At 71.6% G+C, this 114162-nt stretch carries 100 protein-coding genes, 2 pseudogenes and 1 riboswitch (1 of these 103 only partly in view); of the genes and pseudogenes, 69 read left to right on the forward strand and 33 right to left on the reverse strand.

Features of this window, described 5'->3' with window-relative positions:
* Positions 1–85: 85 nt before the first annotated feature.
* On the reverse strand, positions 86–442 hold the full coding sequence (locus ACF1GV_RS32700) for a hypothetical protein (protein ID WP_391688050.1): 357 nt from the start codon (positions 440–442) through the stop codon (positions 86–88).
* 58 nt (positions 443–500) lie between these two features.
* A pseudogene (locus tag ACF1GV_RS32705) lies at positions 501–1180 on the reverse strand (IS5 family transposase); the annotation flags it as partial.
* Between the two features lie 182 nt (positions 1181–1362).
* Here ACF1GV_RS32705 and ACF1GV_RS32710 point away from each other — a divergent pair.
* Positions 1363–1737 (forward strand): sulfurtransferase, encoded by a 375-nt coding sequence (locus ACF1GV_RS32710; RefSeq protein WP_391688053.1) that lies wholly within the window; start codon positions 1363–1365, stop codon positions 1735–1737.
* A gap of 1212 nt (positions 1738–2949) precedes the next feature.
* Here ACF1GV_RS32710 and ACF1GV_RS32715 read toward each other — a convergent pair.
* Complete coding sequence (locus ACF1GV_RS32715; RefSeq protein WP_391688056.1) at positions 2950–3171, reverse strand: NAD(P)-binding domain-containing protein; 222 nt, start codon at positions 3169–3171, stop codon at positions 2950–2952.
* Between the two features lie 6 nt (positions 3172–3177).
* On the opposite strand from ACF1GV_RS32715, the pseudogene ACF1GV_RS32720 reads away from it, so the two are divergent.
* Positions 3178–3423, forward strand: a pseudogene (locus ACF1GV_RS32720) (SDR family oxidoreductase); the annotation flags it as partial.
* 38 nt (positions 3424–3461) lie between these two features.
* Here ACF1GV_RS32720 and ACF1GV_RS32725 read toward each other — a convergent pair.
* The 4 genes from ACF1GV_RS32725 to ACF1GV_RS32740 form a co-directional block, all read right to left on the reverse strand.
* A complete protein-coding gene (locus tag ACF1GV_RS32725; protein WP_391688058.1) occupies positions 3462–3998 on the reverse strand; it encodes an ATP-binding protein in 537 nt (178 codons plus the stop codon).
* Between the two features lie 188 nt (positions 3999–4186).
* A complete protein-coding gene (locus ACF1GV_RS32730) occupies positions 4187–4591 on the reverse strand; it encodes a DUF779 domain-containing protein (RefSeq protein WP_391688061.1) in 405 nt (134 codons plus the stop codon).
* Positions 4591–6108 (reverse strand): aldehyde dehydrogenase, encoded by a 1518-nt coding sequence (gene adh, locus ACF1GV_RS32735; protein WP_391688063.1) that lies wholly within the window; start codon positions 6106–6108, stop codon positions 4591–4593. Before adh ends, ACF1GV_RS32730 begins: the two co-directional genes overlap by 1 nt.
* Before the next feature lie 125 nt (positions 6109–6233).
* A complete protein-coding gene (locus tag ACF1GV_RS32740; protein ID WP_391688066.1) occupies positions 6234–7472 on the reverse strand; it encodes a transcriptional regulator in 1239 nt (412 codons plus the stop codon).
* A 225-nt stretch (positions 7473–7697) separates the two neighbouring features.
* Between ACF1GV_RS32740 and ACF1GV_RS32745 the strand changes: the two genes are divergently transcribed.
* Genes ACF1GV_RS32745 through ACF1GV_RS32755 form a run of 3 tightly spaced genes read left to right on the forward strand, consistent with a single transcriptional unit; the run spans position 7698 to position 11011 of the window.
* Complete coding sequence (locus ACF1GV_RS32745) at positions 7698–8972, forward strand: iron-containing alcohol dehydrogenase (RefSeq protein WP_391688069.1); 1275 nt, start codon at positions 7698–7700, stop codon at positions 8970–8972.
* 10 nt (positions 8973–8982) lie between these two features.
* Complete coding sequence (locus tag ACF1GV_RS32750; protein ID WP_391688072.1) at positions 8983–10356, forward strand: sensor histidine kinase; 1374 nt, start codon at positions 8983–8985, stop codon at positions 10354–10356.
* Complete coding sequence (locus ACF1GV_RS32755) at positions 10346–11011, forward strand: response regulator (protein ID WP_391688075.1); 666 nt, start codon at positions 10346–10348, stop codon at positions 11009–11011. Before ACF1GV_RS32750 ends, ACF1GV_RS32755 begins: the two co-directional genes overlap by 11 nt.
* Before the next feature lie 53 nt (positions 11012–11064).
* Here the strand turns inward: ACF1GV_RS32755 and ACF1GV_RS32760 are convergent, their stop codons facing one another.
* The 5 genes from ACF1GV_RS32760 to mdo form a co-directional block, all read right to left on the reverse strand.
* Complete coding sequence (locus tag ACF1GV_RS32760) at positions 11065–11718, reverse strand: GPR1/FUN34/YaaH family transporter (RefSeq protein WP_391688078.1); 654 nt, start codon at positions 11716–11718, stop codon at positions 11065–11067.
* Positions 11719–11818: 100 nt separating this feature from the next.
* Positions 11819–12745: a mycofactocin oligosaccharide methyltransferase MftM gene (gene mftM, locus ACF1GV_RS32765; protein ID WP_391688080.1), complete on the reverse strand. Its 927-nt coding sequence runs from the start codon at positions 12743–12745 to the stop codon at positions 11819–11821.
* A gap of 34 nt (positions 12746–12779) precedes the next feature.
* The gene (locus ACF1GV_RS32770) at positions 12780–14300 is read right to left on the reverse strand and encodes a VWA domain-containing protein (protein WP_391688083.1); all 1521 of its coding nucleotides are present in this window, start codon (positions 14298–14300) and stop codon (positions 12780–12782) included.
* 26 nt (positions 14301–14326) lie between these two features.
* The gene (locus ACF1GV_RS32775; protein WP_391688086.1) at positions 14327–15523 is read right to left on the reverse strand and encodes an AAA family ATPase; all 1197 of its coding nucleotides are present in this window, start codon (positions 15521–15523) and stop codon (positions 14327–14329) included.
* A 76-nt stretch (positions 15524–15599) separates the two neighbouring features.
* Entirely contained in the window at positions 15600–16892 is a 1293-nt protein-coding gene (gene mdo, locus ACF1GV_RS32780; protein WP_363262351.1) for an NDMA-dependent methanol dehydrogenase, read from the reverse strand.
* A 390-nt stretch (positions 16893–17282) separates the two neighbouring features.
* Here mdo and mftA point away from each other — a divergent pair, with 390 nt between their 5' ends.
* The 10 genes from mftA to ACF1GV_RS32830 all read left to right on the forward strand — a co-directional run bounded on the left by mftA (position 17283) and on the right by ACF1GV_RS32830 (position 26656).
* Positions 17283–17396 (forward strand): mycofactocin precursor MftA, encoded by a 114-nt coding sequence (gene mftA / locus ACF1GV_RS32785; protein WP_391688089.1) that lies wholly within the window; start codon positions 17283–17285, stop codon positions 17394–17396.
* 8 nt (positions 17397–17404) lie between these two features.
* Positions 17405–17695, forward strand: coding sequence for a mycofactocin biosynthesis chaperone MftB (mftB, locus tag ACF1GV_RS32790; protein WP_391688092.1), 291 nt, complete (start codon positions 17405–17407; stop codon positions 17693–17695).
* Positions 17695–18918: a mycofactocin radical SAM maturase gene (gene mftC, locus ACF1GV_RS32795; RefSeq protein WP_391688095.1), complete on the forward strand. Its 1224-nt coding sequence runs from the start codon at positions 17695–17697 to the stop codon at positions 18916–18918. Before mftB ends, mftC begins: the two co-directional genes overlap by 1 nt.
* Before the next feature lie 59 nt (positions 18919–18977).
* Entirely contained in the window at positions 18978–20153 is a 1176-nt protein-coding gene (gene mftD / locus ACF1GV_RS32800) for a pre-mycofactocin synthase MftD (protein ID WP_391688097.1), read from the forward strand.
* 1 nt (position 20154) lies between these two features.
* Positions 20155–21009 (forward strand): mycofactocin biosynthesis peptidyl-dipeptidase MftE, encoded by an 855-nt coding sequence (gene mftE, locus ACF1GV_RS32805; RefSeq protein ID WP_391688100.1) that lies wholly within the window; start codon positions 20155–20157, stop codon positions 21007–21009.
* The gene (locus ACF1GV_RS32810; protein WP_391688103.1) at positions 21006–21791 is read left to right on the forward strand and encodes a mycofactocin-coupled SDR family oxidoreductase; all 786 of its coding nucleotides are present in this window, start codon (positions 21006–21008) and stop codon (positions 21789–21791) included. The genes mftE and ACF1GV_RS32810 overlap by 4 nt, the downstream gene beginning before the upstream one ends.
* Positions 21788–23266 (forward strand): mycofactocin biosynthesis glycosyltransferase MftF, encoded by a 1479-nt coding sequence (gene mftF, locus ACF1GV_RS32815; RefSeq protein ID WP_391688106.1) that lies wholly within the window; start codon positions 21788–21790, stop codon positions 23264–23266. The genes ACF1GV_RS32810 and mftF overlap by 4 nt, the downstream gene beginning before the upstream one ends.
* Before the next feature lie 124 nt (positions 23267–23390).
* Positions 23391–25319: an acetate--CoA ligase gene (gene acs / locus ACF1GV_RS32820; protein WP_391688108.1), complete on the forward strand. Its 1929-nt coding sequence runs from the start codon at positions 23391–23393 to the stop codon at positions 25317–25319.
* A 26-nt stretch (positions 25320–25345) separates the two neighbouring features.
* Positions 25346–26020 (forward strand): SDR family NAD(P)-dependent oxidoreductase, encoded by a 675-nt coding sequence (locus tag ACF1GV_RS32825; RefSeq protein WP_391688110.1) that lies wholly within the window; start codon positions 25346–25348, stop codon positions 26018–26020.
* A gap of 72 nt (positions 26021–26092) precedes the next feature.
* Positions 26093–26656 (forward strand): adenylate kinase, encoded by a 564-nt coding sequence (locus ACF1GV_RS32830; protein WP_391688113.1) that lies wholly within the window; start codon positions 26093–26095, stop codon positions 26654–26656.
* A gap of 25 nt (positions 26657–26681) precedes the next feature.
* Here the strand turns inward: ACF1GV_RS32830 and ACF1GV_RS32835 are convergent, their stop codons facing one another.
* The 4 genes from ACF1GV_RS32835 to gcvT form a co-directional block, all read right to left on the reverse strand.
* Positions 26682–28049 carry an L-serine ammonia-lyase gene (locus ACF1GV_RS32835; RefSeq protein WP_391688117.1) on the reverse strand — a complete coding sequence of 456 codons (1368 nt, stop codon included), beginning with the start codon at positions 28047–28049 and terminating at the stop codon, positions 26682–26684.
* 90 nt (positions 28050–28139) lie between these two features.
* Positions 28140–29402, reverse strand: a complete 1263-nt coding sequence (gene glyA / locus ACF1GV_RS32840) for a serine hydroxymethyltransferase (protein ID WP_391688120.1) — start codon at positions 29400–29402, stop codon at positions 28140–28142.
* A gap of 17 nt (positions 29403–29419) precedes the next feature.
* Positions 29420–29797, reverse strand: coding sequence for a glycine cleavage system protein GcvH (gene gcvH / locus ACF1GV_RS32845; protein ID WP_391688123.1), 378 nt, complete (start codon positions 29795–29797; stop codon positions 29420–29422).
* Positions 29798–29906: 109 nt separating this feature from the next.
* Positions 29907–31025 (reverse strand): glycine cleavage system aminomethyltransferase GcvT, encoded by a 1119-nt coding sequence (gcvT, locus tag ACF1GV_RS32850; RefSeq protein ID WP_391688126.1) that lies wholly within the window; start codon positions 31023–31025, stop codon positions 29907–29909.
* A 149-nt stretch (positions 31026–31174) separates the two neighbouring features.
* Positions 31175–31269, reverse strand: a riboswitch (glycine riboswitch).
* Positions 31270–31439: 170 nt separating this feature from the next.
* Here gcvT and ACF1GV_RS32855 point away from each other — a divergent pair.
* The 9 genes from ACF1GV_RS32855 (at position 31440) to ACF1GV_RS32895 (ending at position 41520) form a co-directional block, all read left to right on the forward strand.
* On the forward strand, positions 31440–32105 hold the full coding sequence (locus ACF1GV_RS32855; protein WP_391688129.1) for an AAA family ATPase: 666 nt from the start codon (positions 31440–31442) through the stop codon (positions 32103–32105).
* Between the two features lie 110 nt (positions 32106–32215).
* A complete protein-coding gene (locus ACF1GV_RS32860; protein ID WP_391688132.1) occupies positions 32216–33010 on the forward strand; it encodes an enhanced serine sensitivity protein SseB in 795 nt (264 codons plus the stop codon).
* Between the two features lie 113 nt (positions 33011–33123).
* The gene (locus ACF1GV_RS32865) at positions 33124–33924 is read left to right on the forward strand and encodes an enhanced serine sensitivity protein SseB C-terminal domain-containing protein (protein WP_391688135.1); all 801 of its coding nucleotides are present in this window, start codon (positions 33124–33126) and stop codon (positions 33922–33924) included.
* Between the two features lie 318 nt (positions 33925–34242).
* Positions 34243–35250 (forward strand): ABC transporter permease, encoded by a 1008-nt coding sequence (locus tag ACF1GV_RS32870; protein WP_391688138.1) that lies wholly within the window; start codon positions 34243–34245, stop codon positions 35248–35250.
* A gap of 73 nt (positions 35251–35323) precedes the next feature.
* Positions 35324–37114 (forward strand): ABC transporter substrate-binding protein, encoded by a 1791-nt coding sequence (locus ACF1GV_RS32875; RefSeq protein ID WP_391688141.1) that lies wholly within the window; start codon positions 35324–35326, stop codon positions 37112–37114.
* A 109-nt stretch (positions 37115–37223) separates the two neighbouring features.
* A complete protein-coding gene (locus tag ACF1GV_RS32880; protein ID WP_391688144.1) occupies positions 37224–38222 on the forward strand; it encodes an ABC transporter permease in 999 nt (332 codons plus the stop codon).
* Positions 38219–39316 (forward strand): ABC transporter ATP-binding protein, encoded by a 1098-nt coding sequence (locus ACF1GV_RS32885; RefSeq protein WP_391688147.1) that lies wholly within the window; start codon positions 38219–38221, stop codon positions 39314–39316. The genes ACF1GV_RS32880 and ACF1GV_RS32885 overlap by 4 nt, the downstream gene beginning before the upstream one ends.
* A gap of 23 nt (positions 39317–39339) precedes the next feature.
* Positions 39340–40800 carry an ABC transporter ATP-binding protein gene (locus ACF1GV_RS32890; RefSeq protein ID WP_391688693.1) on the forward strand — a complete coding sequence of 487 codons (1461 nt, stop codon included), beginning with the start codon at positions 39340–39342 and terminating at the stop codon, positions 40798–40800.
* Between the two features lie 63 nt (positions 40801–40863).
* Entirely contained in the window at positions 40864–41520 is a 657-nt protein-coding gene (locus ACF1GV_RS32895) for a trimeric intracellular cation channel family protein (protein WP_363262331.1), read from the forward strand.
* A 110-nt stretch (positions 41521–41630) separates the two neighbouring features.
* Here ACF1GV_RS32895 and ACF1GV_RS32900 read toward each other — a convergent pair whose 3' ends face one another.
* Positions 41631–42866: an alpha/beta hydrolase gene (locus ACF1GV_RS32900; protein ID WP_391688151.1), complete on the reverse strand. Its 1236-nt coding sequence runs from the start codon at positions 42864–42866 to the stop codon at positions 41631–41633.
* A 152-nt stretch (positions 42867–43018) separates the two neighbouring features.
* Between ACF1GV_RS32900 and ACF1GV_RS32905 the strand changes: the two genes are divergently transcribed.
* Positions 43019–43879, forward strand: a complete 861-nt coding sequence (locus tag ACF1GV_RS32905) for a thioesterase family protein (RefSeq protein ID WP_391688154.1) — start codon at positions 43019–43021, stop codon at positions 43877–43879.
* Here the strand turns inward: ACF1GV_RS32905 and ACF1GV_RS32910 are convergent.
* Positions 43866–44453 carry a TIGR03086 family metal-binding protein gene (locus ACF1GV_RS32910; RefSeq protein ID WP_391688157.1) on the reverse strand — a complete coding sequence of 196 codons (588 nt, stop codon included), beginning with the start codon at positions 44451–44453 and terminating at the stop codon, positions 43866–43868. The two genes, ACF1GV_RS32905 and ACF1GV_RS32910, sit on opposite strands and share 14 nt — an antisense overlap.
* Positions 44454–44554: 101 nt before the next feature.
* Here ACF1GV_RS32910 and ACF1GV_RS32915 point away from each other — a divergent pair, with 101 nt between their 5' ends.
* A complete protein-coding gene (locus ACF1GV_RS32915) occupies positions 44555–45517 on the forward strand; it encodes a helix-turn-helix transcriptional regulator (protein ID WP_391688160.1) in 963 nt (320 codons plus the stop codon).
* A 6-nt stretch (positions 45518–45523) separates the two neighbouring features.
* Here the strand turns inward: ACF1GV_RS32915 and ACF1GV_RS32920 are convergent, their stop codons facing one another.
* A complete protein-coding gene (locus tag ACF1GV_RS32920; protein WP_391688164.1) occupies positions 45524–46150 on the reverse strand; it encodes a TetR family transcriptional regulator in 627 nt (208 codons plus the stop codon).
* A 132-nt stretch (positions 46151–46282) separates the two neighbouring features.
* Here ACF1GV_RS32920 and ACF1GV_RS32925 point away from each other — a divergent pair, with 132 nt between their 5' ends.
* From ACF1GV_RS32925 to ACF1GV_RS32935, 3 genes are all read left to right on the forward strand, one after another.
* On the forward strand, positions 46283–46450 hold the full coding sequence (locus tag ACF1GV_RS32925; protein WP_361627903.1) for a hypothetical protein: 168 nt from the start codon (positions 46283–46285) through the stop codon (positions 46448–46450).
* Positions 46451–46497: 47 nt separating this feature from the next.
* Complete coding sequence (locus tag ACF1GV_RS32930; protein ID WP_391688696.1) at positions 46498–46764, forward strand: DUF4190 domain-containing protein; 267 nt, start codon at positions 46498–46500, stop codon at positions 46762–46764.
* 120 nt (positions 46765–46884) lie between these two features.
* Positions 46885–48054: a cysteine desulfurase family protein gene (locus tag ACF1GV_RS32935; protein WP_391688167.1), complete on the forward strand. Its 1170-nt coding sequence runs from the start codon at positions 46885–46887 to the stop codon at positions 48052–48054.
* Between the two features lie 283 nt (positions 48055–48337).
* On the opposite strand, the gene ACF1GV_RS32940 is transcribed toward ACF1GV_RS32935, so the two are convergent.
* Positions 48338–48982, reverse strand: a complete 645-nt coding sequence (locus ACF1GV_RS32940; protein ID WP_391688170.1) for an N-acetylmuramoyl-L-alanine amidase — start codon at positions 48980–48982, stop codon at positions 48338–48340.
* 60 nt (positions 48983–49042) lie between these two features.
* On the opposite strand from ACF1GV_RS32940, the gene mnmA reads away from it, so the two are divergent.
* Complete coding sequence (gene mnmA, locus ACF1GV_RS32945; RefSeq protein WP_391688173.1) at positions 49043–50173, forward strand: tRNA 2-thiouridine(34) synthase MnmA; 1131 nt, start codon at positions 49043–49045, stop codon at positions 50171–50173.
* Positions 50174–50185: 12 nt separating this feature from the next.
* On the opposite strand, the gene ACF1GV_RS32950 is transcribed toward mnmA, so the two are convergent.
* Together ACF1GV_RS32950 and ACF1GV_RS32955 are read right to left on the reverse strand one after the other, a co-directional pair.
* A complete protein-coding gene (locus tag ACF1GV_RS32950; RefSeq protein WP_391688176.1) occupies positions 50186–50998 on the reverse strand; it encodes an alpha/beta fold hydrolase in 813 nt (270 codons plus the stop codon).
* A gap of 37 nt (positions 50999–51035) precedes the next feature.
* Entirely contained in the window at positions 51036–51359 is a 324-nt protein-coding gene (locus ACF1GV_RS32955; RefSeq protein ID WP_363262321.1) for a DUF427 domain-containing protein, read from the reverse strand.
* 53 nt (positions 51360–51412) lie between these two features.
* Here ACF1GV_RS32955 and ACF1GV_RS32960 point away from each other — a divergent pair, with 53 nt between their 5' ends.
* The 17 genes from ACF1GV_RS32960 (at position 51413) to ACF1GV_RS33040 (ending at position 71610) form a co-directional block, all read left to right on the forward strand.
* Positions 51413–51952: a TIGR00730 family Rossman fold protein gene (locus ACF1GV_RS32960; protein WP_391688180.1), complete on the forward strand. Its 540-nt coding sequence runs from the start codon at positions 51413–51415 to the stop codon at positions 51950–51952.
* Positions 51953–51970: 18 nt separating this feature from the next.
* Complete coding sequence (locus tag ACF1GV_RS32965) at positions 51971–52669, forward strand: SDR family oxidoreductase (protein WP_391688183.1); 699 nt, start codon at positions 51971–51973, stop codon at positions 52667–52669.
* Positions 52670–52751: 82 nt separating this feature from the next.
* Positions 52752–53759, forward strand: a complete 1008-nt coding sequence (locus tag ACF1GV_RS32970) for a methionine synthase (RefSeq protein ID WP_391688185.1) — start codon at positions 52752–52754, stop codon at positions 53757–53759.
* Between the two features lie 15 nt (positions 53760–53774).
* Positions 53775–55970 carry an NAD-dependent DNA ligase LigA gene (gene ligA, locus ACF1GV_RS32975; protein WP_391688188.1) on the forward strand — a complete coding sequence of 732 codons (2196 nt, stop codon included), beginning with the start codon at positions 53775–53777 and terminating at the stop codon, positions 55968–55970.
* Positions 55971–56229: 259 nt separating this feature from the next.
* Positions 56230–58584: a putative bifunctional diguanylate cyclase/phosphodiesterase gene (locus ACF1GV_RS32980; protein ID WP_391688191.1), complete on the forward strand. Its 2355-nt coding sequence runs from the start codon at positions 56230–56232 to the stop codon at positions 58582–58584.
* 623 nt (positions 58585–59207) lie between these two features.
* The gene (locus ACF1GV_RS32985; protein WP_391688194.1) at positions 59208–59579 is read left to right on the forward strand and encodes a DUF4267 domain-containing protein; all 372 of its coding nucleotides are present in this window, start codon (positions 59208–59210) and stop codon (positions 59577–59579) included.
* A gap of 48 nt (positions 59580–59627) precedes the next feature.
* On the forward strand, positions 59628–60122 hold the full coding sequence (locus ACF1GV_RS32990) for a cupin domain-containing protein (protein WP_391688196.1): 495 nt from the start codon (positions 59628–59630) through the stop codon (positions 60120–60122).
* Positions 60123–60407: 285 nt separating this feature from the next.
* A complete protein-coding gene (gene gatC, locus ACF1GV_RS32995; RefSeq protein WP_004925108.1) occupies positions 60408–60704 on the forward strand; it encodes an Asp-tRNA(Asn)/Glu-tRNA(Gln) amidotransferase subunit GatC in 297 nt (98 codons plus the stop codon).
* A 5-nt stretch (positions 60705–60709) separates the two neighbouring features.
* Positions 60710–62206 carry an Asp-tRNA(Asn)/Glu-tRNA(Gln) amidotransferase subunit GatA gene (gene gatA / locus ACF1GV_RS33000; RefSeq protein WP_391688199.1) on the forward strand — a complete coding sequence of 499 codons (1497 nt, stop codon included), beginning with the start codon at positions 60710–60712 and terminating at the stop codon, positions 62204–62206.
* Entirely contained in the window at positions 62203–62442 is a 240-nt protein-coding gene (locus ACF1GV_RS33005; RefSeq protein WP_103782893.1) for a hypothetical protein, read from the forward strand. Before gatA ends, ACF1GV_RS33005 begins: the two co-directional genes overlap by 4 nt.
* A gap of 15 nt (positions 62443–62457) precedes the next feature.
* Entirely contained in the window at positions 62458–63972 is a 1515-nt protein-coding gene (gene gatB, locus ACF1GV_RS33010; RefSeq protein WP_391688202.1) for an Asp-tRNA(Asn)/Glu-tRNA(Gln) amidotransferase subunit GatB, read from the forward strand.
* 268 nt (positions 63973–64240) lie between these two features.
* On the forward strand, positions 64241–66484 hold the full coding sequence (locus tag ACF1GV_RS33015) for an MMPL family transporter (RefSeq protein WP_391688205.1): 2244 nt from the start codon (positions 64241–64243) through the stop codon (positions 66482–66484).
* Positions 66462–67016, forward strand: a complete 555-nt coding sequence (locus tag ACF1GV_RS33020; RefSeq protein WP_391688208.1) for a GNAT family N-acetyltransferase — start codon at positions 66462–66464, stop codon at positions 67014–67016. The genes ACF1GV_RS33015 and ACF1GV_RS33020 overlap by 23 nt, the downstream gene beginning before the upstream one ends.
* A gap of 65 nt (positions 67017–67081) precedes the next feature.
* Positions 67082–67627, forward strand: a complete 546-nt coding sequence (locus ACF1GV_RS33025) for a hypothetical protein (RefSeq protein ID WP_391688211.1) — start codon at positions 67082–67084, stop codon at positions 67625–67627.
* A 185-nt stretch (positions 67628–67812) separates the two neighbouring features.
* Positions 67813–67998, forward strand: a complete 186-nt coding sequence (locus ACF1GV_RS33030) for a hypothetical protein (RefSeq protein WP_391688214.1) — start codon at positions 67813–67815, stop codon at positions 67996–67998.
* A 341-nt stretch (positions 67999–68339) separates the two neighbouring features.
* The gene (locus ACF1GV_RS33035) at positions 68340–71381 is read left to right on the forward strand and encodes an AAA family ATPase (RefSeq protein ID WP_391688699.1); all 3042 of its coding nucleotides are present in this window, start codon (positions 68340–68342) and stop codon (positions 71379–71381) included.
* Positions 71382–71418: 37 nt separating this feature from the next.
* Positions 71419–71610: a DUF6191 domain-containing protein gene (locus ACF1GV_RS33040; RefSeq protein WP_363262305.1), complete on the forward strand. Its 192-nt coding sequence runs from the start codon at positions 71419–71421 to the stop codon at positions 71608–71610.
* A gap of 6 nt (positions 71611–71616) precedes the next feature.
* Here ACF1GV_RS33040 and ACF1GV_RS33045 read toward each other — a convergent pair whose 3' ends face one another.
* Both ACF1GV_RS33045 and ACF1GV_RS33050 read right to left on the reverse strand, forming a co-directional pair.
* Entirely contained in the window at positions 71617–72753 is a 1137-nt protein-coding gene (locus tag ACF1GV_RS33045; protein WP_391688218.1) for a PQQ-dependent sugar dehydrogenase, read from the reverse strand.
* 635 nt (positions 72754–73388) lie between these two features.
* Positions 73389–74393, reverse strand: coding sequence for an aldo/keto reductase (locus ACF1GV_RS33050; protein ID WP_391688221.1), 1005 nt, complete (start codon positions 74391–74393; stop codon positions 73389–73391).
* A gap of 75 nt (positions 74394–74468) precedes the next feature.
* Between ACF1GV_RS33050 and ACF1GV_RS33055 the strand changes: the two genes are divergently transcribed.
* From ACF1GV_RS33055 to serA, 6 genes are all read left to right on the forward strand, one after another.
* Positions 74469–75434 (forward strand): 2-hydroxyacid dehydrogenase, encoded by a 966-nt coding sequence (locus ACF1GV_RS33055; RefSeq protein ID WP_391688224.1) that lies wholly within the window; start codon positions 74469–74471, stop codon positions 75432–75434.
* Between the two features lie 560 nt (positions 75435–75994).
* Positions 75995–79195: a putative bifunctional diguanylate cyclase/phosphodiesterase gene (locus tag ACF1GV_RS33060; RefSeq protein ID WP_391688227.1), complete on the forward strand. Its 3201-nt coding sequence runs from the start codon at positions 75995–75997 to the stop codon at positions 79193–79195.
* Between the two features lie 213 nt (positions 79196–79408).
* The gene (locus ACF1GV_RS33065) at positions 79409–81265 is read left to right on the forward strand and encodes an acetolactate synthase large subunit (protein WP_391688230.1); all 1857 of its coding nucleotides are present in this window, start codon (positions 79409–79411) and stop codon (positions 81263–81265) included.
* Positions 81266–81288: 23 nt separating this feature from the next.
* Positions 81289–81813, forward strand: coding sequence for an acetolactate synthase small subunit (gene ilvN, locus ACF1GV_RS33070; protein ID WP_363262300.1), 525 nt, complete (start codon positions 81289–81291; stop codon positions 81811–81813).
* A gap of 118 nt (positions 81814–81931) precedes the next feature.
* Positions 81932–82930, forward strand: a complete 999-nt coding sequence (ilvC, locus tag ACF1GV_RS33075; protein WP_363262299.1) for a ketol-acid reductoisomerase — start codon at positions 81932–81934, stop codon at positions 82928–82930.
* A 328-nt stretch (positions 82931–83258) separates the two neighbouring features.
* Positions 83259–84848 carry a phosphoglycerate dehydrogenase gene (gene serA / locus ACF1GV_RS33080; RefSeq protein WP_363262298.1) on the forward strand — a complete coding sequence of 530 codons (1590 nt, stop codon included), beginning with the start codon at positions 83259–83261 and terminating at the stop codon, positions 84846–84848.
* A gap of 64 nt (positions 84849–84912) precedes the next feature.
* Here the strand turns inward: serA and ACF1GV_RS33085 are convergent, their stop codons facing one another.
* Complete coding sequence (locus tag ACF1GV_RS33085) at positions 84913–86439, reverse strand: MFS transporter (RefSeq protein ID WP_391688235.1); 1527 nt, start codon at positions 86437–86439, stop codon at positions 84913–84915.
* Between the two features lie 95 nt (positions 86440–86534).
* Between ACF1GV_RS33085 and ACF1GV_RS33090 the strand changes: the two genes are divergently transcribed.
* Complete coding sequence (locus tag ACF1GV_RS33090; protein ID WP_391688238.1) at positions 86535–87125, forward strand: TetR/AcrR family transcriptional regulator; 591 nt, start codon at positions 86535–86537, stop codon at positions 87123–87125.
* A gap of 107 nt (positions 87126–87232) precedes the next feature.
* Here ACF1GV_RS33090 and ACF1GV_RS33095 read toward each other — a convergent pair whose 3' ends face one another.
* Complete coding sequence (locus ACF1GV_RS33095) at positions 87233–88450, reverse strand: PucR family transcriptional regulator (protein ID WP_391688241.1); 1218 nt, start codon at positions 88448–88450, stop codon at positions 87233–87235.
* Between the two features lie 163 nt (positions 88451–88613).
* On the opposite strand from ACF1GV_RS33095, the gene ACF1GV_RS33100 reads away from it, so the two are divergent.
* Positions 88614–89540 (forward strand): proline dehydrogenase family protein, encoded by a 927-nt coding sequence (locus ACF1GV_RS33100; protein WP_391688244.1) that lies wholly within the window; start codon positions 88614–88616, stop codon positions 89538–89540.
* Between the two features lie 38 nt (positions 89541–89578).
* Positions 89579–91210: an L-glutamate gamma-semialdehyde dehydrogenase gene (pruA, locus tag ACF1GV_RS33105; protein ID WP_391688247.1), complete on the forward strand. Its 1632-nt coding sequence runs from the start codon at positions 89579–89581 to the stop codon at positions 91208–91210.
* Positions 91211–91278: 68 nt separating this feature from the next.
* On the opposite strand, the gene ACF1GV_RS33110 is transcribed toward pruA, so the two are convergent.
* Positions 91279–91485, reverse strand: a complete 207-nt coding sequence (locus ACF1GV_RS33110; protein WP_391688702.1) for a DUF5988 family protein — start codon at positions 91483–91485, stop codon at positions 91279–91281.
* A gap of 510 nt (positions 91486–91995) precedes the next feature.
* On the opposite strand from ACF1GV_RS33110, the gene ACF1GV_RS33115 reads away from it, so the two are divergent.
* The 3 genes from ACF1GV_RS33115 to ACF1GV_RS33125 all read left to right on the forward strand — a co-directional run bounded on the left by ACF1GV_RS33115 (position 91996) and on the right by ACF1GV_RS33125 (position 94604).
* Positions 91996–92127: a hypothetical protein gene (locus ACF1GV_RS33115; RefSeq protein ID WP_391688250.1), complete on the forward strand. Its 132-nt coding sequence runs from the start codon at positions 91996–91998 to the stop codon at positions 92125–92127.
* 81 nt (positions 92128–92208) lie between these two features.
* Entirely contained in the window at positions 92209–93252 is a 1044-nt protein-coding gene (locus ACF1GV_RS33120; RefSeq protein ID WP_391688253.1) for a 3-isopropylmalate dehydrogenase, read from the forward strand.
* A 263-nt stretch (positions 93253–93515) separates the two neighbouring features.
* Positions 93516–94604 (forward strand): branched-chain amino acid aminotransferase, encoded by a 1089-nt coding sequence (locus ACF1GV_RS33125; RefSeq protein ID WP_391688256.1) that lies wholly within the window; start codon positions 93516–93518, stop codon positions 94602–94604.
* A gap of 111 nt (positions 94605–94715) precedes the next feature.
* Here the strand turns inward: ACF1GV_RS33125 and ACF1GV_RS33130 are convergent, their stop codons facing one another.
* Entirely contained in the window at positions 94716–96158 is a 1443-nt protein-coding gene (locus ACF1GV_RS33130) for a cytosine permease (RefSeq protein ID WP_391688259.1), read from the reverse strand.
* A gap of 145 nt (positions 96159–96303) precedes the next feature.
* Here ACF1GV_RS33130 and ureA point away from each other — a divergent pair, with 145 nt between their 5' ends.
* The 6 genes from ureA to ACF1GV_RS33160 all read left to right on the forward strand — a co-directional run bounded on the left by ureA (position 96304) and on the right by ACF1GV_RS33160 (position 102830).
* On the forward strand, positions 96304–97008 hold the full coding sequence (gene ureA / locus ACF1GV_RS33135) for an urease subunit gamma (RefSeq protein ID WP_391688261.1): 705 nt from the start codon (positions 96304–96306) through the stop codon (positions 97006–97008).
* Positions 97005–98717, forward strand: coding sequence for an urease subunit alpha (locus ACF1GV_RS33140; protein ID WP_391688264.1), 1713 nt, complete (start codon positions 97005–97007; stop codon positions 98715–98717). The genes ureA and ACF1GV_RS33140 overlap by 4 nt, the downstream gene beginning before the upstream one ends.
* Before the next feature lie 11 nt (positions 98718–98728).
* Positions 98729–99769 (forward strand): agmatine/peptidylarginine deiminase, encoded by a 1041-nt coding sequence (locus ACF1GV_RS33145; protein ID WP_391688266.1) that lies wholly within the window; start codon positions 98729–98731, stop codon positions 99767–99769.
* 33 nt (positions 99770–99802) lie between these two features.
* The gene (locus ACF1GV_RS33150) at positions 99803–100411 is read left to right on the forward strand and encodes a TetR/AcrR family transcriptional regulator (RefSeq protein ID WP_391688269.1); all 609 of its coding nucleotides are present in this window, start codon (positions 99803–99805) and stop codon (positions 100409–100411) included.
* 368 nt (positions 100412–100779) lie between these two features.
* The gene (gene cimA, locus ACF1GV_RS33155; protein ID WP_391688271.1) at positions 100780–102390 is read left to right on the forward strand and encodes a citramalate synthase; all 1611 of its coding nucleotides are present in this window, start codon (positions 100780–100782) and stop codon (positions 102388–102390) included.
* Between the two features lie 14 nt (positions 102391–102404).
* Positions 102405–102830, forward strand: coding sequence for a VOC family protein (locus tag ACF1GV_RS33160; RefSeq protein WP_363269464.1), 426 nt, complete (start codon positions 102405–102407; stop codon positions 102828–102830).
* A gap of 19 nt (positions 102831–102849) precedes the next feature.
* Here the strand turns inward: ACF1GV_RS33160 and ACF1GV_RS33165 are convergent, their stop codons facing one another.
* Both ACF1GV_RS33165 and ACF1GV_RS33170 read right to left on the reverse strand, forming a co-directional pair.
* Complete coding sequence (locus tag ACF1GV_RS33165) at positions 102850–103455, reverse strand: GPP34 family phosphoprotein (protein ID WP_391688274.1); 606 nt, start codon at positions 103453–103455, stop codon at positions 102850–102852.
* Positions 103456–103649: 194 nt separating this feature from the next.
* Positions 103650–105515 carry a ricin-type beta-trefoil lectin domain protein gene (locus ACF1GV_RS33170; RefSeq protein WP_391688277.1) on the reverse strand — a complete coding sequence of 622 codons (1866 nt, stop codon included), beginning with the start codon at positions 105513–105515 and terminating at the stop codon, positions 103650–103652.
* Between the two features lie 238 nt (positions 105516–105753).
* On the opposite strand from ACF1GV_RS33170, the gene ACF1GV_RS33175 reads away from it, so the two are divergent.
* Positions 105754–108765 (forward strand): glycoside hydrolase family 3 N-terminal domain-containing protein, encoded by a 3012-nt coding sequence (locus tag ACF1GV_RS33175; RefSeq protein ID WP_391688280.1) that lies wholly within the window; start codon positions 105754–105756, stop codon positions 108763–108765.
* A 51-nt stretch (positions 108766–108816) separates the two neighbouring features.
* Entirely contained in the window at positions 108817–110187 is a 1371-nt protein-coding gene (locus tag ACF1GV_RS33180; RefSeq protein WP_391688283.1) for a hypothetical protein, read from the forward strand.
* Positions 110188–110274: 87 nt separating this feature from the next.
* On the opposite strand, the gene ACF1GV_RS33185 is transcribed toward ACF1GV_RS33180, so the two are convergent.
* The gene (locus ACF1GV_RS33185) at positions 110275–110898 is read right to left on the reverse strand and encodes a YceI family protein (RefSeq protein ID WP_391688285.1); all 624 of its coding nucleotides are present in this window, start codon (positions 110896–110898) and stop codon (positions 110275–110277) included.
* Positions 110899–111235: 337 nt separating this feature from the next.
* On the opposite strand from ACF1GV_RS33185, the gene ACF1GV_RS33190 reads away from it, so the two are divergent.
* Positions 111236–112831 carry an acyl-CoA carboxylase subunit beta gene (locus ACF1GV_RS33190; protein WP_391688288.1) on the forward strand — a complete coding sequence of 532 codons (1596 nt, stop codon included), beginning with the start codon at positions 111236–111238 and terminating at the stop codon, positions 112829–112831.
* A gap of 57 nt (positions 112832–112888) precedes the next feature.
* Positions 112889–113083 (forward strand): acyl-CoA carboxylase subunit epsilon, encoded by a 195-nt coding sequence (locus tag ACF1GV_RS33195; protein ID WP_363269457.1) that lies wholly within the window; start codon positions 112889–112891, stop codon positions 113081–113083.
* Between the two features lie 165 nt (positions 113084–113248).
* Here the strand turns inward: ACF1GV_RS33195 and ACF1GV_RS33200 are convergent, their stop codons facing one another.
* Both ACF1GV_RS33200 and ACF1GV_RS33205 read right to left on the reverse strand, forming a co-directional pair.
* On the reverse strand, positions 113249–113830 hold the full coding sequence (locus tag ACF1GV_RS33200; RefSeq protein ID WP_159535964.1) for an ATP/GTP-binding protein: 582 nt from the start codon (positions 113828–113830) through the stop codon (positions 113249–113251).
* A protein-coding gene (locus ACF1GV_RS33205; protein WP_391688291.1) for a DUF742 domain-containing protein crosses the window boundary here: on the reverse strand, positions 113811–114162 show its 3' portion. Its footprint extends 221 nt past the window's final position; the window shows 352 of its 573 coding nt (coding positions 222–573); its start codon lies off the right edge, out of view; the stop codon is at positions 113811–113813. The genes ACF1GV_RS33200 and ACF1GV_RS33205 overlap by 20 nt, the downstream gene beginning before the upstream one ends.

Raw genomic sequence — 114162 nt, forward strand, 5'->3', positions numbered from 1 at the left:
CGCTATGAACGCAAGGCTGAACACTTCCTCGCCTTCGTCGGCATAGCCGCAGCCCTCATCAGCTACCGCCGACTGGCGGCTTTCCTCACGGCCTGAGCCGGTTCTGCTGTACGTCGAAGCAGACCAGCCCCATGGACTCCGCCACGGCCGCCGCGTAGGCGGACGCCTCCTCGGCCATGCTCCAACGCATGGGGAAGTAGATCAGCGGACCACTGGCTTCGCCGATCAACGGCCCGGTTGACCAGGGCGAGGTGTCCTCCTCGTCCTCGGTGAGGTCGCACCACCGCTCGAGCAGCGCAGCCACGTAGGTCGCTATGCGTTCGGATGGAGGCTCTTCCACCTCGCTGTCGATGTAGCGGTCGTACAAGTCGTTGAAGACCCGGGCAGCGGTCTTGTCATCCGCTGGCCTATCGCCTTCCCAGACAGCAAGGTCGTAGCTCATGCCAGGAGGCTCTCATGCCACTCTGACAGCCATAAGAAACGACGTCTTAGACCGTGTCCTACGTGGTGAGGCGGACGAGTCGCTCGTAGCAGCAGAGGGCGGCCGCGAGTCCGAGAAAGGCCAGGTAGTTGCGGGGATTGCGTTCGTAGCGTGGGCTGAGTCGTCGGTAGCCGGACAGCCAGGACATCGTCCGCTCGATGACCCACCGGCGTCGCCCTAATCGTTCGCTGGACTCGATCCCTTTGCGGGCGATGCGCACGCCGATGCGCTTCCATCGCAGCCATCTGCGCAGGTCGGCGCGGTCGTAGGCTTTGTCGGCGTGGAGGCGCTGGGGCTTGAAGTACCGGCCGCGATGGGGGTCGTGTCTCGTTTGGTGACCCTCGATCATGGGCTTGAGCCCTTCGCTGTCGTGGGTGTTGCCGGCCGAGAGGCCGACGAGGAGGGGCAGTCCGTTCGCGTCCGACAGGATGTGCATCTTGGAGCCCGGCTTGCCGCGGTCCACGGGGCTCGGACCTGTGTGTTCGCCCCCTTTTTTGCCCTGACGTGGGCGGTGTCGAGGACGACTCGGGTGACGTCGATGAGGCCAGCGTCGTCCAGCCGGTGCAGCACGGCCTCGTGGAGGCGGCCCCAGACACCGGCTCTCGACCAGATTAGGAACCGGCGGTGAGCCGTCGACTTCGATATGCCGAAGCAGGGTGGCAGTTGGCGCCAAGCGCAGCCGCTGACCAGGACGTAGACGCGCCTACGACGATGCGGGCGGGGTCATCGCAGCACGGCTGGTGTGGATGCTGAGGGTGACAGGCAGGGCGGCATCCGTTCTCAACGGCGGCCTGGGCGAAGGAAAGCTGAGCACGCAGGAACCCCTCAGGCCCCGGGCCCACTTCTCCGTCCGTCCATGGTCTGAAGAAGCCCTCATACGCATGGAGGACTTGACCGACCCTGACGTACTACCGGTGGACGCCCGCAACCGCGACCGCTTCGAAGGCCGCCAGGACCCCGTCGACCCACGCCCCGGACACGTGCCCGGAGCGGTCAACGCGCCATGCCGTGAGAACCTCGACGCCCAGGGTCGACTGCTGCCGCCGGACCGCATCCGCGCGAACTTCGCCGCCGCCGGCGTCCACCACGCCGGCAATGTCGCCTCGTACTGCGGCTCGGGTGTGACCGCATGCCACAACCTCCTGACCCTCGAGCACACCGGCCTGGGACGCGGCCGTCTCTTCGTAGGGGGCTGGTCCGCCTATGCCCGCGACGACACACGCCCGGTCGAGACCGGCACCACAAGTCGGCCTTGAGCCGCTCCGCCAGACCATCCCGCCTGCGATGAGACAGCCCCAGACCACGCAGGCATGCTCCACCCGCGACCGCCAGGTCCTCCCCCTCCACGAGGCCGTCCGAAGGACCTGGGCCGGCGCCGCTTCCTCGTCGCCGTCGAGTTCGTCGGCCTGCGCGAGCGCCAACCGGGCGGCCACGGCCGCCAGCGGCCGGTTCGCCGTCCGCTGGCGGAGCGGCCAGATGGTAGCGACCAGATGCACCGATGTGGCGTGTGGGTCGCGGGTCGTCCGGGCCCAGACTGGGAGTTCCTCGATCAACGTCAGCAGGGCGGCTCCGAGCAGCGGCGCCGCCGGGCCGCCGCCCACCGGCGGTGGCCGGAAATGTTCCGGCGGTGACCAGTTGAGCGCTGTGCCGGGGAATCCCGCGGCCGTCAGAGCCGCGCGCCATCCGGCTGGCGGCCATCTGTGCGCGAGGCAGTCACACGATGGGGACGACGGGTTGGACTCCACGCACGCGAGCGCGAAGGACTGCGGCAACAGGCCTCCTGGCGCTTGGTTTGGTTCGCACCCCCGAGCTACCAAGAGGCCCTGCTGTCATGCGCAGACTCTCGCGCGATCACCCGATCAGGAACCCTGTTCGACCAGACCAACCCCGTGATCGATAAGCGGATGGCGTCTAAACGAGGTGCGCGCCAGCCTCAACTCCCTGGTCAAGACGTTGCCGTACTCCGTGGAACCCAGGGAAGCCTGGCAGCGCCCCGACGGCTACTGGCTCGCCGCGTCCCGGCCTACCCCGACTCGCCGGGCTGGTCGGAGCAGGAGCAGAACCACGTCGCCGCGCTGCGGGAGCGGGAACGCGACCTCGCCGCCCTGATCGTCACGCACCCGTTCTGGAACGAGGTCGCCGGGCCCGCACGCCCCGATGCCCGTTCCAAGCTCAGGCACGCCCTCGGCCACGGGGACGGCGAGGGGCCAGGAAGGCCGCGTAGCCGTGGCGGACACCCCGCCCGAGCCGCCGCCCTTCATCGTGATCCTTCCGGACAACCAGACCTTCTCTGGGGGCCATCGTCCGTTGCGCGGCCGTCGGCGGTCGCCAGGTCGAACAGGCCTCTGAGCAGTCCACCGAACGGCAGGGAGACCGCTTGACCGGCTGTTGCCTCCAGGGCGAGGTGGAGATCCCTGCGCCCGAGTGCCGTGGTGAACCCAGCCGGCCGGTATCTGCGAACAGCGCGATCATCGATCCGTATCCGGAGTCGACGGGTCCGGGACCGGTAACACCACCGGGCACTGGGGTGCCTCCGCGACGGATGCGACGCGGAGGGCGCCGGCCTCCGCGAGCTCTTCCGCAGGCCCCGCTGAACGGTTCCACACCGCGGTCTCATGGCCTGCCCGCACCGGATTGCGCGCCATCGCCCGCCCCATCCCGCCCAGGCCGATGACTGCAACCTCGCCCATCGCACACACTTCATCGAGCAGCTCGCGGGCGAGCTGGGCCCGGGAGTCCGTGGCAACTCGGTCTCACCCGGCCTCGTACGCACCGAGGGGGCACGGTTCGTGTGGAAGCCGGGAGAGGAGGAGACAGCGGCCGGCCTGCCGCTGGCCCGCATCGGAGGGCTGGACGACGTGGCGAGGGCAGTGCAGTGGCTTGTGTCGGACTCGGCGGACTGGGTCACGGGCACCGACCTGCTGGTAAACGGCGGCACGCGGGGCTCGTCGACCGCCAACGCGGTGGTCCTTACCACGGGTCAGTGGGCAAGGGCCGTAGGAATGAGCACGCTGACCCGGCGGCCGACGGGGCTCTGGAGGACGCGAACCTCACTGGTCAAGTGTTCGACGATGGTGAGACCCCGGCCGTGCTCGTCGGGATCGTCGTCATGCGGGCGTCGTGACCCGGCCGGGCTGCCGGCGTCCGTCACGGAGATCCGCAGTGTCCCGGCGCCGAGAGACAGATGAATCGTCATGTCGCGGTGACCGTGCTCGGCGGCGTTGGCGGCGAGTTCACCGACGACGAGTTCGGCGGCTGCCAGGGCGGGGGGCGGCAGATGCCAGTGAGCCAGGGCCGCTGTGACGATGCGGCGCGCCACCGGGACCCAGCGGGCCTCGGCGGGAAGCGCCAGGACCGCACGGCGGGCGGGGGCGGCCCGTGTGCCGCGGGGAGGAGCCGCCCCTATCCGGGCGAAAGTGGTATCGGAGCAGGCGCCGGGACGTCCCGCCCCGGCCGGGGTGGGGTTGCCTCCTACGGCGCTTGGATGTGTGGTGTCGGGAAGAACTCTGGTGCTCATGGTCGGTCCCCGTGGCCGGCTTGTAGAGGAACGCGGTGCTCGACGGCCCTCTCGTATGTCGTGACGTCACGAGGTGCCGGGGCAACCGTGACGGAAGGGGGCCGGGCACCCTGCTGTCCGGCCCATCCCCGCCACCGCCTGCGTGGATGCGGTGGCTGCCGGGTGGCCTGGCGCGTCGACGCGTCGGGTCATCCCGTCGTCTCCGCCCCGGTCGGCAGGGGCGGTTCCGCCTCGATGCGCTCCCACTCCTCGTCGGTGAGGACCCGGGAGCGGAGCAGGAAGCGCACGCCCTCGGGTGCTTCGAGGGAGAAGCCGCTGCCCCGGCCCGGAACCACGTCGACGGTGAGGTGGGTGTGCCGCCAGTACGCGTACTGGTCGGCGCTCATCCAGAAGGGGGTGTCACCGGCGACCCGGCCGAGGAGCACGTCCTGGGCGCCGACCCGGAACTCGCCGCGCGGGTAGCACATGGGCGCGCTGCCGTCGCAGCAGCCACCGGACTGGTGGAACATCACCGGCCCGTGCGTCCCGGTGAGCCGCCGCACCAGGTCCTCGGCGGCCGGTGTCAGCTCGACGCGCCTGGTGCGGGCGTTCATCAGAAGAACCCGAGCTTCTGGCCGGAGTAGCTGACCAGCAGGTTCTTGGTCTGCTGGTAGTGGTCGAGCATCATCTTGTGGTTCTCGCGGCCGATGCCGGACTTCTTGTAGCCGCCGAAGGCCGCGTGGGCCGGGTAGGCGTGGTAGCAGTTCGTCCAGACGCGGCCGGCCTTGATCTCGCGGCCCAGGCGGTAGGCGGTGTTGCCGTCCCGGGTCCACACGCCGGCGCCGAGGCCGTACAGCGTGTCGTTGGCGATCTTCAGGGCCTCGTCGACGGAGTCGTACGTCGTCACCGACACCACCGGGCCGAAGATCTCCTCCTGGAAGATCCGCATGTCGTTGGTGCCGCGGAAGATGGTCGGCTCGATGTAGTAGCCGCCCTCCAGACCGGCCACGGCGCGGGGGTTGCCGCCGGTGAGGAGTTCGGCGCCCTCCTGCCTGCCGATGTCGATGTAGGACAGGATCTTCTCGTACTGGTCGTTGCTGGCCTGGGCGCCGATCATGGTCGCCGGGTCCAGCGGGTCGCCGCTGACGATGGCCTTGGTGCGCTCCACGCAGCGGGCCATGAACTCGTCGTAGATGGAGGAGTGGATCAGGGCGCGGGAGGGGCAGGTGCACACCTCGCCCTGGTTGAGGGCGAACATCACGAAGCCCTCGACGGCCTTGTCCAGGAAGTCGTCGTCGGCGGCCATGACGTCGGGCAGGAAGATGTTCGGGCTCTTGCCGCCCAGCTCCAGGGTGACCGGGATGATGTTCTCGCTCGCGTACTGCATGATCAGCCGGCCGGTCGTGGTCTCGCCGGTGAAGGCGACCTTGGCGATGCGCGGGCTGGAGGCGAGGGGCTTGCCGGCCTCGACGCCGAAGCCGTTGACGACGTTGAGCACGCCGGGCGGGAGCAGGTCGGCGATCAGGTCGACGACGTACAGCAGGCTGGCCGGGGTCTGCTCGGCGGGCTTGATGATGACGCAGTTTCCGGCGGCGAGGGCCGGGGCGAGCTTCCATGCGGCCATCAGGATGGGGAAGTTCCACGGAATGATCTGGCCGACCACGCCGAGCGGCTCGTGGAAGTGGTAGGCGACCGTGTCCGCGTCGATCTCCGCGATGCTGCCCTCCTGGGCGCGCACCACGCCGGCGAAGTAGCGGAAGTGGTCGATCGCGAGCGGGATGTCGGCGGCCAGCGTCTCGCGCACCGGCTTGCCGTTCTCCCAGCTCTCCGCGACGGCGATCTTCTCCAGGTTCGCCTCGAGGCGGTCGGCGATCCGGTTCAGGATGTTCGCCCGCTCGGTCGTGGAGGTGCGGCCCCACTTCTCGGCGGCCGAGTGGGCCGCGTCCAGGGCGAGTTCGACGTCGGCGGCGGAGGAGCGGGCCACCTCGCAGAAGGTCTTGCCGGTCACCGGCGTCGTGTTCTCGAAGTACCGGCCCTCCACGGGGGCGACCCAGTCGCCACCGATGAAGTTGTCGTATCGCGGGGCGAAGCTGACGATGCTGCCGTCCGTTCCCGGCTGCGCGTACACCATGGCGGCTCTCCTCGGGGGGATGGTGAGTGCGGTCCGACGGCCCACGCCGTCGTGATGCGGTTCACTGTGGGGTCCCGAGGTTGGCGCGAGGTTGGCGCCGTACGCGCCCGGCGCCGGGCCGGGTGTCAGTGGCGCAGCGCCGAGGTGAGGCGGCCGGCCGCGAGGGCGCGGCGGGTGTCGCGCGGGTCGAGCAGACGCAGCGCGTGCTCGTGCACCTCCACGTCGTACGGGACCCGTTCGCCGTACCGCAGCGCGTGCTCGGGACGGGCGCTGGCGAGTACCGCCTCGCGCACCGCCACCTCCAGGTGGGTGCGCCACTCCTCGATGCCCGGTGCCTCGGAACGGGGCAGCAGGGGGCCGCGGTACAGGCGCAGGGCGGTGTCCGCGTCCCCGTTCCGCAGCGCGCGCAGCACGTCGGCGGCGTCGCAGGACACCGGCGTGGTCAGCGCGTAACGGCGGGTGGTGACCCCGCCGTCCAGGGCGCGGCGCAGATGGGAGATCTCCGCCTTGAACGTGGACGCGGTGACCGCCCGGTCCCCGTACACGGCCTCGCGCAGCCGCTCGGGCGCGTATCCGTCCGGCTCCAGCGCGAGCAGGGTCAGGATCTCCAGCTGCCGGGGCCGCAGCTGAAGGGGGGTGCCGTTGCGTACGGCCTGTTCGGCACCGAGGCAGGTGAGGCTCACGGGGTCGGGGTTCGTACGGGGAATCAGCTGCGGCTCGGTCCGCAGCCGGGCCTCGACGGTGGCCACCAGGGAGCGCACGGTGGACATGGCGAGGGGGTTCGAACGGTCCCAGGTGGTGGACATGTCGAGCACCCCGAGGACGCGCCCGTCCGGCCCGTGGACGGGTGCGCAGTAGCAGACCCATCCGTGCAGGGCCGTCACCAGGTGTTCGGCCGAGAACACGGAGTGGGGGCGGCCGGTGCGCAGCGCGAGGGAGAGGGCGTTGGTGCCCATGGCCTGCTCGTCCCACCGACCGCCGGGCGCGAAGTTGACGCGCTCGGCCCGCCGGCGCATGGTGCGCCCGCCGCACGTCCACAGGATGGTGCCGGACTCGTCGGTGACCGCGGTGACGAACCCGGCGTCCTCCGCGATGCTGCGCAGCTCGTCGGCGAGGTCGTCGACCGGCCGGCGCAGCGGTGAGCCGATCCAGCGGTGGTGGACCGCGCCCTCGTCGCTGACCGGCGCACTGTCCCGGCCCGGGTCGACGCTGCTCAGCGAGCGCACCCAGGACTCGGTCACGTCCTGGCGCAGTGCCTCGGCACCGCACGGCCGCGACCCTGCGGTCCGCATCTGTGGCACCAGGCGGGACCACTCGCTCTCCAGCGTTGCCTTGCGCCGCCGGAGGTCACTGCTCTGTGACATCTGCATTTCCCCTGCCGTCGAACGGGGACGACCGATTATTGTCCCCGGGGACCGAGCCGGCACAACCCCCCGACCGGTCCGTCCACCCTGTCCGATCGGACAGGTGCCGCATCCGGGCGCGCGCGCCTAGCGTGGTCTTCGGTCTGAGAACAGTGTTATCGGCCAACCGGGCAGTAAAATCAAGGTTGCCTGTGCGTTGCGGGCTCGACGCCCTTGGGAGGTCGCATGTCGGCCAGGTCGGATGTCATGGTGGCGGGCGGTAACGATCCGAGTGCGGACTGGAGCCGTGACGAGTGCCAGGGCGAGCTGCTGGGGCCGCAGCGGACCAGCACGGACGCCGTACGGCAGTCCGCCCGGCTCGCCAAGTTCCATGTGCCGGAGGTGGTGTTCGGGCCCGGTTCACTCGCGGAGCTCGGGCACTGCGCGCTCCGCCTCGGCGGTCGCCGCCCCTTCCTGGTCACCGATCCCGGGCTGATGGAGGCGGGCTGGGCGGACGAGGCGGTGGGCCACCTGCGCCGGGTCGGGCTGCGCCCCGTGGTGTGGAGCGATGTGACGCCCAACCCCAAGGACGTCGAGATTCAGGCCGGCTTCGAACGCTACGCGGCCAGCGGCTGCGACGTCATCGTGGGAGTCGGCGGCGGCTCCGTCATCGACGCGGCCAAGGGCGTGGCGATCCTGTCGGGCAATGGCGGGCACATCCTCGACTACGAGGGCGTGGACCAGGTGGTTCAGCCCATCCCGCCGACCGTGATGGTGCCCTCGACGTCGGGCACCGGGGCGGACGTCTCCCAGTTCGCCGTGGTCACCGACACCTCCCACCACATCAAGATCACCATTGTGAGCCGCACCCTGGTCCCCGAGATCTCGGTGATCGACCCGCGGTTGCTGACCACCATGCCGGACTGGCTCAACGCGGCCACCGGCCTGGACGCCCTGACGCACGCCATCGAGGCGTTCGTGTCCCGGGCGCACAACCCGCTGACGGACATCCACGCCCTGCACGCCGTCGAGCTGATCACCGCGAACCTGGTGCGCACCCAGGTCCGTCCCAGGGACTTCGGCGCCCGTCTCGCCATGGCCCAGGCTTCCCTGGAAGCGGGCATGGCCTTCACCAACGCCATCCTCGGCGCGACGCACGCCATGAGCCACCAGGTCGGCGGCCTGCTGGACGCCCCGCACGGTGTGGTGAACGGTGTGCTCCTGCCGCACGTCATCCGCTTCAACGCCGAGACATGGCCGGAGCGTTTCGTCGCGCTGGGCGCGGCGGCCGGGCTTCCGGTCGCCGGTGTGCCGTCGCACGAGGTGGCCGAACAGCTCGCGGATCTGGTGCGCGCGCTGGCGGACGACGTCGGCGTCCCGAAGGGGCTGGCCAGTCTCGGGGTCGCGGAGCGCGACCTGCCGGTGCTGGCCCGCACGACGCTCAAGGACGCCTGCATGGCGACCAACCCCCGGGACGTCGACGTGCGGGACGTGGAGACACTGTTCCGCGAGGCTCTGTGAGGCGATCCACGTGTACGACCCCGAACGCTCGTCGCAGGCCGCCGACTTGGGAGTGCTCACCGGACTGAGGTCCGGCAAGCGCTCGTTCTACCCCGCGTACGTACGCTCCACCGAGCGGCTGGAGCGGACGGTGGAGGCGCTCGACGGGATCTCCCGCGCCCTGGTGCGTACGGCGGAGGGGCCGCGCGCCCTGGTCGAGGCCGTCGTACGGACCGCCGCCGAGCACTTGCGCGCCCGCTGGCTGCTGCTGGCCGTCGCCGACGGCGCGCTGCGCGCCGCCCGGCCGCGCTTCCTGCTGTACACCGACGACGTGTTCATCGACGACGAGACCCGCATACCCGCCGAGGTGCGCGAGCACCTTCGGCTGCTGCGCACCCGCCCCTGGGAGGCCCAGGAGCCCTTCCGGGGCCAGGGCTGGGTGCGCGCGCCGATGACCTTGGACGACGAACCGGTCGGCGGGATCGCCGCACAGCCAGGCGCCGGTGTCGAGGTCGCCGACACCGACCTGGCCATTCTGCGCGTCCTCGCCAACCAGGCGGCCGTGGCGCTGCACCACACGTTCCTGTTTCACGCGGCGACGACCCTGCGCGGACGCGCCGAGGAGCTGTCCGAGGCGGCGGAGCGGCAGGCCCGGGACCTGGCCGCGCGCAGCGCCGAGCTGGCCGAGACCCAGGCGCGGCTGCTCGACGCGATGCAGCGGCAGGCGCTGGACGACGAACGGCGCCGCATCGCGCGCGAACTGCACGACAGCGTCTCCCAGTACGTACTCAGCGCGGGGATGACGGTGGAGGTGTGCCGGGCCGAGCTGGCGGGCCTGGGCGGTGAGGCCGCCGGGATCGCCGAGCGGCTCGCCGACGCCAAGGACCTCAACCGGCAGGCCGTGGAGCGGCTGCGCGCCGCGATCTACGCGCTCCACCACACCTCGCAGGAGCCGGCCGGGCCGCTCCCGGTGCTGCTGGAACGGCTGTCCACGGTGCACCTGCCCACGGACCTGGACGTACGGGTGCAGGTGGCGGGCCGGCCGGAGCCGCTGCCGCCCGAGGCCGAGCGGTCGATCCTCCGGATCACCGGCGAGGCCCTGTTCAACTCCGCCACCCACGGCAAGGCCGGCCGGGCGCTGGTCCGGCTGCGGTATCAGCCGCAGACGGTGGTGCTGACGGTGTCCGACGACGGCGGCGGCGACCCGGCGCAACTGCGCCGGGCCCTGCGGATGTCCCGGGCCACCGATCTCGCCGGACGCCACCGCGGGCTGGCGAACATGGTCGCCCGTGCGGAGGAGCTCGGCGGCCGGCTGTCCATCCGCCGGTCGGGGATGGGAGGCGTCCTGCTGCGGGTCGACGTCCCGCTGCCGGTGAAGCGCTCGGGAGGCGGCGATGACGACTGAACAGCGGGCCGAGGCGCCCGCACAGGTCCTGCGGATCGTGCTGGTCGACGACCACGCGATCGTCCGGCACGGACTGAGGTCGATCCTGGAACGCGAGAGCGACCTGGAGGTGGTCGGCGAGGCGAGTACGGCCGCCGAGGCCGACGCCGTCGTCGAGCGGACGCGTCCGGCGATCGTGCTGCTCGACCTGAAGCTGTCCACGGCGGCCGACACCGAGGGCCTGGACCTGTGCGCCAAGCTGACGCGGCGCCACCCGGACCTGGCGGTGCTGGTGCTCACCACGTTCCTCGACGACTCGCTGGTCGTGGAGGCGATCCAGCACGGTGCGCGCGGTTACGTCGTCAAGGACGTGGACACCACCGAACTGCTGCGTTCCATCCGCGCGGTGGCCCGTAACGAGAGCGCCTTCGACTCGCACGCGGCCGCTGCGATGGTGCGCTCGATGCGCGTGCAGCCCGAGCGGCCGAAGTTCACCGAGCGGGAGCTGAGGGTCCTCCAGCTGCTCGCCCGCGGGCTGAGCAACCGGGAGATCGGCGCCGAGCTGTACATCTCGGAGACCACGGTGAAGTTCCACGTCCGCAACATCATGCGCAAGATGGACGCGGGGAGCAGGGCGGAAGTCGTGTACGAGGCCAGCAAGTCGGGCGTCATCTGACGGCAGGGAGCGGGGACCGCCCGCCGGCGCTCCCCGCTCCCTTACTCAGGTCGTCAGCACACGGCCGGGCGCCCGAGCGGCAGCCCGCGGCCTCCGGTGGCCAGCGAGGTCACGTGCAGGAAGAGGTAGAACCCGACCGCGACAAAGGCGAAGACGGCGTAGCCGCCCGCCGTCTGCAGCGTGCCGGAACCCTTCAGGGTGGCGCACAGCACCAGCGCGAGGGCCAGGTCGATCAGCGTGAACAGCACGGTGAAGGCGGCCGGCAGCCGTAGCGTGCCCACGGTCAGCAGCACGATGGTGACCAGCCAGGAGATCAGGAACAGTGCCTGGGTCCTGATCGCGGCGGCCTCGGCGATGGCGAACCAGCCGTGGGTGAGCCCGAGCACCAGGACCGCGTAGCTGAGCCAGAACCCGGTGAAGACACCGAAGATCGCCGCGACGGCGCTCTGCCCGAGCGCGGCCGCCCAGACCGCGGCGATCAGCTGGCCGAGCGCCGTGGCCGCGAGGATGATCGCGACCGGTGCTCCGGCGGTGCCCGCCGGCACATAGCCGACCAAGGTGAGACCGAGGGCGATCGAACCCACGATGAACGTGGGCACGCCGATCAGCGCCGGATCCCCGTCCAGCGGTTGCGGCTTGGCCTGCGGCCGGGATTCCGCGTGCGGTGCGGCGGCGGAACCCGCCGCGTCCGTTTCCGAGAGGGCCATGGAACGCTCCTTTGCGTTGCGGTGTTTCTTCTTCGGGTCGGCGCAGTTCGTGGGGGTCTTCCGCTCAGCCGGGGTCTTCCGGTCAGCCGGCGATTTCCGCTCAGCCGGCGTCGACGACCAGCCAGCCGCCGTGGAAGGCGTCGACGCGGAACCGGTGGCCGGTGCGGCGGCCCAGGCCGGCGAGCTGGTCGGGGGAGAAGCACCGGACGTGCCCGTAGGCGGCGGTCGGCTCGTCCTCGTACGGCACGGCCACCACCACCCGGCACCGGGCCAGCCGCAGCGCTTCCGCTACGACGGCGTCGCCGTGCTCGGGGTCCAGGTGCTCCAGGACGTGGATGACGGTGACGGTGTCCACCGAGCCGTCGGGCAGCGGCACCCGGGACGCGTCGCAGACCAGCGCGTCGAGCGCGAGGCCCCGGGCCCGGGCCACCATGCCCAGCAGGCGCATGGTGCCCGGGGACAGGTCGGAGGCGATCACCGTCTGCCGCTCCCGCCCGGCCAGCAGCAGCGGCAGGAAGCCGAAGCAGGAGCCGAGGTCCAGCACGGCTCCCGGGGGGACCAGGTCGAGGGTGCGCCGGTAGACGGGGGCGAACCCGGCGATCGACGAGTGCTCGGCCGGCTCGGGGGCCTGCCAGTACTTCTGGATGCGGGCCAGGGTGTTGTCGTAGAAGGTGGTCCAGGCGGGCAGGGGGCCGTCCACGCAGGAGCGGACCACCCCGGTGAAGACCCGCTCGAAGACGTCGCTGCCGGACAGCCATCCGGGGGCGAACAGCTCATCGGCGAGCAGTCCGGCCAGATCGTTGTCCAGCTGCTCGGGGAGCAGCGAGTGGCCCAGCTCGACGCGGCGGCCGCGGCGGCGCAGGGTGAAGTGCTCGGTGCGGACGATGGGCTCGGCACTCCCGCTGCCGGCGCCGGGGCTGTCGCGGACCACGCGCACCAGGTGATCGGCGTACAGGCCGGGCGCGCTCGGCGCCAACGGGTCGATGCGGCGCGCGGCGATCGCGCTGCGCAGACTCGGGACACTCACGGTGACGGTTCCCCCTGACGGTGTGCGGTGGTGTTCATCGGCCGGTCGCCTCCCCAGCCATCCGCAGGGCGGTGCGCTCCAGTCCCGCGAGGTCGGCGACCACCTGCACGCGGTCGCAGTACTCGGCGTAGCGGGGCAGGTCACAGGCGCCCAGGCACCAGGAGTAACGCGGCTCCGGGGTCAGCCAGATGGTCCGGCGCACCCGGCGGGTGATCTCCGCGAAGGCATCGGTCCGCGGCGGGTTGCCGTTGCCGCGGCCGTCGCCGAGCACCAGGAGGGTGGTACGGCGGCCCAGCGCCGGGGAGTGCTCGGTCAGCAGCGTCTCGAACGTCCGGCCGTAGTCGGAGGTGGTGTCCACGTCCAGCAGACCGCCGGCCGGCAGCCCGTCGAAGACCAGCCCCAGCGCCCGCTCCAGCGGGTGCTCGGCGAACAGCTCGGTGATCTCGGTGGGTTCGTCGACGAAGGCGTAACTGCGGACCTGCCCGAACAGGGACTGCAGCCCGTGCACCAGGTGCAGGGTGAAACGGGCGGTGGCCCGCACGGACAGGGAGACGTCGGCGAGGACCAGCAGTCGCGGTCTGTCCTCGGCGCGGGTGACGGTGACGGGCCGGAACGGCACGCCGTCGTAGCGCATGTTGCGGCGCATGGTGCGGCCCGGATGGACCCGGCCCGCCGGGGTGTTGCGCTTGCGGCTGGTCAGGGCGCCCTGCACGGAGCGGCCCACCCGGCGCAGCGCCTCCTCCAGTTGCCCGCGTTCCTCCTCGTCGACCGCTTCGAGGCGGGCGCGTTCGGCGATCCGGGCGGACTCGACAGCCACCGACTGCAGTTCCGCCAGCCGGTCGAGATGCCGTTGCAGAAGTTCGGGCAGGTTCTCGATGACACCCGCCAACTGCCGTCGCAGTGAGTCGAGTTCCTGGTCGCCGGCATCGTCCTCCTGCGCGAGCCGGCCGAGCAGGGCGTCCTGCTGGGCGACGGTCAGGGTCGTGTCGATCGGCTGCCCGGCCGCCGGAGCGAGCCGTCCGGGGATCCCGGCGCCGTGCAGCCGCTCGGTCTCCAGCTGGACGGACGGGCTGTCGTCGCGCGTGCCGCGCGCGCCGTCCTTGGACAGGACGATCTCGTCGGTCATCGACGCGAGGTCGATCTTGTTGGCCTCCTGGTGCAGGTTGTACTGCTGGGCCAGGTCCTGCTGGTCGAAGAAGTCGCGGATGTCGGACGGCTTGCCGTGGCTGTGGCCCTGCTGCGGGGTCTCGGAGGGCTCGTCGGAGACGGTGTACGACTCCAGCTCACCCGTGTCGGACAGGTCGTCGTGCGCATGACCGTGCCCGTGGCCGTCGGTGCCGCCGTCCACCGGGCGCAGCGAGAAGAACGCGGTGAACAGGTCGTCGAACAACGGGTGGTCGCGGCGGTCCTTCACCAGCGTCATGCGCAGCGCCTCACGCAGGGTCTCGCGCTCGCCGAGCACGCCGGGCTGGGCCGCCCCGCGCATCGCGTCCATGGCCTCCGACACGGAGACCCGCAGGCCGAACAGGCGCAGCACGCGGACGAATCGGTGCACACCGGCTTCCATGCACGCCTCCGGGTTCAGTCGGTGCGGCGCCGCGCGATGGCGGCGAACGAGCGGGCGCCCTGGCCGGCGCCGGGGGCGGTGCGGTGCGTGGGCCCGGCGCCGGGCGCGCCGTAGTAGTTCTCGTCGTGCCGGCCCTGCAGGTCCATGGCGGCCCGGACCGCACGGCCGTCCACATCGCCGTGGTCACCGTGGTCGCCGTGGTCGTGGTGGTGATCGGCGTGCTGGTGGCCGCTGTGGTGCGGGTGCCCGTGGTGGTGGCCGGGTTCGGGCAGCGTGCGGTTGGGGTCGGCCAGGCGCGGCAGCACCTCCAGCGCGCGGTGCAGGTCCCGCTCGTACTTGAGGACGACGTTGGCGGTGTCGGCGAGGACCGCGGGGGCGAGTTCGTCGACGCCCAGCACGGCGAGGGTGCGGGCCCAGTCGACGGTCTCCGAGATGCTCGGGCTCTTGCGCAGCGGCAGCTCGCGCAGGCCCCGCACGACGTCCACCAGATGGCGTGCCGCGGCCTCCGGCAGTCCGGTGTCCTTGGACCGCACGATCTCCAACTCCCGCTCCGCGTCCGGGTAGTCGAGGAAGAGGTGAAGGCAGCGGCGCTTCAGCGCGGCCGACAGGTCACGGGTGTTGTTGGAGGTCAGGACGACGTACGGGGGGACCTTCGCGGTGTATGTGCCGATCTCCGGAACCGACACCTGGTACTCGGCCAGGCACTCCAGGAGCACCGCCTCCAGGGCCTCGTCCGCCCGGTCGACCTCGTCGATCAGCAGGACGGCTGGCTGCTCGCCGCGCACGGCGTCCAGCAGCGGGCGGGGTGCGAGGAACCGGTCGGAGAAGAAGACACTGTCCTGCTCCTCGATCCGGAGCACGGCGGAGGCCAGGTCGGGGGTGTCGGCCGTGAGGTCGCCGATCTTGTCCCGGAGCATCTGGGTGTACAGCAGCTGCTTGCCGTAGTCCCACTCGTACAGGGCGCGGCTCTCGTCCTGGCCCTCGTAGCACTGCAGGCGCAGCAGCCGGCGGCCGGTGGCGGCGGCCAGTGCCTTGGCCAGCTCGGTCTTGCCGACGCCGGCCGGGCCTTCGAGCAGCAGCGGCTTGTCGAGTCGGGTCTGCAGGAACACGGTGGTGGCGAGACGCCGGTCGGCGATGTAGCCGTGGGCGGCGAACCGCTCGGCGACGTCCTCGACCGAGCCGAACGCGGGGTTGTCGGGTGTGGCGGGCACGGTGTCTCCGTCCGGTGGGGCGGGAGCGGGGGGTGACCTCCCACGGTGCGACCCCCCGCTCCCGGGCATGAGGTACTCAGCCGAGCAGGTCGTCCAGGTCGCCGTTCATGCAGTGGTCGACGACGGGCCGGACGGTGTCGAACGTGCACTCCTTGGCGTTGCCCGGGGTGCAGGCGTCGCCGAGGACGTGGTGGGTGATGCGGTCCACGTCGGCCGCGTCACCCTTGATCACCTTGGCCTGCTCGTAGAACTTCGTCGGGCCCTGCCCGAGGCGGTTCTTGGAGTAGGTGTTCTGCTCGACATCGGTGAACTTCTCCGGGATGCCGACGTCGCGCAGCAGCCGGATGCCCGCGGCGAGGGCGGCCTCGGCGGCCTGCACCTTCGTCATGCCGTGCGTGTCCACGCCCATCGCCTCCGCGATGTCGGCGAACCGCTCGTAGTGGGCCGGCATGTTGAACGCCCAGACACGGGGCAGCGCGATGGCGTTGTTGAGCCCGTGGTGGGTGTCGTAGAAGGCGCTGACGGCGTGCGAGATGGAGTGGATGATGCCCAGGCCACCGGAGTTGAACGCCTGCGCCGCGATGTACTGGGCGTACATCATGCCCTCACGTCCGGCCAGGTCCTGGCCGTTCCACACCGCCTGGCGCAGATGGCGGGCGGTGAGCCGGATGGCGTGCAGCGCGTTGCCCAGCGACGGCTGGAAGTCGAGCCGGGAGACGTACGGCTCGGAGGCGTGGGCGAGGACGTCGAAGCCGCACTGCGCGGTGTAGTCGAGCGGGCAGTCGTAGTAGAGCGTCGGGTCGTCGATGGCGAGGCTGGCCACGGAGGCGTCGTCGAAGGCGACGTACTTGTGCGGGTTGTCCGGGTCGGTGGTCGTGTCGGTGATGACGTACGCCCACGAGGTCTCCGAACCGGTGCCGGCCGTGGTGGAGACGGCGATGTGCGGCGGGTTCTTCGGGTTCTCGGACTTGTTGAAGCCCTCGAAGTCGTTGACGCTGCGCCCGTCGTGGGCGACGGAGATGCGGGCGCCCTTGCACGCGTCGTGCGACGAGCCGCCGCCGATCGACACGAACGAGTCGCACTTGTTCTCCTGGTACAGCGCCACGGCGTCCATGACGTTGTAGTCCTTGGGGTTCGACTCGACCTTGTCGTAGAGGACGACTTCGAGCCCGTGGTACTTCAACGACTCGACGATCTTGTGCACGGTGTCACTGCCGCGCAGACCGGTGGTCATCACCAGCGTGCGCCTGAATCCCAGCTTCTTGGCCTCAGGACCGATCAGCTCATGTGCGCCCGGGCCCATCAGCGCCCGGGGGAAGGGGTGGAACTCCTTGATCGGGAACGGCTTGAGAAGTTCTTCGACCTGCATGATCGCGACTGTCCTCTCCGCGCGGGTGGGCCGCGCGTCCTGCGTCGAGTGCTCCCCCTGGCCCGCGGGCCGGCGGCGCTGATGTCCGGGGTGGAGCACGGACGTGCCGGAGTTGGTGGCGTGACTCACCCTCCGGGAACGCGGCGCGGGGCGACACCGGCCGCTCGGACGGCAGCGCGGCGCCGGACGGAGAGGGTGCGACCTGACCGATCGGACGGGGCACCGGCCGGCACCGGCCCCGGCGCGGGCACACCTGTCCGACCGGACAGGGTGAGGGCGGCCGGAAGCAGGGCGAGCGGCGCGGGGAGGCGGCCGTAGCGTCGAGAGCGGCCCGGTCACCGCGGGGCGGAGCCGGCCGCACCCATCCCCTTTCCCTTCAGGAGGTATGCCGTGAACGAGGAACAGCTCGGCTTCGAGAAGGACACCGTCAACGCCGCCGACGAGCTCGTCGAGGAGGTCCTCGTCGAAGAGGTCTCGATCGACGGCATGTGCGGCGTCTACTAGGGCCCGCCATGACGTCCCCGGCGTTCGACGTGGCACACCCCTACCGGCTGAACCCCTCCGTCGCACTGCGCCCCGAGCCGTTCGGGGCGCTCGCCTACCACTTCGGCAACCGCCGGCTGTCCTTCCTGAAGGCGCCGGAACTCGTCGAACTGGTCCGGGAGCTCGGCCGCCACCCCAGCGTCGGGGACGCCCTTGCCGGCGTGCCCGACGCCCGGCGGGGCGCCTTCCTGCGCGCGCTGGCCTCCCTGGCCGCCGCCGACATGATCATTCCCCAGCGCAGTGGAACCGGAGCGCGGTGATGACTACCCTTCACGACCCCCCACCCACCGAGCGCGTGCCCGCCCTCGTCGAGCAGTTCAAGGGCGGGCTGCACGCCCCGATCTGCCTGACCTGGGAATGGACCTATGCGTGCAACCTGTCCTGCGCGCACTGCCTGTCCTCCTCCGGACGGCGCGACCCGCTGGAGCTGTCCACGGACGAGATCAAGTCCGTGATCGACGAGCTCCAGCGCATGCAGGTCTTCTACGTCAACGTCGGCGGCGGCGAACCCACGGTCCGCCCCGACTTCTGGGAACTGCTGGACTACGCCATCGCCCACCAGGTCGGCGTGAAGTTCTCCACCAACGGGCTGCGCCTGACCCCCGAACGCGCCCGGCGGCTGGCCGCCACCGACTACGTCGACGTGCAGATCTCCCTGGACGGCGCCACCCGCGAGGTCAACGACGCCGTCCGCGGCCCCGGCTCCTACGACATGGCGATCCGGGCCATGGAGAACCTCGCCGAGGCGGGCTTCCAGGACTTCAAGATCTCGGTGGTGATGACCCGTCAGAACATTTCCCAGCTCGACGACTTCGCCGCGATCGCCGACCGCTACGGCGCCCAGCTGCGCATCACCCGGCTCAGGCCGTCCGGGCGCGGCGCGGACGTGTGGGACGACCTGCATCCCACCGCCGACCAGCAGTACGCCCTCTACTCCTGGCTCGTCGGTCACGGCGAGCGAGTGCTCACCGGTGACTCCTTCTTCCACCTCAACGCGCTCGGCTCGGAGCCGATACCGGGGCTGAACCTGTGCGGGGCGGGACGGGTGGTGTGCCTGATCGACCCGGTCGGCGACGTGTACGCCTGCCCGTTCGCCATCCACGACGCGTTCAAGGCGGGCAACGTGCGCTCGCCTGGCGGCTTCGACCAGGTGTGGCGGGAGTCGGCGCTCTTCACCGAGCTGCGCAGGCCCTCCACCGGGGGTGCCTGCTCGGGCTGTCCCGCCTACGACAGCTGCCAGGGCGGCTGCATGGCGGCGAAGTTCTTCACCGGCCTTCCGCTGGACGGCCCCGACCCGGAGTGCGTCAAGGGCCATGGCGCCGCCGCGCTGTCGGCCGTGGACCGGGACGCGCTCCCGCGCCAGGGCAACGACCACTCGCACCGGACGGTCCCGCTGGGCATGCCCGCCGTACGGACCAGCCGCCCGGACCGCTTCTGCGACGAGAGCCCGCTGGCCGGGCTGCCCGCGAACCCGCCCGCGTGATCATGCCCGCCTGACCACGCCCGCACGACGACGAACAAGGAACCAGGACAAGGAGATTCATGATGAGCGGCTGGTTCGAGACGGTCGCCGAGGCCCAGCGAAGGGCCGGCAAACGACTGCCGAAGTCGGTCTACAGCGCACTGCTGGCCGGTTCCGAGAAGGGCACCTCCTACGACGACAACACCAGGGCGTTCGCCGAGCTGGGCTTCGCGCCCCATGTGGCCGGGCTGTCGGCCAAGCGGGACCAGTCGACGACGGTCCTGGGCGAGCAGATCGCCCTCCCGGTGATCATCTCCCCGACCGGCGTGCAGGCCGTGCACCCCGACGGCGAGGTCGCCGTCGCCCGCGCGGCCGCCGCCCGCGGCACGGCGATGGGGCTGAGCTCCTTCGCGAGCAAGCCGCTGAGAGAGGTCGTGGCCGCCAACCCGCAGACGTTCTTCCAGATGTACTGGATGGGCTCCAAGGACGCGATGCTGCAACGCATCGAGCACGCCTACACCTTCGGCGCGAAGGCGCTGATCGTCACCCTCGACTGGTCCTTCTCGCACGGCCGCGACTGGGGCAGCCCCAAGATCCCGGAGCGGTTGGACCTCAAGGCCATGGCACGGTTCGCCCCGGAGGCCGTGACGCGCCCGCGCTGGCTGCTGGACTTCCTCAAGTCCGGTCGCCTCCCCGACCTCACGGCGCCGAACCTCGCCGACCCGGGCGGGGACGCGCCCACCTTCTTCGGCGCCTACGGCGAGTGGATGCAGACCCCGCCCCCGTCCTGGGACGACGTGCGCTGGCTGCGCGAGCAGTGGGACGGGCCGTTCCTGCTCAAGGGGATCTGCCGGGTGGACGACGCGCTGCGGGCCGTCGACGCGGGCGTCAGCGCGATCTCGGTCTCCAACCACGGCGGGAACAACCTCGACAGCACCCCGGCCCCGATCCGCGCCCTGCCCGCCGTCGCGGACGCCGTGGGCGATCAGGTCGAGGTCCTGCTGGACAGCGGTATCCGCCGGGGCAGCGACGTCGTCAAGGCGCTGGCACTCGGCGCGAAGGCCGTGATGATCGGCCGCGCCTACCTGTGGGGCCTGGCCGCGGGCGGGCAGACCGGTGTGGAGAACGTCCTCGACATCCTGCGCGGCGGCATCGACTCCGCCCTGCTGGGCCTCGGCCGTTCCTCCGTCCACGAGCTGAGCCGCGACGACCTGGTCATCCCGCCGGGATTCACCCGCACCCTGGGCGCGGTCTGAGATGCCGGCCGAACCCGCCCCGGCCGCGGGGGCCGATGCGCGGCGACTGACGGTGGCCCGTACGCCGGTGACGGCCACGACGAAGCCGCGGGGGACGACCGGTCCGGCGACCCGGCTCGCCGACCTCTCCTGGCCCGACCTCGCCGAGCGCGGCCCCCTGGTGCTGCTGCCCCTCGGCTCCTGCGAGCAGCACGGCCCTCACCTCCCCCTGGACACCGACACCGCCGTGGCCGCGGCGGTCGCCGCGCGGGCCGCCGGCCGGCTGCGGGGCGAGGTGGACGTACTGGTCGCGCCGGCCCAGCCGTACGGGGCCAGCGGCGAGCACGAGGGGTTCCCCGGCACGGTGTCCGTCGGCCACGACGCGCTGCGCCTGCTCGTCACGGAGATCGGCCGCTCGATGCTGCGCTGGGCGGGCCGCCTGCTCGTGGTCAACGGGCACGGCGGCAACCTGGTGAGCCTGGCGGACGCGGTCACCGGGCTGCGCGGCGAGAGCCGGGACGTCGCCTGGTGGCCGTGTCTGCCACCGGGTTCGGACGCCCACGCGGGCCGCACCGAGACCTCGATGATGCTGCGGCTGCGGCGCTCGGCCGTCCAGGGCGAGCGGGCGGTCGCCGGGCCGACCGACCCCGTCGAGCGGCTGATGGACCGGCTGGTCAGCGAATCCGTCCGCGGGGTCAGCCCGTCCGGAGTCCTGGGCGACCCCGCCGGAGCCCGCGCGAGCGAGGGAGAGCGGCTCCTCGACGTCATGGCGGACCGCCTCGCCGCCGACATCCGGGCCTGGCGGGTCTCCGGGCGGGGTCGGCTCGGCCAGGCCGAACTGAGGCCGGTCGGCACCCCGGCGGGAGCGGGGCGATGACCGGCCCCAGGGTCGCGGTGGTCACGGGCGCCGCCCGGGGCATCGGGGCGGCGACCGTCCGCAGGCTGGCCCGCGAGGGCTGGGCCGTCGTCGCCGCGGACCGCTGCGAGGACGACCCCGACGTGCCCTACCCGCTGGCCTGCCCGGAGCAACTTCAGGCCCTGGGACGGGAGTTCCCGCTGGTGCGCACGATCCGAGCGGACGTACGCGACCCGGACGCCCTGGCGGCCGCCGTACAGGTGGCCGAGCGCGAGTTCGGCGGTCTCGACGCCGCCGTGGCCGCGGCGGCCGTCATGCTCGGCGGCGGCCCGGTGTGGGAAGAGACCGACGCGCAGTGGCGGACCCTGCTCGACGTGGACGTCCTGGGCGTCGCCCACCTCGCCCGCGCCGCCGTACCCGCCCTGCTGCGCAGGCCGCGGCCGCGCACCGGCCGGTTCGTCGCCCTCGCCTCGGCCGCCGCACACCGCGGACTGTGGGGGCTCGGCGCCTACTGTGCCGCCAAGCACGCCGTGGTCGGACTGGTCCGCGGCCTGGCCTGCGACCTGCGCGACACCGGCGTGAACGCTCTCGCCGTGTCACCCGGCTCGACCCGCACGGACATGCTGCGCGCCACGGCCGACCTCTACGAGCTGCCCGACGTCGACAAGCTCGCCGAACAGCAGCTCACCGGACGCCCCCTGGAACCCGAGGAGGTGGCCGCCGTGGTCACCTGGGCCTGCTCGGCCGACTCCTTCGCCGTCACCGGCTCCGTACTCCACGCGGACGGAGGCTTCACCGTATGACACTCCTGCGCCCGCATCCGCTCGCCGCGCGGCTGCCGTCGCCGTCCGACACCACGCTGCCGCACGGTTTCACGGTCGAACTCGCCCCCGGCACCCACCGGTCCCGCGACGGACGGCTCCTGGTCGGCGGTTCACCCCTGCGGCTGGTCAGGCTGACCGACGCGGCGGTCCGCCGGCTCGGCGAGGGCCGGTTCACCGTCACGGACGCGACGAGCGCGGCGCTCGCCCGGCGGCTCCTGGACGCCGGGCTCGTACACCCGCGCCCCGCCCCCGTACCGGTCGCCGACACCACGATCGTGGTCCCCGTCCGTGACCGCGCCGGCCGGCTCGACCACCTGCTGAGCGCCCTGCGCGCCGACCCGGCGACGGCGGAGCTGCCCGTGCTGGTCGTGGACGACGGCTCCGATGACCCCGCCGCCCTGGCCGAGGTGGCCCGCCGGCACGGTGCCCGGCTGCTGGTCCACCCGTACAACCGGGGCCCGGCCGCGGCCCGGAACACCGGGCTGCGCCACGCCCGTACCGCATACGTCGCGTTCTGCGACTCCGACGTGGTGCCGGAACCGGGCTGGCCGGCACCGCTGCTGGCACAGTTCACCGACCCGGCGGTGGCGCTCGCCGCACCCCGGGTGGTCGCGCTGCCGGTCCTCGATCCCGGGCTGCTCGACCGGTACGAGGAACTGCGCTCGCCGCTGGACATGGGCGCGACGGAAGGACCGGTCGTGCCCGTGTCCGCGCTCTCCTACGTGCCCAGCGCGACCGTCGTGGTCCGCCGCGAGGCCCTCGGCCCCGGCTTCGACGAGGCCCTGCGCGTCGGCGAGGACGTCGACCTGTGCATGCGGCTGCACCAGGCCGGCTGGCGGCTGCGCTACGTCCCCACCGCCCGCGTGGGCCACCGGCACCGCACCGACCTGCGCAGCTGGCTCGCCCAACGGGCCGGATACGGCACCGGTGCCGCCGACCTGGCACTGCGTCACCCCGGCCAGGTGCCGCCGCTGTACGCGACCCCCTGGTCGCTGGCCGCCTGTGCCCTGCTGCTGCGCGGCAGGCCGGCCCCGGCGGCACTGGCGGCTGCCCTGACGGGCCTGACCGCGCTGCGCGTGGCCCGCAGGATGCCCGACGCCGACCACCCGGCCCGCGCCGGCGCCCTGCTCTCGCTCGCCGCGCTGCGCGGCACCGCCGAACAACTCCTGCGCTGTGCCACCCGGCACCACTGGCCGCTCGCGGTCGCCGCGGCCGCCGTCGACCGCCGTGCCCGGCACCTGCTGATCGCCGCGGCCGTCGCCGAGGGGCTGGTGGACCACCGCCGCTCGGGCACCTCGCTCTCCGCGCCGGCGTACACGGTGCTGCGCCGCCTGGACGACCTGGCCTACGGCTGGGGCGTCTGGCAGGGCGCCGTACGCCGCGGGACCGCGGCACCGCTGAAGCCGCGCCTCGCCCTGCGCGCGGTGAGCCGCTGGACCGCCGCACGCCCGTAGCCGCACGCCGCGTCCGCCACCGCCAACCTCACGCCAACCCTGTCCGGCCACTGTGGCCACCCGCGGACGGGACCGCCCTGCACCCGCCCCGTCCCCGGCATCCACACCCCACTGGAGGATCCACATGTCTGCGCGCTCCGACGACCGCGTCCGCCCCGAGAGCCCGAGCACCACGTCCGTACCGCCGGACGGGGCCGAACGTCTGGCGTTCTGGGCGGAGCAGGCGGGACGGCTGCACTGGGACACCGAGTGGAACCAGGTGCTGGACTGGTCGGACGCGCCCTACGCCCGCTGGTTCACCGGAGGCCGGCTGAACGTGGCGTACAACTGCGTGGACCGGCATGTCGAGGCCGGCTACGGCGAGCAGGTCGCCTTCCACTGGGAGGGCGAGCCGGGCGACACCCGCACGATCACCTACGCAGACCTGAGGCGTGAGGTCTGCAAGGCGGCCAACGCCCTGCTCGCCCTGGGCCTGCGGGCCGGGGACCGGGTCGCTATCCAGCTGCCGATGATCCCCGAGGCCGTGTTCGCCATGCTGGCCTGCGCGCGGCTCGGGCTGCCGCACAGTGTGGTGTTCGGCGGGTTCTCCCCGGCCGCGCTCCAGTCCCGTATCGAGGACGCCGAAGCCCGGCTGCTGATCACCTCGGACGGCCAGTACCGCCGGGGCAGGGCGGAGCCGATGAAGGCGAACACGGACGAGGCGACCGCGGCCACGCACTGCGTCGAGCATGTCCTGGTGGTCCGCCGCACCGGCATCGACGTGCCCTGGACCGAGGGCCGCGACCTGTGGTGGCACGAGGTGGTGGACGCCCGGTCCGACCGGCACACCGCCGAGGACTTCGACGCCGAGCACCCGCTGTTCATCCTCTACACCTCGGGTACGACCGGCAGGCCGAAGGGCATCCTGCACACCTCCGGCGGCTACCTCACCCAGGCCGCCTCCACCCACAGCACGGTCTTCGGCCTCGATCCCGACACCGACGTCTACTGGTGCACGGCCGACATCGGCTGGATCACCGGGCACTCGTACATCGTGTACGGGCCGCTCGCCAACCGTACGACGTCCGTGATGTACGAGGGCACGCCCAACACCCCGCACGAGGGACGGCACTTCGAGATCATCGAGAAGTACGGGGTCTCCGTCTACTACACGGCCCCCACTCTCATCCGCACCTTCATGAAGTGGGGCGAGGGCATCCCGGCCCCCTACGACCTGTCGTCGATCAGGGTGCTCGGCAGCGTCGGCGAGCCCATCAACCCCGAGGCGTGGCGCTGGTACCGCAAGCACATCGGTGGCGACCGGGCGCCGGTGGTGGACACCTGGTGGCAGACCGAGACCGGAGCGGTCATGATCGCGCCCCTGCCCGGCGGCCCGGCAGCGAAGCCCGGTTCGGCGCAGACCCCCCTGCCGGGGATCTCCGCCAAGGTGGTCGACGACCGGGGCGTGGAGGTCGGCAAGGGCGAGAGCGGCTACCTGGTCCTCGACCAGCCGTGGCCGTCCATGCTGCGCGGCGTCTGGGGCGACGACGCCCGGTACCGGGAGACGTACTGGTCCCGTTTCGCGGATCGCGGCTACTACTTCGCCGGTGACGGCGCCCGCTATGACGAGGACGGCGACATCTGGCTGCTCGGCCGGGTCGACGACGTCATGAACGTCTCCGGGCACCGCATCTCCACCGCCGAGGTCGAGTCCGCGCTCGTGTCCCACCCCGCCGTGGCCGAGGCCGCCGTGGTCGGTGCGTCCGACGCGACGACCGGGCAGGCCATCGTCGCCTTCGTCATCCTGCGCGGCGGCACGGTGTGGTCAGCGGGCGAGGTCACCGGTGCGCTGCGCGAGCACGTGGCCCAGGAGATCGGTCCCATCGCCAAGCCCCGGCAGATCATGGTCGTCCCCGAGCTGCCCAAGACCCGCTCCGGGAAGATCATGCGCCGGCTGCTGCGCGACGTCGCGGAGAACCGTGAGGTCGGCGATGTCACCACCCTCGCGGACGCCTCGGTGATGGACCTGATCAACGCCGGTCTGCCCGACGCCTCTTCCTCCCAGGCCGGCTGACCGGCGCACCACGAGGGGAGCCGGACATGGGACCCACCAGCACCTCGACCGACCGGGTCGTGCTCGTCACCGGCGGGGGCGACCTCGCCGCCGACATGACGGAAAGCCTCCTGGAGCACGGTGCCCGGGTGGCCCTGGCCGGCCCCTGTGCCGACGAGGTCCGCCTCGCGATGCCACCCGGATCGGCGGTGCTCGCGCTGCCCTGCGGCCGCGACGACCTCGTCGGCCTGGGCCGGGCCGTCGACACCGTCGTCGAACGGCTCGGCCGCCTCGACCACCTGGTGAACGTGGTCGCGGCCCGCCCCCGGCCCGGTCCGCTGATGCAACTGGACCCACTGGCCCTGCGCGATGTCCTGTACGGCGACCTCATGACGCCGCTGGCCTGCGTGCAGCATGCCTACCGGCGCTGGATGGCCGCGCACGGCGGCTCGGTGGTCAACGTGGTCGCGGTCACGCCACGCGATGGGCCGCGGGACGTCGCCCTGGCCGGCCTGACCGAGCTCACCGAGTGGCTGGCCGCCGAACTGGCACCCCGGATCGACGTCCACACCCTGCTGCCCAGCCCGTCCCTGGGCCCGGACGCCTACCGGGCGGGCGTGGCCGAGGTGGTGTGCGAGCTCCTGACCCGCCGGACGAATGCCGCGCACGGGCCGGTGCTCGTGCTCAGCGAGGAACCCGCCTGCCCCTCCCATGCCGCCTGACCGCGCCGTACGACGACGCCGCGGTCACCAACGAGCAGACCCGACAAAGAACATGAAAGGTGCGCAGCACTGATGCGACTCGTCCTCATCGGCCCTCCCGGAGCGGGCAAGGGCACCCAGGCGGCCGTGCTCAGCGAACGGCTCGGCGTCCCCCACATCTCCACCGGGGACCTCTTCCGCGAACACGTGACGCGCCGCACCCCGCTCGGACGGGAGGCCCGGCACTACCTCGACACCGGCGAACTCGTCCCCGACCACGTCACGTCCGGCATGGTCCGGGAACGGCTCGCGCAGCCGGACGCCCGGCACGGCTTCCTCCTCGACGGATTCCCCCGCACGGTGCCGCAGGCGAGGGAACTCGCCACCATGCTGGGCGCCGCGGGCTCCGCGCTGGACGCGGTGCTGGAGTTCACCGCTCCCGAAGAGGTCGTCGTGGCCCGCCTGTTGGGCCGTGGCCGCCCGGACGACACCGAGGAGGTCATCCGGCACCGGCAGCGGGTGTACCACCGCCGGACGGCACCCCTCCTCGCCCACTACAAGGCCATCCTGCTGACGGTCGACGCCGTCGGCCCGGTCGAGGAGATCACGGCGCGGGCCGTCGAAGGCCTGTCGGACGCCGAGCGACGGGCCGGATGACCGACAGCGGCCGAGGGCCGTCTCGCTAGCACTCGATGATGTTCACCGCGAGACCGCCCCGGGCCGTCTCCTTGTACTTCACGCTCATGTCCGCACCGGTGTCCTTCATGGTCTTGATGACCTTGTCCAGGGACACCTTGTGCGAGCCGTCGCCGCGCAGCGCCATCCGCGCGGCGGTGACCGCCTTGACCGCGGCCATGCCGTTGCGCTCGATGCACGGGATCTGGACCAGGCCGCCGACCGGGTCGCAGGTCAGGCCGAGGTTGTGCTCCATGCCGATCTCGGCGGCGTTCTCCACCTGTTCCGGCGAACCGCCCATGACCTCCGCGAGCGCGCCCGCCGCCATCGAGCAGGCCGAGCCGACCTCGCCCTGGCAGCCGACCTCGGCGCCGGAGATCGAGGCGTTCTCCTTGAAGAGCATGCCGATCGCACCCGCGGCCAGCAGGAAGCGGACCACGCCGTCCTCGTCGGCGCCGGGGATGAAGTTGATGTAGTAGTGCAGGACGGCCGGGATGATGCCGGCCGCGCCGTTGGTCGGGGCGGTGACGACCCGGCCCCCGGCGGCGTTCTCCTCGTTCACGGCCATCGCGTAGAGCGTGATCCACTCCATCGCCAGGGCCTTCGCGTCCCCCTCGGAGCGCAGCTTGCGCGCGGTGGTCGCCGCCCGGCGGCGCACCTTCAGCCCGCCCGGCAGGATGCCCTCGCGGGTCATGCCGCGCTCCACGCACTCCCGCATCACCCGCCAGATCTCCAGCAGCCCGGCACGGATCTCGTCCTCGGTGCGCCAGGCCCGCTCGTTCTCCAGCATGAGGGCGGAGATCGACAGGCCGGTCTCCTTCGTCAGGCGCAGCAGCTCGTCGCCGGTGCGGAAGGGGTACTTCAGCACCGTGTCGTCCAGCTTGATCCGGTCCGCGCCGACCGCGTCCTCGTCGACGACGAACCCGCCGCCGACCGAGTAGTACGTCTTGGTCAGCAGCTCGGCGCCCTGCGCGTCGTACGCCCACAGCGTCATGCCGTTGGCGTGGTAGGGCAGGGCCTTGCGGCGGTGCAGGACCAGGTCGTCGTCGAAGGAGAAGGCGATCTCGCGCTCGCCGAGCACCTTCAGCCGGCCGGCCTCCTTGATCGCCTCCACCCTCTCGTCGGCCGTCTCGACGTCCACCGTGCGCGGCGAGGCGCCCTCCAGGCCGAGCAGGACGGCCTTCGGGGTGCCGTGGCCGTGTCCGGTCGCGCCGAGGGAGCCGTACAGCTCGCAGCGCACGGAGGCGACCGAGCCGAGCACGTCCTCGTTGCGCAGACGGCGGGCGAACATGCGGGCCGCGCGCATCGGGCCCACCGTGTGGGAGCTGGACGGGCCGATGCCGATCGAGAACAGGTCGAAGACCGAGATGGCCACGGGGGAACTCCTCAGAACGGGGGTGGTGCGGGGGTGCGGGCACCGCGCACGCCGGTACTCCCAGTGTGCGCGGTGCCCCGCGAGCGTGACTTACTTGTTCAGACCCGGGTAGAGCGGGTGCTTCTCCACCAGCGCCCGGACCCGGCCCTTGAGCGCCTCGGCGTCGTAGGACGGCTTCAGCGCCTCGGCGATCACGTCCGCGACCTCGGCGAAGTCCTCGGCCGTGAAGCCGCGGGTCGCCAGGGCCGGCGTGCCGATGCGCAGGCCCGAGGTGACCATCGGCGGGCGGGGGTCGTTGGGGACCGCGTTGCGGTTGACCGTGATGCCCACCTCGTGGAGGCGGTCCTCGGCCTGCTGACCGTCCAGCTCGCTGTCGCGCAGGTCGACCAGGACCAGGTGCACGTCGGTGCCGCCGGTCAGGACGTTGATCCCGGCTTCACGGGCGTCCGGCGAGGTCAGCCGCTCGGCGAGGATGCGGGCGCCCTCCAGGGTACGACGCTGGCGCTCCTTGAAGTCCTCGGAGGCCGCCAGCTTGAAGGAGACCGCCTTGGCTGCGATCACGTGCTCCAGGGGGCCGCCCTGGAAGCCCGGGAAGACGGAGGAGTTCAGCTTCTTGGCGAAGTCCTGCTTGGCCAGGATGATGCCGCCGCGCGGGCCGCCGAGCGTCTTGTGCGTGGTGGAGGTCACCACGTCCGCGAACGGCACCGGGTTGGGGTGCAGCCCGGCCGCGACCAGACCGGCGAAGTGCGCCATGTCGACCCACAGGTACGCCTCGACCTCGTCGGCGATCCGGCGGAAGGCCGCGAAGTCGAGCTGGCGCGGGTACGCCGACCAGCCGGCGATGATCACCTTGGGGCGGTGCTCCTTGGCGAGCCGCTCGACCTCGGCCATGTCGACCAGGCCGTCGTCGTCGACGTGGTACGGGACGACGTTGAACTGCTTGCCGGAGAAGTTCAGCCGCATCCCGTGGGTGAGGTGGCCGCCGTGCGCCAGGTTCAGGCCCAGGATGGTGTCGCCGGGCTGGGCCAGCGCGAACAGCGCGGCCTGGTTGGCGGAGGCGCCGGAGTGGGGCTGCACATTGGCGTACTCGGCGCCGAACAGCTCCTTGACCCGGTCGATGGCGATCTGCTCGGTGACGTCGACGTGCTCGCAGCCGCCGTAGTAGCGGCGGCCGGGGTAGCCCTCGGCGTACTTGTTGGTCAGCACCGAGCCCTGGGCCTCGAGGACCGCCACGGGGGCGAAGTTCTCGGAGGCGATCATCTCCAGGGTGGACTGCTGGCGGTCGAGCTCGGCGTCGACCGCGGCGGCCACGTCCGGGTCGAGCTCGTGCAGGGGCGTGTTCAGAAGCGACATGGGATTCCTGCGACCTCTCAGCCGGCGATGAAGGCGTCGTACTCGGCGGCGGAGAGCAGGTCGCCCGGCTCACCCGTGACGCGGACCTTGAACAGCCAGCCGCCCTCGAAGGGGGCCGAGTTCACCAGGGACGGGTCGTTGACGACGTCCTCGTTGACCTCGGTGATCTCACCGTTGACGGGGGAGTACAGCTCCGAGACGGACTTGGTCGACTCCAGCTCGCCGCAGGACTCGCCCGCGGTCACCGTGTCGCCGACCTCCGGGAGCTGGACGAACACGACGTCACCGAGCGCGTTGGCCGCGTGCTCCGTGATGCCGACCGTCGAGACGCCGTCCTCGGCGCCCGACAGCCACTCGTGCTCCTTGCTGTAGCGCAGCTGCTGGGGGTTGCTCATGGCCTGAATTCTCCTGTACGCGGGTCGGTGCTGATGAATGGGGGACTGCGAAGACACGCGTGACCAGGGGCGATGTGCCCCATGTCACGTCGGAGGGCTTACGCCAGTGTCACTTCTGCCGCTTGTAGAACGGCAGCGCCACGACCGCGTACGGCTCATGCGTGCCGCGGATGTCCACGCCGACGCCCGGCGTGCCCGGCGCCGCGTGCGCCGCGTCCACGTAGGCCATGGCGATCGGCTTGCCCAGCGTGGGGGAGGGGGCGCCCGAGGTCACCTCGCCGATGACCGTGCCGTCCGCGACGACCTGGTACCCGGCGCGCGGGACCCGGCGGCCCTCGGCGACCAGGCCGACCAGCACGCGCGGCGGGTCGGACTCGGCGCGCTCGGCGGCCGCGGCGAGCGCCTCGCGCCCGACGAAGTCGCCCTCCTTGTCGAACTTGACCACCCGGCCGAGCCCGGCGTCGAAGGGGGTCAGCTCGGCGGTCAGCTCATGCCCGTACAGCGGCATGCCCGCCTCCAGGCGCAGCGTGTCCCGGCAGGACAGGCCGCACGGGGTCAGGCCGACGCCCTCGCCGGCCTTGGTCAGCGCCTGCCACAACTCGACGGCGTGCTCCGGCTTCACGAACAGCTCGAAGCCGTCCTCGCCGGTGTAGCCGGTGCGCGCGATCAGCGCGGGCACCCCGGCCACGGTGCCGGGCAGCCCGGCGTAGTACTTCAGGCCGTCCAGGTCGGCGTCGGTGAGGCTCTTGAGGATGCCCGGCGACTCGGGCCCCTGCACGGCGAGCAGCGCGTACGCGTCGCGGTCGTCGCGCACCTCGGCGTCGAAGCCGGCGGCGCGCTCGGCCAGCGCGTCGAGGACGACCTGGGCGTTGGAGGCGTTCGCGACGACCATGAACTCGGTCTCGGCGAGCCGGTAGACGATCAGGTCGTCCAGGATGCCGCCGTCGGCCTGGCAGATCATGGTGTAGCGGGCGCGGCCGGGCTTGACCGCGCCGATGTTGCCGACCAGCGCGTGGTCGAGGAGGGCGGCGGCCTGCGGGCCGGTGACGGTGATCTCACCCATGTGGGAGAGGTCGAAAAGCCCGGCCTTCGTGCGGACGGCGTTGTGCTCGTCGCGCTCGGAGCCGTAGCGCAGCGGCATGTCCCAGCCGGCGAAGTCGGTCATTGTCGCGCCGAGCGAGCGATGCAGGGCATCGAGCGCGGTGTGACGGAGTTCGGTACTGCTCATCGGTCGGTCGTCTCCCAGGGGAAGGACAGGGCGAGGAAGTTCCTCCCCATCTGTCATCGGAACCTGAGAGGTTCGCCATGACCGCGCGCGGTCCTGGCTTGCACCTTGGGTGGGGCCGCCGACGTGGACGGCCCGCTTTTCAGATGTGCCTCGCCCGCGCGGTAACGGGGCCTGAGAGATTCAAGGGAGGGACTTGCTCCTTCGGCGCCCCAGCCAGGGCTGGGAACTCTCCCGCGCGGATTCAAACGGCCGGTATGCAGTTGGCGGGCTCATCATTGCACGCCTCGCCCCGATCGCGGCAGGCCGCATCTGTAACCGGGTTGTGGCGGTACGCACACGAAAACACGAGACATCCGGCATTACCTTCTCTTTACCTACGTTGGGCAGGTCTTCACCTGACCCCAGGGGAGGACGATGACGGTGGACAGGATCACGGCGTACGCGACGACCCCGGGCCTCGCGCTGCCCTCGCAGCCGGCGGTGGCCGCCCTGGAGGCACGGCCCGGCCCGGTGGTGCGCGACCTGCGCGAGCGGGCCGGCCGCAGCCCGCGCGCCCTGCTCTTCGGCCCGCGCGATGTGGTCGTGGTGACCGGGCTGCCCGGCAGCGGCAAGTCCACGCTGATGCGCCGCGCGGTGCCGGGTCTACGCGTCGACTCCCAGGACACCCGCGACCGCTACGACGCCCGCCTGCCCCGTCCGCTGCCCTACGCGCTCTACCGCCCGCTGGTCCGCCTCGCCCACTACACCGCCCTGCGCCGCGCCCTGGCGAGCGGCGAGGGCGTCGTCGTGCACGACTGCGGCACGCAGTCCTGGGTGCGCGGCTGGCTGGCCCGCGTGGCCCGCCGCCGCGGCGGCGCCGTGCACCTGCTGCTGCTCGACGTCGACCCGGACACCGCCCTGACCGGCCAGCGTGAACGCGGCCGCGGCGTCTCCCGCTTCGCCTTCCACCGCCACCGCCGTGCCACGGCCCGCCTGCTGTCCGCCGTCCAGCGGGGCGAGCTGCCCGCCGGCTGCCACTCGGCGATCCTGCTGGACCGCCCGGCGGCGGACACACTGCGCCGCATCACCTTCGGCGGCTGAACGCCCGGCCGCGGCCGCGGGTGTCCCGGCGCCGGACGGGCCGGACCGGCCCCCGGCCGCAGCGGTTAGCCTTTGGGCCACAGCAGCGGTTCGAAGCAGATGGTGGAGAGATGGACTTCCCGGCCGACCTTCCGGCGGACTTCCCGGCGCAGGCGCACCCCCATCCGCACGGCGGATGGCCCGGCAACGAGCTGGAGGAGGTGCTGTCGGCCTCCCTCGGCGTACCGTCGGCCGGCGGCCGGATCGTGGAGGTGCTCGGCCGCAGCTTCCTGTGGATCCCCCTGCCCAACGGCGGTGGCCCGCACAGCGGCCCCCTCGACCTGCCCACCACGGAGATCGACGGCCAGGCCTACGTCCCCGTCTTCAGCTCCGAGGAACAGTTCCGCCAGGTCACCGGCTCCCACATGTCGTACACCGTCGCGCCCGCCGTGGAGTTCGCGCGCGGACTGCCCGCGCAGGTCGGCATCGCCGTGAACCCCGGTGGCGTGGTCGGCGTCCCGCTGCCGCCGGACGCGGTGGCCGAGCTGTGCCGGGCCGGGCGCAGCCCGCTGGACGGCCCCGCGAGCGGCGGCCGGGTCCGCCTGTACGAGCCGGACTGGCAGGACGACCCCGTCGACTTCCTCTCCACGGCCTCCGCCGAGTTCGAGGCGACCGGTACCGTCCTGACGGCCCGCCGCTGCCTCGCCGTCATCGAGACGGCGGACCCGGTGATGTTCGTCGGCGTCGAACTCTCCCAATGGGAGGGCGAGCTGCGCAACGCCCCCCTGGACGCCCTGGGCCGGGCCCTGGGCGCCACCCCGGCGCCCTGGCCGGTCAACCTGATCCTGCTGGACCTGGCGGGCGACGACCCGGTGGCGATCTGGCTGAGGGAGAAGGTCCGGCCCTTCTACACACGGACGGGCTGACCCGCTGCACACGGACGGGCTGACCCGCCCAGGGCTCTCCGGGTGCTCCCCCCGCACGACTTAACCTGGTTTCATAGCTCGGTCGAGGGTGTTGTACGAAAGGGCGATTCGAAGTGAGCGCGAGCGGCACGGCCGCGACCGGCCAGGTCGAGCACATGCTGCGCCAGGTGACGCCCGGGCGGTACGACGCCTACGAGGCGCTCCTGCGCGCGCTCGCCACCCCCGCCACCGGCCAGATCTGGATGCTGCTGTGGCACGGTCAGGCCGGTTCCCCGGACGCCCAGTACGGCACGATGGAGGTCGGCGGGCACGGCTACGCCCCCTGCGTCACCTCCGCCCAGGAGCTGAGCGCCAGCGGCTGGAACCGCTCGTACGAGGTGATCGACGGCCTGGACGTGGCCCGGGCCCTCTACCCCGGCCACCACGGGCTGTGGCTCAACCCGCACGCCCCCGGCGGCGGCGTCGGCATCCCCTGGCTCGACCTGCGCCGGATCGCCACCGGCCTGGACCGCCAGCCCGCCGGCCCCCTGCGGCTGACGGAACCGGCCATCGAGATCCCGCAGTTCTACGCCCTGCTCGCGCAGAACGCGCACCGCACCCCGCCGCTGCGCGCCCTGCGCCGCGCCTGGGTGCAGCCGGCGCTCGGCGCGCCGTACCTCGCCATCGGTCTGGACGTCTACGACACCTCGCCGGCCGCCGTCGACGCCGTACGCGCGATGATGCAGCAATCCCTCGGCGCGGTGCCGGACGGGCTGCCGGTGTCGACCGTGGCGATGAGCGACGACCACGATCCGGTCGTGCTGTGGATGCGTGGCAACGCGCGTCCGTTCTACGACCGTGAGGCGCATGCGGCCGTCGCTCCCCAGGCGCCGGCGTCCGGCTACGGCTACCCGCCCGCCCCGGGCCGGTACTGACGCCGGCGTAGTTCGCAGCGCCCCCGGCACACTTCTTCGCGCGTAGATCACGGCGAATGATCCTGGTCTGTCCGAATCGTCCCAACTGGTTCCCGTCCGACCCGCGTCACCCGCTGTCCGGATAACGGAAGTCCCCAGACCGCATCACGTTTACGCATCCTTTCATCACCAAGTCTGGCAACTGCTCGCCAATGCGTTGAAGACTCCCGCTCCAAGGGGCCAGTCGCCCCTGTGTACGACTTCGTACGACGGACTGACCATGCCGCCACAGCGGCAAGCGCGGGCCGGCTACCGCCGGTTGAGAGGGGTCCCTGCCAGATGACGGCACCATTGCACGAGCCGACCGCGGAAGCGGCCCCGAGCGCGGCCGAGGAAGCGGCGGTTGCGACCACCGGCGCCAAGGCCGTCCAGGGCCGGTCCCTGGGACGGATCGCCTGGGAGCGCCTGAAGCGGGACAAGCTCGCCCTCGCGGGCGGCATCGTCGTGCTGCTCCTCATCGTCGTCGCCCTGTTCGCACCCCTGATCACCAGCGCGGTGGGGCAGGACCCGAACGACTATCACGAGAACCTCATCGACCCGCTGTTCGGCACCCCCAAGGGGGCGCTGGGCGGCATGAGCGGTGAGCACTGGCTGGGCGTCGAGCCCGTCAACGGCCGCGACATCTTCGCCCGCATCCTCTACGGGGCGCAGATCTCCCTGCTGGTCGGCTTCCTGTCCGCGATCGTCGCCGTCGTCCTCGGCACGGTCCTCGGCATCCTGGCCGGCTTCTTCGGCGGCTGGGTCGACTCGCTGATCAGCCGGGTCATGGACGGCCTGCTGGCCTTCCCGCAGCTGCTGTTCACCATCGCCCTGGTCTCCGTCATGCCGAACAACATGCTGGGCCTGTCCGGCACCGGCGTGCGCGTGTTCATGATGGTCGTGGTCATCGGCTTCTTCGGCTGGCCCTACATCGGACGTGTGGTGCGCGGCCAGACCCTCTCGCTGCGCGAACGCGAGTACGTCGAGGCCGCCCGATCGCTGGGCGCCGGACGGCTGTACATCCTGTTCAAGGAACTGCTGCCCAATCTCGTGGCGCCGATCATCGTCTACACGACGATGATGATCCCCACCAACATCCTCACCGAGGCGGCACTCAGCTTCCTGGGCGTGGGCGTCAAGCCGCCCACGGCCTCCTGGGGCCAGATGCTCTCGAGCGCGATCGACTACTACGACTCGGACCCCATGTACATGGTGGTCCCCGGCGTGGCGATCTTCATCACCGTTCTTGCCTTCAACCTCTTCGGCGACGGCGTGCGTGACGCGCTCGACCCCAAGGGCTCCCGCTGAAGTGCCGTACCCCAAGCGACCCGTGGCAGCACCTGGCACGGGGTCTCTCATCAAATCCGGAGGATCCGAGATCGTGACTACGCAACGCACCTCAGGGCGGCACAAGCAGGCCATGGCCGCCGCCTTCGTGGTCGCCGGGCTGCTGACCACGGCGGCGTGCGGCGGCGGCAGCGGCGACGGGGACTCGAAGTCGGGTGCCGCCGGCTTCGACGCCGCCAACAACAAGGTCGCCCAGGCCTCGCTGGCCAAGAAGGGCGGCACGCTGAGGTTCGGCGCCGCCCAGGACGCCGACTCGTGGGACACCACGCGCGGCTACTACGGCTTCATGTGGAACTTCTCCCGCTACTACAGCCGCCAGCTCGTCACGAACAAGCCGGCTCCGGGCAAGGAAGGCGCCACGCTCACCCCGGACCTCGCCTCCGGCCTGGCCAAGGTGACCGACGACGGCAAGACCTACACCTACACGCTGCGCGACGGGATCACCTGGGAGGACGGCAAGCCGATCACCTCCAAGGACCTCAAGTACGGCATCGAGCGCATCTGGGCGCAGGACGTCCTCTCCGGCGGCCCGACCTACCTGAAGGACGTGCTCGACCCCAAGAGCGAGTACAAGGGCCCCTACAAGGACACCTCCGCGGACCACCTGGGCCTGAAGGCGATCGACACGCCGGACGACAAGACCATCGTCTTCCACCTGCCGAAGGCCAACTCGGACTTCGAGGAGATGCTGGCGCTCACCTCGGCCTCCCCGGTCCGCCAGGACATGGACACCAAGTCCAAGTACGGTCTGAAGCCGTTCTCCTCGGGCCCGTACAAGTTCCAGTCGTACAACCCGGGCAAGGACCTCACCCTCGTCCGCAACGCCAACTGGAAGCAGGCCTCGGACCCGGTCCGCAAGGCGTACCCGGACAAGATCACGGTCACCTTCTTCTCCAACGCCAACGAGCTGGACCAGCGCCTGATCAACGGCGACCTGGACCTGGACATCAACCAGACCGGCATGTCGCCGCAGGGCCGCCAGACGGCGCTGAAGCAGCACAAGGGCAACCTGGACAACCCGACGTCCGGCTACATCCGCTACGCGGTCTTCCCGCAGAGCGTGAAGCCGTTCGACAACATCCACTGCCGTCTGGCCGTGATCTACGGCGCCGACCACGTCTCCCTGCAGACCGCGCGCGGCGGCCCCCTGGCCGGCGGTGACATCGGCACCAACATGCTCCCGCCGAACGTCGCGGGTGGCGAGGGCCAGAAGTACGACCCGTTCCAGCTCGCCGGCGCCAACAAGAACGGCAACGCCGCCAAGGCCAAGGAAGAGCTGAAGGCCTGCGGTCAGCCGAACGGCTTCAAGACCACCATCGCCGTGCGCAACAACAAGCCGGTCGAGGTGGCCACCGCCCAGTCCCTGCAGGCGTCGCTGAAGAAGGTCGGCATCAACGTCGACATCGACCAGTACGACGGCTCGCAGACCACCGGCATCATCGGCAGCCCCTCGAACGTGCAGAAGAAGGGCTACGGCATCATCATCATGGGCTGGGGCCCGGACTTCCCGTCCGTGCAGGGCTTCGGACTGCCGCTGTGGGACAGCAAGTACATCCAGCAGAGCGGTAACAACAACTACGCCCTGATCAAGGACAAGACGATCGACGGGCTGTTCGACAGCTACGTGAACACGCTGGACGACGCCGGCAAGACCAAGATCGCCACGGACATCAACCACAAGGTCATGGAGGGCGGCTACTACCTGCCCTTCGTCTTCGAGAAGTTCATCAACTGGCGCAGCGACAACCTGGCGAACGTCTACACCACCGACGGCTACAGCGGTATGTACGACTTCGTCAACCTCGGTCTGAAGAACTCGAAGTAACCCGGCACACCCGCCGTACGGCACGAAAGGCAGGTGAAGGCCGGCGCGGCGTGACCGCGGGCCCCCGGACGACCTCCGGGGCCCGCGGTCCCGCGGCGGGCCGTAAGCTGTGCTCGCTTACCTCATCAGGCGGTTGTTCGCCGCCGCAGTGATGCTCGTGGTCATCATCCTGGCCGTGTTCTGCATCTTCTTCCTGATCCCCAAGTGGGCGGGCGTCGACGTCGCCCTGAGCTTCGTGGGCAAGCAGGCCGACCCGGCGGCCGTGGAGGGCGTGCGGGAGAAGCTCGGCCTCGGCGACCCGATCTACCTCCAGGTCTGGGACTTCTTCAAGGGCATCTTCGCCGGCCGCACCTACTCCGGCGGCGGCGACGTGATCCACTGCTCCGCGCCGTGCTTCGGCTACTCCTTCCGCAGTGAGCAGGCCATCTGGCCGGTCCTCACCGACCGTTTCCCGGTCACCCTGCAGCTCGCCATCGGCGCGGCCGTGCTGTGGCTGGTCTTCGGCATCGCGGCCGGTGTGCTCTCCGCGCTCAAGCGGGGCAGCCTGTGGGACCGCGGCGCCATGGTCGTCGCCCTCGCGGGTGTGTCCCTGCCGATCTACTTCACCGGCCTGCTCAGCCTCGCGATCTTCGCCTTCGGGCTTCACTGGGTCGACGCCAAGTACGTGCCGATCAGCGAGAGTTTCACCGGCTGGCTCGACGGCATGATCCTTCCCTGGATCACCCTGGCCTTCCTGTACGCGGCCATGTACGCCCGTATCACCCGCGCCACCATGCTGGAGGTGCTGGGCGAGGACTACATCCGCACCGCCCGCGCCAAGGGCCTGGGCGAGCCGGTCGTCATCGGCAAGCACGCCATGCGCTCCACGATGACGCCCATCCTGACCATGCTCGGCATGGACCTCGGCGCCCTCATCGGCGGCGCGATCCTCACCGAGTCCACGTTCAACCTGCCCGGCCTCGGGCGGGCCGTACTCGACGCGATCCGCAACGTCGACCTGCCGATCATCCTCGGAGTCGTCCTGATCACGTCCCTCGCGGTGCTGATCGCCAACCTCGTGGTCGACGTCCTGTACGCCGTGATCGACCCCCGAGTGAGGCTCTCATGACCGAACTGAGCAAGACCGGGGCGGCCGTGGGTGAGCCCACCCCCGCCTCGACGCCGGCGTCGGCCTTCCTCGAAGTGCGTGACCTGAAGGTGCACTTCCCGACCGACGACGGCCTGGTCAAGTCCGTCGACGGGCTCAGCTTCCAGCTGGAGAAGGGCAAGACCCTCGGCATCGTCGGCGAGTCGGGCTCCGGCAAGTCGGTGACCTCGCTCGGCATCATGGGCCTGCACACCGCCGGCCAGTACGGCAAGCGCAAGGCGCGGATATCCGGCGAGATCTGGCTGGACGGCACCGAGCTGCTCTCCGCCGACCCCGACCACGTGCGCAAGCTGCGCGGCCGGCAGATGGCGATGATCTTCCAGGACCCGCTGTCCGCGCTGCACCCGTACTTCACGATCGGTCAGCAGATCGTCGAGGCGTACCGGATCCACCACGACGTCGACAAGAAGACCGCCCGCAGGCGAGCGGTCGAGATGCTCGACCGGGTCGGCATCCCGCAGCCGGACAAGCGCGTCGACAACTACCCGCACGAGTTCTCCGGCGGTATGCGCCAGCGCGCGATGATCGCGATGTCGCTGGTCAACAACCCCGAGCTGCTCATCGCGGACGAGCCGACCACCGCCCTGGACGTGACCGTCCAGGCGCAGATCCTGGACCTGATCCGCGATCTGCAGAAGGAGTTCGGCTCCGCGGTCATCGTCATCACCCACGACCTGGGCGTCGTCGCCGAGCTGGCCGACGACATCCTGGTGATGTACGGCGGCCGCTGCGTCGAGCGCGGACCCGCCGAGAAGGTCTTCTACGAGCCCCGCCACCCCTACACCTGGGGTCTGCTCGGCTCGATGCCGCGCCTGGACCGCGAGCAGCAGGAGCGCCTGATCCCGGTCAAGGGCTCCCCGCCCTCCCTCATCAACATCCCGTCCGGCTGCGCCTTCAACCCGCGCTGCCCGTACGCCGACGTCCCCAAGGACAACGTCACCCGCACGGTCCGCCCCGAGCTGGCCGAGGTCGGCAGCCGGCACTGGGCCGCCTGCCACATGAGCGCCGAGCAGCGGGAGCGTATCTGGACCGAAGAGATTGCGCCGAAGCTGTGAGCGAGAACTCCAAGGACACGGACGTGACCCTGCCCGCGCAGAGCGACGGCACCGAGACGAAGGCCGCCGGCGCGGCCACCCTCACCAAGGACGCCGGGCACGGTGACATCCTGCTGAAGGTGACCGGGCTGCAGAAGCACTTCCCGATCAAGAAGGGCCTCTTCCAGCGGCAGGTCGGCGCGGTCCACGCGGTCGACGGCATCGACTTCGAGGTGCGCCGCGGTGAAACCCTCGGCGTCGTGGGCGAGTCGGGCTGCGGCAAGTCGACCATGGGCCGGCTGATCACCCGCCTGCTCGAACCGACCGGCGGCAAGGTCGAGTTCGAGGGCAAGGACATCACGCACCTCGGGGTGACGGGCATGCGCCCGATGCGCCGCGACGTGCAGATGATCTTCCAGGACCCGTACTCGTCGCTGAACCCGCGCCACACCATCGGCACCATCGTCGGCGCCCCCTTCCGGCTCCAGGGCGTCACGCCCGAGGGCGGCATCAAGAAGGAGGTGCAGCGGCTGCTGTCGGTGGTCGGGCTCAACCCCGAGCACTACAACCGCTACCCGCACGAGTTCTCCGGCGGTCAGCGCCAGCGCATCGGCATCGCCCGCGCGCTCGCGCTCAGCCCCAAGCTCGTGGTGGCCGACGAGCCGGTCTCCGCGCTGGACGTGTCGATCCAGGCGCAGGTGGTGAACCTGCTGGACGACCTCCAGCAGGAGCTGGGCCTGACGTACGTGATCATCGCGCACGACCTGTCGGTCGTCCGGCACGTGTCGGACCGGATCGCGGTGATGTACCTCGGCAAGATCGTGGAGCTGGCCGACCGGGAGCTGCTGTACCGGTCGCCGATGCACCCGTACACCAAGGCCCTGATGTCGGCGGTGCCGATCCCGGACCCGCGGCGCAGGAACGCCAAGAGCGAGCGCATCCTGCTCAAGGGTGACGTGCCCTCGCCGATCTCGCCGCCGAGCGGCTGCCGATTCCACACGCGGTGCTGGAAGGCGACGCAGATCTGCGCGACGACCGAGCCGCCGCTGGCCGAGCTGCGGCCGGGGCAGCGGGTGGCCTGCCACCACCCGGAGAACTTCGAGGACCAGCAGCCGCAGGACACGGTCCTGCTGACCGTCGCCAAGGAGGCGGCGGAGCTGGTGGCCGACGAGGTCCTCGCGGAGTCTGCCGAGACGTCGGCGGCGGTGGCGGCGGAGGTCGCGTCCGCTCAGGCGTCTGCCGAAGGCGCGGAGGCGGCGTCCGCCGAGGGCGCGGAGGCGTCTGCCGACAGCGCGGAGGCTTCCGCCGAAGCCGAAGCCGAAGCTGAGGCCGTACCCGAGGCCGAAGCCGTACCCGAGGCCGAGGCCGAGGTCGTAGGCGCGGGCGCGGAGGCTTCTGCCGAGAGCGTGGACGTGGCGTCTGCCGACAGCGCGGCGGGGGAGGAGCCGGCGGAGGCATCGGCCGCCGCAGAGGCTGAGGACTCCCCGAAGAGCCCGGAGAAGTAGCGTCTCGGGGGGCATGGCCTGGCTTTGCCAGGTGCACGCCCCCCGAGACGTCAGAATGTTCGGGTGATCCCCCAGCTCTTCAGCCCCTCCGTCCAGCACACGCTCGACCTGGTCGGCATCTTCGTCTTCGCCATCTCCGGCGCGCTGCTGGCCGTGCGCAAGAACTTCGACGTCTTCGGCATCGCCGTACTCGCCGAGGTCACCGCGCTGGGCGGAGGGCTGTTCCGGGACTTGATCATCGGCGCGGTGCCGCCCGCCGCCTTCACGGACCTCGGCTACTTCGTCACGCCGATGCTCGCCGCTCTCGTGGTCGTCTTCCTGCATCCGCACGTCGAACGCATCCAGGCCGCGGTCCTCGTCTTCGACGCCGCCGGCCTCGGTCTGTTCTGCGTCGCCGGGACGACGAAGGCGTACGCCTACGGGCTCGGACTGACCGCTTCGGCCACTCTCGGCCTGGCGACGGCGGTCGGCGGCGGCGTCCTGCGTGACGTACTCGCCAACGAGGTCCCGTCGCTGCTGCGCTGGGACCGCGACCTGTACGCGGTGCCGGCGATCGTCGGCTCCACCATGGTCGCCCTGTGCATCCGCTACGACACGCTCACCCCGCTGGCCAGCGCCCTCGCCGCGCTGACGGCCTTCGTCCTGCGGCTGCTCGCGATGCGGTTCCACTGGCGGGCGCCGCGGGCCTGGAACCGACGTTCGACGGTGCGGGAGGAGTAGCCCTCCCGGCCCGCCCCTGGCGCTGCCCGGTGCGGTCCCGGCCTGTCAGGCCCGCACCGGCCTCCCGCCTCCCGCCGAAACGATCCGCTGCGGTCAGGCCCGCCGCGGGCTCACTGCTTGCGGCCGGCGGCGGCTCCCGACGGGGCGCCGCTGGCCAGCTCGGCGCGGGTCGAGCCCGCCTTCCGCGTGGCCGGCGGCGCGGACGCGGTGGGGTCCTTGACGCCGTGCTTGCCCATCTGCACCGACAGCCAGCGGAAGATCGTGTCGACCTGCGGCTTCCACAGGGCCATCGTGTGGCCGCCCGCGGTGCGCGGCAGATAGACCACGTGGACGGTGGTGGGCGCCTTGGCCGCCTGCTTCAGGGCCATGGCCGCCTCGTAGCCGTCGCGCGGCTGGCCGGAGAGGTAGAGGGCGATCTGCGGCGGCACCTTGGCCTTGCGCAGCAGCATGTACGGGTTGTTCGCGGCGCGCAGGGCGGGGGTCTGCGCGGCGAGGGAGTTGCTCTCGCCGATCGGGTCGTTGTACCCGGACAGGCTCACGGCGGCCCGGTAGCGGTCGGGGTGGGCGACGGCGAGCTTGGCCGCGCAGTGCGCGCCGGCGGAGTAGCCGGCGACCGCCCAGCCGCCCGGCGCGGACTGGGCGCGGAAGTTGTCCATGACCATCTTCGGCACGTCGACGCTCAGCCAGGTGTCGGCGTTGACCGTTCCGGGGATGTTGGCGCAGCCCGTGTCCACGCCGGCCAGCAGATTGGTGCGCGGCGCGACCAGGATGAACGGCGCTACCTCGCCGGAGCGCATCAGCGGCAGCAGCTGCTCGTGCGCCTTCATCGACCCGAACCAGGCCTTCGCCGAGCCGGGGTAGCCCGGCAGCACCTCGACGACCGGGAACTTGTAGTGCCGCCAGCCGGGCAGGTGGTACTGCGGCGGCAGCCAGACGTAGACCTCGGCGTCCACCCCGGACACCTGCCCCTTGAGCTGGGTGACCTGCACGCCACCGGCGGCGCGCATGCCGGGCCCGGTCGCCGGGCTGAACGTCTGCTTGACCTTGGGCAGCTTGTCCAGCGCGATGTTGCCGGTGCCGTTCGCACCGAGGTCGGCGGCCTGGTGGACGTGGTCGCCGGTGCCGAGCAGGTCGTCCCAGTTGTCGTACAGGTTGTTGGCGTTGTTGACCAGGACGAACACCAGGGCGACGGCGGTGCCCTGGGCGAACAGCAGCATCAGCAGCCGGGCCGCGGCGCGCAGGGTCTTCGGTCCGCGCAGCCGTGACCACAGGACCAGAGGAACGAGCACGGCCACGACGGCCAGCACGATCAAGAGGTAGAGGAACGGAGTCCCGGTGAGGCTCATATCCCTAGAGAGGGCGATAACGTCCAGAAGGTTTACGGAGCGATACGGACACTTACCGTTTAATTGCCGAAGCCTCACCTGGGCGGCGGTGCGCGCGGAGTCACCGAGGAGAAAAGCTACCGCTTAGTAGTTACCTGTTGTACCGTTCAGTCATGCCAGAAGCAGCTTCCGCAGCGGCCCGCCGGGCCATGATCGGCGACAGCGAGTTCGACCGCGACACCGCCGTCACCCAGCGCGCCCCCGGTGTCTACGACATCGACCTCTCGGCCGGCTGGACGATCATCAACGCCGTCAACGGCGGCTACCTGCTGGCCGTCCTCGGCCGCGCCCTGGCGCACGCCCTGCCGCACCCCGACCCGTTCACCGTCTCGGCACATTACCTCACCGCCTCCCAGCCGGGGCCCGCGCTGATCCGCACCGACGTCGTGCGCACCGGCCGCACCCTCTCCACCGGCCAGGCCTCCCTCATCCAGTACGACGACGAGGGCAACGAGGTCGAGCGGATCCGCGTCCTCGCCTCCTACGGCGACCTGGCCGCGCTCCCCGACGACGTGCGCACCACGGCCAAGCCGCCGGCCATCCCGCCGATGGAGCAGTGCTTCGGGCCGCAGGACAGCCCCGCCCCCATCCCCGGCAGCTCCGCCATCACCGACCGGCTGATGCTGAAGCTCGACCCGGCCACCCTGGGCTGGGCGCTCGGACAGCCCTCCGGCAACGGCGAGATGCGGGCCTGGTTCGGCCTCGCCGACGGCCGCGACGCCGATCCGCTCTCCCTGCTGCTCGCCGTGGACGCCCTGCCGCCCACCGCCTTCGAGCTGGGCCTGACCGGCTGGGTGCCCACGGTCGAGCTGACCGCGCACGTGCGCGCCCGCCCGGCCGCCGGCCCGCTGCGCGTGGCCATCACCACGCGCAACCTCGCCGGCGGCTTCCTCGAGGAGGACGCCGAGGTCTGGGACAGCGAGGACCGCCTGGTGGCCCAGTCCCGGCAGCTGGCCCGCGTCAGGCTCGGCTGAGGGGTTCCCGGCCCAGCCAGGCCGCGAGCCGGGTGTAGCCGTCCGCCCCCTCGGGGGCGGGCTGCACCCGCTCGAACGGCGTGTCGCCGCCGCGGCGGTCCGCGGGCAGCACCCGCTCGGCGGTGGCCAGCGCGACCTCGGCCAGTTCGGCATCGAGGGGGAGCGGGCGGCCGAGCGCCTCGGACAGGTCCCAGGTGTGCGTGACGATCTCCATGACGTAGCCGGAGAGCGCCTGCCATCCGGGCACCTCGCCCCACGGGACCCGCACCGGCGCCGTCATTCGCGCGTCGGACTCCCACGCCTTCAGCACGCGCGTCCTGACCTCGTCGTACGCCTCCGGCCAGCCGGCGTCCTCCACACCCTGCGCGAACGGCTCCACGGCCATGCCGTCGCCGCCCTCGCCGACCACCGCGATCCGCAGCGTGCCGCCGACCATGTGACTCAGCAACCGCCGTACGTCGAACTCGGCGCACGGGGTGGGCCCTTCCAGCTGCCCGGGCCGCACGGTCCGGATCAGGGCTGCGGCCTGCTCGGTGGCGCGGGCGTAGACGGGGCGCGGGTCGATGGCGTTCATCTGGTACCTCTCTCTCGGTCGGTACGCCGAGGTTCGGCCCATAACCTGACAGTTTCCGTCAACATTTGCCTCCGGCTCTGCGGGCGCGGGATTCTGATGCCGTGAAGTCCGACCGCCTGCTGTCGATCCTGCTGCTGTTGCAGACCCGCGGCCGTGTGCCCGCGCACGAACTCGCCGAGCGGCTCGAGGTGTCGGTGCGCACCATCTACCGCGACATCGAGGCCCTGTCCGCCTCGGGCGTCCCCGTCTACGCCGAACGCGGCCGGCACGGCGGCATCCAGCTCCTCGCCGGATTCCGCACCGATGTGACGGGCCTGACCGCCGACGAGTCCCGGGCCCTGTTCATCCTGGCCGCCGAGGGGGCGCACGCCGCGCTGGGGCTGGACGCCGCGCTGGGCTCGGCGCTGCGCAAGGTGATGGCCGCGCTGCCCGCGCCGCACCGCCCGGCCGCGGAGGTGACCAGCCGGCGCATCCTGGTCGACGCCACCCGCTGGCGCGGCGGCCCCCAGCAGGCCGTCGACCTGGAGGTGCTGCAGGACGCCGTCTTCGCCGACCGCCGCCTGAAGCTGCGCTACCGGCACAGCGGCGAGCACGAGCCGCGCACCTACACCGTCGACCCCTACGGCCTGGTCTCCAAGGCGGGCGTCTGGTACCTCGTCGCCGACCGGCGCGGCCGGCCCCGGCTCTTCCGCGCCGACCGGGTGCGCTCGGCGAAACTGCTCGACGACCCGGTGCGGCGCCGGCCCGGCGTCGAACTCGCCGACGCCTGGGAGGTGCTGCGCCGTCAGGTGGAGGAGCGGCCGGGCGGTCTGGAGGTGGTGGTGCGGGTGCGGCGCGACCGGCTCGACATGTTCCGGCGCATGATGGCCTCCACGCTCGTCGGGCTCCCCGACGACGACGGGCACGGTGAGTGGGTGACCGCCAGGCTGTCGTACCGCGTCGTCGCCGAGGCCCGCCAACTGCTCGCGTTCTCCGACCGGGTCGAGGTGCTCTCCCCGCCTCCGGTGCGCGAGGAACTGGCCCGTGCGGCCGCGTCCGTCACGCGGCTGTACGCGTCCGAATGAGACGGCTCAGTCGAGCCAGTGGCGGCGGCCGATGGTGATCAGCCGCATCTGGCGGGTCGCCACCTGAGTGACCCGCTCCCGCTCCGCCCCGGGCGCCTCCAGGGACTCCAGGAAGAGCGAGGCGGTGATGAGCATCTGGTCGACGTAGAGCGTGGCCAGCATCAGCAGGTCGTCCTCGCTCCAGCCCGCGGAGACCGGGTCCTTGGCCAGCTCGGCCTTCACCTCGTCACCGAACCGGGCCAGCTGCTCGCGGATCGCCTCCCGCACCCGCTGGACGCCGCCATGTCGCTCGCGGGCGATGAAACGGACATGTGCGGGGTACGCGTCCACGTGACGGGCGATCAGTTCGACGGCGCGCACGATGCGTTCCTCGTGGTCGCCCGCCGTGGACACCGTCGTCCTGATCATCGGGTGCAGGCTGCCCAGCGCCTCCTCGACCAGCGCCACGCCCAGATCCTCGATGGAGCGGAAGTGGCGGTAGAAGGCGGTCGGGGCGACGCCGACCGCGCGGGTGACCTCGCGCAGACCCAGGCTGCTCAGGCTCTGCCCCTCCAGCAGGCCGAGCGCCGCGTCCAGGAGGGCTTGGCGGGTCTTCAGTTTCTGGGCCTGCCGGACGCCGAGGATGTGACTCATACCATGCAGTTAACAACTGTTCTCCGGAATTGAAAAGCCGTGGAGCGCGCTAGACTGGGTAGTCAGTGAACAAGTGTTGCTACAAGCGTTCACCGAAACTTCACGAGAGCATCTCGGAGGGGGCTTCATCCCATGCTCTTCCTCGTCGCCGCACTTCTGCTTCTCGGTGTCGTCATGGGCACCGTGGCCCACGCGCCGCTGTCCTTCACCGCGATCGCGGCCGTGGTCATCGCCGTCTGGCTGGCCGTCTTCGCCGTCCGCGAGCGCCACGCCCGCCGGCGGGGCACGCCGGCCCGGTGACCGTCCGCACGTCCCACCACGACTTCGACTGTCGGGAGCTGACCCTCATGCAACTGACCGCACCGGCCACCCGCCGCACCGGCACCCGCGACACCGACGGCATGGCCGTCGCCTCGTTCATCCTGGGCCTGCTGGGCCTGCTCGTCCTCAACCTCTTCCTCGGCCCGATATCCATCGCCCTGGCCTGCGTCGCCCTGTGGCGCGGCACGGCCCGCCGCGGCCGCGCGTACCTGGGCCTGACGCTGGGCGTGGCCGACCTGGTCGTCCTGTTCGCGTTCATGCAGGCGGACAACTCGGTGTCCTGGAGCTTCTGAGGGATACGACCGCGTCGTGGAGCCGGGGTCGGGTGCCGCAATCGCCGTGAACGCATGTGAGGCAGCCCGGCCGCCCTGGAGCCGAGGCCGCCCGCACGGGCCCCGTAGAATCGGCACACCATGGCTTACCTCGACCACGCCGCGACCACCCCGATGCTCCCGGAGGCGGCAGAGGCCCTGACCGCCCAGCTGAGCATCACGGGCAACGCCTCGTCCCTCCACGCATCCGGCCGCCGGGCGCGCCGCACGGTCGAGGAGGCCCGCGAGACCCTCGCCGAAGCACTCGGCGCCCGCCCCAGCGAGGTGGTCCTCACCTCCGGCGGCACCGAGGCCGACAACCTGGCGGTCAAGGGCCTGTACTGGTCCCGCCGCGACGCCGACCCGGCCCGCACCCGGGTCCTGGCCAGCCCCGTCGAGCACCACGCCGTCCTGGACGCCGTCCACTGGCTCGGCGAGCACGAGGGCGCCACCGTCGAGTACCTCCCCGTGGACAGCCACGGCCGGGTCCATCCCGACGCCCTGCGCGAGGCGATCGCCCGCGACCCCGACGGCGTCGCGCTGGCCACCGTCATGTGGGCGAACAACGAGATCGGCACCCTGCAGCCGGTCCGCGAACTCGCCGACGTCGCCGCCGAGTTCGGCGTCCCGCTGCACTCCGACGCGGTCCAGGCCTTCGGTCAGGTCCCGGTCGACTTCGCCGCCTCCGGCCTCGCCGCGATGACCGTCTCCGGCCACAAGATCGGCGGCCCCTACGGCATCGGTGCCCTGCTCCTCGGCCGCGAGTACAGCCCCGTACCCGTCCTGCACGGCGGAGGCCAGGAGCGCCACGTCCGCTCCGGCACCCTCGACGTCCCCGCGATCGCCTCCTTCGCCGTCGCCGGCCGCCTCGCCGCACAGCAGCGCGCGTGGTTCGCCCGCGAGATAGGAGCCCTGCGCGACCAGCTCATCGACGCGGTCCGTACGGCGGTGCCGGACGCGATCCTCGGCGGCGACCCCGCACCGGAGGGCCGGCTGCCGGCCAACGCGCACTTCACGTTCCCCGGCTGCGAGGGCGACTCCCTGCTGCTCCTGCTGGACGCCCAGGGCATCGAGTGCTCCACCGGCTCCGCCTGCACCGCGGGCGTCGCCCAGCCCAGCCACGTCCTGCTCGCCACCGGCGCCGACCCCGACCTGGCCCGCGGCACCCTGCGCTTCTCCCTCGGCCACACCTCCACCGAGGCCGACGTCGAGGCGCTGGCCAAGGCCATCGGTCCAGCCGTCGAACGGGCCCGCGCGGCGGGACTGACGTAGGACGGACGGCCTTCGGGCAGGCGGGGGGCACGCGAAGGCGGGGAACGCGAAGGGACCTACGAAGCGGGTTCCCTTCGCCGGCATGGTCCGGATCAGGTGCTGGGGGTCGCCTTCCGGTCGTGAACCGTCCGGCCTCTCAGCCCGACCGTCGACGTCGGCCTCAGCGGAAGCCGGGGCTTCTCGCTCAAGTCGGCTACTCCGGTCGAACTCCCTCACTCGCCTCGTAGGCCTGAAACCAGGATAGAACGGGATCGGCGCAAAGAAAGGGGGTAATGGGTAATTTTTACGCCCGCCGCACCAGGGCCAGATAGCGGTCCCAGTCCCAGTGCGGCCCCGGGTCGGTGTGGTCCGTGCCCGGCACCTCCACATGGCCGATGATGTGCTCCCGGTCGACGGGTATGCCGTATCGCCGGCAGATCCCGGCCGTCAGCCGCGCCGAGGCCGCGTACATAGCCGCGGTGAAGTCGGCCGGCCGGTCCACGAACCCCTCGTGCTCGATGCCGACGCTGCGCTCGTTGTACTCCCGGTTGCCCGCGTGGAAGGCCACGTCCAGCTCGCGGATCAGCTGCGTGACGTGCCCGTCCTGGCGGACGATGTAGTGCGCCGCCGCCTTGTGGCCCGGGTCCTGGAACACCTTCACCGCGCTGCGGTAGCTGCCCTGCGTGACATGGACGACCACCCGGTCGATCGGGTAGTCGTCGGGCCGGTCGGCCAGGCGGTAGTTCGCCGTCGACGCCGCCACCCACTGGGCGCCCCGGAAGTCGACCGCGCCCGCCACCCGCTCCTTCTCCACCCCCGGCAGCCGCCACCACAGATGCGCCAGCTCGTCGCGGGCCAGCACCGCCGTGCCCGCGGCGGCCGCCGCACCGCCGAGCAGCAGCGCGCGCCGCCCGATCCGCCGGTCTCCATCGTTCTTCGCATCCCCCATGTGGTCGTCAACGCATATCCGGCACTCCTGGTTCCCGCGCCCCCGTACCCTGGAAGGGCTATGACTGACACCCCGCAGCGCTCCCGTCCCCTCCGCGTCCTCGCCGCCATGTCGGGCGGCGTCGACTCCGCCGTCGCCGCGGCCCGCGCCGCCGAGGCGGGCCACGACGTGACCGGCGTCCACCTCGCGCTCTCCGCGAACCCCCAGTCCTTCCGCACGGGCGCGCGGGGCTGCTGCACCATCGAGGACTCCCGGGACGCCCGCCGCGCCGCGGACGTCATCGGCATCCCGTTCTACGTGTGGGACCTCGCCGACCGCTTCCGCGAGGACGTCGTCGAGGACTTCGTCGCCGAGTACGAGGCCGGCCGCACCCCGAACCCCTGCCTGCGCTGCAACGAGAAGATCAAGTTCGCCGCGCTGCTCGACAAGGCGCTCGCCCTCGGCTTCGACGCGGTCTGCACCGGCCACTACGCCCAGGTGATCGTCCGCGAGGACGGTTCCCGCGAGCTGCACCGCGCCTCCGACATGGCCAAGGACCAGTCGTACGTCCTCGGCGTGCTGGACGAGCAGCAGCTCGCGCACGCGATGTTCCCTCTCGGTGACACGGTCACCACCAAGGAGGAGATCCGCGCGGAGGCCGAGCGGCGCGGTCTCGCCGTCGCCAAGAAGCCCGACTCGCACGACATCTGCTTCATCGCCGACGGCGACACCCAGGGCTTCCTCGCCCGGCGCCTCGGCAAGGCGGAGGGCGACATCGTCGACGAGGCCGGCAACCGGATCGGCACCCACGAGGGCGCGTACGGCTTCACCATCGGCCAGCGCAAGGGCCTGCGCATCGGCACCCCGGCCCCCGACGGCAAGCCCCGCTACGTCCTCGACATCTCCCCGGTGAACAACACCGTCACCGTAGGCCCGGCCGCCGCCCTGGACGTGACCGCCCTGACCGCGATCAAGCCGCGCTGGTGCGGCACGGCCCCGGCGGGCCCCGGCACCTACACCGCGCAGCTGCGCGCCCACGGCGACGAGACCGAGGTCACCGCCGAACTGGCCGACGGCGAGCTGCGCGTCACCTTCACCGAACCGGTCCGCGGCGTCGCCCCCGGCCAGGCGATCGTCCTGTACGACGGCACGCGCGTGGTGGGCTCGGCGACGATCGCGACGACCACGCGCGCGACGGCCGGCGTGGCCTGACCCGAGCCGGCCTCACCCGCAGAAGACGTCCGTCAGCACCGGGCCCAGCACGTCCGGCTCCACCATGTGGGTCTGGCCCTCAAGGACCCGGTGGTCGCTGCGCGGCGCCGCCTCGGCGAGCGCCCGGTTCGCGGCCAGCATCCACGCCGGGCTCGCCCCGCCGGCCACCACCAGCAGGGGCACGGGGAGCGCGGCGACCCGCTCGCGGGGCAGCAGGCCGTCACCCATCACCGCGGCGTCGTACGCCAGGCTGGGGGCGACCGCCTCCATACCGGCCCACATGGGGGACTGGCGCGCGCCCCGGATCACCTCCTCGCCGAGCCCGGTCAGGCGCAGGAACAGCTCCACCGCGTCCCCGCGCCGGTCCTCGGCGAGCGCCGCGGTCAGGTTCCGCGCGTAGGCGGCCTGCTGCTCGGCACCGCCCTCGAGGAAGTCCGCGTACGGCACCTCGTACACACCCGCCTGACGGACCGGCAGCCCGCTCGCCGCCGCCTCGATGACCAGCGCGCCGCCCGAGGAGACGCCGAACAGGGCCGCCTCACCGCCCACCGCGTCGATCAGCGCGGCCAGGTCCTCGACCTCCCGCTCGACCGCGTACGGCGCCGTGTCACCGCTCTCGCCGCGGCCCCGGCGGTCGTACACCACGGCCGTGCAGTGCCCGGCCAGCCGCTCGGCCAGCGGGGCCAGCGTGCCCCCGGTGGACATCGCGCCGCTCACCAGGATCACGGGCGGGCCGTCGCCGTGGCGCTCACCGGCGATGCGGGTGCCGTCCCGCGACACCACCGTCAGCCTGTGCTTACCGTCCTGCTTCTCCTGCTTCTCCATGGCAGAGCAGACTGCCGCAGATGACGCGGCCGAGCGGTCACGACACTTCCACCTCGTAGAAGCAGAGGTGGTTCTCGATCTGCGCCACGTCCGGTTTCGGGTCCGGGTACGACCACACCAGGTCGGGGGCGCCGGGCAGCGACCAGTAGGACGCCGTGCCCTTGAACGGGCAGTGGGTGCGGGTGTCGGAAGGGGTGAGCAGCTCCAGCCGGACGTCCTCGGCGGGCAGGTAGTACCGCGGCGGACAGCCGGTCTCGTGCAGGACGAGCGGGCGGTCGCTCTCGGCCAGGACCTGGCCGTCGTGCACCACGCGCACGTGCCGGTCGCTTCGCTCGACGGTGATGGTGTGTCCTCGGGTCATGTCGAAGAACAGCGCTTTCCGGGCGCCGGTTCTTCCCGCGTACGGTGGGCCTCATGCGTATCTGTGTCTTCCTCTCCGCCGCCGACCTCGACGACCGCTACACCCGTCCCGCGCGCGAGTTCGCCGAACTGCTGGGCAAGGGCGGCCACACGCTCGTGTGGGGCGGCTCGGACGTCGGCCTGATGAAGGTCGTCGCGGACGGCGTGCAGGAGGCCGGCGGACGGCTGTGCGGGGTCTCGGTGGACTTCCTGGCGGCCAAGGTCCGCCCGGGCGTCGACGACATGGTGATCGCCAAGGACCTCGCCGAGCGCAAGAGGCTGCTGCTGGAGAAGGCCGACGCGGTGGTGATCATGGTGGGCGGCACCGGCACGCTCGACGAGGCCACCGAGATCCTGGAGCTGAAGAAGCACGGCCACGCCGACAAGCCGGTGGTGCTGCTGAACACCGCGGGCTTCTACGACGGCCTCAAGGAGCAGTTCCGGCGCATGGACGACGAGGGCTTCCTGCCCCGCCCGCTCACCGACCTGGTGTTCTTCGCCGAGGAGCCGGTGGGCGCGCTGGCCTACCTGGAGGAGAGCCAGGGCATCGTCTGAGCCGGCGGTGATGCGAGCATGGCGGGCATGGCTACACATGTGATCACCGGAGCCGGTTCCGGTATCGGCGCGGCCGTCGCCCGCCGTCTGCACGCGCGCGGGGACGACCTCGTGCTGCACGCGCGCGACGCGGGCCGCGCGAAGGAGCTGGCCGCCGCGTTCCCCGGCGCGCAGACCCTGGTCGGCGATCTCGCCGACCCCGACAAGCTGTCCTGGGCGCTGTCCCACCAGTCGCTGCCGGACCGCGTGGACTCGCTGCTGCACATCGCGGGCGTCGTCGACCTCGGCCGGGTCGGCGACCTGACCCCGAAGTCCTGGCGCCACCAGCTCAGCGTCAACCTGATCGCGCCCGCCGAACTGACCCGCCTGCTGCTGCCCCAGCTGCGCGCCGCCCGCGGCCACGTGGTGTTCGTCAACTCCGGCGCCGGCCTGAACGCGCACGCCGAGTGGTCGGCGTACGCGGCCTCCAAGCACGGCCTGAAGGCCCTCGCCGACTCCCTGCGCCAGGAGGAGCACGGCAGCGGCGTCCGCGTCACCTCCGTCTACCCCGGCCGCACGGCCAGCCCCATGCAGGCCAAGGTCCACCAGCAGGAGGGCAAGGAGTACGACCCGTCCCGCTGGATCGACCCGGAGTCGGTCGCGACGGCGATCCTGATGGCGATCGACCTGCCGGGCGACGCGGAGGTCAACGACCTGACGGTGCGGCCGGGGCGCTGATCCCACGCGGGCACGGCGCCGGGCTGCCCGGCCACAGGCAGTCGGCGAAGGACCCTCGGTGACGCTTACGTAGGCTTCAGGCGTGAGCGAAAACAGCCAGTTCAGGTTCGCGGGCGCCACCGGGGTCGGGTCGATGCCCGGGGGCGATGCCCGCGAGGCCGTCAAGACCGTCACCGGGTCCTTCGAGGACTTCCCGTTTCTGCCGGAGCTGCCCGGCCGCGGCCCCGGCGCGGACATGATCGGCCGAACCGCGGGGATGCTCGTCGAGCTGTACGCGCGCGTGGAGCCCAGCGGCTGGCGGCTCGGCGACCGGCCGGGCCGCGACACCAAGCGGGCCCGGTCCTGGCTCGTCGAGGACCTCGACGCGCTGGAGGAGTTCACGCAGGGCTACACCGGGCCGCTGAAGGTGCAGGCGGTCGGCCCGTGGACGCTCGCCGCGAGCCTGGAGCTCAGGAACGGCGAGGCCGCCCTCTCCGACCCGGGCGCCTGCCGCGACCTCGCCGCCTCCCTCACCGAGGGGCTGCGGCTCCACCTCGCCGAGGTCCGGCGGCGCGTCCCCGGCGCCCAGCTCGTCCTCCAGCTCGACGAGCCGTCCCTCACCTCGGTCCTGCGCGGCCAGGTGAGAACGGCCAGCGGCTACCGCACCCACCGCGCCGTCGACCGGCAGGTCGTCGAGGCCACCCTTCGCGACACCGTCGCGGTGCACGCCGGCGGCCCCGTCGTGGCCCACTCCTGCGCCCCCGACGTGCCCTTCGCCCTGCTGCGCCGGACCGGCGTGGCGGCCGTCTCCTTCGACTTCTCCCTGCTCACCGAGCGTGACGACGAGGTGATCGGGGAGGCGGTCGAGGGCGGCACCCGGCTGTTCGCCGGTGTCGTGCCGGGCACGGACGGCCCGTTGTCAGACCCTGCCGGTAGCGTCATGGGTGTCAGGACGCTGTGGCGCAGGCTGGGCCTGCACCCGGGGCTGCTCGCTCAGGCGGTCACGGTGACGCCGGCGTGCGGGCTGGCGGGCGCCTCCCCGGCGTACGCGCGCCAGGCGCTCGCCCACTGCGTCCGGGCGGCGAGATCCCTCGCGGACAACCCAGAGTAACGGGAGGACAACACGGTGGCCGGCGACAAGCAGCAGGCGGAGACGGCAGTGCCCGCCGAGGCACGTGAGAAGCACGCCAAGCTCGCTGAGCAGATCGAGGAGCACCGCTTCCGGTACTACGTGAACGACGCTCCCGTCATCAGCGACGCCGATTTCGACAAGCTCCTGAAGACGCTGGAGGCGCTGGAGGAGCAGTACCCGGAGCTGCGGACGCCGGACTCGCCGACCCAGAAGGTCGCGGGTTCCTACGCGACGGAGTTCACCTCCGTCGAGCACCGCTCGCGCATGCTCTCCCTCGACAACACCTTCAACGACGACGAGCTCGCCACCTGGGCCGACCGCATCGCGCGCGAACTGGGCGACCAGGAGTACCACTTCCTGTGCGAGCTGAAGGTCGACGGCCTCGCCGTGAACCTCACCTACGAGCGCGGCCGCCTCGTCCGCGCGGCGACCCGCGGCGACGGGCGCACCGGTGAGGACATCACCCCCAACGTCCGCACGATCGCCGAGATCCCGGACCGCCTCGACGGGGACGAGGTCCCCGACCTCGTGGAGATCCGCGGTGAGGTCTACTTCCCCGGAGAGAAGTTCGAGGAGCTCAACGCCCGCCTGGTCGAGGCGGGGGACAAGCCCTTCGCCAACCCGCGCAACGCCGCCGCCGGTTCGCTGCGCCAGAAGGACCCGCGCGTCACCGCCACCCGCCCGCTGCACATGGTGGTCCACGGCATCGGCGTCCTGGAGGGCTACTCGGGGATGACCCGGCTCTCCCAGGCATACGACCTGCTGAAGACCTGGGGCCTGCCCACCTCCCGGCACAACAAGGTGGTCGACGACCTCGACGGCGTCCGTGAGTTCATCGCCTACTTCGGCGAGAACCGGCACTCGGTGGAGCACGAGATCGACGGCGTCGTCGTCAAGCTCGACGAGATCCGCCTCCAGGGCCGCCTCGGCTCCACCGCGCGGGCGCCGCGCTGGGCGATCGCGTACAAGTACGCGCCGGAGGAGGTCAACACCAAGCTCGTCAACATCCGCGTCGGCGTCGGCCGCACCGGCCGGGTCACGCCGTACGCGCAGGTCGAGCCGGTGACGGTGGCCGGCTCGGAGGTCGAGTTCGCCACGCTGCACAACCAGGACGTCGTCAAGGCCAAGGGCGTCCTCATCGGTGACACGGTGGTGCTGCGCAAGGCCGGCGACGTCATCCCCGAGATCCTCGGCCCCGTGGTCGACCTGCGCGACGGCAGCGAGCGCGAGTTCGTGATGCCGAGCGAGTGCCCCGAGTGCGGCACGCCGCTGCGGCCCATGAAGGAGGGCGACGTCGACCTGCGCTGCCCCAACGCCCGCGCCTGCCCGGCCCAGCTGCGTGAGCGCCTGTTCTACCTCGCGGGCCGCAAGGCCCTGGACATCGAGCACTTCGGGTACGTCGCCGCGGCCGCCCTCACCAAGCCGCTGGAGCCGGCGGACCCGCCGCTGAAGGACGAGGGCGACCTGTTCGACCTGACCGTCGAGCAGCTGCTGCCCATCAAGGCGTACGTCCTGGACCAGGACAGCGGTCTGCCCAAGCGGGACCCGAAGACCGGCGAGGAGAAGATCGCCACCGTCTTCGCCAACCAGCAGGGCGAGCCGAAGAAGAACGCCCTGGCCATGCTGGAGAACATCGCGGCGGCCAAGCAGCGCCCGCTCGCCCGCATCCTCACCGGGCTGTCGATCCGGCACGTCGGCCCGGTCGCCGCCGAGGCGCTCGCCCGGGAGTTCCGCTCCATCGACCGCATCGAACAGGCCAGCGAGCCGGAGCTCGCGAACACCGACGGCGTGGGTGCGATCATCGCCGCCTCCCTCAAGGAGTGGTTCGCCGAGGAGTGGCACCAGGAGATCCTGCGCAAGTGGAAGGCCGCCGGCGTCCGCATGGAGGAGGAGAGCACCGGCGAGGACGACAGACCCCGCCCGCTGGAAGGGCTTACCGTCGTCGTCACCGGCACCCTGGAGCACTTCACCCGGGACGGGGCCAAGGACGCGCTGCAGAGCCGCGGGGCCAAGGTGACCGGTTCGGTGTCGAAGAAGACCGCGTTCGTCGTTGTGGGGGACAACCCCGGATCGAAGTACGACAAGGCGATGCAACTCAAGGTGCCCGTCCTGAACGAAGAGGGCTTCAACGTCCTGCTCGACCAGGGCCCGGAGGCCGCGGCGGACGTCGCTCTTTCGGCCGAGGAGTAGCGGTTGAAGGCCACCCGATCGGCGCATATCAGATGCATAGGGGTGGCCGGGGCGCATTCGGGCAACCGTCGGCGACCGCTGCCCGAGGAAGGCGTCCGCGGCCTACTGTTGAGATATGCGCCTGCCGTGCCCAGCTGCGGTCGGGGCATCCTCGCGCTCGTGATGGGCGAGGGGAAGGGTTTTCCAACGCGGAGCCGTTGAGGGAAGTCGGGCATCGGGCCGCGAGGCGTGGGCACCGCCGGTTGTGAGAGGGACGGGAATGGAACCGACCGAGAGCACCGCCCCCGGCTCACGGCTGCGCCGTGTGGCGGGCGCGTGGCGGGGGAGCCGGTGGGTGACACGCGCCATGGGGCGCGGCGGCGCACGCGAGCGCGCCGCCCCCGCATACCCGGGCGCCGACGGCATGTCCTCCGCCCGGCTCGGCGCCGGCCTGACGGCCGCCGACGGGCGCGACGCCACCACCCGGCTCAGCGCCACCCGGGTCCGCGTCGGCCGGGTCCGCCCCGGCGGGCTCGATCCCTCCCGCCCCGCCACGGCCCTGCCCGGCGCCGACCACGAACGCCACCTGTCCTGGCCCCCGCTGCCCGTCACGGTCGTCACGGCCGCCGGGTTCGTGCTGGGCGCCGGCTTCTACCGTGCTTTCACCGGCGGCCACGCCCTCTTCCCGTCCGGCGCGGTCGGCTGGTCGCTGGCGCTGCTGACCGGCATCATCGTCGGCCACCTGGTCATGCTGGGCCGCGCCCGCTGGTGGGGCGGCACCGGTTCCGGCGCCGCCCTCACCCTCGCCGTCCTGCTGCTCTACGGCTGGGTGCCGGCCGGCATGGTCAGCCTCACCGTCGTCGTCCTGGTCGGCATAGCCCGCCGCCACCGCTGGCGGCAGGGGGTGCTGCACGGCGCGGTGGACCTGCTCGGCATCGGCGCCGGCGCGCTGGTGCTGGCCGCCTTCGGTGCCGTACCGACCGTCGAGGCGCCCTCGGACCCCGACGCGTGGACCTTCTACACCGCCCCCGAGGTGGTGCTCGTCGCGGTCGCCTACCTCGCCGTGACCCGGATCCTGCTGTGGTACCTGCACGCGCCGCGCTCCGGCGGACTGCCCACGGTCGCGCGCACCGCGCTGGTCAGGCAGGGCCTGGTCGCCGTGGCCCTGCTCGGCATAGCCCCGCTGGTGTGCGTGGTGGCCAGCACCAAGCCGGTGCTGCTGCCGCTGTTCTCCATCCCGCTGATCGCCCTGGACTCCACCTTGTGGATAGCCCGGGCCCGGGCGGAAGAGCAGCTGCGCGACCCGCTCACCGGACTGCCCAACCGCCAGTGGCTGCTGGAACGCATCTGGACCGCACTGGACGACGCCGAGCGCATCGGCGCCCGTGCCGCCCTCGTGCTGATCGACCTGGACCGTTTTCGATCGGTCAACGACACCCTCGGTCATCTGGCCGGGGACCGGCTGCTGCTCCAGATAGCCGACCGGCTGCGGCTGGCCCTGCCGCGCGGCGCCGAGGTGGCGCGGCTCGGCGGTGACGAGTTCGCCGTGTTACTGCCGGTCGCCGACTCCACGACCTCGGCGATGCGCGTCGCCCGCGGCCTGGTCGCCGACCTCAGCTCACCGCTCGATCTCGACGGGCTCACGCTCGTGCTGGAGGCCAGCGCCGGCGTCGCCGTCTTCCCCGACCACGCGCTGGAGGCCGAGGGCCTGCTGCGCCGCGCCGACGTGGCGATGTACCAGGCGAAGCGGGACCGCACCGGGGTCGAGGTCTACGAGTCCAAGCGCGACTCCAACACCCCCGACCGGCTCGGACTCCTCGGCGATCTGCGCCGGGCGCTGGACGCCCACGAGGTCCAGCTGCACTACCAGCCCAAGGTCCGCTTCGACGGCCAGGTGGCCGGCCTCGAGGCACTCGTGCGCTGGGTGCATCCCGAGCGCGGGAAGGTGCCGCCGGACGAGTTCATAGCGATCGCCGAGTCCTCCGGCCTGATGCCGCACCTCACCGAGTACGTCCTGGACACCGCGCTCGCCCAGGTCGCCGAGTGGCGCTCGCAGGGCCTGTTCGTCCCGGTCGCCGTGAACGTCTCCCCGCGCGACGTGCACACCCCCGGCTTCGCCGGCTCCGTCGCCGCCCGGCTGGCCCGGCACGGGGTCCCGGCCGGTTCGCTGCAGCTGGAGATAACGGAGCACGTGCTGCTGGAGGACCCGCAGCGCGCCGCCGACACCCTCGCCGGGCTCACCGGCCACGGCGTGAAGATGTCCCTGGACGACTTCGGCACCGGCTACTCCTCCCTGGTGCACCTGCGCCGGCTGCCGGTCAGCGAGCTGAAGATCGACCGCTCGTTCGTGGCCCGGCTCGCGGTGGACGCCGAGGACGCCGCGATCGTGCGCTGCACCGTCGACCTCGCCCACTCCTTGGGCCTGCTGGTCGTCGCCGAGGGCGTCGAGGACGACGAGACCTGGGAGCGGCTGCGCGACCTGGGCTGCGACGCCGTCCAGGGCTGGCTGGTCGCCGCCGCGATGCCACCGGAGGAGACGACCGCCTGGCTGCGCGCCCGCGGCTCCCGCGGCTGGCAGCGCCCCGCGGCAGCGCTCCCCGCCGCCACGGTGGACGACCCGGGCCGAGTCAGCTGACGACGCGAGTCCCGGCGCAGCGACCTCACGGCGAGCGGCCGGGTGTCGTCCCGCTGCGGTGAGACGGGCGGGTTCCGTCAACCCGCGGTGAAGTGGGCGGGTCGCCATCCGCCGTAGTGAAGGGGGCGGGTTCCCTCGACCCGCTGTGAAGCGGGCGGGCTCCCCCAGCCGGCTGTGAGGCGGCCGGGGCGTCCTCACGCCGCCGTGAAATGAACCGGGGTGTCTTGTGCGCCGCGTCAAGCGGCGGGCCTCTCCACCCCCGCCGCGCAGCGGCCGGGCTCGTCACGCCGCGATGAAGGGGCCGGGGTGGCTCCACGCCGTGGTGAAGCGGGCGGGCTTCTCCGCCCTGCGATGCCGCGGCCGGGCGTCGTGACCTCGCCGTGAAAGGACCCCCGGTCGTCATCACCGGGGTGAAGCAGCACGTTTCCTCACCCCGCCGCGTCTTCCTCACCCCGCCGCGCCTCCGCGCCCCGCTCGCCGCCGAGCGGGCGGCGCGCAGCCGCGCTCCCGGCGCCACTGGATCGTCACGGCAGGAATTCTAGCGACGCTAGTCGATCTGCCGGAGCTCGTGTTAGCGTCGCTCTTGTTCCTAGCGTTGCTAGAAAACCATCACGGGGGACCCCATGACCGTCACCGCCTACAGCCTGGCCGTTCTGCTCGACCTGTTCTGCCTGTTCCTCGGATACCGCTTCTGGTTCCAGCCCGCCCCCGCCGCTGCCGGCTACGGCGTCCCGGCCGACCCGCGCGGCGACGCCCGCGCCTACCTGTCGGTCAAGGGACTCAGGGACGGCACCTTCGGACTGCTGGGCCTCACCCTGCTCGCCTTCGTGGGAGCCCGCGCCGAGGCCTGGTTCATGGCCTGCGTGGCACTCGTCCCGTTCCTCGACACGCTGATCGTGCTGCGCAACGGCGGCACGAAAGCCGTCGCTTTCGGGATCCACTTCGCCACCGCGTGCGTTGTACTGATCAGTGCCGGACTGCTCTTCGCGGTCTGACCGCAGTGGTGACGCGGTCCGACCGCGGAGAAACGAGGGGGATACGTCATGTCGCTTTTCGTACCGAAGTTCGACGAGACCGTGCTGGTCCGGGACGCCGAGGCGGAAGTGGTCGGCGGCGACCCCGTCGCCGTCAAGCTGCTGGCCGACAGCAGCGCCAGCGGCGGCGCGCTGTCCACCGTGCGCGTGACGCTCGCTGAGGGCGCCGACGGCGCCAAGCCGCACGTGCACCACCACTCCGCGGAGATGTTCTACCTGCTCGAGGGCGCCGCCGACGTCCTGTCCGGCGACGACGTCGTCACCGCCGAGCGCGGCGACCTGATCATCGTCCCGCCGGACCGCCCGCACGCCTTCGCCGCCGTCCCCGGAGCCTCGGCGGACCTGCTGATCGTCATCACCCCGGGCGTCGAGCGCTTCGAGTACTTCCGCCACTTGCAGCGCATCCGGCTCGGCGAGGCCGCCCCGGAGAGCCTCCTCGACGTACAGGAGCTGTACGACAATCACTTCCTGCGCAGCGAGGCCTGGGAGAAGCGCCGCGGCTGACCCCGGACCGGGCCGCCCGTGAGGCCCCCGGCAAACCGTTTAACAGGCACGGGCCCCTGCCCCATAGGATTGGGCACTGGCGTCACATTTCCGCCTGCCGCACGACGCCTGGCACGCACGCTCGCCGCGTTGCCGAACCGCCCACGTGGCTCCGCCACGAGGGCGCTCCGGCGCCTTGCGATCGCACGCACCAAACGCCGCGCGGCCCGCCCCTCGGCCGGACGGCGGAAATGAGACGCCAGCCCCCGGCCCGAACCACACACACTCACCCCAGAGGATCGCTGCATGCCTGGCATCACGCGCGAGGAGGTCGCCCACCTCGCCCGGCTGGCGCGTCTGGAGCTGAAGCCCGAAGAGCTCGACCACTTCGCGGGACAGCTGGACGACATCATCGGCGCGGTGGCCCGCGTCAGCGAGGTCGCCGACCAAGACGTACCGCCGACCTCGCACCCGCTCCCGCTGACCAACGTCATGCGGCCGGACGAGGTCCGTCCCTCGCTCACCCCCGAGCAGGCGCTCTCCGGCGCCCCCGCCCAGGAGCAGCAGCGTTTCAAGGTGCCGCAGATCCTGGGGGAGGAGTGACCACCATGACGGACCACATCATCAAGCTCACGGCCGCGCAGATCGCCGAGAAGATCGCCTCCGGCGAACTCACGGCCGTCCAGGTCACCGAGGCCCACCTGGCCCGGATCGAGGCCGTCGACGAGAAGGTGCACGCCTTCCTGCACATCGACCGCGAGGGCGCGCTCGCCCAGGCGCGTGCCGTGGACGCCAAGCGCGAGCGCGGCGAGAAGCTCGGCCCGCTGGCCGGCGTCCCGCTCGCGCTGAAGGACATCTTCACCACCGAGGGCGTGCCCACGACCGTCGGCTCGAAGATCCTCGAGGGCTGGATCCCGCCGTACGACGCGACCGTCACGCGCAAGCTGAAGGCCGCCGACGTCGTCATCCTCGGCAAGACCAACATGGACGAGTTCGCCATGGGGTCCTCCACCGAGAACAGCGCCTACGGCCCGACCGGCAACCCGTGGGACCTCACCAAGATCCCCGGCGGCTCCGGCGGCGGTTCCTCCGCCGCGCTCGCCGCCTTCGAGGCCCCGCTGGCCATCGGCACCGACACCGGCGGCTCCATCCGCCAGCCGGCCGCCGTCACCGGCACGGTCGGCGTGAAGCCGACCTACGGCGCGGTCTCCCGTTACGGCATGGTCGCCTTCTCCTCCTCCCTCGATCAGGGCGGTCCCTGCGCCCGCACGGTCCTGGACGCGGCCCTGCTGCACGAGGTGATCGCCGGCCACGACCCGCTGGACTCCACCTCCATCGACGCCCCGGTCCCGCCGGTCGTCGAGGCCGCCCGCAGCGGCAGCGTCGAGGGCATGCGCGTCGGCGTCGTCAAGCAGTTCCGCGGCGAGGGCTACCAGGCCGGCGTCATCCAGCGCTTCGACGAGTCCGTCGCGCTGCTCAAGAAGCTGGGCGCCGAGATCGTCGAGCTGGACTGCCCGTCCTTCGACCTCGCGCTGTCGGCGTACTACCTGATCGCGCCGTCCGAGTGCTCCTCGAACCTGGCCCGCTTCGACGGCCTGCGCTACGGCCTGCGCACCGGCGACGACGGCAGCCACTCGGCGGAGGAGGTCACCTCCTTCACCCGCGAGGCCGGCTTCGGCCCCGAGGTCAAGCGCCGCATCATGCTCGGCACGTACGCCCTTTCGAGCGGCTACTACGACGCGTACTACGGCTCCGCGCAGAAGGTCCGCACGCTGATCAAGCAGGACTTCGACACGGCCTTCGAGCAGGTCGACGTGATCGTCTCCCCGACGACCCCGACCACCGCCTTCGCGATCGGCGAGCGCGCCGACGACCCGATGGCGATGTACCTCGCGGACCTGTGCACCATCCCGACCAACCTGGCGGGCAACGCGGCCATGTCCCTGCCCTGCGGTCTCGCCCCGGAGGACAATCTCCCGGTCGGCCTGCAGATCATCGCCCCGGTGATGAAGGACGAGCGCCTGTACAAGGTGGGCGCCGCCGTCGAGGCCGCCTTCGTGGAAAAGTGGGGGCACCCGCTCCTGGAGGAGGCTCCGTCGCTGTGAGCAAGCTGTCCAAGGCCAAGGACTTCAAGAAGTCCAAGTCCGGTACGTACCTGTCGATGGCCACCACCGCGTTCGGCGCGCTCGGTGTCGCCAAGCAGATCAAGAAGGCCCGCGCCGAGCAGGACACGCTGCGGCTGATCGACGCCACCGTCTCCGCGGTCGCGATCGTCACCGGCCTCGCCATCCTGTACCGCGAGCTGAAGCGACTGGGCGACGACGACGTCCTGCTGGGCTGAGAGGGAAGTTTCACCGTGACCACCACGACCGACCTGGTGTCGTACGAGGACGCACTCGCGTCGTACGACCCCGTCATGGGCCTCGAGGTCCATGTCGAACTCGGCACCAAGACCAAGATGTTCTGCGGCTGCTCGACCTCGCTCGGCGCCGACCCGAACAGCCAGACCTGCCCGGTCTGCCTCGGTCTGCCCGGCGCGCTCCCGGTCGTCAACGCGACCGGCGTCGAGTCCGCCATCAAGATCGGCCTCGCGCTGAACTGCGAGATTGCCGAATGGTGCCGATTCGCCCGGAAGAACTACTTCTATCCGGACATGCCGAAGAACTTCCAGACCTCCCAGTACGACGAGCCGATCGCCTTCAACGGCTACCTCGACGTGCAGCTGGAGGACGGCGAGACCTTCCGCGTGGAGATCGAGCGCGCCCACATGGAGGAGGACACCGGCAAGTCGACGCACGTCGGCGGCGCCACCGGCCGTATCCACGGCGCGTCCCACTCCCTGCTGGACTACAACCGCGCCGGCATCCCGCTCATCGAGATCGTCACCAAGCCGATCGTCGGCGCCGGCGACCGCGCGCCCGAGGTGGCGAAGGCGTACGTCCGTGAGCTGCGTGAGGTCATCCGTGCCCTCGGCGTGTCCGAGGCCCGCATGGAGATGGGCCAGATGCGCTGCGACGTGAACCTGTCGCTGCGCCCCAACGGCACCGAGAAGTTCGGCACCCGCAGCGAGACCAAGAACGTCAACTCGCTGCGCTCGGTGGAGCGTGCGGCCCGGTTCGAGATCATGCGCCACGCGGCCGTGCTCTCCTCCGGCGGCACGATCATCCAGGAGACCCGCCACTTCCACGAGGACACCGGGTCCACGACCTCGGGCCGCGTGAAGGAGGAGGCCGAGGACTACCGGTACTTCCCGGAGCCCGACCTGGTGCCGGTCGCGCCCTCCCGCGAGTGGGTCGAGGAGATCCGCGCGGCCCTGCCCGAGATGCCGCTGGCCCGCCGCACCCGCCTGCTCACCGAGTGGGGCATCTCCGCCACCGACATGCAGGCGATCCTCAACGCCGGTGCGCTGGACCTGATCGTCGCCACCATCGACGCCGGCGCCGACGCGGCCTCCGCCCGCAAGTGGTGGATGGGTGAGCTGGCCCGCAGCGCCAACGAGTCCGGCACCTCGCTGGACGAGCTGGCGATCACGCCGCAGCAGGTGGCCCGGGTGACCGAGCTGGTCGCCAAGGGCGACCTGAACGACAAGCTGGCCCGCCAGGTCATCGAGGGCGTCCTCGCCGGCGAGGGCACGCCGGACGAGGTCGTCGACAAGCGCGGCCTGAAGGTCGTCTCCGACGAGGGTGCGCTCACCGCCGCCGTCGAGGAGGCCATCGCCGGCAACCCGGCCATCGCGGACAAGATCCGCGGCGGCAAGGTGGCCGCCGCCGGCGCCCTGGTCGGCGCCGTCATGAAGGCCACGCGCGGCCAGGCCGACGCGGCCCGCGTCAAGGAGCTGATCCTCGACAAGCTGGGCGTCAGCGAGGGCTGAGCACCACCCACGCGCACGGCAGGCCCCGGGGACACGGTCCCCGGGGCCTGCCGCATGTGAGTGACGCCACAGCAGGTGACAGAGTTCCGACGATTGTCCTGTGACCTGACTCCCAACAGCTGTGAACAAGGCCACGAAAGCCGCAAACGATCATTTCCACCTGTAAGAGTGACTAGGCATTGCTCATGCGTTCTTTGCGGGCTGTTCGGTTGATGGACCACTGTTCCCAGTCAAAGATCCACAATTCAGTCACTCTGGGAGCAGGTACGTGGCAGCCCTTGCACGCTGGTGTGTTCGACGGCGCCTGATCGCCGTTCTGCTGTGGCTCCTCGCCTTCGGCGGGGTCACCGCTGCCGCCGCCGTGGCCGGCTCCGCCTACTCCAACGACTACGACGTCCCCGGCACCCAGGCCGGCCACGCCGCCGAGCTGCTTGCAGAGGGCTTCCCCGGCATGAGCGGCGACAGCGACACCGTCGTCTGGCACACCACGTCCGGCACCGTCCGCGCCGCCGACGTGGAGCAGACCATGACCCGCACGCTGGAGAAGATCGACGACCTGCCCGGCGTGGTGGCAGTCAGCGGCCCGTACAGCGGCCAGGGCGCGGGCCGGATCAGCGCCGACGGGCACACCGCCTACGCCACCGTGACCTTCGCCGACACCGTCGAGCACCTCACCGCCGCCGAGGCACAGACCGTGGTGCACACCGCCAAGGCCGCCGAGGGCGACGGGCTCCAGGTGGAGCTGGGCGGGAGCGCCATCGGGCTGACCAAGACGTCCGGCGGACACCTGGCCGAGGTCGTCGGCGTGGCCGTCGCCGCGCTCGTGCTCCTCCTCGCCTTCGGCTCGCTCGCCGCCTCGCTGCTGCCCATCGCCACCGCCCTGATCGGGGTCGGCACCGCCTACGCTGGGATCGAACTGCTCGGGCACGCCATGACCGTCGCCGACTTCGCGCCCATGCTCGGCATGCTCATCGGGCTCGGCGTCGGGATCGACTACGCGCTGTTCATCGTCACCCGCCACCGACGCGGACTCAAACGCGGGCTGAGCGTCACCGAGGCCGCCACCAACGCCGTCGCCACCACCGGACGCGCCGTCGTCTTCGCGGGTGCGACCGTGTGTATCGCCCTGCTCGGCATGCTCATCCTGCGGCTGAGCTTCCTCAACGGCGTCGCCATCGCCGCCTCGCTGACCGTCGTGCTCACCGTCGCCGCCTCCGTCACCCTGCTGCCCGCCCTGCTGTCGTTCATCGGCATGCGCGCTCTCAGCCGCCGCGAACGGCGCAGGCTGACCGAGCACGGGCCGCAGCCGGAGCTGCCGACCGGGCTCGCGGCCCGCTGGTCGGCGTTCGTCGAGCGCCACCCCAAGAAGCTCGGCGGCCTCGCCGTCGCCGTCATCGCCCTGCTCGCGCTGCCCACGCTCTCTCTCCACCTCGGCACCTCCGACCAGGGCAACGACCCGCAGACCACGACCACCCGCAAGGCCTACGACCTCCTCGCGGACGGCTTCGGGCCGGGCGTCAACGGCCCGCTCACCCTGGTGACGCGCGTAGACGGCGCCCAGGACAGACTCGCCCTCGACAATCTCGACACCACCGTGCGCGGTACCCGCGGTGTCGCCTCAGTTACCCCGGTGACCTACGGCCCCGGCGGCGACACCGCGTACCTCACCGTCGTCCCCGAGTCCGCGCCGCAGTCGCAGGCCACCAGCGACCTCGTCGACCGGCTGCGCACCGACGTGCTGCCCCGCGCCGAGGCCGGCACCTCCCTCGACGTGTACGTCGGCGGAGTCACGGCCTCCTACGACGACTTCGCCGGCGTCATCGTCGGCAAGCTGCCCCTCTTCGTCGGCGTGGTCATCGGCCTGGGCTGTCTGCTGCTCCTGCTCGCCTTCCGGTCCGTCGGCATCCCGCTCAAGGCGGCCGTGATGAACATCGCCGCCGTCGCCGCCGCGTTCGGCGTCGTCGTCACGATCTTCCAGTGGGGCTGGGGCAGCGAACTGCTCGGACTGGGCCGCGCGGGCCCCGTCGAGCCCTTCCTCCCCGTGATCATGGTCTCGGTCCTCTTCGGGCTCTCCATGGACTACCAGGTCTTCCTGGTCAGCCGGATGTACGAGGAGTGGCTGGAGACCGGCGACAACCGGCGCGCCATACGCATAGGGCTCGCCGAGACCAGCCGGGTGATCAACTCCGCGGCGGTCATCATGATCTCCGTCTTCCTCTCCTTCGTCCTCAGCGGCGACCGGGTCATCGCCATGTTCGGCATAGCGCTGGCCTCCGCCGTCGCCCTGGACGCCTTCGTCCTGCGCACCCTGCTGGTGCCCGCCCTGATGCACCTGCTCGGCGCCGCAAACTGGTGGCTGCCGCGGAGCCTGGACCGCGTCCTGCCCCGCATCAGCATCGAGCCGCCCGAGTGCCGCGCCGCCCATGAGAGGCTGGCCGCTGCGACGGACGCCGAGGTGGCGGACGTACTGGCGAAGGAGCGGCAGCAGGATGTACGCGATATCCCTGGGTGACGACGGAGCCCGGCTGCGGCCGCTGGAGCCCTGGCACGCCGAGGAGTTCCTGGCGCACCTGGAGCGGGGACGCGCGTTCATCAATCAGTACGTTCCCTTCGGGTCCAAGGCCGTCGACATCCCCACGGCGCGCGAGGCACTCCAGCGCTACGCCGACATGCGCGCCGCCGGCACCGCCTCGCTGCACGGGCTGTGGCTGGACGGCACGCTCGTCGGCGGCGTGCTCACGCTGAACTTCGACGCCGAGAACGGCACCTGCGAGGTCGGCTGCTGGCTGGAACCGGCGGCGACCGGGCGCGGGCTGATCACCCGGGCGATGCGGGTGCTCATCGACTGGGCCGTCGAGGAGCGCGGCATTTACCGCGTCGAGTGGGTCGCCTCCGCCGGCAACGTTCCCAGCATCAACGTCGCCCGCCGCCTCGGCATGACCCGCGACGGGGTGCGGCGCGCGGCCTACCTCCACCACGGCGAACGGCACGACCTGGAGGTCTGGTCGGTGCTCGCCCCCGAATGGCGCGCGGCACGCGCGTGACGCGCGCCGACGGCCGGTGACGATCATTAAGGCGCCTCTCAGACTCCGTCCGTACGGTGCGGAACATGGCTACCAAGACTGAGCACGAGGCCGCGGCGACGCCGGCCGACGAGGCGACCGAGACCGATAAGGAGACGCAGACCGACCACGAGACGCGGACCGAGCAGGAGACGCCCGCAGCGCAAGCGCGGGAAGCCGAGCAGCAGGAAGGCGGTCCCTCCGGGGTCGGTCAGGGCGCCGGCGCCGTCGTCGCCGCCGCCCTGGGCGTCGTCTCGCTCACCGGCGGCTGGACGGGCACCGTGGCCTCCGCGCGCGAGTCGCTCATCGGCCAGCTGCACACCTCGTCGTCCTCGAGCGTCGCGACGATGGTCAAGGAGGGCTACGGCGACGCCTGGCAGGCCACCGCGCTGTGGGCCGGCCTGTTCGCGCTGGCGGCGCTGGTCGTGGGCGTGGTCGTGCTCGCCCGGCCCGCGTTCGGCGCCCCCGGCCGGCCGCAGGCGCCGTGGATCAAGTCGGTCGCCTGGGCGGGTGTCTCGCTCGGCGTGATCGGTCTGCTCCTGGCGGTCCTGAAGTACACGGACGTACTCCTGGGCCTGCCCGCCACGAGCTGACGCCGTCGGTGGTCTTAGGACCACCGCAGTGCCTTACGGCGGCCCTGAGTCCCCTTGCCCGCGTCTAAGGCCCCGCGCGGCGCGCAAGATGCGGAACTCTCCCGATGTGGCGGACCCCCCTGGGAGACGAGAGTTGAGGCATCGCAGAAAGCGAAGCACCGACTCTCTTCCCGCAGGGGGACCACATGTACGAGTACGACGTCCAGCAGGCCCGAGCCGCCGAGCTGATCCGCCGGGCCGACCAGGAGCGCCTGGCCCGAGAGGCCGTACGCGCCGGCCGCGCCGCCCGCCGTGATGCCGCCGCACGCACCAGCGAGGCCGAGGCGCATACCGGCCGCCCGCGCCGCCGCTGGTCCACCCGGGCCGCGTGAGCGGCCCGACGCCGGGTGCGGGGAACGGCCGTACGGGGGTCGGCCGCCCGCACCCGGCGAGACCCACGCCGACAGATCCGCCCAGCGCCACCGACACCGGCCTCCCGACGGGGCCGGTGTCCGGCTTTTCGGCGGCGAAGGGGGCGGAGCCCCCGGGGCCGGCGGTTCGGGCGTCCGGACCGGTCCCGGTGGCCGGGCGCATCGGGGACCCCCGGTCGCCGGCCGAGGACCCGGCGGGCCCCTCTGCCGGCGCGGCCGCCGCCGCGTCGACCGGTCGTGGCGGCCCGGCGGCCGATCTGCCCCCGGCGAAAACCGGTGCCCCGTTGTCAGGGCCCCGTGCGATGCTCTCCGGCGTGGAGACCAGGTCCGTCAGTCCGGTGTTCGTCGGTCGTGCCGACGAGTTGGAGACGTTGCACGAGGCGCTCGCCCGCGCCGCCACGGGCGAGCCGCAGGCGTTGCTCATCGCGGGGGAGGCAGGCGTCGGCAAGACACGGCTGGTGGAGGAGTTCGCCACTGCCGCCTGCCGGCAGGGCGCCGTCGTCGCGCTCGGCGGCTGCGTCGAGATCGGCGCCGACGGCCTGCCGTTCGCCCCGTTCTCGGCCGCCCTGCGCGCCCTGCGCCGCGAACTGCCCGCCGACGTCGCCGCAGCGGCCGCAGGCCAGGAGGACGAACTGGCCCGTCTGCTGCCCGAGCTGGGCGAGACCAGCCCCGGCCGGCACGACGAGGAGGGCATGGCCCGCCTCTTCGAACTCACCGCCCGCCTGCTCCAGCAGATCGCCGCCGAGCGGACCGTCGTCGTCGCCCTGGAGGACCTGCACTGGGCCGACGCCTCCACCCGCCACCTCCTCGCCTACCTGCTGCGCACCCTGCGCTCCGGCCGCCTCGTCGTCCTCGGCACCTACCGCTCCGACGACATCCACCGCCGCCACCCCCTGCGCCCCCTCCTCGCCGAACTCGACCGGCTGCGCACCGTCCACCGCCTCGACATCGCCCGCTTCACCCGCGAGGAGGTCTGCCGCCAGGTCGCCGGCATCATCGCCGGTGAACCCGACCCCGACCAGGTCGACGACATCTTCGAACGCTCCGACGGCAACGCCTTCTTCGTCGAGGAACTCGCCGTCGCCGCCCACGCGGGCTGCTGTACCGGCCTCACGGACACCCTGCGCGACCTGCTCCTGGTCCGCGTCGAGGCGCTGCCCGAGAGCGCCCAGCGGGTCGTCCGGGTCGTCGCCGAAGGCGGCTCCACCGTCGAGTACCGGCTGATCGCCGCCGTCGCCTCCCTCGCTGAGGACGACCTCATCGAGGCCCTGCGCGCCGCCGTCAACGCCAGCATCCTCATCCCCAACCCTGCCGGCGACGGCTATCGCTTCCGCCACTCCCTGGTCCGCGAAGCCGTCAGCGACGACCTGCTGCCCGGCGAGCGCTCCCGCCTCAACCGCCGTTACGCCGAGGCCCTGGAGAGCGACCCCACCCTCGTCCCGGCCGACCAGCGCGTCATGCGCCTGGCCAGCTACTGGTACCACGCACACGACCCCGCCAAGGCGCTGCCCGCCGTCCTGGACGCCTCGGTCACCGCCCGCCGCCGGCACGCCTACAGCGAGCAACTCGGCCTGCTGGAACGCGCGATGGAGCTGTGGGACGCCGTCCCCGAGGACGTACGGGCGCGCCTGCGGCCGCACGACCACGCCGAGGCCTATCCGGCCTGCGGCTGCGACACCGCCACCACGCCCCTGCGCTACCTCGACCTGATGGCCGAAGCGGCCGTGGCCGGACGCCTCTCCATGGAACGCGAACGAGCCCTGAAGATCACCAAGCGGGCGCTGCGACTGCTGGAGGACGACCCCGACCCGCTGCGCGCCGCCTGGTTCTGGAGCCAGCGCTCCCGCCTGGTGCAGTCCCTCGCCCGCGGCGACGGCTGGGCCGAACTGGCCACCGCGCAGGAGCTGGTGCGCGGCCTGCCGCCGTCCACCGTGCACGCCGAGGTGCTCACCGCCGTCGCCGGCTGGTCGATGCTGCACCAGCCGGGCGCCGAGGCGCTCGCGGCCGCGGAGAGGGCGGTGGAGTACGCGCGCATGGTGGACGCCCGTTCCATCGAGCTGAACGCCCGGCTGACCCTCGGCGGGCTCATGGTCGACTCCGGTGCCGTCGACGAAGGCCTCGCCGAGATGCGCCAGGTCATGGAGCAGGCGATCCAGGAGGGCGTACCGCCCGTCGCCGGCCGCGCGTACATCAACCTGCCCTCCGAGCTGGAGTCGGTCGGCCGCTCCCGGGAAGCCGCCGCCGTCCTGCGCGAAGGAACCGCCTACGCCCGCAAGTTCGGGCTGCTCGACTCCGAGTCGTGGGTGTGGGGCAACCTCTCCGACTCGCTGTACTCGCTGGGGGAGTGGGACGGCGCCGCGCAGGCCGCGGAGAACGCCCTGCGCCGCGGGCAGAGCGCCAAGCCGCAGGGCACGGGCGCGCTGTGTCTGGCCCACCTCGCCCTCGCCCGAGGCGATCTGGCCGAGTCGGAACGCCAACTGAACGCCTCGCGTGAGCACTTCGGCTCACACGACCCGATGCCCCAGCAGCGGCTGCCGCTGGCCCGCATCGCCGTCGGCGTGGCCGCCGCCCAGGGCCGCCTCCTCGACGCCCGCGCGGAACTGGAGCGCGCCCTGGACGCCGGGACACCGCCCGGCACCCACCGCTACGCCTGGCCCCTGCTGGTGGCGGCCGCCACCGCCGAAGCGGACGCGCTCACCTCGCCCACGGCCGAGCAGGACCGCGAGCGGATCCTCGCCCGCATCCTCCGGACCGTCAAGCAGCTCACCACGGCCGCCCCGATCTGGCACGCCCACGAGCAGTGGGTCCGCGCCGAAGTGCTGCGCGCGGAGGGCCGGGCCACCCCCGGCACCTGGTCACCGGTCGTCACCGCCTTCGAGGCCCTGGAACGCCCCTACGACCTCGCCCGCGTCCGCCACCGCCTCGCCGAAGCCCTTATCACCGTCGGCGGCGACGACGAGCGGGCCCGCGCCACCGAATTGCTCCGCCTGTCCCACGCCGTCGCCGACCACCTGGGAGCCCGCCCGCTGGCCGACGCCACCGCCCTGATCGCCCGCCGCGCCCGGCTGCCCCTGACCGGCCCCGCACAGCCCGACCCGGCCGCCGCCGACCCGGCCGAGGCCCTCGGCCTCACCATCCGCGAACGGGACGTGCTGCGCCTGGTCTCCGCCGGCCGCACCAACCGCCAGATAGCCGAGGAGCTGTTCATCTCCCCGAAGACCGCCAGCGTCCATGTGTCCAACATCCTGGCCAAGCTGGGCGTCTCCGGCCGCGGTGAGGCGGCGGCCGTGGCCCACCGGCTGGGCCTGTACACCGAGGCTCTCCCTGTGCGGGCCGCACGCTGAGACGTAGGGTGGAGGGAACCGGCAGCGGGGAGGGGCGATGTTCAACGTCTTCGAGGAAGTGTTCGCGCCCGGCCGCAAGCACACCCGCGACGAGCAGAACCGGCTGGAACTGACCCGGGAGGACGTCGGCGACGGCGACCCCGGGCGTGGCCCGATAGACCTGGCGTCCGGCAAGGTGGTCGTACGCCCGCCGGGCCCGGAGCAGGACGAGGACGACCCCCCGGAGTGAGCGCCCTCAGCGGACCCGCACCTCCAGGATCCGGTCGTCCCCGCTCTTCGGCTCACCACGTCCGTCGGTGTTGCTGGTACTGACCCAGAGCCTGTCCCCACCGGCCGCGACCACCGTGCGCAGCCGCCCGTACTCGCCCCGCAGGAAGTCCTGCGGCGCGGCGGACGCCTGCGTGCCCCTGAGGGGAATCCGCCACAACCGCTGCCCCTTGAGCGAGGCCATCCACACACAGCCGCCGGCGTAGGCGATACCGCTGGGCGAGGCGTCGTCCGTGTGCCACTGAGCGACCGGATCGACGTACGCGCTGTCACCGGACCGCCCCTCGGCATCCGGCCACCCGTAATTGCCACCGGGCTTGATCGCATTCAGCTCGTCCCAGGTGTCCTGCCCGAACTCCGAGGCGAACAGCCGCTGCTTGCCGTCCCAGGCGAGCCCCTGCACGTTCCGGTGCCCGTAGGAGTACACGGGGGAGTCCGGGAACGGGTTCCCCGGCGCTGGTTCGCCCTCCGGCGTGAGCCGCAGGATCTTCCCGCCGAGCGACTTCCAGTCCTGCGCGAGCCCCCGCTCCCCGGTCTCGCCCGTGCCGGCGTACAGCATCCGGTCCGGTCCGAAGGCGATCCGTCCGCCGTTGTGGATCACGCCCTTGGGAATGCCCTTGAACACCGTGTCGGGAGCGCCCAGCTGCTCGCCCGCCGGCTTCCGGGCGTCGTAGATCATGCGGGCGATGCGGTTGTCCGAGGCGGAGGTGAAGTACGCGTAGATCATGTGGTCCGAGGCGTAGTCCGGGGACAGCGCGATGCCCAGCAGCCCGCCCTCGCCGTCCGCCGCGACTCCGGACACCTCTCCCAGCTCGGTCTTCTTCCCCGTCTTGTCGTCGACACGGATGATCGTGCCCTTGTCCCGCGACGCCACCAGCAGGCCACCGTCCGGCAGCGGAGCGAGCCCCCACGGCGAGTCCAGTCCGGTCGCGACGGTACGCACCACCGTCACGGTGCCCTTCGCCGCCGGAGCGGACTCCGTGGGTGACACGGAAGCCGTCGGCGACGCCGCACGACTCGCCGAGGCGCCGGCCCGCTCCGGCGATCCCCCGCCGGAGGAACACCCGGCCGCCACCACGAGCACGACCGTGCCCAACAGAGCCACCCCAACTCGCCGCCGCCGCACGCTCCGCTCCCTTCACCGCCCCCTAGTTCATACGCCCCCCGCCCCTCCAAGGTTCCCGCCCCCCAAACCCGACGCACGGCATGGGCTGCGCACCCGGCGCCGTGGCCGGCCGGGGGTGGGACGCGCAGCCCGTCGCTGACGGGTGCCTCCCCCAAGCTCTTCGAGCAGGGGGGACCCCCAGCCCACCGGTGCCGCCCCAGGCGGCACGACCGTCCGCGGCTTGGCAGGACCGGACTGCCCGCCCGCGGCCGCGCGGGGTGGCTGGACGAGCCGTCCGCTCGCAGCCGCGCAGGTTGGCGCCTGCCCGGTGTGGCGGCCCGCCGCCAAGCCGACGACGGCCGGCAGCCGCGTACGGCGGGAAGGGGACGGGGTGGGGGTCTCCGCCCGCAGCGGCCGGCACCGGCACACCGAGCGCTCGTCGGGAACGGGCGGCCGGACCGAGGACGGACACACCCCACCCGGCCCCGACCCACAACGCACCGCAGGCGCGACACCAGCCACCCACCGCACCGCAACGGGCCGCAGGCACAAAAGGGGCGCGGGGTGTATTCAACATGCGGCTCCGCCGCGTGGGCGCGACCAGCCACAACGCACCCCGCAGACGAACGACGACCTCAGTCCCAAGACCCCCGCGCCCCCGGCAACCCCCCCAACTCCCGCAAATCCGCGGAGCGCAACCGCACGCCCACCGCCCCCGCGTTCTCCGAAACCCACCGCTCCCGCTTGGCCCCGGGCACCGGCACCACATGCCGCCCCTGCGCCAACACCCACGCCAACGCCACCTGCGCAGGCGTCACGGACGACCCGTGCCGCCGCGCCACCCGCCGCAGCCCCGCGACAATCGGCTGGTTCGCCGCCATCATCTCCGCCGTGAACCGCGGATGCCGCGCCCGCATGTCGTCCGGCTCGAACCCCTCACCCGGCGTCAACGTGCCGGTCAGGAACCCGTTCCCCAACGGCATCGCCGCCAGGAAACCCACCCCCCGCGCCTCACACCACGGCAGCAGCGTCCGCGCCGCCTCCGGCGACCACACCGACAGCTCCGCCTCGACCGTACTCACCGGAAAAACCTGCTGCACCCGCTGCAACTGCCGCAGCGTCCCCTCGTACAGCCCGCGCCGCCCCCCGGCCCGCCGCCCGCCGCGCACCCCCACCGCGCACAGCCCCAGCGCCCGCACCTTCCCGGCCTGCACCAGCTCCGCCATCGCGCCCCACGTCTCCTCGACGGGCACCTCGGGGTCGGCACGATGCAACTGGTAAAGATCGATCACATCCGTCTGCAGCCGCCGCAGCGACGCGTCACACGCCCGCTTCACATACCCCGGCCGCCCGTTCGCCACGATGTGCTGATCACCCACCAGCAGCCCGACCTTCGTCGACACGAACGCGTCCGCCCGCCGCTCCTTCAGCACCCGCCCCAGGAGCAACTCGTTGGTGAACGGCCCGTACATGTCCGCGGTGTCCAGCAGCGTCGAGCCCAGATCGAGCGCCCGGTGCACCGCTCTGAGCGACTCGTCGCCCCGTTGCCGAGACCGGCTGTACGCCCAGCTCATCGGCATGCACCCGAGTCCGACGGCTCCCACGGAGAGTGCCGCCGCCCCGATCGTCCTGCGCTCCACCTGCTCGTGACCCTCCCTCTCCTGGCGTCCCAACCTAACCTCTGCACCTGCGAGGACCTGACATAGCCTCCACTCATGACTGCTGACGTGACCGCCGATGTGTGGCTGCCCCTCCCACCCGACGAGATCGAGGGCCTTCCCGCGGGCCCGACGTACCGTTTCTGGAACGGTGAGCCGGAGTTCCCCGCCGACCCGGCCGACTGCGCCTTCTACGTCGTGCCGTACATGAAGCCGAGCGGCGTCGGCGTGCGCCCGCTGCCCGAGATGCGCGGTGTCCAGGTCGTCCAGACGCTCTCCGCCGGCATCGACCACGTCCAGCCCGGTCTGCGCCACCTCCGCCCCGGCGTCCGCCTGTGCAACGCCCGCGGCGTGCACGAGGCGAGCACCGCCGAACTGACCCTGACCCTCATCCTGTCCTCCCTGCGCGGCATCCCCGACTTCGTGAAGGCGCAGGAACGAGGCGAGTGGCTCGGCGGTTTCCGTCCCGCCCTCGCCGACAAGACCGTCCTCATCGTCGGCTACGGCTCGATCGGCGCCGCGATCGAGGACCGGCTCGCGCCGTTCGAGCTCGCGCGGGTGGTGCGCGTCGCACGCTCCGCGCGCACCACGGAGCGCGGCCTTGTGCACCCGCTCACCGATCTGCCCGCCCTGCTGCCCGAGGCGGACGTCGTCGTGCTGTCCACCCCGCTCACCGACGCCACCCGGCATCTCGTCGACGGCGAGTTCCTGGCTCGGATGAAGGACGGCGCCCTGCTCGTCAACGTCGCGCGCGGCCCCGTCGTCGACACCAAGGCGCTGCTCGCCGAACTGGAGAGCGGCCGTGTCACCGCCGCCCTGGACGTCACCGACCCCGAGCCGCTGCCGCGCGATCACCCCCTGTGGCGTGCACCCGGCGTGCTCATCAGCCCGCATGTCGGAGGCCCCACGTCCGCCTTCCTGCCGCGCGCCGAGCGGCTGCTCGTCGACCAGTTGACCCGTTTCGTGAACCGCGAGCCGCTGCGCAACGTGATCCTCACGACGGGGGAGGACGGCGGCGCGTAACCCGGTCGAGGAGCCGCACGGCAATCGCCGGGTCCGGTTCGGGTACCCTCCGCAGTCTCCCGGATGCGGCCCGTACCCGCGTTCCCGCTGGTCGTCACGGAGCGTAGAGGAACTATGTCCCTGAGTGACGAGACTGGTGTATCGTCCCGACAGGGGCTGCGCCGCGCGCCGTTCGGCGCCGGGGAGGACATCTCAGAGTTGTGAGGGGGGCGACGGGCGATGTACGGCCTTTGGACCGACGATCCGACGCTGTCGGACCGCCGACGACGACCCTGGCGCACGGCGGCACGCGCACGCGGCCACCACGCCGGCCACAGCGCGCACAAGAGCCGAACCGGCCACATCGGCCAACATCACGGCGGCCATCCGCACCACAGCGGTCAGGGCCACGGCGGTCAGGGCCACGGCGGTCACCCGGCCCACGGCAGCCGGCGCAGCCACCGCAGCCACCACAGTCAGCACACCCCGCACTCCCGCAGGCCCGGCGCGCGCAGGAGGAACGCCCACCCGCCGCACCGGGACCCCAGGGACCCGGGAACCGCGCGGACCGGGAGGCCACGGTGAGCTCGTCCCCGTCCTCCGTGACCACCCTGGACGGCGCGCTGCGGACGCCGCCGTCCGTCTCTGCGCCGCTGCCGCGCCCGCCGGCCGGTGACGGCCGGCGCAACCTCGTCCACCAGCTGCTCCTGGCCCTCGTCTGCGCGGCCTACGCCGTCGGCTCCTCGTTCGACTGGGGCTCGCGGGAAGTCGCTCTGATCATGGGCGACTTCGGGCTCGCCGTCGCAGCGGGCGCCGCGTCGGTCTCCTGCTTCTTCTACGCGCGCATCCGCCGGGTCTGCTTCCGCCCCGCCTGGATGCTGTTCGCCGTCTCCTCGGCCATGGCGGCCCTCGGCAACGGCGTCTGGGGCTGGTACGAGGTCGTGCTGGACCGGCCAGTTCCCAGCCCGTCCATCGCCGACCTGTTCTTCCTGTGCTTCGCGCCGCCCGCGATCGTCGGCCTGCTGGTGCTGGCCACGCGGCCGGTGACGAAGGCCGGTTGGGTGTGCCTGGCGCTGGACGCCTGGCTGATCGCCGGCTCGCTGCTCACGCTGGCCTGGAGCCTCGCGCTCGCCCAGGCGGCGAAGTTCGACGGCCCCAGCGTCGCCCACGCCGCCCTGTCGCTGGCCTACCCGCTGCTGGACATCGCGCTGGTCAGCATGGTGCTCGTCCTGCACTTCCGGCGTTCGGCGGTGAACCGCACGGCCGTCAACACAGCGATCGGGGCGCTCGCCCTCACGGTGATGTGCGACGCGCTGTTCACCTCGCCGCTGCTGCACAACAGCTACCGCTCGGGCCAACTGCTCGACGCGGGCTGGTTCGCGGGCTCGCTGCTGCTCGCCTACGCCCCCTGGGCCGCGCCCCGGCACCCGCGCGTGGGCCCCGCCCGCGGGCACACACGCGTGGTGCACGAGCACCTGCCCGGCGGCCGGCGCGGCGAGCCCCACCACCCCGAAAACCGGCACGGCGAGCACCTCCGCCCCGAAATCCCACGCGGCGAGAACCCGCACATCGAAAGCCCACGCGGCGAGCACCACCGCCCCGAAATCCCACGCGGTGACCATCACACCGGCGGCCGGCGCGGCGGTCACCACCCGGTGCCCGAGCCCCATGCGCCCGCCTCCACGGCGACGGCCCCCGTCCCCGCCGCCACGCCGCCCGCGCAGGGACCCGCCCCGGCCGGCGACTCCGGCCGGTACCCGGCCACCCGGCCCATCACCGGCTCCCTCGCCGCCCTCACGCCGTACCTGGCCGCCGCGGTCTGCACGCTGGGGATCCTCTACAACGTCCTCAACGGCCACAGCGTCTCGCGCGTGGTGCTGCTGACCGGCGGCACGGTCGTGCTCGCGCTCGTGGTCCGCCAGGGCATCATGCTGCTGGACAACATCACCCTCACCCAGGAACTGGCGCAGAAGGAGAACCACTTCCGCTCCCTGGTGCAGGGCTCCAGCGACGTCATCATGATCGCCGCGCCCAGCGGCGTCCTGCGCTACGTCTCCCCGGCCGCCGCCGGCGTCTACGGATGCCCCGCCGAGGACCTCGTGGGGACGGAACTGGCCAACCTGATCCACCCCGAGGACCTGGGGTGCGTCGTGCACGAGGTGCGCCGCTTCCTCGCCGCCAACCCGCAGGAGGAACCCACCACCCGCATCGAGTGCCGCTTCCGCTCCGGCGACGGCGGCTGGCTCAACGTCGAGTCGACCGTCAACCGGCACCAGGGCGGCCTGATCTTCAACAGCCGGGACGTGACCGAAAGAGTGCGGCTGCAGGCGCAGCTCCAGCACAACGCCGAGCACGACCCGCTCACCGACCTGCCCAACCGCTCGCTGTTCACCCGGCGTGTGCAGCAGGCGCTGTCCGGCCGCCGGGCCAGCGACCGCGGGCTCGCGCTGCACAACACCGCGGTGCTCTTCATCGACCTCGACGGCTTCAAGGCCGTCAACGACACCATCGGCCACCAGGCCGGCGACGAGCTGCTCGTGCAGGCCGCCCGCAGACTGCAGGACGCCGTCCGGCAGGGGGACACCGCGTCCCGGCTCGGCGGCGACGAGTTCGCGGCGCTGATCGCCGGCGACAACACCCGCGACCGCACGGAGCGAGAGCGTCACATCCTGGAGCTCGCCGACCGCCTCAGGCTCACGCTCTCGCAGCCGTACGAGATCGGCGGCAACGACGTCCGGGTCGCCGCCTCCATCGGTGTCGCCTTCGCCGAACCGGGCCTCGGCGCGGGTGAGCTGCTGCGCAACGCCGATCTCGCGATGTACCGCGCCAAAGCGGGGGGCAAGGGCCGGGTCGAGCTGTACCGGCCGCAGATGCAGCACGACGTCGTGCGCAAGGCGGAGCTGGCCGGCCGGCTCAGGGCGGCGCTGCACGACGGCGAGTTCTGTCTGCTGCACCAGCCGGTGGTGCAGCTGGAGGACGGCCGGATCACGGCGGTGTCCGCGCAGGCGCGCTGGCGTTCCTCGCAGGGCGTGCTGTTCACACCCGCCGAGTTCCTGCGGGTCGCGGAGGACAGCGACAAGACCGCGGAGCTGGGCCGCTGGATGCTCCAGGAGGCCGTCGAGCAGGCCGCCGAGCGCACCGGTTCCGGCCGCGCCGTACCGGTGGCCGTACGGGTCTCGGCGCGGCGGCTGCTGGACCGGTCGATGCCGCCCGGCTCGATCGAGGCCCTGCTGACCCGGCACGGGCTGCCCTCCAGGGCCCTGGTGATCGAGCTGGCCGATCTGGACCCGCGGGTGCCGCTGGATGAGCTGGAGCGGCGTCTGGCGGCCCTCAGACGGCTCGGTGTGCGCATCGCCCTTGATGGGTTCGGCAGCGGCTACGCGGCGATCACGGCGCTTCGGCGCCTGCCCGTCGACGTACTGAAGCTGGACCGAAGCCTGGTCGAAGGGATCGTGGAGTCCGCCCGTCTGCACAAGATCACCGGCGGGCTGCTGCGGATCGCCGCCGACCTGGGACTGCCGTCCGTCGCCGAGGGCGTGGACCTGCCCGAACAGGTCGTCGCCCTGCGCGCGATGGGCTGCACCCACGGCCAGGGCATGGCCTTCGCCGGACCGCTCGACGAGTACCGGCTGCGCAGAGCGCTCACTTCCGGCCACTGCCCGGTGCCGCAGGGCCCCGCCGAGCCGGCGCTCGCGGGCGGATATCGCGCAGGTGTTCCTGCCGTTCTGGGAGGCAGGACGACTTTGCGCTCACATGATGAGACTCCCGTCCCACCCACTTGACACCGGGTGTGTGCCGGGGGGAGGGTCAGTGCCATGCGCACCCGAATTCTCGTACTTGGACAGCGCGTCGGCTGACGCTGAGCCCCGATCGCTCAGCGACCTCCACCCGGCGCGCTCCCCTCGCTTGCCTTACGGCACGAGGGGTTTTTTGTTGCACAGGCAGCAATCAGGCTTCGCCCAAACTTCGCTAAAACCCTCAGCATCGAGAAGAGAATGCCGATGACCGAGCAGGCCACCGGGGCCCATCCGCAGCCGCGGCCCCGATCCGGAGGACAGCAGTCCGCCCCCGTCGAGCACGTCACGGGTGCGCAGTCCCTCATCCGCTCCCTCGAGGAGGTCGGCGCTGACACGGTATTCGGCATTCCGGGCGGTGCGATCCTGCCGGCCTACGACCCGCTGATGGACTCGACGCGGGTGCGCCACGTCCTGGTCCGCCACGAGCAGGGCGCCGGCCACGCGGCCACCGGCTACGCGCAGGCCACCGGCAAGGTCGGCGTCTGCATGGCCACCTCCGGCCCCGGCGCCACCAACCTGGTCACCCCGATCGCCGACGCGCACATGGACTCCGTGCCGATGGTGGCGATCACCGGCCAGGTCGCCTCCAGCTCGATCGGCACGGACGCCTTCCAGGAGGCGGACATCGTCGGCATCACCATGCCGATCACCAAGCACAACTTCCTCGTCACCAGGGCCGCGGACATCCCGCGGGTCATCGCGCAGGCGTTCCACATCGCCTCCACCGGCCGCCCGGGCCCGGTCCTGGTCGACATCGCCAAGGACGCCCTCCAGGCGAAGACCACCTTCACCTGGCCGCCCACCATGGACCTGCCCGGCTACCGCCCGGTGACCAAGCCGCACGCCAAGCAGATCCGCGAGGCCGCGAAGCTCATCACCGCCGCGAAGCGCCCCGTCCTCTACGTCGGCGGCGGCGTGCTGAAGGCGAAGGCGACCGCCGAGCTGAAGGTCCTCGCCGAACTGACCGGAGCGCCCGTCACCACCACCCTGATGGCGCTCGGCGCGTTCCCCGACAGCCACCCGCTGCACGTGGGAATGCCGGGCATGCACGGTGCGGTCACCGCCGTCACCGCGCTGCAGAAGGCCGACCTGATCGTCGCCCTCGGCGCCCGCTTCGACGACCGTGTCACCGGCAAGCTGGACAGTTTCGCGCCGTACGCGAAGATCGTCCACGCCGACATCGACCCGGCCGAGATCGGCAAGAACCGCGCCGCGGACGTGCCGATCGTCGGGGACGCCCGCGAGGTCATCGCCGACCTGATCCAGGCCGTGCAGAAGGAGCACAGCGAGGGCAACCAGGGCGACTACACCGCCTGGTGGAAGGACCTCAGCCGCTGGCGCGAGACCTACCCGCTCGGCTACGACCAGCCCGAGGACGGCTCGCTGTCGCCGCAGCAGGTCATCGAGCGCATCGGGCAGCTCGCCCCCGAGGGCACGATCTTCGCCGCGGGCGTCGGCCAGCACCAGATGTGGGCCGCGCACTTCGTCAAGTACGAGAAGCCGGCGACCTGGCTGAACTCCGGCGGCGCCGGAACCATGGGCTACGCCGTCCCGGCCGCCATGGGCGCCAAGGCCGGCGCGCCCGACCGGACGGTGTGGGCGATCGACGGCGACGGCTGCTTCCAGATGACCAATCAGGAGCTGACCACCTGCGCCCTCAACGGCATCCCGATCAAGGTCGCCGTCATCAACAACGGCGCCCTCGGCATGGTCCGCCAGTGGCAGACGCTGTTCTACAACCAGCGGTACTCCAACACCGTCCTGCACTCCGGTCCGGAGCACGACGGCAAGGCGCCCGCCCAGGGCACCCGCGTCCCCGACTTCGTCAAGCTGTCGGAGGCCATGGGCTGCCACGCGATCCGCTGCGAGGACCCCGCCGACCTCGACAAGGTCATCGAGGAGGCGAACGCCATCAACGACCGCCCGGTCGTCATCGACTTCATCGTCCACCAGGACGCCATGGTCTGGCCGATGGTCGCCGCCGGCACCTCCAACGACGAGATCATGGCCGCCCGGGACGTCCGCCCCGACTTCGGCGACAACGAAGACGACTGAGCGAGAGAGACGTAGAAAAGACCATGTCCAAGCACACGCTCTCCGTCCTGGTGGAGAACACGCCCGGCATCCTCGCCCGGATCGCCGCCCTGTTCTCCCGGCGCGGCTTCAACATCGACTCGCTCGCGGTCGGCGTCACCGAGCACCCCGACATCTCCCGCATCACCATCGTGGTCGGCGTCGAGGACCTCCCGCTGGAGCAGGTGACCAAGCAGCTCAACAAGCTGGTCAACGTCCTCAAGATCGTCGAGCTGGAGCCGGCGCAGGCCGTGCAGCGCGAACTCGTCCTGGTGAAGGTGCGCGCCGACAACGAGACGCGCTCGCAGATCGTCGAGATCGTCCAGCTCTTCCGCGCCAAGACCGTGGACGTCTCCCCGGACGCCGTCACGATCGAGGCGACCGGCTCGAGCGACAAGCTGTCCGCAATGCTGAAGATGCTCGAGCCGTACGGCATCAAGGAACTGGTGCAGTCCGGCACGATCGCCATCGGCCGCGGCGCCCGTTCGATCACTGACCGGTCGCTGCGCGCGCTGGACCGGTCGGCGTAACGACGGATTCGGGCGGCCGGGTGACACCGGCCGCCCGTATACCGAGACCCCGAAACTTCCCTTCCCCCCGCCGTCATACGGTGGGACGCAACACCCGTACACAAGGAGAGAACCCAAAGTGGCCGAGCTGTTCTACGACGCCGACGCCGACCTGTCCATCATCCAGGGCCGCAAGGTCGCGGTCATCGGTTACGGCAGCCAGGGCCACGCCCACGCGCTGTCGCTGCGTGACTCGGGTGTCGACGTGCGTGTCGGTCTGCACGAGGGCTCCAAGTCCAAGGCCAAGGCCGAGGAGCAGGGTCTGCGCGTCGTGACCCCGGCCGAGGCCGCCGCCGAGGCCGACGTCATCATGATCCTGATCCCGGACCCGATCCAGGCCCAGGTCTACGAGGAGTCCATCGCCCCCAACCTGTCGGACGGCAAGGCGCTGTTCTTCGCCCACGGCTTCAACATCCGCTTCGGCTTCATCAAGCCCCCGGCCGGCGTGGACGTCGCCCTGGTCGCCCCGAAGGGCCCGGGCCACCTGGTCCGCCGCCAGTACGAGGAGGGCCGCGGCGTCCCCGCGATCGCCGCCGTCGAGCAGGACGCCACCGGCAACGCCTTCCCGCTGGCCCTGTCGTACGCGAAGGCCATCGGCGGCACCCGCGCCGGCGTCATCAAGACGACCTTCACCGAGGAGACCGAGACCGACCTGTTCGGTGAGCAGGCCGTGCTGTGCGGCGGCACCGCCGCCCTGGTCAAGGCCGGCTTCGAGACCCTGGTCGAGGCGGGCTACCAGCCGGAGATCGCCTACTTCGAGTGCCTGCACGAGCTGAAGCTGATCGTGGACCTCATGTACGAGGGCGGCCTGGAGAAGATGCGCTGGTCCGTCTCCGAGACCGCCGAGTGGGGCGACTACGTCACCGGTCCGCGCATCATCACCGACGCCACCAAGGCCGAGATGAAGCAGGTCCTCACCGAGATCCAGGACGGCACCTTCGCCCAGACCTGGATGGACGAGTACCACGGCGGTCTGAAGAAGTACAACGAGTACAAGCAGCAGGACGCCGAGCACCTGCTGGAGACCACCGGCAAGCAGCTGCGCAAGCTGATGAGCTGGGTGAACGAGGAGGCGTAAGCCTCATGCCGAGGGGGTGCCGTCCCTCTCCCGTCGTCCGCCCGCACGGCAGACGGGAGAGGGACGGCACCCCCTCAGGGGCCGGAGCGAGACCGTTCCGGCCCCTTCGGCGAACCTCGGGTAACGTCGGTAGTAGGGGCGTTGTCCACCCCGTCCAGCCACGGACGGGTGATCCTTCCGCGGAGGCGCAATACGGCCCCCGCCACGCCACTAGACTGCTGAACAACACGCGTCAGGCCCACAGCGTCGTGCGTCTTCCGCGGCTAGCCCCCCTCCACCGCCTGCGGCCGTCGGGACGGCCGTCCGCATCGCACATGTGAGGACTCACGTGAGCTCGAAACCTGTCGTACTCATCGCTGAAGAGCTGTCGCCCGCCACTGTCGACGCCCTCGGTCCGGACTTCGAGATCCGGCACTGCAACGGCGCGGACCGCGCCGAACTGCTGCCGGCCATCGCCGAGGTGGACGCGATCCTGATCCGGTCGGCCACCAAGGTCGACGCCGAGGCCGTCGCCGCGGCGCGCAAGCTCAAGGTCGTCGCCCGCGCCGGCGTCGGCCTGGACAACGTCGACGTCTCCGCCGCCACCAAGGCCGGCGTGATGGTCGTCAACGCCCCCACCTCCAACATCGTGACCGCCGCCGAGCTGGCGTGCGGTCTGATCGTCGCCACCGCCCGCCACATCCCGCAGGCCAACGCCGCGCTGAAGAACGGCGAGTGGAAGCGCAGCAAGTACACGGGCGTGGAACTGGCCGAGAAGACCCTCGGTGTCGTCGGCCTCGGCCGCATCGGCGCGCTGGTCGCCCAGCGCATGTCCGGCTTCGGCATGAAGGTCGTCGCCTACGACCCCTACGTGCAGCCCGCTCGCGCCGCGCAGATGGGCGTGAAGGTCCTCTCCCTGGACGAGCTGCTCGAGGTCTCCGACTTCATCACCGTCCACCTGCCCAAGACCCCCGAGACGCTCGGCCTGATCGGCGACGAGGCCCTGCGCAAGGTCAAGCCCAGCGTGCGGATCATCAATGCCGCGCGCGGTGGCATCGTCGACGAGCAGGCCCTGTACTCCGCCCTCAAGGAGGGCCGGGTCGCCGGTGCCGGTCTCGACGTGTACGCCAAGGAGCCCTGCACGGACTCCCCGCTGTTCGAGTTCGACCAGGTCGTGTGCACCCCGCACCTCGGCGCGTCCACGGACGAGGCGCAGGAGAAGGCCGGTATCGCCGTCGCCAGGTCGGTGCGCCTCGCGCTCGCCGGTGAGCTGGTGCCGGACGCGGTCAACGTCCAGGGCGGCGTCATCGCCGAGGACGTCAAGCCGGGCCTGCCGCTGGCCGAGCGCCTCGGCCGTATCTTCACCGCGCTCGCGGGCGAGGTCGCGGTCCGCCTCGACGTCGAGGTGTACGGCGAGATCACCCAGCACGACGTGAAGGTGCTGGAGCTGTCCGCGCTCAAGGGCGTCTTCGAGGACGTCGTCGACGAGACGGTCTCCTACGTCAACGCCCCGCTGTTCGCGCAGGAGCGCGGCGTCGAGGTCCGCCTGACCACCTCTTCGGAGTCGGCCGACCACCGCAATGTCGTCACCGTGCGCGGCACGCTCGGCACCGGCGAGGAGGTGTCGGTCTCCGGCACGCTGGCCGGCCCCAAGCACGTCCAGAAGATCGTCGCCGTCGGTGACTACGACGTGGACCTGGCGCTCGCCGAGCACATGGTGGTGCTGAAGTACGAGGACCGTCCCGGTGTCGTCGGCACCGTCGGTCGCATCCTCGGCGAGGCGGGCATCAACATCGCCGGTATGCAGGTCGCCCGTGCGGCGGTCGGCGGCGAGGCGCTCGCCGTCCTGACCGTCGACGACACCGTGCCGGCGGGTGTGCTGACCGAGGTCGCCGCGGAGATCGGCGCCACGTCGGCCCGCTCCGTGAACCTGGTCTGATCCACCGCCACAACGCCGGGTGGGGCTGAGGGAAACCTCAGCCCCACCCGGCGTTCGTGCGTGGTCAGGCGGCGATCTCGGCCTCCGCCTGCTCCCGCACCCGTACGCCCCGCAGAGTGACGGCCGCCGCGACGGCCGCCCCCGCGAGCAGCACCGCACCCGCGATCGCCGCGCCCTGCATCCCGCTGGTGAACGCCTCCCGCGCCACCACCGCCAGCCCGGGCACCTTCTCGGCGAGGGCCAGCGCGCCGCCCAGGGTCTCGCGGGCCGCGTCCGGCGCCGAGGCCGGGATGTCGTGGCGGTAGATCGCCGTCCCGATGGAGCCGAGCACCGCCATCCCCAGCGCACCGCCGAACTCGGCGCCGGTCTCCAGCAGGGAGGAGGCGGAGCCGGCCCGTTCGGCCGGGGCGGTGCCCAGCGCCAGGTCGGTCATCTGGGAGATCACCATGACGATCCCGGAGGCCAGCACTCCGCACGCGGCCAGCACGAGCCACATCGAATCGGTGCCGGCGAGGGCCAGCATGCCGTACCCGGCGGCGGCGACGAGGAAGCCCGCCGTGACGACGTACGCCCGCTCGACACCCTTCTGCACCAGGGCCGCCGCCAGCGGTGCCGCCAAGCCGATCGGCACCGACGGCAGCAGCGCCCACAGGGCCGCCTCCATCGCGCTCTTGCCGAGCACCGACTGCAGGTACTGGGTGGTGAAGAAGGCCGAGCCCATCATGGCGAACGACGAGACCAGGTTCAGTACGACGGCCGGCGCGAAGCCCCGCCCGCGGAACAGCTCCGGCGAGATCATCGGAGAGGCCGCGGTGCGCTGGCGGTGGACGAAGCAGGCGGCGAAGACCAGACCGACCGCGATCGAGACGACGTGGCCCGCGTGCCAGCCCTGCGATGCGATCTCCTTCAGGCCGTAGATCACCGGCAGCACCGCGGCCATGGACAGCGGCACGCTCACCCAGTCGAAGCGGCCGGGCTCGGGGTTCTTCGACTCGGGCAGCAGGACCGGGCCGAGGACCAGCAGCAGCGCCATCGCGGGCAGGTTGACCAGGAAGACCGAGCCCCACCAGAAGTACTGGACGAGGACACCGCTGAGCACCGAGCCCAGCGCGATGCCGCCGGTCATCACGCCGGACCACATCCCGATCGCCTTCGCGCGCTGCGCGGGGTCGGTGAACATCGTGCGGACCATCGCCATGGTGGACGGCATCAGCGTGGCGCCGCCGATGCCGAGGACCGCGCGGGCCGCGATCAGGGTCTCGGCGCTGTTCGCGTACGCGGCGACCAGTGAGGCCGCGCCGAACGCGGTCGCGCCGATCAGCAGCAGCCGGCGGCGGCCCATGCGGTCGCCCAGCGAGCCCATCGTCATCAGCAGACCGGCCAGCACGAACGCGTAGATGTCGAAGATCCACAGCTGCTGGGTGCCGCTCGGCTCCAGGTCGGCGCTGATCGCGGGGATCGCGAAGTACAGCACCGAGACGTCCATCGAGACCAGCAGCAGCGGAAGCATCAGCACACCGAGCGCGGTCCATTCACGGCGTCCGGCCCGGGCGGTGGGGAGCGGGGTGGTGCTCGTCGGGTTCGTCGTCATGCCCATGAATGTACGAGCGTATTAAACGCTTGTCTAGGACGTTCGTGTAATTCATCTGTATGGGACGCCCGTATGAATCCGGGTAGGGTGAGGGCATGGGACACCGTGAGGACCTGCTCGAGGGCGCCAAGCGCTGCCTGCTGCAGAAGGGCTTCCTGCGCACCACCGCGCGCGACATCGTCAAGGAGTCGGGGACCAACCTGGCCTCGATCGGCTACCACTACGGCTCGAAGGACGCCCTGCTCGTGCAGGCGTACGTCGAGCTGATCGAGAGCGTCGGCGACGACTTCGACCCCGGCTGGGGCGCGAGCGGCCAGGTGGACGCGCCACCGGGCTCGCTGGAGAGGTTCCAGGAGGTGTGGGCGGGCATCATCCGGTCGGTGCCCGCCTCACGGGCGATCTGGCTGCTCAGCTTCGAACTGCTCTTCCAGGGCGACCGGCTGCCCGAGGTGCGCAAGCTCCTGGCGGAGGCACAGGTGGAGGGACGCAAGGGCATCCTGACGCTGTTCAACGGCATCCCGGAGGCCGAGCTGGACGACGAGAGCGTCGACACCGAGGGCCGCCTCTACCAGACCCTGCTCAACGGCCTGATGGTCCAGTGGCTCTTCGACCCCGACTCGGCGACCACCGCCGACCAGCTCACCGAGGGTTTGCGCCGGGTCGTCAGGGGTGCTGCACCGAACTGACACCGGTGAGGGAAGCCCACCAAGGGGCGCGGGGAACTGCGCGAGCAACCACAACGGACCGGCAGCCGAAAACCGGGCACGAGCGCCGCAGGCACGGGCGCCGCAGGCTAGAGCCTCGCCGCCTTCAACGCCATGTGCAGCAGCAGCCGGTCCTCCCCGTCGTCCAGGTCCAGGCCCGTCAGCTGCTCGACCCGGGACAGCCGGTAGTACAGGGTCTGCCGGTGGATGCCCAGCAGGGCCGCCGTGCGCCCCGCCTGCCCCGCGCAGTCGAGGAACACCTCCGCGGTACGGGCCAGCTCGCGGTGGGCGGCGGTGAGCAGCGGGGCCACCACCGGATCCGCGGCCGCCGCGGGCGGCAGTGAGGTGAGCAGACGGTACGGCCCGATGCCGGACCACTCGGCGACGGGAGAGAAACGCCGGTCGGCCAGGGCCGCGCGCGCCGACGCCGACGCCTCCTGCCAGGCCGTGCCCAGCTCGGCGAGCCCGGTACGCGCCGCGGCGATCCCGGCCACCGAACCGGCGGCGCCGGACCCGGTGGCACCGACACCCGCCCCCGCCCGCTCCCGCAGCCGCGTCGCCACCGACACCGCCGGCGTCACGGTCTGCGTCGAGCGCAGCCGCACCAGTACCGCCAGACAGTGCTCCGTCGCCCCCCACGGCACCGTGCACAGCGCCGTCGCGCCCGGCAGGGTGCGCACCGAGGGGGCCTCGGCAGGGTCGGCCGACGGCCAGGGCGCCACGCACACCACCGTGTGCGGGCCGTCCGCGCGCACCCCCAGCGCGGTGCGCAGCTCCGCCACCGCCGCGTCCCGCTGCCAGCCCGGCTCCGCCGCCAGCACCGCCCGCAGCTCCCGGGTCAGGTCGGCGCCGTGCTGCGCCTCGTCCGCGAGCAGCGCGCCGATGCGGGCGGTCACCTCCATGGCGGCGGCCAGCTGGGCGTCGCTCGGCCCCGGTTCGCCGTCCAGCAGCCAGACGTATCCCAGGACGATCCCGCGATGGCGCACCGGCAGGCAGATGCGGCCGCGGTAGACCCCGGCCTCCGGGGTCGGCGGGATGCGGACCGGGCCGCTCGCCCGGGTGATGCCGAAGCCCTCGAACCAGGCGCGGACGGCGGCCGTGGAGCGCCGGGTGAGGATCGAGCGGGTGCGCACCGGGTCCAGCACCGTCGGATCGAGGTCGCCGTCGTCGTCGTAGGCACCGAAGGCGATCAGTTCGAAGTCCCGGTTCTCCAGCGTCGCCGGTGCGCCGAGCAGCTCCGAGATCTCGTCCACGAGTTCCTGGTAGTCACCCCTGTGTTCCGCCGTCACCCGGGCATTCTCCCGCATCTCACCCGCGCCTTCATACATCTGTCTGAGATCCCGGGCACGGATGCGTGACAGCTGTCGATGGCTGACGATCGGGGGGATCCTTAGATTTCACGGTGGTTCTCCGTGCCGTACCCGGATCGTGGGTTTTCGGCCTGGTTTTTGTTCGTAGTGGAGGTGCCCCGTGCTGGGTCCCGTGATTCTCGCCGCGTCGCGCAGCGACCGGATGCGACGCCTGATCTCGGCGGCCCCGGTGACCAAGCAGGTCGTCGACCGCTTCATCCCCGGGGAGACGGTCGACGACATCGTCCCGATCATCGAGGACCTCACGGCCAAGGGCCTGGAGCTGACGATGGACGTCGTCGGCGAGGACATCACCACGCCGGAGCAGGCGACCCACGCCCGGGACGCCTACCTGGCTCTGATCGACCACCTGAAGGACCTCCGGCTCGGCGAGCGCGTGGAGATGTCGGTGAAGCTGTCCATGTTCGGGCAGGCGCTGGAGGGCGGCCACGAGCTGGCCCTGGCCAACGTGCGCCCGGTCGTCGAGGCCGCCGCCGCGATCGGTACGACCGTGACGCTCGACGCCGAGGACCACACCACCCTCGACTCGATGTTCGCCATCCACGAGGAGCTGCGGAAGGACTTCCCGCAGACCGGCTGCGTCATCCAGGCCTACCTCTTCCGCACCGAGGCCGACGCCCGCCGGCTCGCCGCCGCGGGCAGCCGGGTGCGCCTGGTGAAGGGCGCCTACAAGGAGCCCGCGTCCGTCGCGTACCAGGACAAGCACGAGATCGACAAGGCCTACGTCCGCATCCTGCGGATCCTGATGGAGGGCGAGGGCTACCCGATGATCGGGTCCCACGACCCGCGCCTGATCGCCATCGCGCAGGAGCTCGCCCACCGCGCCGGGCGCAAGCTGGACGAGTACGAGTTCCAGATGCTGTACGGCATCCGCGGTGAGGAGCACCTGCGGCTGGCCGCCGAGGGCCACCGCATGCGCGTCTACACCGCCTACGGCACCGACTGGTACGGCTACTTCATGCGGCGCCTCGCGGAGAAGCCGGCCAACCTGCGCTTCTTCGCCCGCTCGATGCTCACCAAGGGCTGAGACCGAAACACCGCTCACCTCAAGGAGTTACGGAAAACATGGACGCTGTGACCCAGGTCCCCACCCCCGTCAACGAGCCGGTGCACGGCTACGCCCCCGGCTCGCCCGAGCGTGCCCGGCTGGATGCCAAGCTCAAGGAGCTGGCCGAGAACCCGATCGACCTGCCGTGCACCATCGACGGTGAGCAGCGGATGGGCGGCGGCGAGCCGTTCCAGGTCGTGCAGCCGCACAACCACAAGGCCGTCCTGGGCACCTTCCGCCACGCCACGAAGGCGGACGCGCAGGACGCCATCGACGCTGCCCTCGCGGCCGCCCCCGCCTGGCGGGCGCTGTCCTTCGACGACCGCGCCGCGATCTTCCTGCGCGCCGCCGAACTGCTGTCCGGCCCGTGGCGCGAGACGCTGGCCGCCTCCACGATGCTCGGCCAGTCCAAGACCGCCCAGCAGGCCGAGATCGACACCCCCTGCGAGCTGGTCGACTTCTGGCGGTTCAACGTCCACTACGCCCGCCAGATCCTGGCCGAGCAGCCCCCGGCCAACTCCCCGGGCGTGTGGAACCGACTCGACCACCGCCCGCTGGAGGGCTTCGTCTACGCGATCACGCCGTTCAACTTCACGGCCATCGCCGGCAACCTGCCCACCGCGCCCGCCCTCATGGGCAACGTCGTGGTCTGGAAGCCGTCCCCGACGCAGACCCATGCCGCCGTGCTGCTGATGCGGCTGCTGGAGGAGGCGGGCCTGCCCAAGGGCGTCATCAACCTGCTCACCGGTGACGGCATCGAGGTCTCCGAGGTCGCCCTGAACCACCGCGACCTGGCCGGCATCCACTTCACCGGTTCGACCAAGACCTTCCAGTACCTGTGGAAGACGGTCGGCGCCAACATCGAGAAGTACCGCTCCTACCCGCGTCTGGTCGGCGAGACCGGCGGCAAGGACTTCGTCGTCGCCCACCCGAGCGCGGACCGTGCGGTGCTCAAGACCGCGCTGACGCGTGGCTCCTTCGAGTTCCAGGGGCAGAAGTGCTCGGCGACCTCCCGGGCGTACATCCCGGCGTCGATCTGGAACGACGGCTTCAAGGAGGAGTTCGCGGCCGAGATCGACGGCATCGCCATGGGTGACGTCACCGACCTGACGAACTTCATCGGCGCCGTCATCGACGAGCGGGCCTTCGCCAAGAACAAGGCCGCGATCGACCGGGCCGCGTCCGACCCGGCGTGCACGATCGTCGCGGGCGGTTCCTACGACGACTCGGTCGGCTACTTCGTCCGGCCGACCGTCATCGAGTGCACCGACCCGGAGAACGAGGTGTTCACCACCGAGTACTTCGGTCCGATCCTCGCGGTGTACGTCTACGAGGACGACGCGTACGACGAGATGCTGGACCAGATGGAGTCGGTGTCGGCCTACGCGCTGACGGGCTCGGTCATCGCCAACGACCGCGCGGCTGCCGCGTACACGATGGAGAAGCTGCGGTACGCGGCCGGCAACTTCTACATCAACGACAAGTCGACCGGTGCCGTGGTCGGGCAGCAGCCCTTCGGTGGCGGGCGGGCCTCCGGGACCAACGACAAGGCCGGTGCGCCGCAGAACCTGCAGCGGTGGACGCTGACCCGCGCCATCAAGGAGACGCTGGTGCCGCCGACCGAGTACGGCTACCCGCACATGGGCTGACGGCCCTTTGCGGGTACGCCGACGGGCCGGGTCTTCCGCACGGGACCCGGCCCGTCGGCGTACCCGGGCTACTCCGCGATCTCGGTGCGCTCCCACCACTCGTACACCGGTAGCCGGCCCTGGTCCGTGTCCTGGTGCCGTGGGGTGGACCGGAAGTGCTCGTATCCGCCCCGGTGGGGGATCTTCAGCTCCGTCCCGGGCGGAGTGATCGGGACGATCCGCTCCGGCAGGTCCTCGGGGCCGCCTTCCAGTACTGCTTTGGCCGCGTTGGTCATGGAGGCATCGTTCCCGGGGTTGTGCGGGGTGTCCCGGACGGGGGTGAGGATCAGCCGTCCGGGGGAGTTGCGGGGTCGCGCCCGTGCGGGTGCGTTGTGGTTGCTCGCGCCCACGCGGCGGAGCCGCATGTCGAATACAGCCCCGCGTACGCGGCTGCCGGCCGTCATCTGGCTCAAGCTGCGGGCAGTCGTGCCGGTGGGGCGGCGCGGGTGGGCCGGGGGTCGCCGCCACCCCCGGCCGGCGCAGTACCGCCTACGCGGAAACGCAGGTCAGCGGCGTGTGACGCAGTTCGCCGTCTCAGATAGTAGGAAGTCCGAGTAATTGTGCAGACAGGCGCGCCGTCCTGTCCTAGCTTTGTAGGAGCCGAACGTCTCGCTAGACCAAGCGATGGGCGGACGTGAGCCGGGCCCCATGCAGGCAACCCCTGCGGCCCCGTCGCTCCCCGCCGCTTCCGGCGTCTCGTAACCCCCTTTCCGCGCTCCGCGTTTGTCCGAAGGAGTCGATCCCCCATGGCCGAGACGATCGTCCGCCGCCGAGTCCGCCACGTCTCCGGTACGAGCGAGTCCGACCGCAAGAACGCCGCCGCCGCCCTCCAGCGCGCTCTCGACCGCCGTGACAACGGCGGCGCCACCGGCCACTGAAAGACCCGCAGGCACGCCCGCTCCTTGTCCGGATGGCGGACGGTCCGTGTCATCCCATGGGACGAGGAGTAGGGTGCCCGCATGTCTCGCAGCATCGATCTCGCAGTGATCCCCGGTGACGGCATCGGGCAGGAAGTCGTGGCCGAAGGCCTCAAGGTCCTCTCCGCCGTCCTCCCGCAGGATGTGAAGCTGGAGACCAAGGAGTACGACTTCGGCGCCCGCCGCTACCACTCCACCGGTGAGACCCTCACCGACGACGACCTGGCCCGGCTCAAGGGGCACGACGCCATTCTGCTCGGCGCCATCGGTGACCCGTCCGTGCCGTCGGGCGTGCTGGAGCGCGGCTTCCTGCTGAAGCTGCGGTTCGCCTTCGACCACCACGTCAACCTGCGTCCGAGCAAGCTGCTCCCGGGGGTCGCCACCCCGCTCGCCGGTGAGCCGCAGATCGACTTCGTGGTGGTGCGCGAGGGCACCGAGGGGCCCTACACCGGCAACGGCGGCACCATCCGCAAGGGCACCGAGCACGAGGTCGCCACCGAGGTCTCCGTGAACACGGCCTTCGGTGTCGAGCGCGTGGTGCGCGACGCCTTCGCGCGTGCCCAGGCGCGCCCGCGCAAGAAGCTCACGCTCGTGCACAAGAACAACGTGCTGACCTTCGCCGGCCACCTGTGGACGAACATCTTCAACAAGGTGGCCGAGGAGTACCCCGAGGTCACCACCGAGTACATCCACGTCGACGCGGCCACCATCTACCTGGTGACCCAGCCCGAGCGGTTCGACGTGATCGTCACCGACAACCTCTTCGGCGACATCATCACCGACCTCGCCGCGGCCGTCTCCGGCGGCATCGGCGTCGCGGCCTCCGGCAACATCAACCCGAGCCGCGAGTTCCCGTCCATGTTCGAGCCGGTCCACGGCTCGGCCCCGGACATCGCCGGCCAGGGCAAGGCCGACCCCAGCGCCACGGTCCTGTCCGTCGCCCTGCTGCTGCGCCACCTCGGCTACGAGGCCGAGGCGGCCCGGATCGAGGACGCGGTCGCCGCCGACCTCGCCGAGCGCGTGGGCAAGCCCGCCCGCTCCACGTCGGAAATCGGCGACGCGCTCGCCGTACGCGTAGCCGGCTGATCCGGTGCGCTCCTGAAGAACCACTTCGAAGCCGCCGGGTCGCCTTGACGCACCCGGCGGCTTTCCCTGTGCGGCGCCGGGTGGAACCATCGACCCCTGGGCCGCCCCACCCGGATTCCTTCAGCCGCCGCCCCCGCGCGATAATCGAACGCGGAGCCGCGACATGAGGGAAAGCTCGGACGTCCTAGCACTGGCCGGAAACGGTCCTTGCCTGGCATGAAGGAGCGCGGCCCGTCACGACAACCGGTGAAGGACAACCACTCATGACGACGCCCACGATCGAGCTCAAGCCCTCCGCCCACCCGCTGCCCGCCGCGGAGCGCGAGGCGATCCTCGCCAGCCCCGGGTTCGGCCGCCACTTCACCGACCACATGGTGACGATCAAGTGGACGGAGGGACGCGGCTGGCACGACGCGCAGCTCGTCCCGTACGGCCCCATCTCCCTCGACCCCTCCAGCCACGTCCTTCACTACGGGCAGGAGATCTTCGAGGGGCTCAAGGCGTACCGCCAGCCCGACGGCTCGGTCGCGGTCTTCCGCCCGGAGGCCAACGCCCGCCGCTTCCGCAACTCCGCGCGGCGGATGGCGATGGCCGAGCTGCCCGAGGAGCTGTTCATCGCCGCCCTGGACGCGCTGCTCTCCCAGGACGGCGACTGGGTGCCGCCGCACGGCGGTGAGGAGTCGCTCTACCTGCGGCCTTTCATGTTCGCCTCGGAGACCGGCCTCGGGGTCCACCCGGCCAACGAGTACCTGTTCATGGTGATCGCCTCCCCGTCCGGCGCCTACTTCGCGGGCGGCGTCAAGCCCGTCACCATCTGGGTCTCCGAGGACCACGTCCGCGCCGTCCCGGGCGGCACCGGCGACGCCAAGACCGGCGGCAACTACGCCGCCTCCCTGCTGCCGCAGGCCGAGGCCGCCGCCAACGGCTGCGACCAGGTGGTCTACCTCGACGCGGTGACCCGCACCAAGGTCGAGGAGTCCGGCAGCATGAACGTCGCCTTCGTCTACGGCGACCGGATCGTCACCCCGGCCCTGACCGGCTCCATCCTCGAGGGCATCACCCGCGACTCCCTGCTCCAGGTCGCCCGTGACCTCGGCTACACCGCCGAGGAGGGTGTGATCACCCTCCAGCAGTGGCGGGAGGACGCCGCCTCCGGCGCGCTCACCGAGGTCTTCGCCTGCGGCACCGCCGCCGTCGTCACCCCGATCGGCCACGTCAAGACCAAGTCGGACGCCTGGAGCCACGGCGACGGCACTCCCGGCCCGGTCACCCTCCGGCTGCGTGAGGCGCTGCTCGGCCTCCAGCGCGGCATCACCGAGGACAAGCACGGCTGGATGCACAAGCTCGGCTGATTCGTTCGATGGACAACAGCAGGGCCGCCTCGGACAGCGCGTCCGGGGCGGCCCTGCCGTGTGTCGGCCCGGGCCGGCCGTCCGTCCTCGGCCGGCCCGGGGGTCTGGGGATCAGTGGCCGGCGGTCATCGTCTCGGCCGGTGCCGCGGGGGCGGCCGGGAGGGCCGGTACGCCCGCCCCCCGGGCCGTCAGGGCCAGGTAGACGACACCGCCGACCAGGCCCGACAGCAGGAAGCTGCAGTCCACGCCACCGGTGTAGGTCAGCAGCGGGCCCTCGTACTCCGGCAGCGACACCGCCAGCAGGCCGACGAACGCGCCGATCGCCCAGGAGACGGCGGCCTGGACGTTCCAGCCGGCCCGGTACCAGTAGATGCCGCCGTGCGAGCGGCGGTTGAAGACCTGCAGCGCGTCCGCGTCGTACCGGCCACGGCAGCGGGCGAATCCGATCAGGGTGATGACGGCCCACGGGGTGCCGATCGCGGTGAGCAGCAGCACGAACGACGTCATCGCCGCCTGCGCGTCCCACAGGAAGTGGCCGACGAAGACGCAGGCCGTGGCGACGATCGCGACGGTGAGGGTGGCGCGGGCGCGGGAGGCGCGCGGCAGGATCGCGTCCAGGTCGAGGCCCATCGAGTACAGCATCAGACCGGCGTTGCCGACCGAGCCGGCGGAGGCGGCCAGCAGCAGCGGGATCAGGTACCAGGTGGGGGAGGCGTTCACCAGCGGGCCGGCGTAGTCGAGCGCGGCGCGGGCGCCGTAGGCGGTGAAGGTGCCGAAGAGCTGCGGCACCAGCAGGCCGAGGACCAGGCCGAGCCAGGTGGCGTGCAGGATGCGGCGCGGGGCGTGACGGCGGGGGGAGATGTAGCGGGTGTAGTCGCCGAGCAGGGTGATGAAGGCGATCGGCCCGGACAGGCCCGCGGCCACCGCCGACAGCAGCCAGGTCGGCCAGTAGCCGCCCAGCAGATAGCCGCCGGCCTCGGGCAGCGCGGCGGTGGTGAAGTGCGGGGCGTAGGCGAACAGGCCGAGCGCCAGCAGGGCCGTCATGCCGACGGCCAGCACGCGGGACATGGTCAGCAGCACCTTGTAGCCGTACACCGCGCCCGCGACGGTCGCCCCGGCCAGCAGCGCGTAGACCACGCCGTACGACATGCCGTTGGCCGGGAGGCCGAAGAGGCGGCCGAGCACGCTGACCGAGACGTCGCCGCCGACCCACACCGTCAGGGCGGTGTAGCCGAGGGCGAGCAGCAGGCCGACGATCGAGCCGATCAGCCGGCCGCGCACGCCGAACTGGGCGCCGGAGGAGGTGGACAGGTTGGTCGCGGTGCGCAGCGAGATCAGCGCCAGCGGCGCCGTCAGCGCCGTACCGACGACCGTGCCCGCGACGATCGAGGTGATCGAGGACCAGAAGTCGAGGCCGAAGGAGGCCGGCAGCCAGCCGAAGACGATGACACCCAGGCAGAGGTTGGAGCCGAGAAGGATCGATACGAGGTCCCGCGGTCCGCTGGTGCGTTCCTCGTCGGGGATCGTGTCGACTCCGCGCTGTTCGATGGGCATGTGTGGGTCTCCTTCGACGGCCACCTGAGGTTTAGAGCGACGTTCAATGTGACGTGTGCAGAGGTGGCTCGTCAATATTTCCGTTGCGTGAATCCGGTGTTTAGAGTGGTGCTCTAAAGCGAGGAAGGCAAGGAGGTGCCGCGAGGTGAGACTGACCCCCACGGAACGTGACCGGCTGCTGCTCTTCGGAGCTGCCGAGCTGGCGCGTGCCCGCAGGGCCCGCGGGCTGAGGCTGAACGTCCCGGAGGCGACCGCGCTGATCGCGGACACCGTCTGCGAGGCCGCCCGGGACGGCAAGCGGCTCGCCGAGGCCATCGAGGCGGCCCGCTCGGTGCTCGGCCCGGACGACGTCCTGCCGGGCGTCGCCGACGTGGTCACCGAGGTGATGGTCGAGGCCGTCTTCGACGACGGCTCCCGGCTCGCCGTCGTCTCCGACCCCATCGGCGGAGGCCTCGGCGATGACGCCCCGGGCGCGCTGCTGCCCGGCCCGATGCACTCCGACCCCGAGCCGGCTCTCCGGCTCACGGTCACCAACACCGCGACCGTGCCGGTGTCGGTCACCTCGCACTTCCACTTCTTCGAGGCCAACCCCCGCCTGGACTTCGACCGCGAGCAGTCCTACGGCATGCGGCTCGCCGTCCCCGCCGGGTCCTCCGTGCGCTTCGGGCCGGGCGAGACGCACGAGGTCGGTCTGGTGCCGATCGGCGGCGAACGGATCGCGATCGGCTTCGCCGGCCTGGTCGACGGGCCGCTGGACGCGCCGGGCGCGAAGGACGAGGCCCTGCGCCGGGCCGCCGCCTGCGGCTACCTCGGCGCAGGGGACACCCACCAGAAGGAGGCCGAGCGATGAGCCGCCCCGGAGGCCACCCCGCCGAAGCCCGCCACCTCACGCCGCAGGAGTACGCGGCCACGCACGGCCCCCGCGCCGGCGACCGCGTCCGCCTCGGCGACAGCGGGCTGACCATCAAGGTCGAGTCCGACGCGCAGAAGTACGGCGACGAGTTCCTCGCCGGCTTCGGCAAGACCGCCCGCGACGGCCTGCACCTGAAGGCCGCCGCCGTCCGGGACACCTGCGACGTCGTGATCAGCAACGTCGTCGTGATCGACGCCGTGCAGGGCATCCGCAAGGTGTCCATCGGCATCCGCGAGGGCCGCATCTGCGGGATCGGGCGGGCCGGCAACCCCGACACCCTCGACGGCGTCGACGTCGTCGTCGGCACGGGCACGTCGATCGTCTCGGGCGAGGGGCTGATCGCCACCGCCGGCGCCGTCGACACGCATGTCCACCTGCTGTCGCCGCGCATCATGGAGGCCTCGCTCGCCTCCGGTGTCACCACGATCATCGGGCAGGAGTTCGGCCCGGTGTGGGGCGTCGGCGTGAACTCGCCGTGGGCGCTGCGCCACGCCTTCAACGCCTTCGACGCCTGGCCGGTCAACATCGGCTTCCTGGGGCGGGGCTCGTCCTCCCACGCGGCACCTCTGGTGGAGGCGCTGGCCGAGGGCGGCGCGTCCGGCTTCAAGGTGCACGAGGACATGGGCGCGCACACCCGCGCGCTGGACACCGCGCTGCGGGTCGCCGAGGAGCACGACGTGCAGGTCGCCCTGCACAGCGACGGCCTCAACGAGTGCCTGTCGGTGGAGGACACCCTCCGGGTGCTGGAGGGCCGCACCATCCACGCCTTCCACATCGAGGGCTGCGGCGGCGGACACGTCCCCAACGTGCTGAAGATGGCCGGTGTCCCCAACGTCATCGGCTCGTCGACGAATCCGACGCTGCCCTTCGGCCGGGACGCGGTCGCCGAGCACTACGGCATGATCGTCTCCGTCCACGACCTCAAGCCCGACCTGCCCGGCGACGCCGCCATGGCCCGCGACCGCATCCGCGCCGGGACGATGGGCGCCGAGGACGTGCTGCACGACCTGGGCGCGATCGGCATCACCTCCTCCGACGCCCAGGGCATGGGCCGGGCCGGCGAGACCGTGCGCCGCACCTTCGCCATGGCCGGCAAGATGAAGACCGAGCTGGGCGGTCCGGACACCGACCACGACAACGAGCGCGTCCTGCGCTACATGGCCAAGCTGACCATCAACCCGGCCATCGCGCACGGTCTCGCCCACGAGGTCGGCTCGCTGGAGGTCGGCAAGCTCGCCGACATCGTGCTGTGGCGGCCGGAGTACTTCGGCGCCAAGCCGCAGCTCGTCCTGAAGTCCGGCTTCCCCGCCTACGGTGTGGTCGGCGACCCCAACGCGGCCACCGACACCTGCGAACCCCTCGTGCTGGGACCGCAGTTCGGTGCCTTCGGTGCCACCGCCGCCGACATCTCCGTCGCGTTCGTCGCCCAGGCCGCCGTCGACCAGGGCAACGACACGATGCCCACCCGGCGCCGCCGGGTCGCCGTGCGCGGCACTCGCGGCATCGGCCCGGCCGACCTGCGGCTCAACTCCCGTACCGGACAGGTCGACGTGGACCAGCGCACCGGCCTGGTCACCCTCGACGGCGAGCCGCTCAGCTCGGAGCCCGCCGACTCCGTCTCCCTCAACCGCCTCTACTTCCTCTAAGGACGCCCTGGATGAGCACCCCCGCCGCCGACGGCTTCTCCATGCCCGCCGAGTGGACCCCGCACGAGCGGACCTGGATGGCCTGGCCGAGCCCCAACCCCACCTTCGACGACCCCGAGGACCTCGCCGCGTCCCGGATCGCCTGGGCGTCGGTCGCCCGCGCGATCCGCCGCTTCGAGCCGGTCACCGTGGTCTGCGGTCCCGGCCAGTCCACCGAGGCCGCCACCCTGCTCGGCGAGGGCATCGAGGTCGTCGAGCGTGAACTCGACGACGCCTGGATGCGCGACATCGGCCCCACGTTCCTCACCAACGGCCGTGGCGAACTCGCCGCCGTGGACTGGACGTTCAACGGCTGGGGTGCCCAGGACTGGGCCCGCTGGGAGCACGATTCCAAGATCGGCGCCTATGTCTCCGACCTCGCCGGTGCCAAGACGTACGCCTCGCAATTGGTCAACGAGGGCGGCGCGATCCACGTCGACGGCGAGGGCACCGTGCTGCTCACCGAGACCGTGCAGCTCGGCCCCGAGCGCAACCCGCACTGGACCAGGGAGCAGGTCGAGGCGGAGATCCACGCCCACCTCGGCACGAGCAAGGCGATCTGGCTGCCGCGCGGCCTCACCGGCGACTACCCGCCCTACGGCTTCGGCACCCTCGGCCACGTCGACATCGTCGCCGCCTTCGCCCGACCCGGCGTCGTCGTCGCCCACCACCAGCCCGACCCGGCCCACCCGGACCACGAGGTCACCAAGGAGGTCATCTCCCTCCTGCGCTCCCAGACCGACGCCCGTGGCCGCACGCTGGAGGTCGTCGAGGTGCCCGCCCCGACCGTGCTGGAGGCCGACGGCCACTGGGCCGACTACTCCTACATCAACCACTACCTGTGCAACGGCGGCGTCGTGCTGTGCGGCTTCGGCGACCCGCGCGACGAGATCGCGGCCGGCATCTTCCGCAAGCTCTTCCCCGAGCGGACGGTGACCCTGGTGGACGCGCGTACGATCTTCGCGGGTGGGGGCGGTATCCACTGCATCACCCAGCAGCAGCCCAAGGTCTGACCCGCAGACCCGTCCGAGACGCAGGAGCAGCAGATGGCCGGTGCGGCCCGTGCGCGCAGGAACGCGCCGCCGCGCGAGGAGGTCCTCACCTCCGCCATGGACATGATCGCCGAGCGCGGTCTGGAGAAGCTCACCATGGCGGGGCTGGGCCGCGAGGTCGGCATGAGCAGCGGCCATCTGCTGTACTACTTCCGCTCCAAGGACGAACTGCTGCTGCAGACCCTGGAGTGGAGCGAGGGCCGTCTGGGCGCCGAGCGCGCCCGGCTGCTGACGAGCGGCGGCACCGCCCGCGAACGGCTGGCGGGCTACGTCGACCTGTACGTCCCCGACGGCCACCGCGACCCGCACTGGACGCTGTGGCTCGAGGTGTGGAACCGCTCGCAGAACGCCGACGACGACGCCCGGGTCCGCCAGGCCGCCATCGAGGGCGCTTGGCACCGCGACCTGGTCGCCCTCCTCGCCGAGGGCATCTCGCACGGCGAGTTCCGCGCCGTCGACCCCGACCGTTTCGCGTCCCGGCTGCGGGCTCTGCTGGACGGCTTCTCCATCCATGTGGCGATCGGACTGCGCGGCACCGACCGGGCACAGATCCTCGGCCACGTACGGGAGTTCATCGACGACTCGCTCCTCGCGGACGGCTGATCCCGCGTCCGGGCGGCGTCGTCGTCCGGACCCGGGCGCACCCGGTCGCGCGAGAGCTGACCGGTGCCGCGCTCGCATCCTGAGACGGGCGGTGAGCGCGCGGGCGAATTGTGCCAGACTGCCCTCGTGCTCTCGTTCGCCACGATTATTGGCAGCAGGCGCGCCGGTCCGCAGTGACCGCCACGTACGACCAGGTACGGGCGGCCACCGTCGTCCTCGACCCGCGCGCAGACCTCTCGCACCCGCGAGGGGTTTTTCTGTTTCCTGGCCCACCTTCAGCCGGGAGTCAGGCGCGAGGGACCATTGGGGGGACGGTGGAGCCGGTCATTCCGGTAAGACCGAAGATCCACAACAGGAGCCTTGAGACCATGACCGAGACGGCAACCAGCGAGCTCGACGACTCGTTCCACGTCTTCGACACCACCCTGCGGGACGGCGCCCAGCGTGAGGGCATCAACCTCACCGTCGCCGACAAGCTCGCGATCGCACGGCACCTGGACGACTTCGGCGTCGGCTTCATCGAGGGCGGCTGGCCCGGCGCCAACCCGCGCGACACCGAGTTCTTCGCCCGCGCGCAGGCGGAGATCACCTTCCGCCACGCCCAGCTCGTCGCCTTCGGCTCCACCCGCCGCGCCGGTACGACCGCCGCCGAGGACCCCCAGGTCAGGGCGCTGGTGGAGTCCGGCGCGCCCGTGGTCACCCTGGTCGCCAAATCCCACGACCGGCATGTGGAGCTGGCGCTGCGCACCACGCTCGACGAGAACCTGGAGATGATCCGCGACACGGTGTCCTACCTGCGCTCGCAGGGCCGCCGCGTCTTCGTCGACTGCGAGCACTTCTTCGACGGCTACCGCGCCAACCCCGAGTACGCCAAGGCCGTCGTGCGGGCCGCCGCCGAGGCCGGCGCCGACGTCGTCGTGCTGTGCGACACCAATGGCGGCATGCTGCCCGCGCAGGTTAACGCCGTCGTCTCCACCGTGATCGCCGACACCGGCGCCCGGCTCGGCATCCACGCCCAGGACGACACCGGGTGCGCGGTCGCCAACACGCTCGCCGCCGTCGACGGTGGCGCGACCCACGTGCAGTGCACGGCGAACGGGTACGGCGAGCGGGTCGGCAACGCCAACCTGTTCCCGGTGGTCGCCGCGCTGGAGCTGAAATACGGCAAGAAGGTGCTGCCCGAGGGCCGGCTGCGGGAGATGACCCGCATCTCGCACGCCATCGCCGAGGTCGTCAACCTCACGCCCTCCACGCACCAGCCGTACGTGGGCGTGTCCGCCTTCGCGCACAAGGCCGGGCTGCACGCCTCCGCGATCAAGGTCGACCCGGACCTGTACCAGCACATCGACCCCGAGCGGGTCGGCAACACCATGCGGATGCTGGTCTCCGACATGGCCGGGCGCGCCTCGATCGAGCTGAAGGGCAAGGAGCTCGGCATCGACCTCGGCGGCGACCGCGAGCTGGTCGGGCGGGTCGTCGAGCGGGTCAAGGAGCGCGAGCTCAAGGGCTACACCTACGAAGCCGCCGACGCGTCCTTCGAGCTGCTGCTGCGCACCGAGGTGCAGGGCAGGCCGCTGCGCTACTTCGAGGTGGAGTCCTGGCGCGCGATCGTCGAGGACCGCCCCGACGGCACCCACGCCAACGAGGCCACGGTGAAGCTGTGGGCCAAGGGCGAGCGGATCGTCGCCACCGCGGAGGGCAACGGTCCGGTCAACGCCCTCGACCGTGCGCTGCGCGTCGCGCTGGAGAAGATCTACCCGCAGCTCGCCAAGCTCGACCTCGTCGACTACAAGGTCCGCATCCTGGAGGGCGTGCACGGCACCCAGTCCACGACCCGCGTGCTGATCTCCACCAGCGACGGCGCCGGCGAGTGGTCCACCGTGGGCGTCGCCGAGAACGTCATCGCCGCCTCCTGGCAGGCGCTGGAGGACGCGTACACCTACGGGCTGCTGCGGGCGGGCGTGCACCCGGCCGAATAGGCCACAGTGGAGGCATGACCTCTTCGGACGGCGACCTTCTGGGCCGGGCGCGCGTGGCGACCCGGCTGCCCGCCCGGGACCTGGAGCGGGCCCGGCGGTTCTACGCGGACAAGCTGGGCCTCAGGCCCGTGGACGAGCGGCCCGGCGGGCTGCTGTACCGGTGCGGTGGGGTGGACTTCGTCGTGTTCGGCTCGACGGGGTCCTCGCCCGGCACGTTCACCCAGATGGCGTTCGAGGTGGACGACATCGAGGCGGTCGTCGCCGAGCTGCGGCGGCGCGGGGTCGTCTTCGAGGACGTCGACGCGCCCGGGCTGCGCACCCGGGACGGCATCGCCGAGGTCGAGGGCAACTATCCGAGCAAGGGCGCGCGCGGCGAGCGCGGGGCCTGGTTCCGGGACAGCGAGGGGAACCTGCTGGCCGTGGGACAGCCGGTCGCCTAGCCGCGGCCCGCCCGGCCGATCACAGGCCGCGCCAGACGTTGGCGTAGGCGTCGTCCTCGATACGGCGGCGCTGCCGTACGGCCGCCAGCTCGGTCAGTGCGCCGTGGACCGCTGCGAGGACGGTCACCGTGGCGTCGGGAAGGTCCGCGGTGTCCTGCTCCTGGGTGCCCTCGGCCGTGCCGTCGGGGATGCCGAGGGCGGCGGCGAGGGAGACGAGGACGGGCTCCCGGGAGGCCCAGCGGGTGGTGGCCCGGCCGCGGTCAGGGGAGTCGGTCGGGGGAGTGGGGTGCTTGTGCGGCAGCCAGCGGCGGCCGCCGGGTTCCTGCGCCTTCAGGTCGGCGGCGTAGGCGGCGGCCAGGCCGCGCCCCCGCCGCCACAGCCAGTCCTCGACGGACTCGTACGGCGTGTCGCGGCGCAGGGCCGCGGCCGCCTCGTCCAGCAGCCGGTCGCCCGTGGCCCGGGGGAGGCCGGGCAGGATCCGGTCGTCGTCCAGGTGGACGGTCTCGTCGGCGATCAGGTCGACCAGCTCGGCCCCGGCCAGCGCGAGCGACAGATCGCCCTGCGCGAAGGGCCGGCCGGCGGGCACGTCCAGGGCGGTGATGAAGAGGTCGCGTGCGGTGGTCATGCTTCCAGCATGCGACTTGCCTGCGGCGCGCGGGCGGTTTTCTCGGGGGCGAGTGCCTGTGGCCGGCTGTCGTCGTCCGTCTGTGGGGTGCGTTGTGGCTGGTCGCGCAGTTCCCCGTGCCCCTGGGCTGGCTGCCGTGCAGCTTGGGGGAGCACACCCCGGCGTGCCGGGCCGTGCTCCCCACGCTGAGTGATCTACTGCAGCCTCCACTTCTGGTTGGCCGCTCCCGTGCAGGACCAGATCTGCAGACGGGTGCCGTTCGTCGACGTGTTGTCTGTTACGTCCAGGCACTTGTTCGCCGCCAGGTTCACCACGTCGCCGGTCGAGGTGTTGTACGACCACTGCTGCGCGCCGGTGGCGTTGCAGTCGTACAGCTGGATCTTGGCGCCGTCCGTCGTCGAAGCGGAGGTGACGTCGAGGCACTTGCCCAGGGCCTGGATCGTGCCGTCGGTCTTCACCGTCCAGCGCTGTGCTGTCGTGCCGTTGCAGTCGTAGAGCTGGACCGCCGTGCCGTTGGCGGTGGAACCCCCGGCCACGTCGAGGCACTTGTCCGCGAGGCCGACGAACGCGCCCGTGCGGTCGCCGCCTCCGGACTGCGTGCCGGACCAGGTGAAGGTGACGGACGTGTTGCCGGGGACGGAGTAAGCGGCGTGCTGTGAGCCCCAGTTGATCGTGACCGTGCGGGGGGAGGCGGAGTCGTTGTAGGCGATCAGGGCCTTCGAACCGTCGGGGTTGCGCCAGGCCACGTTCGGCAGGGCCGAGGACGGCGTGGAGGCGATGCGCTGGGCGCCGGGGCGGACGAACTTCGTCAGGTGCCCCATGTCGTAGTACTCGACCGTGTAGTCGACCTGGCCGCTGCGCGCGTCGCCGTTGTGGACGGTGACCAGGCCGGTGCAGGTGGAGCATCCGCCGTTGTGCGGGCCCATGTTCTGGTCCACCGCCAGGGACCACTTCGTCACCGACTTCGCCCAGTTGCGGGTGTAGTCGATGATGTTCAGCATGTCCTCGCGCTGCTGGTCGGCGATCCAGGTGCCGCCCGAGTGTTCGGTGCCGAAGGCGTCGAGCTGCGGGTACTGGTTGTGCACGGTCGTCTGCTTCGCGATGTCGCCGCCGTAGCCGTGCCAGGCGATGCCGCCGAAGTTGGGATGGGTGCGGATCGCAGCGTCGTCGACCGTCTGGGCGGCGTAGGCGTCGTAGGTGTCCCAGTTCCAGTCGTGGGCCAGGACCTTCGTCGGCAGTCCGGCGGACTGGAGTCTCGGCAGCAGTTCGTTCTTGGTGAAGTACGCCAGTCCGCTCGCGTTCCAGCTCATCGACGGATAGCCCGAGCAGCAGGTCGGCTCGTTCTGCGCCGTCACGTAGGAGACCGGTACGCCCTGGTCGCGGTAGGCCTGGAGGTACTTCACGAAGTAGCCGGCGTAGGCGCCGTAGTCCTCCGCTTTCAGCCAGCCGCCGTTGAGCTGTCCGCTGTCCTTCATCCAGGCCGGGGCCGTCCAGGGTGAGGCCATCACCGTGAGGGACGGGTTGAGCTGGAGGGCCTGTCTCGTCAGCGGGACGACGTCGGCGAGGTCGTGCGCGATCGAGAAGCGGGTGAGGGAGGGGTCCGTCTGGCCGGCGGGGACGTCGTCGTACGTGTAGCCGTACCGGGCCAGGTCCGAGGCGCCCATCGGATCGCGCAGGAAGGACAGGCCGATGCCGTCCGTGGGGGAGAACAGCTTGCGCATCGTCGCGTCCCGGGTGGCCGCGGACAGCGCCCCGCTGCTGTTCATCAACCAGGCCGCGGTGTCGGTGAAGGACGCGCCGCCGCCGGTGAAGGTCTGGTAGCGGGTGTTCTCGTCGACGGTGATGTTCTCGCCGCTGCCGCCGGCGCCGGCGGTGAAGGCGAACGGCGTCTGCGGTTCCAGGCCGCGTACGACGTGCCGGCCGCCGGAGTCGTCGGTGGTGGTCAGCCAGGCCGTGACCGGCTCGCCGGCCGCCCGCGCGGGAACGGTGGCGGCCGTGACGCCGGCCGCGGTGAGCAGTCCGGTGAGCAGCAGGCGCAGGGCCGTGGAGGCTCTCCTCATGTGCGCCGCCCTTCTGAGAGGTGGGGGATGGGGGCGTGCGAGCCGTGAGTAAATGACGGCGGAGTGCGGGCGTCAAGGGGTTGTGCGTTCAGTTTTCGAAGCTTCAACGCCTCGGATCGCGCCAGGAGTTGGCTGCGTATCAGTTCCGGTGTGAAGTCTTGACGGCGTGACCGGAGACCCGTTAACTCACGCTCTGAACTAAGCCTTGAGAGGTACCCCCAGAGCCGAGGGAAGGTCCATGCGAAGAACCGCCCTGCTCGCCTCCACCGCAGTGCTGGCGGCCCTGCTCCCCTGGGCGTCCGCCCGGGCCGCAGACGCCCCCGCCCCGGTCCCCGTCGACCGCTTCGAGGGCGAGGTGCCCTTCGCCCAGCAGCCCGCCGAGTCCATCTTCACCTGGGGCGGCGACGCCGACGACCCGCCCGCGCTGAGCCTGACCGACCGCTCCGACGCCCCCGAAGGGCAGAAGGTCCTCGCCGGCAGCTACGACATCAGCGGCTACGGCGGTTTCACACACGACTTCGCCGCGTCCGGGCCGCCGCACGACTGGTCCGCCCACCGGGGCATCCGCCTGTGGTGGGAGGGACACGGCACCGGGAAGAAGACCACCTTCGAGATCAAGGACGGCGGGGCGAACGGCGAGGCCTCCGAGCTGTGGACCACGTCCTTCACCGACGACTTCACCGGCTGGAAACAGATCGAGCTGCCGTTCACCGACTTCACCTATCGCACCGACTACCAGCCCGTCGGCGGCATCGACCATGTCCTCGGTCTCACCCGGATGTGGGGCTACGCCGTCACCCTGCCCACCGGCGTGCGCGGCACCTTCGCCCTGGACGGCGTGGAGCTGTACGGCACGGCCGACCAGTCGCTGCGCGCCTTGGTCACCACCGACGCCGCCGTGCACACCGTCCGGGAGGGCGGCACCGCGTCCGTGAAGGTCACCGTCGCCACCACCGGCGACCAGCCCCTGACCGACCCCGTGACGGTCACGTACGCGACGCAAGGCGGCACCGCCACCGCCGGCCAGGACTACACGCCGGTCTCCGGCACCCTCACCTTCCCGCCCGGCACCGCGTCCGGCACGGCGCGGACCATCGAGGTGCCCACCCGCAAGGACCGGGACGCCGAATCCGCCGAGACCGTCCCGCTCACCCTCACGGTCACCGGCGCCAAGGCCCCCGCCGACACCCCGCAGATCGTGATCGACGCGCACGGACTGCCCTACCTCGACGCGAAGTTGCCGGTGCGCGAGCGCGTCGCCGACCTGCTGTCCCGGATGTCCCTGGCGGAGAAGGCCGGCCAGATGACCCAGGCCGAGCGGGGCGCGATGAGCGACGCGGGCGACATCGCCGGCTACGCCCTCGGCTCGCTGCTCTCCGGCGGCGGCTCCACGCCCACGCCCAACACGCCCGAGGGCTGGGCGCGGATGATCGACGGCTTCCAGCTGCGGACCCGGGCGACCCGCTTCCAGATCCCGCTGATCTACGGCGTCGACGCCGTCCACGGCCACAACAACCTGGCCGGCGCCACGATCATGCCGCACAACGTCGGCATCGGTGCCACCCGCGACCCCGCGCTCGCCCAGCGGACCGGGGCGGTGACCGCGGCCGAGGTCCGTGCCACCGGCATCCCCTGGGACTTCGCGCCCTGTCTGTGCGTGAGCCGTGACGAACGCTGGGGCCGCTCCTACGAGTCCTTCGGCGAGGACCCCGCCCTCGTGCAGTCCATGGAGACCGTCGTCCAGGGCCTGCAGGGCCGTGCCGACGGCCGGGACCTGAGCCGGGACGACAAGGTACTCGCCACCGCCAAGCACTTCGTCGGCGACGGCGGCACCGCGTACGGCTCCTCGACCACCGGCACGTACACCATCGACCAGGGCGTCACCACGGTCACCCCGCGGCAGCTGAGGGACATCCACCTGGCGCCGTTCGAGACGGCCGTCGAGCGGGGCATCGGCACGGTCATGCCGTCGTACTCCTCCCTCGACATCGTCGGCGACGGCAAGGGCGCGGTGAAGATGCACGCCCGCGGCGACATGATCAACGGGGTGCTCAAGGACCGGATGGGCTTCGAAGGCTTCGTCATCAGCGACTGGAACGCCCTCGACCAGCTCCCCGGCGACTACGCCGCACGGGTGCGCACCTCGGTGAACGCCGGTGTCGACATGATGATGGTGCCCTACGGCTACAAGGACTTCACCGGCGCACTCGTCGCCGAGGTGAGGGCGGGCCGGATCGCCGAACGGCGGATCGACGACGCCGTAGGCCGCATCCTCACCGAGAAGTTCCGGCTCGGGCTCTTCGAACACCCCTACGCCGACACCGGCGGAGCGTCCCGGATCGGCTCGGCCGCGCACCGTGCGGTGGCCCGTGAGGCGGCCGCGAAGTCACAGGTGCTGCTGAAGAACGACGGCGGACTGCTGCCCCTCAAGCCCACGCAGAAGGTCTACGTCGCCGGATCCGACGCCGACGACCTCGGTAACCAGACCGGCGGCTGGACCCTCACCTGGCAGGGCTCCTCCGGCGCCGTCACGCAGGGCACGACCATCCTGCAGGGCATGCGCAAGTCCGGCGCCGCGATCACCTACTCCAAGGACGCCTCCGCTCCGACGGCCGGCTACGACGTCGGCGTGGTCGTCGTCGGCGAGACCCCCTACGCCGAGGGTGTCGGGGATGTCGGCAACGGCCACGACCTTCGGCTGAGCGCCGCCGACCGGGAGGCCGTCGACCGGGTGTGCGCGGCGATGAAGTGCGCGGTGCTGATCGTCTCCGGCCGTCCGCAGCTGATCGGCGACCAGCTCGGTGAGATCGACGCCCTGGTCGCCTCCTGGCTGCCGGGCACCGAGGGCGACGGCGTGGCCGACGTGCTGTACGGCAGACGGCCGTTCACCGGGCAGCTGCCGGTCACCTGGCCGCGCTCGCAGGCGCAGCTGCCGATCAACGTCGGCGACAGCTCCTATGATCCGCAGTATCCCTACGGCTGGGGCCTGACGACGCTGACGAAGGTCCCGCGGGGCGGCGCGGCCGCGCTGAAGGCGCTCGGCGTCGCCGCCCGGGCGGCCGAACGGGCGGGCGCGGACTCCGCCGGCCGCGCGCTGGTCGGCAGGGCCCGGCTGATCGTCCAGCAGAAGGCGGGGCAGCACCTCAGCCCGGCGGTCGCGGGGCCGTTCGCCGAGGCGGACCACCTGCTGCTGACCGGACGGTACGCACAGGCGGTGGAGAAACTGACGGCGGCCTACCGGGCGGCCTGATTCCGCTCAGCGCGGACGAGCGTTTTGGGAGGCTTCGGGTACGTTCGATGTATGAAGGCCGTCGTACGGACCCGAAGCCTCCCGGCCCTGCTGGCGGCCGCTCTGCTCGCCGCGTGCGCAGTGCTGTGGGCGCCGGCACCGCATGCCGTCGCGGACTCCGATCTGTCCACGATCGGGCGGGCGCTGCGCGAGAACCCCGTCTATGTCGACCCGGCCGCCTCGCAGCTGTCGGCCGCGGACGCCGACGCTCTGGCGAAGCGCATCAAAAGCGCGGACAAGCCGCTCTTCGTGGTCGTGCTGCCGGGCGACTACCCGACCAAGAACCTCTTCACCAACCTGCGGACCGCCACCGGTATCACCGGCCTGTACGCCGTCCGCCTCGGCGACCGCTTCGATGCCCGGGCCGACGCCTCGGTGCTGCCGCGGGCGGCCGTGCACAACCTGGTGAGCAGCGTCCAGGGTGATCGTGACGCGCGCACCCAGCTGACCGGCTTCACCGACCGGGCGGTGGCCAACATGGGCGGCTCGGCGCCGTCCGGCTGGGGTTCGACCGGGAACGGCGGCGGGGTGTCGACCACCGCGCTCGTCGCCACGGCCGCCGTGGTCGTCGCCGGTGGCGCGGGCGCCTACGCCCTGGTACGGCGCGGCCGGCGCCGTCGCGAGGAGGGGCAACAGGCCGCGCTGGAGCAGCTGCGCGTGGTGGTCGACGAGGACATCACCGCCTTCGGCGAGGAACTGGACCGGCTCGAGTTCCACCCGGCCGAGCCGGGCGCCGACGACGCGATGCGCGCGGACTACGAGCGGGCCCTGGACGCCTACGAACAGGCGAAGTCGCTGATGGCCGCGGCGCGCCGGCCCGAGGACGTTCGGGCCGTCACGCAGGCGCTGGAGGACGGCCGTTTCTCCCTGGCCCAGCTCGCCGCGCGCCGCGAGGGACGGCCGCTGCCGCAGCGTCGGCCGCCGTGCTTCTTCGACCCGCGCCACGGCCCCTCGGTCGCCGACGCCACCTGGACCCCGGCCGGCGGCGCCGCGCGGGAGGTCCCGGTGTGCGCCGCGGACCAGGCCCGGCTGGCGGACGGCCGAGACCCGATGGTCCGCGAGGTCGACACCGACTACGGCCGCCGCCCCTACTGGGACGCGGGCCCGGCCTACGGCCCGTGGGCGGGCGGCTACTTCGGCGGCGGCCTGCTGCCCGGCCTCCTTGTCGGCACCCTGCTCGGCAGCATGATGGCCACCCCGTCGTACGCCGCCGACTACGGCACCGGGTACGGCGACTTCGGCACCGGCGGCTACGACGGCGGTGACGTGTCCGGCTCCGACTTCGACTCGGGCGACTTCGGGGACTTCGGCGGCTTCGGCGACGGGGGCGGCGGAGGGGACTTCGGCGGGGGCGGCGGGGACTTCGGCGGCGGCAGCTTCTGAGCGGCCGTCCGCCACAACGCGGCACGGGCCCCCGGTTTCCGCGAGGGACGCGGAAGTCGGGTGGCCCGTGCTGTGCCGGAGTTCGGGTCAGGCGTTGCGGATCGCGGAGATGTCGAAGACGAGCTTGATCTTGTCGGAGACCAGGACGCCGCCGGTCTCCAGCGCCGCGTTCCAGGTCAGGCCCCACTCCGAGCGCAGGATCTCCGCCTTGCCCTCGAAGCCGACGCGCTCGTTGCCGAACGGGTCCTTGGCGGCGCCGTGGAACTCCAGGTCGATGGTGAGCGGCTTGGTGACGCCGAGGATCGACAGGTCGCCGGTGATGCGGTAGTCGTCGCCGCCCAGGGCCTGCGCCCCGGTGGAGCGGAAGGTCATCGTCGGGAACTCGTCGGTCTTGAAGAAGTCCGCGGACTTCAGGTGACCGTCGCGGTCGGCGTTGCCCGTGTCGATGCTGTCCATCTTGACGTCGAGGGAGGCCGTCGAGCGGGACGGGTCGGCGCCGTCCAGGTGCAGCGAGCCGGAGAAGTCGAGGAAGGAACCCTTGACGTTGGTGACCATGGCGTGCCGGGCGACGAAGCCGATCGTGGTGTGGCTCGGGTCGATCGTGTAGTCGCCGGTCAGAGCCGCGAGGTCCGGGCTGACGGGTGCGGTGGCGGTGGCGGTGGTGCCGGCGGTGGTGGTCTCGGGGGTGTTCTTGCGGCCGAAGATGCCCATGGCGTGCTCCTTGGGGACGGAATGTTGAATGTTCAACGATGCCAACGATTTCGACGGTAGACCTATTCCGTTCAAAGTTCAACAGTCTCGGCGGGGGTAGTCTTTCCCGGGTCGTCGACCGGGGCCCGGATTCACTCCAGCGATGGCATGCGAGCGCCCCGATGTGAGGCGTCTTACGCCCGGCCGATTTGTGCGACCCCTACAACCCCGATGCCCTCTGAGCAGTCGGAACGCCTGCATGCCCGCCTGGTTCTGTTCAGGGGTACCAGGAAAACGGGCCGGACACTGTACGGAGTCGACGGCTCGCTTTCCTTGGCGGTCTTCGTAAGGTCGCTACATGACCGTTTTGGAAGAGACGACGGGTGAGCCCACCGGCGAGCCGACGGACGCGCGCGGGCGGGTCGCCGAGCTGCACGAGATCCGTGCCCAGGCGTTGGCCGGTCCGAGCGAGAAGGCGACCGCGGCCCAGCACGCCAAGGGCAAGCTGACCGCCCGGGAGCGCATCGAGCTGCTCCTGGACCCGGGGTCCTTCCGGGAGGTCGAGCAGCTGCGCCGGCACCGGGCGACCGGTTTCGGGCTCGAGGCCAAGAAGCCGTACACGGACGGTGTGATCACCGGCTGGGGCACGGTGGAGGGCCGCACGGTCTTCGTCTACGCCCACGACTTCCGCATCTTCGGCGGCGCGCTGGGCGAGGCCCACGCCACGAAGATCCACAAGATCATGGACATGGCCATCGCGGCCGGTGCGCCGCTGGTGTCGCTCAACGACGGCGCCGGTGCCCGCATCCAGGAGGGTGTCAGCGCGCTCGCCGGGTACGGCGGCATCTTCCAGCGCAACACCAAGGCCTCCGGTGTCATCCCGCAGATCTCGGTGATGCTCGGCCCGTGCGCGGGCGGCGCGGCCTACAGCCCGGCGCTGACGGACTTCGTGTTCATGGTCCGCGACACCTCGCAGATGTTCATCACCGGCCCGGACGTGGTCAAGGCCGTCACCGGTGAGGAGATCACTCAGAACGGGCTCGGCGGCGCGGACGTGCACGCGGAGACCTCCGGTGTGTGTCACTTCGCGTACGACGACGAGGAGACCTGCATCGCCGAGGTGCGGTACCTGCTGTCGCTGCTCCCGCAGAACAACCGGGAGAACCCCCCGCGGGCGGAGTCCGGTGACCCGGTCGACCGGCGCGGCGACGTCCTGCTGGACCTGGTCCCGGCGGACGGCAACCGGCCGTACGACATGACGAAGGTGATCGAGGAGATCGTCGACGACGGCGAGTACCTCGAGGTGCACGAGCGCTGGGCCCGCAACATCATCTGCGCCCTCGCCCGGCTGGACGGCCAGGTCGTCGGCATCATCGCCAACCAGCCGCAGGTGCTGGCCGGTGTGCTGGACATCGAGGCGTCGGAGAAGGCCGCGCGGTTCGTGCAGATGTGCGACGCCTTCAACATCCCGATCATCACCTTCCTGGACGTCCCGGGCTTCCTCCCCGGCGTCGACCAGGAGCACGGCGGGATCATCCGGCACGGCGCGAAACTGCTGTACGCGTACTGCAACGCGACCGTGCCGCGGATCTCGCTCATCCTGCGCAAGGCGTACGGCGGTGCTTACATCGTCATGGACAGCCAGTCCATCGGCGCCGACCTGACCTACGCCTGGCCCACCAACGAGATCGCCGTCATGGGCGCCGAGGGCGCCGCCAACGTCATCTTCCGCCGGCAGATCGCCGACGCCGAGGACCCCGAGGCCATGCGGCAGAAGATGGTCAAGGAGTACAAGGCGGAGCTGATGCACCCCTACTACGCGGCCGAGCGCGGCCTGGTCGACGACGTCATCGACCCCGCCGAGACCCGTGAGGTCCTCGTCCGCTCACTCGCGATGCTCCAGACGAAGCATGCCGACCTGCCCTCGCGCAAGCACGGCAACCCTCCGCAGTAACCCAGCGGACCCACCGCGGCAACCCCGCGGACCCCTTACTCACGGAGACTGACACCCATGAGCACTCCCGACATCCGCGTCGAGAAGGGCCACGCCGAGCCCGAGGAGGTCGCCGCCATCACGGCCGTCCTCCTGGCCCGCGCGGCCGCCCGCCCCGCCGAGACCGTCCCCGCCCACCGCGGCCGCGCCCGTGCCGGCTGGCGCCGCCTGGAGCGCGAGAACGGCTTCCGCGCCCCGCACAGCTGGCGCTGACACAAGCACGAAGAAGGGCCCCTCGCCGAGGAGAGGGGCCCTTCTTCGTACACCCAAGGGGCGCGGGGCGGTGCCCGATCCGCGGCTCCGCCGTGGGGAGCGGCCGGACACGGGCTGCCCGCAGGCGGCGTACGACCGCAAGGGGCAGCCCGGAAGCCGAACCGACTACCGCAGGCGTGCCATCAGCGCATGCTCGACCAGCGTGATGAGCGTCGACTTGGCGTCGGCGCGGTGGCGGGCGTCGGTGGTGATGATGGGGGTGTCCGGGCCGATCTGCAGTGCTTCACGGACCTCTTCGGGCTGGTAGGGCTGCTGTCCGTCGAAGCCGTTGAGGGCGATCACGAAGGGCAGGCCGCTGTTCTCGAAGTAGTCGACGGCGGGGAAGCAGTCGGCGAGGCGGCGGGTGTCGACGAGTACCACGGCGCCGATGGCGCCGCGGACGAGGTCGTCCCACATGAACCAGAAGCGGTCCTGTCCGGGGGTGCCGAACAGGTAGAGGATCAGGTCCTGGTCCAGGGTGATGCGGCCGAAGTCCATGGCCACCGTGGTGGTGGTCTTGTCTCCGGTGTGGGTGAGGTCGTCGATGCCCGCGGACGCGGACGTCATCACGGCCTCCGTGCGCAGCGGGTTGATCTCCGAGACGGCGCCGACGAACGTGGTCTTGCCCACGCCGAAGCCGCCCGCCACCACGATCTTCGCGGAGGTGGTGGAGCGGGAAGGACCGCCGCTAGAGCTTGCGAAGTCCACTGAGCACCCTTTCGAGCAGTGTCACGTCTGGCTGGCCGCCGGCGTTCTCGTCGCCGCCGGGCTGATGGATGGCGACCAGTCCCGCCTCCGCCAAGTCGGCGACGAGGATCCTGGCCACGCCGAGCGGGATCGTCAGCAGGGCCGAGACCTCGGCCACCGACTTGATCTCGCGGCACAGGTTGCAGATCCGCTGATGCTCGGGCAGCTGGCCCTGCATCTGGTGCGGAGCAGCGGTGGTGTGTACCAGCGCCTCGATGGCGAGCTGGTAGCGCGGTCGCGTCCGGCCGCCGGTCATGGCGTACGGACGCACCAGCGGGTTGTTCGACGCCCCG

Source organism: Streptomyces sp. NPDC014006 (assembly GCF_043088925.1).
Lineage (GTDB): Bacteria > Actinomycetota > Actinomycetes > Streptomycetales > Streptomycetaceae > Streptomyces.

Coding starts and splice junctions, on each gene's coding strand:
- ACF1GV_RS33020 (WP_391688208.1), top strand. CDS start 66,462: ATGTACGCGATATCCCTGGGTGACGACGGAGCCCGGCTGCGGCCGCTG.
- gcvH (WP_391688123.1), bottom strand. CDS start 29,797: ATGAGCAACCCCCAGCAGCTGCGCTACAGCAAGGAGCACGAGTGGCTG.
- ACF1GV_RS32910 (WP_391688157.1), bottom strand. CDS start 44,453: ATGAACGCCATCGACCCGCGCCCCGTCTACGCCCGCGCCACCGAGCAG.
- ACF1GV_RS33115 (WP_391688250.1), top strand. CDS start 91,996: ATGGCCGAGACGATCGTCCGCCGCCGAGTCCGCCACGTCTCCGGTACG.
- ACF1GV_RS33040 (WP_363262305.1), top strand. CDS start 71,419: ATGTTCAACGTCTTCGAGGAAGTGTTCGCGCCCGGCCGCAAGCACACC.
- ACF1GV_RS33175 (WP_391688280.1), top strand. CDS start 105,754: ATGCGAAGAACCGCCCTGCTCGCCTCCACCGCAGTGCTGGCGGCCCTG.
- mdo (WP_363262351.1), bottom strand. CDS start 16,892: ATGCAGGTCGAAGAACTTCTCAAGCCGTTCCCGATCAAGGAGTTCCAC.
- gatA (WP_391688199.1), top strand. CDS start 60,710: ATGACGGACCACATCATCAAGCTCACGGCCGCGCAGATCGCCGAGAAG.
- ACF1GV_RS32725 (WP_391688058.1), bottom strand. CDS start 3,998: ATGAGCACCAGAGTTCTTCCCGACACCACACATCCAAGCGCCGTAGGA.
- cimA (WP_391688271.1), top strand. CDS start 100,780: ATGACCGAGACGGCAACCAGCGAGCTCGACGACTCGTTCCACGTCTTC.
- ACF1GV_RS33185 (WP_391688285.1), bottom strand. CDS start 110,898: ATGGGCATCTTCGGCCGCAAGAACACCCCCGAGACCACCACCGCCGGC.
- ACF1GV_RS32810 (WP_391688103.1), top strand. CDS start 21,006: ATGACCGGCCCCAGGGTCGCGGTGGTCACGGGCGCCGCCCGGGGCATC.
- ACF1GV_RS32900 (WP_391688151.1), bottom strand. CDS start 42,866: ATGAGCCTCACCGGGACTCCGTTCCTCTACCTCTTGATCGTGCTGGCC.
- ACF1GV_RS32710 (WP_391688053.1), top strand. CDS start 1,363: ATGGAGGACTTGACCGACCCTGACGTACTACCGGTGGACGCCCGCAAC.
- ACF1GV_RS32935 (WP_391688167.1), top strand. CDS start 46,885: ATGGCTTACCTCGACCACGCCGCGACCACCCCGATGCTCCCGGAGGCG.
- ACF1GV_RS33165 (WP_391688274.1), bottom strand. CDS start 103,455: ATGACCACCGCACGCGACCTCTTCATCACCGCCCTGGACGTGCCCGCC.
- ACF1GV_RS33095 (WP_391688241.1), bottom strand. CDS start 88,450: ATGCGGGAGAATGCCCGGGTGACGGCGGAACACAGGGGTGACTACCAG.
- ACF1GV_RS32940 (WP_391688170.1), bottom strand. CDS start 48,982: ATGGGGGATGCGAAGAACGATGGAGACCGGCGGATCGGGCGGCGCGCG.
- ACF1GV_RS32740 (WP_391688066.1), bottom strand. CDS start 7,472: ATGTCACAGAGCAGTGACCTCCGGCGGCGCAAGGCAACGCTGGAGAGC.
- ACF1GV_RS32985 (WP_391688194.1), top strand. CDS start 59,208: ATGACCGTCACCGCCTACAGCCTGGCCGTTCTGCTCGACCTGTTCTGC.
- mftB (WP_391688092.1), top strand. CDS start 17,405: ATGACGTCCCCGGCGTTCGACGTGGCACACCCCTACCGGCTGAACCCC.
- ACF1GV_RS32955 (WP_363262321.1), bottom strand. CDS start 51,359: ATGACCCGAGGACACACCATCACCGTCGAGCGAAGCGACCGGCACGTG.
- ACF1GV_RS32745 (WP_391688069.1), top strand. CDS start 7,698: ATGTCGGCCAGGTCGGATGTCATGGTGGCGGGCGGTAACGATCCGAGT.
- ACF1GV_RS33030 (WP_391688214.1), top strand. CDS start 67,813: ATGTACGAGTACGACGTCCAGCAGGCCCGAGCCGCCGAGCTGATCCGC.
- ACF1GV_RS33120 (WP_391688253.1), top strand. CDS start 92,209: ATGTCTCGCAGCATCGATCTCGCAGTGATCCCCGGTGACGGCATCGGG.
- ACF1GV_RS32730 (WP_391688061.1), bottom strand. CDS start 4,591: ATGAACGCCCGCACCAGGCGCGTCGAGCTGACACCGGCCGCCGAGGAC.
- ACF1GV_RS32860 (WP_391688132.1), top strand. CDS start 32,216: ATGGACTTCCCGGCCGACCTTCCGGCGGACTTCCCGGCGCAGGCGCAC.
- gatC (WP_004925108.1), top strand. CDS start 60,408: ATGCCTGGCATCACGCGCGAGGAGGTCGCCCACCTCGCCCGGCTGGCG.
- ACF1GV_RS32870 (WP_391688138.1), top strand. CDS start 34,243: ATGACGGCACCATTGCACGAGCCGACCGCGGAAGCGGCCCCGAGCGCG.
- ACF1GV_RS32980 (WP_391688191.1), top strand. CDS start 56,230: ATGGAACCGACCGAGAGCACCGCCCCCGGCTCACGGCTGCGCCGTGTG.
- mftC (WP_391688095.1), top strand. CDS start 17,695: ATGACTACCCTTCACGACCCCCCACCCACCGAGCGCGTGCCCGCCCTC.
- ACF1GV_RS33160 (WP_363269464.1), top strand. CDS start 102,405: ATGACCTCTTCGGACGGCGACCTTCTGGGCCGGGCGCGCGTGGCGACC.
- gcvT (WP_391688126.1), bottom strand. CDS start 31,025: ATGAGCAGTACCGAACTCCGTCACACCGCGCTCGATGCCCTGCATCGC.
- ACF1GV_RS32925 (WP_361627903.1), top strand. CDS start 46,283: ATGCTCTTCCTCGTCGCCGCACTTCTGCTTCTCGGTGTCGTCATGGGC.
- ACF1GV_RS33150 (WP_391688269.1), top strand. CDS start 99,803: ATGGCCGGTGCGGCCCGTGCGCGCAGGAACGCGCCGCCGCGCGAGGAG.
- ACF1GV_RS33190 (WP_391688288.1), top strand. CDS start 111,236: ATGACCGTTTTGGAAGAGACGACGGGTGAGCCCACCGGCGAGCCGACG.
- ACF1GV_RS33180 (WP_391688283.1), top strand. CDS start 108,817: ATGAAGGCCGTCGTACGGACCCGAAGCCTCCCGGCCCTGCTGGCGGCC.
- ACF1GV_RS32825 (WP_391688110.1), top strand. CDS start 25,346: ATGGGACCCACCAGCACCTCGACCGACCGGGTCGTGCTCGTCACCGGC.
- ACF1GV_RS32950 (WP_391688176.1), bottom strand. CDS start 50,998: ATGGAGAAGCAGGAGAAGCAGGACGGTAAGCACAGGCTGACGGTGGTG.
- ACF1GV_RS33145 (WP_391688266.1), top strand. CDS start 98,729: ATGAGCACCCCCGCCGCCGACGGCTTCTCCATGCCCGCCGAGTGGACC.
- ACF1GV_RS32755 (WP_391688075.1), top strand. CDS start 10,346: ATGACGACTGAACAGCGGGCCGAGGCGCCCGCACAGGTCCTGCGGATC.
- ACF1GV_RS33025 (WP_391688211.1), top strand. CDS start 67,082: ATGGCTACCAAGACTGAGCACGAGGCCGCGGCGACGCCGGCCGACGAG.
- mftE (WP_391688100.1), top strand. CDS start 20,155: ATGCCGGCCGAACCCGCCCCGGCCGCGGGGGCCGATGCGCGGCGACTG.
- ACF1GV_RS32830 (WP_391688113.1), top strand. CDS start 26,093: ATGCGACTCGTCCTCATCGGCCCTCCCGGAGCGGGCAAGGGCACCCAG.
- pruA (WP_391688247.1), top strand. CDS start 89,579: ATGGACGCTGTGACCCAGGTCCCCACCCCCGTCAACGAGCCGGTGCAC.
- glyA (WP_391688120.1), bottom strand. CDS start 29,402: ATGTCGCTTCTGAACACGCCCCTGCACGAGCTCGACCCGGACGTGGCC.
- ACF1GV_RS32965 (WP_391688183.1), top strand. CDS start 51,971: ATGGCGGGCATGGCTACACATGTGATCACCGGAGCCGGTTCCGGTATC.
- ACF1GV_RS33055 (WP_391688224.1), top strand. CDS start 74,469: ATGACTGCTGACGTGACCGCCGATGTGTGGCTGCCCCTCCCACCCGAC.
- ACF1GV_RS33130 (WP_391688259.1), bottom strand. CDS start 96,158: ATGCCCATCGAACAGCGCGGAGTCGACACGATCCCCGACGAGGAACGC.
- ACF1GV_RS33065 (WP_391688230.1), top strand. CDS start 79,409: ATGCCGATGACCGAGCAGGCCACCGGGGCCCATCCGCAGCCGCGGCCC.
- ACF1GV_RS32930 (WP_391688696.1), top strand. CDS start 46,498: ATGCAACTGACCGCACCGGCCACCCGCCGCACCGGCACCCGCGACACC.
- ACF1GV_RS33125 (WP_391688256.1), top strand. CDS start 93,516: ATGACGACGCCCACGATCGAGCTCAAGCCCTCCGCCCACCCGCTGCCC.
- ACF1GV_RS32855 (WP_391688129.1), top strand. CDS start 31,440: ATGACGGTGGACAGGATCACGGCGTACGCGACGACCCCGGGCCTCGCG.
- ACF1GV_RS32990 (WP_391688196.1), top strand. CDS start 59,628: ATGTCGCTTTTCGTACCGAAGTTCGACGAGACCGTGCTGGTCCGGGAC.
- ACF1GV_RS33170 (WP_391688277.1), bottom strand. CDS start 105,515: ATGAGGAGAGCCTCCACGGCCCTGCGCCTGCTGCTCACCGGACTGCTC.
- ACF1GV_RS33090 (WP_391688238.1), top strand. CDS start 86,535: ATGGGACACCGTGAGGACCTGCTCGAGGGCGCCAAGCGCTGCCTGCTG.
- mftD (WP_391688097.1), top strand. CDS start 18,978: ATGATGAGCGGCTGGTTCGAGACGGTCGCCGAGGCCCAGCGAAGGGCC.
- ACF1GV_RS33140 (WP_391688264.1), top strand. CDS start 97,005: ATGAGCCGCCCCGGAGGCCACCCCGCCGAAGCCCGCCACCTCACGCCG.
- ACF1GV_RS33195 (WP_363269457.1), top strand. CDS start 112,889: ATGAGCACTCCCGACATCCGCGTCGAGAAGGGCCACGCCGAGCCCGAG.
- ACF1GV_RS32960 (WP_391688180.1), top strand. CDS start 51,413: ATGCGTATCTGTGTCTTCCTCTCCGCCGCCGACCTCGACGACCGCTAC.
- mnmA (WP_391688173.1), top strand. CDS start 49,043: ATGACTGACACCCCGCAGCGCTCCCGTCCCCTCCGCGTCCTCGCCGCC.
- ilvN (WP_363262300.1), top strand. CDS start 81,289: ATGTCCAAGCACACGCTCTCCGTCCTGGTGGAGAACACGCCCGGCATC.
- mftF (WP_391688106.1), top strand. CDS start 21,788: ATGACACTCCTGCGCCCGCATCCGCTCGCCGCGCGGCTGCCGTCGCCG.
- ACF1GV_RS32715 (WP_391688056.1), bottom strand. CDS start 3,171: ATGGGCGAGGTTGCAGTCATCGGCCTGGGCGGGATGGGGCGGGCGATG.
- ACF1GV_RS32905 (WP_391688154.1), top strand. CDS start 43,019: ATGCCAGAAGCAGCTTCCGCAGCGGCCCGCCGGGCCATGATCGGCGAC.
- ACF1GV_RS33035 (WP_391688699.1), top strand. CDS start 68,340: ATGCTCTCCGGCGTGGAGACCAGGTCCGTCAGTCCGGTGTTCGTCGGT.
- ACF1GV_RS32700 (WP_391688050.1), bottom strand. CDS start 442: ATGAGCTACGACCTTGCTGTCTGGGAAGGCGATAGGCCAGCGGATGAC.
- ACF1GV_RS33085 (WP_391688235.1), bottom strand. CDS start 86,439: ATGACGACGAACCCGACGAGCACCACCCCGCTCCCCACCGCCCGGGCC.
- acs (WP_391688108.1), top strand. CDS start 23,391: ATGTCTGCGCGCTCCGACGACCGCGTCCGCCCCGAGAGCCCGAGCACC.
- ACF1GV_RS32885 (WP_391688147.1), top strand. CDS start 38,219: ATGACCGAACTGAGCAAGACCGGGGCGGCCGTGGGTGAGCCCACCCCC.
- adh (WP_391688063.1), bottom strand. CDS start 6,108: ATGGTGTACGCGCAGCCGGGAACGGACGGCAGCATCGTCAGCTTCGCC.
- ACF1GV_RS32760 (WP_391688078.1), bottom strand. CDS start 11,718: ATGGCCCTCTCGGAAACGGACGCGGCGGGTTCCGCCGCCGCACCGCAC.
- ACF1GV_RS32920 (WP_391688164.1), bottom strand. CDS start 46,150: ATGAGTCACATCCTCGGCGTCCGGCAGGCCCAGAAACTGAAGACCCGC.
- ACF1GV_RS33110 (WP_391688702.1), bottom strand. CDS start 91,485: ATGACCAACGCGGCCAAAGCAGTACTGGAAGGCGGCCCCGAGGACCTG.